Source organism: Allorhizobium sp. NPDC080224 (assembly GCF_050281005.1).
Classification (GTDB): Bacteria; Pseudomonadota; Alphaproteobacteria; order Rhizobiales; family Rhizobiaceae; genus Allorhizobium.
Genome location: NZ_JBNNWJ010000001.1, coordinates 57,672 through 169,081, shown reverse-complemented (window position 1 = coordinate 169,081; position 111,410 = coordinate 57,672). Strand labels below are relative to the sequence as shown.

General features: G+C 61.4%; 114 protein-coding genes, 2 tRNA genes and 1 other RNA gene (2 of these 117 cut by a window edge). 73 read left to right on the top strand and 44 right to left on the bottom strand.

Going from position 1 to position 111,410, the window contains the following annotated elements:
• Together ACQKP1_RS00820 and otnI are read left to right on the top strand one after the other, a co-directional pair.
• On the top strand, positions 1 to 42 hold the final stretch of the coding sequence (locus ACQKP1_RS00820) for a mechanosensitive ion channel domain-containing protein (protein WP_427273832.1). Its footprint begins 2,181 nt before the window's first position; 42 of the gene's 2,223 nt are visible here — the last part of the coding sequence; its start codon lies beyond the left edge, outside the window; its stop codon occupies positions 40 to 42.
• A gap of 198 nt (positions 43 to 240) precedes the next feature.
• Positions 241 to 1,008, top strand: coding sequence for a 2-oxo-tetronate isomerase (otnI, locus tag ACQKP1_RS00815; RefSeq protein ID WP_427273831.1), 768 nt, complete (start codon positions 241 to 243; stop codon positions 1,006 to 1,008).
• Between the two features lie 143 nt (positions 1,009 to 1,151).
• Here the strand turns inward: otnI and ACQKP1_RS00810 are convergent.
• Positions 1,152 to 1,241 (bottom strand) — tRNA-Ser (locus ACQKP1_RS00810).
• Positions 1,242 to 1,412: 171 nt separating this feature from the next.
• Between ACQKP1_RS00810 and ACQKP1_RS00805 the strand changes: the two genes are divergently transcribed.
• The 10 genes from ACQKP1_RS00805 (at position 1,413) to deoA (ending at position 10,779) form a co-directional block, all read left to right on the top strand.
• On the top strand, positions 1,413 to 1,733 hold the full coding sequence (locus ACQKP1_RS00805; protein ID WP_427273830.1) for a hypothetical protein: 321 nt from the start codon (positions 1,413 to 1,415) through the stop codon (positions 1,731 to 1,733).
• Positions 1,734 to 1,908: 175 nt separating this feature from the next.
• Positions 1,909 to 2,568, top strand: a complete 660-nt coding sequence (msrA, locus tag ACQKP1_RS00800; protein ID WP_427273829.1) for a peptide-methionine (S)-S-oxide reductase MsrA — start codon at positions 1,909 to 1,911, stop codon at positions 2,566 to 2,568.
• A 255-nt stretch (positions 2,569 to 2,823) separates the two neighbouring features.
• A complete protein-coding gene (locus ACQKP1_RS00795; RefSeq protein WP_006725179.1) occupies positions 2,824 to 3,816 on the top strand; it encodes a BMP family lipoprotein in 993 nt (330 codons plus the stop codon).
• A 68-nt stretch (positions 3,817 to 3,884) separates the two neighbouring features.
• The gene (locus ACQKP1_RS00790) at positions 3,885 to 5,405 is read left to right on the top strand and encodes an ABC transporter ATP-binding protein (RefSeq protein ID WP_006725180.1); all 1,521 of its coding nucleotides are present in this window, start codon (positions 3,885 to 3,887) and stop codon (positions 5,403 to 5,405) included.
• A 7-nt stretch (positions 5,406 to 5,412) separates the two neighbouring features.
• Positions 5,413 to 6,516, top strand: coding sequence for an ABC transporter permease (locus tag ACQKP1_RS00785; RefSeq protein ID WP_006725181.1), 1,104 nt, complete (start codon positions 5,413 to 5,415; stop codon positions 6,514 to 6,516).
• 10 nt (positions 6,517 to 6,526) lie between these two features.
• Entirely contained in the window at positions 6,527 to 7,498 is a 972-nt protein-coding gene (locus ACQKP1_RS00780; protein WP_427273828.1) for an ABC transporter permease, read from the top strand.
• Between the two features lie 2 nt (positions 7,499 to 7,500).
• Positions 7,501 to 7,893 (top strand): cytidine deaminase, encoded by a 393-nt coding sequence (locus tag ACQKP1_RS00775; protein ID WP_203019068.1) that lies wholly within the window; start codon positions 7,501 to 7,503, stop codon positions 7,891 to 7,893.
• On the top strand, positions 7,890 to 8,696 hold the full coding sequence (locus ACQKP1_RS00770; protein ID WP_427273827.1) for a purine-nucleoside phosphorylase: 807 nt from the start codon (positions 7,890 to 7,892) through the stop codon (positions 8,694 to 8,696). The genes ACQKP1_RS00775 and ACQKP1_RS00770 overlap by 4 nt, the downstream gene beginning before the upstream one ends.
• Positions 8,683 to 9,459 (top strand): deoxyribose-phosphate aldolase, encoded by a 777-nt coding sequence (gene deoC / locus ACQKP1_RS00765; RefSeq protein WP_427273826.1) that lies wholly within the window; start codon positions 8,683 to 8,685, stop codon positions 9,457 to 9,459. The genes ACQKP1_RS00770 and deoC overlap by 14 nt, the downstream gene beginning before the upstream one ends.
• Before the next feature lie 3 nt (positions 9,460 to 9,462).
• Positions 9,463 to 10,779, top strand: coding sequence for a thymidine phosphorylase (gene deoA, locus ACQKP1_RS00760; protein WP_427273825.1), 1,317 nt, complete (start codon positions 9,463 to 9,465; stop codon positions 10,777 to 10,779).
• Between the two features lie 12 nt (positions 10,780 to 10,791).
• Here the strand turns inward: deoA and ACQKP1_RS00755 are convergent, their stop codons facing one another.
• From ACQKP1_RS00755 to ACQKP1_RS00725, 7 genes are all read right to left on the bottom strand, one after another.
• A complete protein-coding gene (locus ACQKP1_RS00755; protein WP_427273824.1) occupies positions 10,792 to 11,313 on the bottom strand; it encodes a TIGR02281 family clan AA aspartic protease in 522 nt (173 codons plus the stop codon).
• Between the two features lie 124 nt (positions 11,314 to 11,437).
• On the bottom strand, positions 11,438 to 12,067 hold the full coding sequence (gene upp, locus ACQKP1_RS00750; protein ID WP_113458212.1) for a uracil phosphoribosyltransferase: 630 nt from the start codon (positions 12,065 to 12,067) through the stop codon (positions 11,438 to 11,440).
• Between the two features lie 106 nt (positions 12,068 to 12,173).
• The gene (locus ACQKP1_RS00745) at positions 12,174 to 13,142 is read right to left on the bottom strand and encodes an adenosine deaminase (RefSeq protein WP_427273823.1); all 969 of its coding nucleotides are present in this window, start codon (positions 13,140 to 13,142) and stop codon (positions 12,174 to 12,176) included.
• Positions 13,139 to 14,359 (bottom strand): phosphopentomutase, encoded by a 1,221-nt coding sequence (locus ACQKP1_RS00740; RefSeq protein WP_427273822.1) that lies wholly within the window; start codon positions 14,357 to 14,359, stop codon positions 13,139 to 13,141. The genes ACQKP1_RS00745 and ACQKP1_RS00740 overlap by 4 nt, the downstream gene beginning before the upstream one ends.
• A gap of 90 nt (positions 14,360 to 14,449) precedes the next feature.
• The gene (locus ACQKP1_RS00735) at positions 14,450 to 15,031 is read right to left on the bottom strand and encodes a TadE/TadG family type IV pilus assembly protein (protein ID WP_427273821.1); all 582 of its coding nucleotides are present in this window, start codon (positions 15,029 to 15,031) and stop codon (positions 14,450 to 14,452) included.
• Between the two features lie 38 nt (positions 15,032 to 15,069).
• Entirely contained in the window at positions 15,070 to 15,708 is a 639-nt protein-coding gene (locus ACQKP1_RS00730; protein ID WP_427273820.1) for a TadE/TadG family type IV pilus assembly protein, read from the bottom strand.
• Between the two features lie 108 nt (positions 15,709 to 15,816).
• The gene (locus tag ACQKP1_RS00725; RefSeq protein WP_427276371.1) at positions 15,817 to 16,179 is read right to left on the bottom strand and encodes a pilus assembly protein N-terminal domain-containing protein; all 363 of its coding nucleotides are present in this window, start codon (positions 16,177 to 16,179) and stop codon (positions 15,817 to 15,819) included.
• A 510-nt stretch (positions 16,180 to 16,689) separates the two neighbouring features.
• Here ACQKP1_RS00725 and ACQKP1_RS00720 point away from each other — a divergent pair.
• From ACQKP1_RS00720 to ACQKP1_RS00680, 9 genes are all read left to right on the top strand, one after another.
• On the top strand, positions 16,690 to 16,887 hold the full coding sequence (locus tag ACQKP1_RS00720) for a Flp family type IVb pilin (RefSeq protein WP_427273819.1): 198 nt from the start codon (positions 16,690 to 16,692) through the stop codon (positions 16,885 to 16,887).
• 154 nt (positions 16,888 to 17,041) lie between these two features.
• Positions 17,042 to 17,554 carry an A24 family peptidase gene (locus ACQKP1_RS00715; protein WP_427273818.1) on the top strand — a complete coding sequence of 171 codons (513 nt, stop codon included), beginning with the start codon at positions 17,042 to 17,044 and terminating at the stop codon, positions 17,552 to 17,554.
• Positions 17,555 to 17,670: 116 nt separating this feature from the next.
• Complete coding sequence (cpaB, locus tag ACQKP1_RS00710; protein ID WP_427273817.1) at positions 17,671 to 18,483, top strand: Flp pilus assembly protein CpaB; 813 nt, start codon at positions 17,671 to 17,673, stop codon at positions 18,481 to 18,483.
• A gap of 13 nt (positions 18,484 to 18,496) precedes the next feature.
• The gene (locus ACQKP1_RS00705; protein WP_427273816.1) at positions 18,497 to 20,053 is read left to right on the top strand and encodes a type II and III secretion system protein family protein; all 1,557 of its coding nucleotides are present in this window, start codon (positions 18,497 to 18,499) and stop codon (positions 20,051 to 20,053) included.
• A gap of 59 nt (positions 20,054 to 20,112) precedes the next feature.
• Complete coding sequence (locus ACQKP1_RS00700; protein ID WP_427273815.1) at positions 20,113 to 20,790, top strand: CpaD family pilus assembly protein; 678 nt, start codon at positions 20,113 to 20,115, stop codon at positions 20,788 to 20,790.
• Positions 20,791 to 20,823: 33 nt separating this feature from the next.
• Positions 20,824 to 22,113 carry an AAA family ATPase gene (locus ACQKP1_RS00695; RefSeq protein WP_203019050.1) on the top strand — a complete coding sequence of 430 codons (1,290 nt, stop codon included), beginning with the start codon at positions 20,824 to 20,826 and terminating at the stop codon, positions 22,111 to 22,113.
• 26 nt (positions 22,114 to 22,139) lie between these two features.
• The gene (locus ACQKP1_RS00690; RefSeq protein WP_006725201.1) at positions 22,140 to 23,624 is read left to right on the top strand and encodes a CpaF family protein; all 1,485 of its coding nucleotides are present in this window, start codon (positions 22,140 to 22,142) and stop codon (positions 23,622 to 23,624) included.
• Between the two features lie 5 nt (positions 23,625 to 23,629).
• Complete coding sequence (locus tag ACQKP1_RS00685) at positions 23,630 to 24,646, top strand: type II secretion system F family protein (RefSeq protein WP_427273814.1); 1,017 nt, start codon at positions 23,630 to 23,632, stop codon at positions 24,644 to 24,646.
• A 12-nt stretch (positions 24,647 to 24,658) separates the two neighbouring features.
• Positions 24,659 to 25,645 (top strand): type II secretion system F family protein, encoded by a 987-nt coding sequence (locus tag ACQKP1_RS00680; RefSeq protein ID WP_427273813.1) that lies wholly within the window; start codon positions 24,659 to 24,661, stop codon positions 25,643 to 25,645.
• Positions 25,646 to 25,663: 18 nt separating this feature from the next.
• Here ACQKP1_RS00680 and ACQKP1_RS00675 read toward each other — a convergent pair whose 3' ends face one another.
• The 11 genes from ACQKP1_RS00675 to ACQKP1_RS00625 form a co-directional block, all read right to left on the bottom strand.
• On the bottom strand, positions 25,664 to 25,819 hold the full coding sequence (locus ACQKP1_RS00675; protein WP_167539685.1) for a hypothetical protein: 156 nt from the start codon (positions 25,817 to 25,819) through the stop codon (positions 25,664 to 25,666).
• A gap of 92 nt (positions 25,820 to 25,911) precedes the next feature.
• A complete protein-coding gene (locus ACQKP1_RS00670) occupies positions 25,912 to 26,373 on the bottom strand; it encodes a CoxG family protein (protein ID WP_427273812.1) in 462 nt (153 codons plus the stop codon).
• Between the two features lie 103 nt (positions 26,374 to 26,476).
• Positions 26,477 to 27,781 (bottom strand): nicotinate phosphoribosyltransferase, encoded by a 1,305-nt coding sequence (pncB, locus tag ACQKP1_RS00665; RefSeq protein ID WP_203019046.1) that lies wholly within the window; start codon positions 27,779 to 27,781, stop codon positions 26,477 to 26,479.
• 139 nt (positions 27,782 to 27,920) lie between these two features.
• Positions 27,921 to 28,211: a hypothetical protein gene (locus ACQKP1_RS00660; protein WP_427273811.1), complete on the bottom strand. Its 291-nt coding sequence runs from the start codon at positions 28,209 to 28,211 to the stop codon at positions 27,921 to 27,923.
• Between the two features lie 93 nt (positions 28,212 to 28,304).
• Positions 28,305 to 29,267, bottom strand: a complete 963-nt coding sequence (locus ACQKP1_RS00655) for a 2-hydroxyacid dehydrogenase (RefSeq protein ID WP_427273810.1) — start codon at positions 29,265 to 29,267, stop codon at positions 28,305 to 28,307.
• A gap of 12 nt (positions 29,268 to 29,279) precedes the next feature.
• A complete protein-coding gene (locus ACQKP1_RS00650; protein WP_427273809.1) occupies positions 29,280 to 30,908 on the bottom strand; it encodes an ABC transporter ATP-binding protein in 1,629 nt (542 codons plus the stop codon).
• On the bottom strand, positions 30,905 to 31,405 hold the full coding sequence (locus ACQKP1_RS00645; protein WP_427273808.1) for a type II toxin-antitoxin system VapC family toxin: 501 nt from the start codon (positions 31,403 to 31,405) through the stop codon (positions 30,905 to 30,907). Before ACQKP1_RS00645 ends, ACQKP1_RS00650 begins: the two co-directional genes overlap by 4 nt.
• Positions 31,393 to 31,641, bottom strand: coding sequence for a hypothetical protein (locus ACQKP1_RS00640; RefSeq protein ID WP_203019038.1), 249 nt, complete (start codon positions 31,639 to 31,641; stop codon positions 31,393 to 31,395). The genes ACQKP1_RS00645 and ACQKP1_RS00640 overlap by 13 nt, the downstream gene beginning before the upstream one ends.
• A 67-nt stretch (positions 31,642 to 31,708) precedes the next feature.
• Entirely contained in the window at positions 31,709 to 32,845 is a 1,137-nt protein-coding gene (locus tag ACQKP1_RS00635; protein ID WP_427273807.1) for an ABC transporter permease, read from the bottom strand.
• Positions 32,845 to 33,939, bottom strand: coding sequence for a microcin C ABC transporter permease YejB (locus tag ACQKP1_RS00630; protein ID WP_427273806.1), 1,095 nt, complete (start codon positions 33,937 to 33,939; stop codon positions 32,845 to 32,847). The genes ACQKP1_RS00635 and ACQKP1_RS00630 overlap by 1 nt, the downstream gene beginning before the upstream one ends.
• A 142-nt stretch (positions 33,940 to 34,081) precedes the next feature.
• Positions 34,082 to 35,920: an extracellular solute-binding protein gene (locus ACQKP1_RS00625; RefSeq protein WP_425959219.1), complete on the bottom strand. Its 1,839-nt coding sequence runs from the start codon at positions 35,918 to 35,920 to the stop codon at positions 34,082 to 34,084.
• A gap of 188 nt (positions 35,921 to 36,108) precedes the next feature.
• On the opposite strand from ACQKP1_RS00625, the gene mepA reads away from it, so the two are divergent.
• The 6 genes from mepA (at position 36,109) to ACQKP1_RS00595 (ending at position 42,100) form a co-directional block, all read left to right on the top strand.
• Positions 36,109 to 37,182: a penicillin-insensitive murein endopeptidase gene (gene mepA, locus ACQKP1_RS00620; protein WP_427273805.1), complete on the top strand. Its 1,074-nt coding sequence runs from the start codon at positions 36,109 to 36,111 to the stop codon at positions 37,180 to 37,182.
• 87 nt (positions 37,183 to 37,269) lie between these two features.
• Positions 37,270 to 37,650, top strand: coding sequence for a methylglyoxal synthase (locus tag ACQKP1_RS00615; RefSeq protein WP_054149416.1), 381 nt, complete (start codon positions 37,270 to 37,272; stop codon positions 37,648 to 37,650).
• A 27-nt stretch (positions 37,651 to 37,677) separates the two neighbouring features.
• Entirely contained in the window at positions 37,678 to 38,718 is a 1,041-nt protein-coding gene (locus ACQKP1_RS00610) for a glucokinase (protein ID WP_427273804.1), read from the top strand.
• Positions 38,719 to 38,848: 130 nt separating this feature from the next.
• The gene (locus ACQKP1_RS00605) at positions 38,849 to 40,612 is read left to right on the top strand and encodes an ABC transporter ATP-binding protein (protein WP_427276370.1); all 1,764 of its coding nucleotides are present in this window, start codon (positions 38,849 to 38,851) and stop codon (positions 40,610 to 40,612) included.
• A gap of 18 nt (positions 40,613 to 40,630) precedes the next feature.
• Positions 40,631 to 41,443: a 4-hydroxy-tetrahydrodipicolinate reductase gene (gene dapB / locus ACQKP1_RS00600; RefSeq protein WP_427276369.1), complete on the top strand. Its 813-nt coding sequence runs from the start codon at positions 40,631 to 40,633 to the stop codon at positions 41,441 to 41,443.
• Between the two features lie 21 nt (positions 41,444 to 41,464).
• On the top strand, positions 41,465 to 42,100 hold the full coding sequence (locus tag ACQKP1_RS00595) for a 2,3-bisphosphoglycerate-dependent phosphoglycerate mutase (protein ID WP_427273803.1): 636 nt from the start codon (positions 41,465 to 41,467) through the stop codon (positions 42,098 to 42,100).
• Positions 42,101 to 42,169: 69 nt separating this feature from the next.
• Here the strand turns inward: ACQKP1_RS00595 and pcaD are convergent, their stop codons facing one another.
• Both pcaD and polA read right to left on the bottom strand, forming a co-directional pair.
• The gene (pcaD, locus tag ACQKP1_RS00590) at positions 42,170 to 42,964 is read right to left on the bottom strand and encodes a 3-oxoadipate enol-lactonase (RefSeq protein ID WP_427273802.1); all 795 of its coding nucleotides are present in this window, start codon (positions 42,962 to 42,964) and stop codon (positions 42,170 to 42,172) included.
• A gap of 65 nt (positions 42,965 to 43,029) precedes the next feature.
• Entirely contained in the window at positions 43,030 to 46,014 is a 2,985-nt protein-coding gene (gene polA, locus ACQKP1_RS00585) for a DNA polymerase I (RefSeq protein WP_427273801.1), read from the bottom strand.
• A gap of 430 nt (positions 46,015 to 46,444) precedes the next feature.
• Here polA and ACQKP1_RS00580 point away from each other — a divergent pair, with 430 nt between their 5' ends.
• From ACQKP1_RS00580 to dnaJ, 7 genes are all read left to right on the top strand, one after another.
• Positions 46,445 to 46,891: a MarR family winged helix-turn-helix transcriptional regulator gene (locus ACQKP1_RS00580; protein ID WP_427273800.1), complete on the top strand. Its 447-nt coding sequence runs from the start codon at positions 46,445 to 46,447 to the stop codon at positions 46,889 to 46,891.
• Between the two features lie 106 nt (positions 46,892 to 46,997).
• Positions 46,998 to 48,386, top strand: coding sequence for a dipeptidase (locus tag ACQKP1_RS00575; RefSeq protein ID WP_427273799.1), 1,389 nt, complete (start codon positions 46,998 to 47,000; stop codon positions 48,384 to 48,386).
• A 314-nt stretch (positions 48,387 to 48,700) separates the two neighbouring features.
• Positions 48,701 to 49,159, top strand: a complete 459-nt coding sequence (locus ACQKP1_RS00570) for a YbaK/EbsC family protein (RefSeq protein WP_203019014.1) — start codon at positions 48,701 to 48,703, stop codon at positions 49,157 to 49,159.
• 185 nt (positions 49,160 to 49,344) lie between these two features.
• Entirely contained in the window at positions 49,345 to 51,570 is a 2,226-nt protein-coding gene (locus tag ACQKP1_RS00565) for a transglycosylase domain-containing protein (RefSeq protein ID WP_427273798.1), read from the top strand.
• 290 nt (positions 51,571 to 51,860) lie between these two features.
• Positions 51,861 to 53,774 (top strand): molecular chaperone DnaK, encoded by a 1,914-nt coding sequence (gene dnaK / locus ACQKP1_RS00560; protein WP_427273797.1) that lies wholly within the window; start codon positions 51,861 to 51,863, stop codon positions 53,772 to 53,774.
• Positions 53,774 to 54,244 (top strand): hypothetical protein, encoded by a 471-nt coding sequence (locus ACQKP1_RS00555; RefSeq protein ID WP_203019008.1) that lies wholly within the window; start codon positions 53,774 to 53,776, stop codon positions 54,242 to 54,244. Before dnaK ends, ACQKP1_RS00555 begins: the two co-directional genes overlap by 1 nt.
• 4 nt (positions 54,245 to 54,248) lie before the next feature.
• Positions 54,249 to 55,400 (top strand): molecular chaperone DnaJ, encoded by a 1,152-nt coding sequence (dnaJ, locus tag ACQKP1_RS00550; protein ID WP_006725229.1) that lies wholly within the window; start codon positions 54,249 to 54,251, stop codon positions 55,398 to 55,400.
• A gap of 68 nt (positions 55,401 to 55,468) precedes the next feature.
• On the opposite strand, the gene ACQKP1_RS00545 is transcribed toward dnaJ, so the two are convergent.
• Positions 55,469 to 55,720, bottom strand: a complete 252-nt coding sequence (locus ACQKP1_RS00545) for a hypothetical protein (protein WP_246754041.1) — start codon at positions 55,718 to 55,720, stop codon at positions 55,469 to 55,471.
• A 104-nt stretch (positions 55,721 to 55,824) separates the two neighbouring features.
• Between ACQKP1_RS00545 and ACQKP1_RS00540 the strand changes: the two genes are divergently transcribed.
• A complete protein-coding gene (locus ACQKP1_RS00540) occupies positions 55,825 to 56,433 on the top strand; it encodes a TetR/AcrR family transcriptional regulator (RefSeq protein ID WP_427276368.1) in 609 nt (202 codons plus the stop codon).
• On the opposite strand, the gene ACQKP1_RS00535 is transcribed toward ACQKP1_RS00540, so the two are convergent.
• The gene (locus ACQKP1_RS00535) at positions 56,427 to 56,636 is read right to left on the bottom strand and encodes a SlyX family protein (RefSeq protein ID WP_427273796.1); all 210 of its coding nucleotides are present in this window, start codon (positions 56,634 to 56,636) and stop codon (positions 56,427 to 56,429) included. The genes ACQKP1_RS00540 and ACQKP1_RS00535 overlap by 7 nt on opposite strands.
• A 79-nt stretch (positions 56,637 to 56,715) precedes the next feature.
• Positions 56,716 to 57,003 carry a hypothetical protein gene (locus ACQKP1_RS00530; RefSeq protein ID WP_377277386.1) on the bottom strand — a complete coding sequence of 96 codons (288 nt, stop codon included), beginning with the start codon at positions 57,001 to 57,003 and terminating at the stop codon, positions 56,716 to 56,718.
• Between the two features lie 162 nt (positions 57,004 to 57,165).
• Between ACQKP1_RS00530 and recF the strand changes: the two genes are divergently transcribed.
• The 3 genes from recF to ACQKP1_RS00515 are packed head-to-tail and all read left to right on the top strand — an operon-like array spanning position 57,166 to position 59,561.
• Positions 57,166 to 58,293: a DNA replication/repair protein RecF gene (recF, locus tag ACQKP1_RS00525; RefSeq protein ID WP_427273795.1), complete on the top strand. Its 1,128-nt coding sequence runs from the start codon at positions 57,166 to 57,168 to the stop codon at positions 58,291 to 58,293.
• Between the two features lie 42 nt (positions 58,294 to 58,335).
• Positions 58,336 to 59,088, top strand: a complete 753-nt coding sequence (locus ACQKP1_RS00520; protein ID WP_427273794.1) for a molybdopterin-synthase adenylyltransferase MoeB — start codon at positions 58,336 to 58,338, stop codon at positions 59,086 to 59,088.
• On the top strand, positions 59,085 to 59,561 hold the full coding sequence (locus ACQKP1_RS00515) for a GNAT family N-acetyltransferase (RefSeq protein ID WP_427273793.1): 477 nt from the start codon (positions 59,085 to 59,087) through the stop codon (positions 59,559 to 59,561). The genes ACQKP1_RS00520 and ACQKP1_RS00515 overlap by 4 nt, the downstream gene beginning before the upstream one ends.
• Before the next feature lie 6 nt (positions 59,562 to 59,567).
• Here the strand turns inward: ACQKP1_RS00515 and ACQKP1_RS00510 are convergent, their stop codons facing one another.
• Positions 59,568 to 60,572, bottom strand: coding sequence for a 2-hydroxyacid dehydrogenase (locus ACQKP1_RS00510; RefSeq protein ID WP_427273792.1), 1,005 nt, complete (start codon positions 60,570 to 60,572; stop codon positions 59,568 to 59,570).
• A 199-nt stretch (positions 60,573 to 60,771) separates the two neighbouring features.
• On the opposite strand from ACQKP1_RS00510, the gene ACQKP1_RS00505 reads away from it, so the two are divergent.
• Positions 60,772 to 61,314, top strand: a complete 543-nt coding sequence (locus ACQKP1_RS00505) for an SH3 domain-containing protein (RefSeq protein WP_006725238.1) — start codon at positions 60,772 to 60,774, stop codon at positions 61,312 to 61,314.
• Here ACQKP1_RS00505 and ACQKP1_RS00500 read toward each other — a convergent pair.
• Positions 61,307 to 62,299 carry an adenosine kinase gene (locus ACQKP1_RS00500; RefSeq protein WP_427273791.1) on the bottom strand — a complete coding sequence of 331 codons (993 nt, stop codon included), beginning with the start codon at positions 62,297 to 62,299 and terminating at the stop codon, positions 61,307 to 61,309. The genes ACQKP1_RS00505 and ACQKP1_RS00500 overlap by 8 nt on opposite strands.
• Before the next feature lie 323 nt (positions 62,300 to 62,622).
• Here ACQKP1_RS00500 and ACQKP1_RS00495 point away from each other — a divergent pair, with 323 nt between their 5' ends.
• Positions 62,623 to 63,567 (top strand): AEC family transporter, encoded by a 945-nt coding sequence (locus tag ACQKP1_RS00495; RefSeq protein WP_427273790.1) that lies wholly within the window; start codon positions 62,623 to 62,625, stop codon positions 63,565 to 63,567.
• A gap of 77 nt (positions 63,568 to 63,644) precedes the next feature.
• On the opposite strand, the gene ACQKP1_RS00490 is transcribed toward ACQKP1_RS00495, so the two are convergent.
• A complete protein-coding gene (locus tag ACQKP1_RS00490; RefSeq protein ID WP_427273789.1) occupies positions 63,645 to 64,388 on the bottom strand; it encodes a c-type cytochrome in 744 nt (247 codons plus the stop codon).
• A gap of 155 nt (positions 64,389 to 64,543) precedes the next feature.
• Here ACQKP1_RS00490 and ACQKP1_RS00485 point away from each other — a divergent pair, with 155 nt between their 5' ends.
• Together ACQKP1_RS00485 and ACQKP1_RS00480 are read left to right on the top strand one after the other, a co-directional pair.
• Positions 64,544 to 65,311, top strand: coding sequence for a 3-deoxy-manno-octulosonate cytidylyltransferase (locus tag ACQKP1_RS00485; protein ID WP_427273788.1), 768 nt, complete (start codon positions 64,544 to 64,546; stop codon positions 65,309 to 65,311).
• A gap of 4 nt (positions 65,312 to 65,315) precedes the next feature.
• The gene (locus ACQKP1_RS00480; protein ID WP_427273787.1) at positions 65,316 to 66,167 is read left to right on the top strand and encodes a prephenate dehydratase; all 852 of its coding nucleotides are present in this window, start codon (positions 65,316 to 65,318) and stop codon (positions 66,165 to 66,167) included.
• A gap of 112 nt (positions 66,168 to 66,279) precedes the next feature.
• Here the strand turns inward: ACQKP1_RS00480 and nudC are convergent, their stop codons facing one another.
• Entirely contained in the window at positions 66,280 to 67,239 is a 960-nt protein-coding gene (gene nudC, locus ACQKP1_RS00475) for an NAD(+) diphosphatase (RefSeq protein ID WP_203018993.1), read from the bottom strand.
• Positions 67,236 to 67,643, bottom strand: a complete 408-nt coding sequence (locus ACQKP1_RS00470; RefSeq protein WP_427273786.1) for an HIT family protein — start codon at positions 67,641 to 67,643, stop codon at positions 67,236 to 67,238. Before ACQKP1_RS00470 ends, nudC begins: the two co-directional genes overlap by 4 nt.
• Positions 67,644 to 67,734: 91 nt before the next feature.
• Here ACQKP1_RS00470 and ffs point away from each other — a divergent pair.
• The 3 genes from ffs to ACQKP1_RS00455 all read left to right on the top strand — a co-directional run bounded on the left by ffs (position 67,735) and on the right by ACQKP1_RS00455 (position 70,165).
• Positions 67,735 to 67,831, top strand: an RNA gene (ffs, locus tag ACQKP1_RS00465) — signal recognition particle sRNA small type.
• A gap of 80 nt (positions 67,832 to 67,911) precedes the next feature.
• Positions 67,912 to 69,792: a DNA polymerase III subunit gamma/tau gene (locus tag ACQKP1_RS00460; RefSeq protein WP_427273785.1), complete on the top strand. Its 1,881-nt coding sequence runs from the start codon at positions 67,912 to 67,914 to the stop codon at positions 69,790 to 69,792.
• A gap of 49 nt (positions 69,793 to 69,841) precedes the next feature.
• Positions 69,842 to 70,165 (top strand): YbaB/EbfC family nucleoid-associated protein, encoded by a 324-nt coding sequence (locus ACQKP1_RS00455; protein ID WP_006725247.1) that lies wholly within the window; start codon positions 69,842 to 69,844, stop codon positions 70,163 to 70,165.
• A 22-nt stretch (positions 70,166 to 70,187) separates the two neighbouring features.
• Here ACQKP1_RS00455 and ACQKP1_RS00450 read toward each other — a convergent pair whose 3' ends face one another.
• Both ACQKP1_RS00450 and ACQKP1_RS00445 read right to left on the bottom strand, forming a co-directional pair.
• The gene (locus ACQKP1_RS00450) at positions 70,188 to 71,078 is read right to left on the bottom strand and encodes an alpha/beta hydrolase family protein (protein ID WP_427273784.1); all 891 of its coding nucleotides are present in this window, start codon (positions 71,076 to 71,078) and stop codon (positions 70,188 to 70,190) included.
• 81 nt (positions 71,079 to 71,159) lie between these two features.
• On the bottom strand, positions 71,160 to 71,780 hold the full coding sequence (locus ACQKP1_RS00445; RefSeq protein WP_427273783.1) for an MOSC domain-containing protein: 621 nt from the start codon (positions 71,778 to 71,780) through the stop codon (positions 71,160 to 71,162).
• Between the two features lie 56 nt (positions 71,781 to 71,836).
• Here ACQKP1_RS00445 and recR point away from each other — a divergent pair, with 56 nt between their 5' ends.
• Positions 71,837 to 72,442 carry a recombination mediator RecR gene (gene recR, locus ACQKP1_RS00440; RefSeq protein ID WP_427273782.1) on the top strand — a complete coding sequence of 202 codons (606 nt, stop codon included), beginning with the start codon at positions 71,837 to 71,839 and terminating at the stop codon, positions 72,440 to 72,442.
• A 49-nt stretch (positions 72,443 to 72,491) separates the two neighbouring features.
• On the top strand, positions 72,492 to 73,721 hold the full coding sequence (locus ACQKP1_RS00435) for a lytic murein transglycosylase (protein ID WP_427276367.1): 1,230 nt from the start codon (positions 72,492 to 72,494) through the stop codon (positions 73,719 to 73,721).
• Positions 73,722 to 73,730: 9 nt separating this feature from the next.
• Here ACQKP1_RS00435 and ACQKP1_RS00430 read toward each other — a convergent pair whose 3' ends face one another.
• A complete protein-coding gene (locus tag ACQKP1_RS00430) occupies positions 73,731 to 75,365 on the bottom strand; it encodes an MFS transporter (RefSeq protein ID WP_427273781.1) in 1,635 nt (544 codons plus the stop codon).
• A 242-nt stretch (positions 75,366 to 75,607) separates the two neighbouring features.
• Between ACQKP1_RS00430 and rimP the strand changes: the two genes are divergently transcribed.
• From rimP to ACQKP1_RS00370, 12 genes are all read left to right on the top strand, one after another.
• Positions 75,608 to 76,204 carry a ribosome maturation factor RimP gene (gene rimP, locus ACQKP1_RS00425; protein ID WP_069043975.1) on the top strand — a complete coding sequence of 199 codons (597 nt, stop codon included), beginning with the start codon at positions 75,608 to 75,610 and terminating at the stop codon, positions 76,202 to 76,204.
• 56 nt (positions 76,205 to 76,260) lie between these two features.
• Positions 76,261 to 77,880: a transcription termination factor NusA gene (gene nusA / locus ACQKP1_RS00420; RefSeq protein ID WP_427273780.1), complete on the top strand. Its 1,620-nt coding sequence runs from the start codon at positions 76,261 to 76,263 to the stop codon at positions 77,878 to 77,880.
• Positions 77,880 to 78,560, top strand: a complete 681-nt coding sequence (locus ACQKP1_RS00415) for an RNA-binding protein (protein ID WP_006725255.1) — start codon at positions 77,880 to 77,882, stop codon at positions 78,558 to 78,560. The genes nusA and ACQKP1_RS00415 overlap by 1 nt, the downstream gene beginning before the upstream one ends.
• A gap of 101 nt (positions 78,561 to 78,661) precedes the next feature.
• Complete coding sequence (gene infB, locus ACQKP1_RS00410) at positions 78,662 to 81,367, top strand: translation initiation factor IF-2 (protein WP_427273779.1); 2,706 nt, start codon at positions 78,662 to 78,664, stop codon at positions 81,365 to 81,367.
• Between the two features lie 41 nt (positions 81,368 to 81,408).
• Positions 81,409 to 81,801 carry a hypothetical protein gene (locus tag ACQKP1_RS00405; protein ID WP_427273778.1) on the top strand — a complete coding sequence of 131 codons (393 nt, stop codon included), beginning with the start codon at positions 81,409 to 81,411 and terminating at the stop codon, positions 81,799 to 81,801.
• A complete protein-coding gene (rbfA, locus tag ACQKP1_RS00400) occupies positions 81,798 to 82,202 on the top strand; it encodes a 30S ribosome-binding factor RbfA (RefSeq protein WP_054149385.1) in 405 nt (134 codons plus the stop codon). The genes ACQKP1_RS00405 and rbfA overlap by 4 nt, the downstream gene beginning before the upstream one ends.
• A 10-nt stretch (positions 82,203 to 82,212) precedes the next feature.
• Complete coding sequence (truB, locus tag ACQKP1_RS00395) at positions 82,213 to 83,142, top strand: tRNA pseudouridine(55) synthase TruB (RefSeq protein ID WP_427273777.1); 930 nt, start codon at positions 82,213 to 82,215, stop codon at positions 83,140 to 83,142.
• Between the two features lie 151 nt (positions 83,143 to 83,293).
• Entirely contained in the window at positions 83,294 to 83,563 is a 270-nt protein-coding gene (rpsO, locus tag ACQKP1_RS00390; RefSeq protein WP_006725260.1) for a 30S ribosomal protein S15, read from the top strand.
• A 316-nt stretch (positions 83,564 to 83,879) separates the two neighbouring features.
• Positions 83,880 to 86,024: a polyribonucleotide nucleotidyltransferase gene (gene pnp / locus ACQKP1_RS00385; RefSeq protein ID WP_427273776.1), complete on the top strand. Its 2,145-nt coding sequence runs from the start codon at positions 83,880 to 83,882 to the stop codon at positions 86,022 to 86,024.
• Between the two features lie 77 nt (positions 86,025 to 86,101).
• Positions 86,102 to 87,118, top strand: a complete 1,017-nt coding sequence (locus tag ACQKP1_RS00380) for a class I SAM-dependent methyltransferase (RefSeq protein WP_427273775.1) — start codon at positions 86,102 to 86,104, stop codon at positions 87,116 to 87,118.
• A 117-nt stretch (positions 87,119 to 87,235) separates the two neighbouring features.
• A complete protein-coding gene (locus ACQKP1_RS00375) occupies positions 87,236 to 88,258 on the top strand; it encodes a helix-turn-helix domain-containing protein (protein ID WP_427273774.1) in 1,023 nt (340 codons plus the stop codon).
• Positions 88,259 to 88,466: 208 nt separating this feature from the next.
• On the top strand, positions 88,467 to 88,730 hold the full coding sequence (locus ACQKP1_RS00370) for a LuxR C-terminal-related transcriptional regulator (protein ID WP_006725264.1): 264 nt from the start codon (positions 88,467 to 88,469) through the stop codon (positions 88,728 to 88,730).
• Between the two features lie 87 nt (positions 88,731 to 88,817).
• Here ACQKP1_RS00370 and fabB read toward each other — a convergent pair whose 3' ends face one another.
• Both fabB and fabA read right to left on the bottom strand, forming a co-directional pair.
• Positions 88,818 to 90,041 (bottom strand): beta-ketoacyl-ACP synthase I, encoded by a 1,224-nt coding sequence (fabB, locus tag ACQKP1_RS00365; RefSeq protein WP_427273773.1) that lies wholly within the window; start codon positions 90,039 to 90,041, stop codon positions 88,818 to 88,820.
• A gap of 44 nt (positions 90,042 to 90,085) precedes the next feature.
• Positions 90,086 to 90,601: a 3-hydroxyacyl-[acyl-carrier-protein] dehydratase FabA gene (gene fabA / locus ACQKP1_RS00360; RefSeq protein WP_054149380.1), complete on the bottom strand. Its 516-nt coding sequence runs from the start codon at positions 90,599 to 90,601 to the stop codon at positions 90,086 to 90,088.
• A 304-nt stretch (positions 90,602 to 90,905) separates the two neighbouring features.
• Between fabA and irrA the strand changes: the two genes are divergently transcribed.
• Positions 90,906 to 91,322 carry an iron response transcriptional regulator IrrA gene (gene irrA / locus ACQKP1_RS00355; RefSeq protein ID WP_006725267.1) on the top strand — a complete coding sequence of 139 codons (417 nt, stop codon included), beginning with the start codon at positions 90,906 to 90,908 and terminating at the stop codon, positions 91,320 to 91,322.
• Positions 91,323 to 91,341: 19 nt separating this feature from the next.
• Here the strand turns inward: irrA and ACQKP1_RS00350 are convergent, their stop codons facing one another.
• Positions 91,342 to 91,977 carry a trimeric intracellular cation channel family protein gene (locus ACQKP1_RS00350; RefSeq protein ID WP_203018975.1) on the bottom strand — a complete coding sequence of 212 codons (636 nt, stop codon included), beginning with the start codon at positions 91,975 to 91,977 and terminating at the stop codon, positions 91,342 to 91,344.
• Between the two features lie 172 nt (positions 91,978 to 92,149).
• On the opposite strand from ACQKP1_RS00350, the gene ACQKP1_RS00345 reads away from it, so the two are divergent.
• Complete coding sequence (locus tag ACQKP1_RS00345) at positions 92,150 to 92,572, top strand: hypothetical protein (RefSeq protein ID WP_427276366.1); 423 nt, start codon at positions 92,150 to 92,152, stop codon at positions 92,570 to 92,572.
• A 3-nt stretch (positions 92,573 to 92,575) separates the two neighbouring features.
• Here the strand turns inward: ACQKP1_RS00345 and ACQKP1_RS00340 are convergent, their stop codons facing one another.
• Complete coding sequence (locus tag ACQKP1_RS00340; RefSeq protein WP_427273772.1) at positions 92,576 to 93,367, bottom strand: YdcF family protein; 792 nt, start codon at positions 93,365 to 93,367, stop codon at positions 92,576 to 92,578.
• A gap of 139 nt (positions 93,368 to 93,506) precedes the next feature.
• Between ACQKP1_RS00340 and ACQKP1_RS00335 the strand changes: the two genes are divergently transcribed.
• On the top strand, positions 93,507 to 93,704 hold the full coding sequence (locus ACQKP1_RS00335) for a hypothetical protein (RefSeq protein ID WP_203018973.1): 198 nt from the start codon (positions 93,507 to 93,509) through the stop codon (positions 93,702 to 93,704).
• Between the two features lie 97 nt (positions 93,705 to 93,801).
• Here ACQKP1_RS00335 and ACQKP1_RS00330 read toward each other — a convergent pair.
• Together ACQKP1_RS00330 and ACQKP1_RS00325 are read right to left on the bottom strand one after the other, a co-directional pair.
• Positions 93,802 to 93,877, bottom strand: a tRNA-Ala gene (locus tag ACQKP1_RS00330).
• 155 nt (positions 93,878 to 94,032) lie between these two features.
• Positions 94,033 to 94,416, bottom strand: coding sequence for a TIGR02300 family protein (locus ACQKP1_RS00325; protein WP_112247016.1), 384 nt, complete (start codon positions 94,414 to 94,416; stop codon positions 94,033 to 94,035).
• A 220-nt stretch (positions 94,417 to 94,636) separates the two neighbouring features.
• Here ACQKP1_RS00325 and cmk point away from each other — a divergent pair, with 220 nt between their 5' ends.
• Together cmk and rpsA are read left to right on the top strand one after the other, a co-directional pair.
• Positions 94,637 to 95,263 (top strand): (d)CMP kinase, encoded by a 627-nt coding sequence (gene cmk / locus ACQKP1_RS00320; RefSeq protein WP_203018971.1) that lies wholly within the window; start codon positions 94,637 to 94,639, stop codon positions 95,261 to 95,263.
• 152 nt (positions 95,264 to 95,415) lie between these two features.
• Positions 95,416 to 97,119, top strand: a complete 1,704-nt coding sequence (rpsA, locus tag ACQKP1_RS00315) for a 30S ribosomal protein S1 (RefSeq protein WP_203018969.1) — start codon at positions 95,416 to 95,418, stop codon at positions 97,117 to 97,119.
• Between the two features lie 71 nt (positions 97,120 to 97,190).
• Here rpsA and ACQKP1_RS00310 read toward each other — a convergent pair whose 3' ends face one another.
• A complete protein-coding gene (locus ACQKP1_RS00310; protein ID WP_427273771.1) occupies positions 97,191 to 98,900 on the bottom strand; it encodes a hypothetical protein in 1,710 nt (569 codons plus the stop codon).
• A 218-nt stretch (positions 98,901 to 99,118) separates the two neighbouring features.
• Here ACQKP1_RS00310 and ACQKP1_RS00305 point away from each other — a divergent pair, with 218 nt between their 5' ends.
• A complete protein-coding gene (locus ACQKP1_RS00305; protein WP_427273770.1) occupies positions 99,119 to 100,516 on the top strand; it encodes a nicotinate phosphoribosyltransferase in 1,398 nt (465 codons plus the stop codon).
• Between the two features lies 1 nt (position 100,517).
• Here the strand turns inward: ACQKP1_RS00305 and ACQKP1_RS00300 are convergent, their stop codons facing one another.
• Positions 100,518 to 100,769, bottom strand: a complete 252-nt coding sequence (locus ACQKP1_RS00300) for a hypothetical protein (protein WP_427273769.1) — start codon at positions 100,767 to 100,769, stop codon at positions 100,518 to 100,520.
• Between the two features lie 155 nt (positions 100,770 to 100,924).
• On the opposite strand from ACQKP1_RS00300, the gene ACQKP1_RS00295 reads away from it, so the two are divergent.
• On the top strand, positions 100,925 to 101,248 hold the full coding sequence (locus ACQKP1_RS00295) for a DUF6665 family protein (protein WP_427273768.1): 324 nt from the start codon (positions 100,925 to 100,927) through the stop codon (positions 101,246 to 101,248).
• A gap of 14 nt (positions 101,249 to 101,262) precedes the next feature.
• On the opposite strand, the gene ACQKP1_RS00290 is transcribed toward ACQKP1_RS00295, so the two are convergent.
• Positions 101,263 to 101,886: a ribonuclease D gene (locus ACQKP1_RS00290; protein WP_427273767.1), complete on the bottom strand. Its 624-nt coding sequence runs from the start codon at positions 101,884 to 101,886 to the stop codon at positions 101,263 to 101,265.
• Between the two features lie 571 nt (positions 101,887 to 102,457).
• On the opposite strand from ACQKP1_RS00290, the gene ACQKP1_RS00285 reads away from it, so the two are divergent.
• Positions 102,458 to 103,882, top strand: a complete 1,425-nt coding sequence (locus tag ACQKP1_RS00285; RefSeq protein WP_427273766.1) for a phosphomannomutase — start codon at positions 102,458 to 102,460, stop codon at positions 103,880 to 103,882.
• A gap of 52 nt (positions 103,883 to 103,934) precedes the next feature.
• Positions 103,935 to 104,690 carry an SDR family NAD(P)-dependent oxidoreductase gene (locus ACQKP1_RS00280; RefSeq protein WP_203018960.1) on the top strand — a complete coding sequence of 252 codons (756 nt, stop codon included), beginning with the start codon at positions 103,935 to 103,937 and terminating at the stop codon, positions 104,688 to 104,690.
• A 36-nt stretch (positions 104,691 to 104,726) separates the two neighbouring features.
• On the opposite strand, the gene ACQKP1_RS00275 is transcribed toward ACQKP1_RS00280, so the two are convergent.
• Genes ACQKP1_RS00275 through ACQKP1_RS00265 form a run of 3 tightly spaced genes read right to left on the bottom strand, consistent with a single transcriptional unit; the run spans position 104,727 to position 108,078 of the window.
• Positions 104,727 to 105,944, bottom strand: coding sequence for a class I SAM-dependent methyltransferase (locus ACQKP1_RS00275; protein WP_427273765.1), 1,218 nt, complete (start codon positions 105,942 to 105,944; stop codon positions 104,727 to 104,729).
• The gene (locus tag ACQKP1_RS00270) at positions 105,941 to 106,735 is read right to left on the bottom strand and encodes a DUF1365 domain-containing protein (RefSeq protein ID WP_006725283.1); all 795 of its coding nucleotides are present in this window, start codon (positions 106,733 to 106,735) and stop codon (positions 105,941 to 105,943) included. The genes ACQKP1_RS00275 and ACQKP1_RS00270 overlap by 4 nt, the downstream gene beginning before the upstream one ends.
• Complete coding sequence (locus ACQKP1_RS00265) at positions 106,732 to 108,078, bottom strand: NAD(P)/FAD-dependent oxidoreductase (RefSeq protein WP_427273764.1); 1,347 nt, start codon at positions 108,076 to 108,078, stop codon at positions 106,732 to 106,734. Before ACQKP1_RS00265 ends, ACQKP1_RS00270 begins: the two co-directional genes overlap by 4 nt.
• Before the next feature lie 252 nt (positions 108,079 to 108,330).
• Here ACQKP1_RS00265 and ACQKP1_RS00260 point away from each other — a divergent pair, with 252 nt between their 5' ends.
• The 5 genes in view from ACQKP1_RS00260 to ACQKP1_RS00240 are tightly spaced (at most 40 nt apart) and all read left to right on the top strand, a layout consistent with a single transcriptional unit that may run on beyond the window.
• Positions 108,331 to 108,900 carry a sigma-70 family RNA polymerase sigma factor gene (locus ACQKP1_RS00260; protein ID WP_006725285.1) on the top strand — a complete coding sequence of 190 codons (570 nt, stop codon included), beginning with the start codon at positions 108,331 to 108,333 and terminating at the stop codon, positions 108,898 to 108,900.
• Entirely contained in the window at positions 108,897 to 109,574 is a 678-nt protein-coding gene (locus ACQKP1_RS00255) for a ChrR family anti-sigma-E factor (protein WP_427273763.1), read from the top strand. The genes ACQKP1_RS00260 and ACQKP1_RS00255 overlap by 4 nt, the downstream gene beginning before the upstream one ends.
• Before the next feature lie 40 nt (positions 109,575 to 109,614).
• Positions 109,615 to 110,016 (top strand): DUF2177 family protein, encoded by a 402-nt coding sequence (locus ACQKP1_RS00250; RefSeq protein WP_054149362.1) that lies wholly within the window; start codon positions 109,615 to 109,617, stop codon positions 110,014 to 110,016.
• A 39-nt stretch (positions 110,017 to 110,055) separates the two neighbouring features.
• A complete protein-coding gene (locus ACQKP1_RS00245; RefSeq protein ID WP_427273762.1) occupies positions 110,056 to 111,069 on the top strand; it encodes a ligase-associated DNA damage response exonuclease in 1,014 nt (337 codons plus the stop codon).
• A 1-nt stretch (position 111,070) separates the two neighbouring features.
• Positions 111,071 to 111,410: the beginning of a cisplatin damage response ATP-dependent DNA ligase gene (locus ACQKP1_RS00240; RefSeq protein ID WP_427273761.1), read on the top strand. 1,274 nt of this gene lie beyond the right edge of the window; 340 of the gene's 1,614 nt are visible here — the first part of the coding sequence; its start codon is at positions 111,071 to 111,073; its stop codon lies beyond the right edge, outside the window.

The following is a 111,410-nucleotide window of genomic DNA, read 5'->3' as shown; positions in this document are numbered from 1 at the left end:
GGATCTGACGACAGACCCGTTTTGATCACGGACGCGGAGTGATCGAGCAGGGTCCTGCCTGCGCCCTTGATCCGGTTGAGCTTTTCGAGGAGGTGAGCATCGTCCCTGCCCATCGCGAGTACCGCGCGAAACCTTGCGACCGAGGCCGCCGGCTTGGTTCGTGACGTTGACAGCTCGGTGGCACGCAGGCCGGAACGGTTGCACGCCTCTAACCTCCGGACATGAAGGATGAGGACTGACATGCCGAAATTTGCCGCCAATCTATCGATGATGTTCAACGAGGTGCCCTTCCTTGACCGCTTCGCGGCGGCAGCCGAATGCGGCTTCAGGGCGGTCGAATACCTCTTTCCCTACGACCACCCGGCAGAGGTCGTCGCCGAAAGGCTGCAAAAGGCCGGTCTCGCCCAGGCGCTCTTCAACATGCCACCCGGCGACTGGACGTCCGGCGAGCGCGGCATGGCGGCGCTCGCCGGACGAGAGGCGGATTTTGCGGCAGCTCTCGACATGGCGATCGACTATGCGAAGGTCATCGGCACGCCGCTGTTGCATATGATGGCGGGTGTTGCACCAGCCGCCGATCAGACCGCAATCACGACGTATCGCGACAACCTGAAGCGTGCCGTCGACCGCACGGGCGAGGCCGACATCGGCCTTGTCATCGAGCCGATCAACGGTCGTGACATGCCGGGCTATTTCCTCAACGACTTCCAACGCGCCATCGACTTCATCAGCGACATGGATGCAAGTCATCTCAAACTGCAATTCGACGTCTATCACCGGCAGATTTTGCATGGCGACGTGATCATGGCACTCCGGCAGATGGCACCTCTGATCGGCCACATCCAGATTGCCTCGGTGCCCGACCGCCATGAACCGACAACCGGTGAACTCGACGACCGCAGGATCTTCGCCGCAATCGACGCCATCGGCTATCAGGGTTACGTCGGCTGTGAATACCGGCCGGCCGACGGCACCCTCGAAGGACTAGGCTGGATGGCCAGACTTTGATTGAGTCTGAGGGGGATGGGCCATAGGCGCTGGATCAACGGTTCCCGCTAAGAACGTCCGATCCAAATCGCGTCGCACGCTGATCAACGGACAAGACTGCAGCCCAAGATTCTACAATGAAATTGGATTGGTATCTTAGAATATGGCGGACAGGGTGGGATTCGAACCCACGGTACGCTTTCACGCACACACGCGTTCCAGGCGTGCGCCTTAAACCACTCGGCCACCTGTCCAGGGGGAACGCGGGGAAAACCACCGCGGTTGGTCGGGCGCGATATATACCGAGGAATTTCGGCGGATCAACCGAAATCTATCAGAATTTTGACATCGGCCGACAATTCCCTATCTATAGGCTCAGTGCGGCGGGCCTTGAAGGCCGTGCCGGGCTTCAGCCGGAGACATTGGTGGTGCGCTTCCTGTTCAGGGTCTTGAGTTTGCTTGCGCTTTGCGTCGGCGTCGTGTTCGGCGTGATCGATGCCATTGCGTCGGTTTCCGCTTCGCAGGTCATCATGACCCCGATTTCGAAAGCGTGGATCGAGACGCATCCGGGCTCTCTGATGACACTCGAAGAGTTGGTCGTCGGGCGGCTCGGCGATGGTGCCTGGCTTACGCTTCGCGATGTCGTCCTGCCGCAGCCGGCGTTTGCCGCCATGCTGGTGCTGTCGCTCGCCTTCTGGATGATCGGCTACAAGAAGCCTTCGCTCGCTGGACGGTTTGCAGCTTGAACCGGACATTCGGTGCGCCAGAGGCTTGAACACGCCCGGCAGATTGTAAGCTTCGGTGGGCGCCGCCGACCAATGATTGAAGACCGCAGCCGTCTGGCGCGGAACTCGGCAATCTGCCGAAGTGGCAGCGCAAAATGTAAAAACAGGCCGAAAGACGGCCTCAGGAGGTTTCAAGATGTTCCTGATCGACATGTTCAATAAGAAGACGGTCATGCCGACGGCAGAAAACGCCCTGCCCGGCCGGTCGGAGCCGATCCCGACCGCATCGACGCATTTCATCTCCGGCCTCCCTCTGAAGGGCCCAGTGCCCGAGGGCATGAAGACCGTCTATCTTGGTATGGGCTGCTTCTGGGGCGCCGAGCGCCTGCTTTGGCAGACGCCAGGGGTTTACCTCACCGTCTCCGGCTACCAGGGCGGGATCACGCCCAACCCGACCTATCAGGAAACCGTCACCGGCCTGACCGGACATACCGAAGTGGTCAAGGTTGTCTATGATCCGGCGAAGATCTCTCTCGAAGGGCTGCTGAAGATCTTCTTCGAGGCGCATGATCCGACCCAGGGCATGCGCCAGGGCAATGATATCGGCACCACCTATCGCTCCGCGATCTATGTCGAGGATGACGAGGATATGGCGCTTGCCATCGCCGTTCGCGATCGCTTCCAGGAGGCGCTGGTGAAAGCTGGACGCAGCAGCCGGGTGACAACGGAAATCGCCCCTGCCGGACCGTTCTATTACGCCGAGGAGTATCACCAGCAGTATCTGGCGAAGAATCCGAATGGTTACTGCGGCCTGCGCGGTACAGGCGTCTCCTGCCCGATCTCGCCCGCAGCCTGAGGGCAATTGCCCAAAGGCGCAGCACAAACCCCATTGATCTGACTGATTTTTCAGCGTCCTGCGCTGAAAAATCAGCAGGCTTGTGAATCTTTACCAGATGAAAAAAATCTGGTGAATTTTGAAGCGAGCCATGCAAGGATGAAAGCCAGCCAGGACCTCCGGAACAGGGGGCGGCGGTTCCGCAGACATGTCTTTCTTGTGAGAAAGGCTTGCGGGAGGACCCAACAAGATCAATAGCAACAACAGGGCTGCACCATGAAGAAAACCCTCCTCAGTCTCTTTGCCTTGGCCGCGATGTCGGCGACCGCGCTTGCGGCCGACATCAAGCCGGCGCTGGTCTACGGCACGGGCGGCAAGTTCGACAAATCCTTCAACGAGGCTGCTTACGGTGGCGCCGAGAAGTTCAAGTCCGAAACCGGTATCGATTACCGCGACTTCGAACCGACCAGCGACACGCAGGGTGAACAGGCCATCCGCAACTTCGCCTCGCGCGGCTTCAACCCGGTCGTTGCCGTTTCCTTCGCCTGGACTTCGGCCATCGAAAAGGTCGCCGCTGAATTCCCGGATACCCAGTTCGTGATCGTCGATTCCGTCGTCGACAAGCCGAATGTCCGTTCGGTTGTCTACAAGGAAGAGGAAGGTTCTTACCTGGTCGGCCTGCTGGCCGGCATGGCTTCCACCACCGGCAAGGTCGGCTTCGTCGGCGGCATGGACATCCCGCTCATCCGCAAGTTCGCCTGCGGCTACGAGCAGGGCGCACGCGCTGCCAAGGCCGACATCCAGGTCTTCCAGAACATGACCGGCACCACGGGCGCTGCCTGGAACGACCCGGTTCGCGGCGGTGAACTCACCAAGAACCAGATCGACCAGGGTGCGGATGTCGTTTACGCGGCAGCCGGCGCGACCGGTCTCGGCGTGCTGCAGACCGCAGCCGACAACGGCAAGCTTTCGATCGGCGTCGATTCCAACCAGAACCACCTGCATCCGGGTTCGGTTCTGACTTCGATGGTCAAGCGCGTCGATCTCGCTGTCTACAACGCCTATGCCGATGCCAAGGACGACAAGTTCACGCCTGGCCTGCAGGTTCTCGGCGTCGCACAGGAGGGTGTCGCCTACGCCCTCGACGACAACAACGCCAAGCTGATCACCGAAGAAATGAAGGCCGCCGTCGAGAAGGCCAAGGCCGACATCGCCGCCGGTACCGTCAAGGTCCACGACTACATGTCGGACAATTCCTGCCCGAAGTGATCTAGAATCCGGGCGCAGGACGGCTCCATTGTCGTCCTGCGCCCTTTTTGTATGTCTGGGGGACCGGAATGAATGCAGCGAGCCAGGCACCCGCGATCGAACTGATCGGCATCGACAAGAAGTTCGGTGCGGTGCATGCCAACAAGAATATCAATCTGACGGTCGCCAAGGGCTCGATCCACGGCATCATCGGTGAAAACGGCGCCGGCAAGTCGACGCTGATGTCGATCCTCTACGGCTTCTATCAGGCCGATCAGGGATCCATCCAGATCGACGGCAAGCCGATCACGATCAAGGACAGTCAGGCCGCCATCAATTCCGGGATCGGGATGGTGCACCAGCATTTCATGCTGGTCGAGAACTTCACCGTGCTCGAAAACCTGATGCTCGGTGCCGAAGGCGGCGCGCTTCTTGGCAAGGGCACCGATGCGGCCCGCGCGGCGCTGAAGAAGCTGGAAGAAGACTACGAGCTGGACGTGGATCCCGACGCTGTTGTCGAGGAACTGCCTGTAGGTCTGCAGCAGCGCGTCGAAATCCTTAAAGCGCTCTATCGCGGCGCCGAGATCCTGATCCTCGACGAACCGACGGGTGTGCTGACCCCGGCCGAAGCCGACCACCTGTTCAAGATCCTCGGCGTGCTGCGCGACCAGGGCAAGACGGTCATTCTGATCACCCACAAGCTACGCGAGATCATGGCGATCACCGATACGGTGTCGGTCATGCGCCGCGGCGAAATGGTCGCGACCCGCAAGACGGCGGAAACCACCGTGGAAGAACTCGCCGAACTGATGGTCGGCCGCCGGGTGCTGCTGCATGTCGAGAAGAAGCCCGCCAATCCTGGCGAGATTTTTCTGTCGGTGCGCAACCTGACGGTCAAGGACAGCCGCGGCGTGGTCATGGTCGACAACGTCTCCTTCGATGTGCGCTCCGGCGAGATCGTCGGGATCGCCGGCGTCGCCGGCAATGGTCAGAGCGAACTTCTCGAAGCGATCACCGGCATTCGCAAGCCGACTGCAGGCGAAATCTGGATCAATGGCCAGAATGTCGCCGGCCTCGACCCGGCGGAACTGCGCGGCATCGGTGTGGCGCATATTCCGGAAGATCGCCACCATATGGGTCTCGTGCTGCCCTTCGAGGAGAGCCAGAACGCCATTCTCGGCTATCATCGAGACGAGCGCTATGGGAAGGGTCCGTTCCTGAACCCCGACCTGATGCGCAAGGCGGCGGTCGAGGAGATCGAGAAATACGATATCCGTCCCCCGAATCCTCGACTGAAGACCGCCAACTTCTCTGGCGGCAACCAGCAGAAGATCGTGGTTGCCCGCGAAATCGAGCGTGACCCGAAGCTCCTGATCGTCGGCCAGCCGACGCGCGGCGTCGACATCGGCGCGATCGAATTCATTCACAAGCGGATCGTCGAGACGCGCGATGCAGGCAAGGCCGTGTTGCTCGTCTCCGTCGAGCTCGACGAGATCCGCTCGCTCTCCGACCGCATTCTGGTGATGTTCGCCGGCAAGGTCGTCGGCGAGAAAACGCCTGACACAGGCGAACAGACACTCGGCCTGATGATGGCCGGCATTGCCGCTTGAGGATTTGATGAGCACTGCATCCGTACCCCTTCCGAACTGGATCAATTATGCGCTGCTGCCGCTGATCAACCTCACGCTTGCCTTCCTGGTCTCGGGCCTCGTGGTTTGGATCATCGGGGAAAACCCGTGGGAGGCGCTGAAGCTGATGCTGGAAGGCGCACTCGGCAGCGGTGAAGGCATCGGCTTCACGCTGTTCTATGCCACGAACTTCATCTTTACCGGACTTTCCGTTGCGGTTGCCTATCACGCCGGCCTGTTCAACATTGGCTCGGAAGGCCAGGCCTATCTGGGTGGCCTAGGCGCAGCGCTCGCTGCCCTTGCGCTCGACCATTACGTGCCGTGGTATGTCACCATGCCCTTTGCAATCATGGCGGCCGCCCTGTTTGGTGCGGCCTGGGCTTTCATTCCAGCATGGCTGCAGGCCAAGCGCGGCAGCCATATCGTCATCACGACGATCATGTTCAACTTCATCGGCGCAGCGCTGATGGTCTATCTGCTGGTCAACGTGCTGATCGTGCCGGGTAAGATGGCACCGGAAACCCGCACCTTCCTCGAGGGTGGCCAGCTGCCGAAGCTCGACTGGCTGATCGCAATGTTCGGCGGCAAGCTCGGGCCTGCACCGTTCAACGTGTCCTTCCTCATCGCGCTCGTCATGTGCGTGCTGGTCTGGATCCTGATCTGGCGCACCAAGCTCGGCTTCGAGATGCGCACGCTCGGGATCAGCCGCTCGGCCGCCGCCTATGCCGGCATTCCCTATGTGAAGATCGTCATGATCACCATGCTGATCTCGGGCGGTCTCGCCGGCATGATGGCGCTCAATCCGGTGCTCGGCGCTTCTGCCCGCCTGCAGGTGGAGTTCGTCGCAGGTGCTGGCTTTGTCGGGATCGCCGTGTCGCTGATGGGGCGCAACCATCCGCTCGGCATCGTGCTTGCCGCCATCCTGTTCGGCATTCTCTATCAGGGGGGAGCCTGGCTCTCCTTCGACATGCCGAACATCACCCGCGAGATGATCGTGGTCATCCAGGGTCTGGTGATCCTGTTTGCCGGCGCGCTCGAATTCATGTGCCGCCCGATGATCGTGCGGATCTACCAGACAATGACAAAGGCCTGAGGACGCGACCATGGAATCCTTTGACATGCTCATCAGCATCCTCGGCTCGACGATCCGTCTGTCGATCCCGCTGATCCTGGCGGCTCTTGCCGGTCTCTATTCCGAACGGGCGGGCGTCTTCGATATCGGGCTTGAGGGCAAGATGCTGGCAGCGGCCTTCGCTGCGGCCTGTGTTGCCTATCTCACCGGTTCGGCCTGGCTGGGTCTGTTCTCCGGCATCGCCGTCTCGCTGGTGTTCTCCCTGATCCACGGCTTTGCCTCGATCACCAATCGCGGCAACCAGATCGTCTCTGGCGTGGCACTGAACTTCGTTGCAGCGGGCCTCACCGTCGTGCTCGGCCAGGCCTGGTTCGGCCAGGGTGGACGCACGCCGCAGGTTTCGGGCGAAGGTCGCTTCTCGCCGATCATCCTGCCGGGTGCGGACATGATGCGCGAGGTGCCCTTCATCGGGCCGCTCTATTCCAATGTCATTTCCGGCAACAACATCCTGACCTATATGGCGTTTCTCGCCGTCCCGATCTCCTGGTGGGTGCTCTATCGCACGCGCTTTGGCCTGCGTCTGCGCGCCGTCGGCGAGAATCCGGGTGCGGTGGATACCGCCGGCATTTCGGTCACCTTCCTGCGCTACCGGGCGGTCCTGATGGCCGGCCTGCTCTGCGGCATCGCCGGTACCTATCTCGCGATCGCTCAGTCGGCTGCCTTCATCAAGGACATGTCGGCAGGCAAGGGCTTCATTGCGCTTGCAGCGTTGATCTTCGCCAAGTGGAAGCCGGTGCCGGTGATGTTTGCCTGCCTGCTTTTCGGTTTCCTCGATGCGCTCGCCAACTTCATGCAGGGCAAGTCGATACCGCTCATCGGCGAAGTGCCGGTGCAGCTCTTCCAGGCCCTGCCCTATATCCTCACCTGCATCCTGCTTGCGGGCTTCATCGGCTCTGCCAATCCGCCGAAGGCCGGTGGCGTGGCCTACTCCAAGGAGCGTTGATCATGGCGCACGATCTTTTCGAAGCGGCGCGCGACGCGATGAAATTCGCGCATGCGCCCTATTCCAAGTTCCCTGTGGGGGCTGCCATCCGCGCGGACGACGGCAAGATCTATACCGGCGCCAATATCGAGAACCTCTCCTTCCCTCAAGGGTGGTGTGCCGAGCCGACGGCGATCGGCTGCATGATCATGGGCGGGGGCAAGAAGATCGTCGAGATGGCAGTGATTGCCGAAAAGCTGGCGCTTTGCCCGCCCTGTGGCGGCTGCCGGCAGAAGATCTCGGAATTCGCATCCGCCACGACCAAGATCTATCTCTGTGACGAAGTGGGAGTGCAGAAGACGATGACCATGGACGAGCTTCTGCCGCTCAGCTTCAAGACGGACATCCTCGGATGAAGGCGGCCGTGGATCTGCTCGTCGAGCGCCTGAACGGCCTCATGCCGCGCTTCGGCATCGTTCTCGGCTCCGGCTTGGGATCTCTGGTGAACGAGGTTCGTGACGCCGTCCGCATCCCCTACTCCGATCTGCCAGGCTTTCCCTTGAGTGGCGTCTCCGGTCATGCCGGAGAAATTGTCGCCGGCTATCTGGGGCGCACGCCCGTGATCATGCTGGCCGGCCGCATGCATTATTACGAACACGGCGATGCGAATGCGATGCGCAAACCGATCGAAGTGCTGATGGGTCTCGGTGTAAAGTCGCTGATCCTCACCAATGCGGCGGGATCGCTGCGTGAAGACATGGCCCCTGGTTCGGTCATGCAGATCACCGACCACATCAACTTCTCCGGCAAGAACCCGCTGATCGGCGAGCCCAGTGACGGGCGCTTCGTCGGCATGACCTCGGCCTATGATGCCGAGCTGCAGGCCGCGATGCGGGCAGCCGCGGAGGCGGAAGATGTGCCCCTCGCCCAAGGTGTCTACATGTGGTTCTCGGGCCCAAGCTTCGAGACGCCGGCGGAGATCCGCATGGCGCGTGTTCTCGGCGCCGACGCCGTCGGCATGTCGACCGTGCCGGAGGTCATTCTCGCCCGTTTCTATGGCCTGAGGGTTGCAGCCGCCTCGGTGATCACCAATTATGGGGCAGGCATGACCGGTGGCGAACTCAGCCACGAAGAAACCAAGGACATGGCGCCGATCGGCGGCAAACGTCTGGCCACCATCCTGAAACGGATGATCGGCGGAGGAAATGACATTGGATAATCAAGAACTGCGCGCCGTGGCTTCGCGGGCGCTTTCGCTGCTCGACCTGACCAACCTGAAAGACGACTGCACGCCCGAGCAGATCGTGACGCTGTGCGGGCGCGCCCAGAGCGCCTTTGGGCCGACGGCTGCGATCTGCATCTGGCCACGCTTTGTCATGCAGGCACGCACCCTGCTTGGCCCCGACAGTCCGATCCGGATTGCAACGGTCGTCAACTTCCCCTCAGGCGACATGAAGACCGAAGACGTCCTGGCCGAGACGCGCGATGCCGTGGCCGATGGTGCCGACGACATCGATCTGGTGATCCCCTACCGGGCGCTGGCGGCTGGTGACGATAAGGCCGTGACCGACATGGTTTCGGCGGTGAAGGGCGCGTGCGGCTCGGCGATCCTGAAGACGATCCTGGAAACGGGCGAACTCAAGGATATCTCGTTCATCCGCCGTGCCTCAGAGCTCTCCATCGCGGCCGGTGCTGATTTCATCAAGACATCGACCGGCAAGGTCGCCGTGAACGCGACGCTCGAGGCCGCCGACACCATGTTGCAGGCGATCCGCGACAGCCGCAAGAAGGTCGGTTTCAAGCCGGCCGGCGGCATTTCGACGGTGGCGGATGCCGGTCACTATCTGAAGCTCGCCGATACCATCATGGGCGAAGACTGGGTGATGCCCTCGACCTTCCGCTTCGGCGCATCGGGTCTGCTCGACGATATCATCGCCGTGCTCTCGGGCGAGCAGTCGAGCGCTACTGCATCGGGGTATTGAGCCATGCTTCCCCAGGAAATCATTCGACGCAAGCGTGATGGCGGAACCCTGAGCGCGCAAGAGATCGCTGCTTTCATCGAGGGTCTATCGAAGGAAACGATTTCCGAGGGGCAAGTGGCCGCGTTTGCGATGGCCGTCTTCTTCAAGGGCATGACGCCAGACGAGATTGTAGCGCTGACGCTTGCCATGCGCGATTCCGGCGACGTGCTCTCCTGGGCAGGCGTCGGGAAGCCGATCGCCGACAAACACTCGACCGGCGGCGTGGGCGACAATGTCTCGCTGATGCTGGCGCCGATCGTGGCGGCCTGCGGGCTGGCCGTACCGATGATTTCAGGCCGTGGCCTCGGCCATACCGGTGGCACGCTCGACAAGCTGCAGTCGATCCCCGGTTACGATGTGATGCCCGACAATGTCACCTTCCGTCGGACGGTCAACCGCGCCGGCTGCGCGATCATCGGCCAGACGGGCGATCTGGCCCCGGCCGACAAGCGGCTCTATGCGATCCGCGACGTGACGGCGACGGTCGAATCCATCCCGCTGATCACGGCCTCCATTCTGTCGAAGAAACTTGCGGCCGGGCTGGAAAGCCTGGTTCTCGACGTGAAGGTTGGCAATGGCGCCTTCATGGCGAAAGCTGAGGATGCGGAAGCCTTGGCGCGCTCGCTGGTGCGTGTCGCGAATGGTGCGGGTGTGAAGACCACCGCGCTATTGACCGACATGAACGAGCCGCTCGCCGACTGCGCCGGCAACGCAATCGAAGTGCTGAACGCGGTGGATTTCCTCAAAGGCGAGAAGAGCGGGACGCGGCTTGAGGAGGTCACGCTGGCGCTCGGTGCCGAGATGCTGGTCAATGCCGGCGTCGAGAGCGACCAGGCGGCTGCTCTTGCCCGCTGCGCAAAGGTGCTGGCCTCCGGCCAGGCGGCGGAGATCTTCGGGCAGATGGCGTCGGAGCTCGGCGGTCCCGCCGATTTCATGGACAAGGCAGAAACATATCTCCCACGGGCCAAGGTTGAGGTCGCCGTTCTTGCCGATGAGGACGGCTATCTTGGGGAGTGCGATACGCGCGGTCTCGGTCTCGCTGTCGTGTCGCTCGGTGGTGGCCGCCAGCGTCCCAGCGACAAGATCGATCACGGCGTGGGTCTCTCCGGCTTCAAGCCGCTGGGCGCAAAGGTCGAGAAGGGCGAGCCAATCGCCTTCGTGCAGGCGAATGACGAAGCTACTGCGGCTCAAGCCGCCAAGACTGTGTCCGACTGCTATCGGATTTCAGAGACGAAGCCGGCTGCGACACCGGTCATCGGGCTCAGGATCGCTGCCGAGTAACGGGCGAAAACCTCACTGGATCATCCGCAGCGTGCGCTTCTCCGCCGTATAGGACCTGAGCTTTGTCATGAAGCTCATGCCGACAAGCGTGGATGAAAGCGCCTCGTCACCCAGAACAACGGCTTCGACATCACGCACCCGGATGCTGCCGATCTCAACACGGTCTAGCGTCACGTGTGCCGCCCTGGTCACCCCGTTCGCAGTTCTCACCTGGTAACGGAAATCGAGCGCTGCCGGGCTGAAACCGAGGCGGCGGGCCGTCGAGACATTGATCGCAACCCTGGAGGCTCCGGTATCCACCATGGCGTCAACGGGCTTGCCGTTCATCTTGAACGTTCCCGAATAGTGGCCATGGCGACCCATCGTGAGAACCGTCTGGCCGGAGGGAACCGCTGCGGCAGGCTTGGCCACGACGGCAGCGGGTTCAGCCGCCTCGCGCTCGTCCAGCATGGCCTGAACCTTCTCCGCGATCGTCGGCCATTGGCTGGCGGACAAGGCGAGCATCGAGACCAGCAAGAGTGTGCGAGCGAACATCGGCAATCCTCGTGAGCGATGTGCCTTTTATATCAGCGATGCACGAAAAAACGGATAAGGGCGAATGCAAAACGGCCCGAAACCGGAGTTTCGGGCCGCCAAAGCTAGCGATCTGGTTAAGAAATCACTTCGTTCCGTACATCCGGTCGCCGGCGTCGCCTAGACCGGGCATGATGTAGCCCTTCTCGTTCAGATGGCTGTCGATCGATGCAGTGAAGATCGGCACATCAGGATGGGCGGCGTGGAAATTCTTGATGCCTTCGGGGGCAGCCAGCAGGCAGAGGAAACGAATGTTCTTTGCGCCGCGCTCCTTCAGCTTCTCGATCGCAGCGATCGAGGAATTACCGGTTGCCAGCATCGGATCAACGACGATGATCAGGCGCTCCGACAGGGCTTCCGGCGCCTTGAAGTAGTATTCGACGGCCTGCAGGGTCTCATGGTCGCGGTAGACGCCGACATGGGCTACGCGGGCCGCCGGCACCAGTTCCAGCATGCCTTCGAGAAGGCCGTTGCCAGCGCGCAGGATGGAGGCGAAGACCAGCTTCTTGCCCTCGAGGATCGGAGACTGCATCTCGGTGAGCGGCGTCTCGATCGTCTCCATGGTCAACTCGAGGTCGCGGGTCACCTCATAGCAGAGGAGCGTGGAGATCTCGCGCAGCAACCGACGGAAGCTCGAGGTCGACGTTTCCTTGCGGCGCATGATCGTCAGCTTGTGCTGCACGAGGGGGTGATCGATGACTGTTACGCCGTCCATGGTCGAGCCTTCTTTTCTTGTTTTCTGAGGTGCTTCTATTTTCACGTTCTCTTGGACGCCCGCAAGAGCGATGCCGCTTTTTGGGCGGTCTTCAACAGTTGCGGTGTCACAACCGGGCGAGAAGCCGCGCTCTGGTCTCCTCATCGACAAAGGCCGCCTCGATCGCGGTGCGCGTCATGCCGTCGATCTCGGCATCAGTGAACCCGAATTCGCTGGAGGCCCAGTCGTATTCCTGGGCGAGCGAGGTACCGAAGAAAGGCGGGTCGTCGGAGTTGATGCAGACCTTGACCCCGGCTTGGTGGAACTTCCTCAGCGGATGGCTGGCGAAGTCGGGGAAGACCTTGAGCGCGATGTTGGAGCCGGGGCAGACTTCGAGCACGGTGCCGAGATCGATCAGGCGGCGGACAAGCTCCGGATCCTCGATGGCGCGGACACCGTGGCCGATACGCGACGGCTTCACGAGGTCGAGGGCATCGGTGACGCTGAAGGCACCGCAGACCTCACCGGCATGGATGGTGAGACCAAGGCCCGCCTCGCGGGCAATGTCGAAGGCGCGGGCATAATCCGCAACACGGCCCATGCGCTCCTCGCCGGCCATGTTGAAGCCTGTGACCAGCGGGTTGTTACTACGGGCGGCATATTCGGCGGCGGCAATGACGCTGTCGGGGCCAAAATGGCGCTCGCCGGTGACGATGATGCGCGCTTCGATGCCGGTGGCTGCCTTGGCGGCCTCGATGCCGGCGGTGATGCCGGAGAGGTAGGTGTCCGCGCCGAGGCCGATGCGATCGCCATGATCGGGCGAGACGATGATCTCGCTGTATATCGTATCGACGGCTGCGAGTTCACGCAGATAGGTCTCGGTCAAAAGGGCGTAGTCCTCTTCCGTGCGGAAAAGGGCGGCGACCCGGTCATAGGCCTTGATGAATTCGGCGAAATCGCTCCAGGCATAAGTACCGTTTTGCATGAAGGTCGCGGGATCGACGCCATACTTCTCGGCTTGGGCAAGCGCCAGCGTCGGCGGCGCCGCACCTTCGATATGACAGTGCAGTTCGGCCTTCTTCATTTGTCTCGTCACAGGAAGCTCCGTCCGTGGCGGCCGGGAGCGATCCCCAGATGCGCCGCGATGGTTTCGCCGATATCGGCATAGGTGTTGCGGACACCGATGTTGCGCGAGCGCACACCGGGGCCAAAGCACATGATAGGCACGCGCTCGCGGGTATGGTCGGTGCCGCGCCAGGTGGGATCGCAGCCGTGATCGGCCGTCATCAGAACCATGTCGCCGGGCTTGAGCTTGCGGTGAACTTCCGGAAGGCGGCGGTCGAAGGCTTCGAGCGCTGCGGCATAACCCGGCACGTCGCGTCGATGGCCGAAGAGCATGTCGAAATCGACGAAATTGGTGAAGACGAGATCGCCGTCTTCTGCCTCGTCCATGACCTTCAGCGTCGCATCCATCAGCGCCATGTTGCCATTGGCCTTGATGACACGGGAGACACCCTGATGGGCGAAGATATCGCCGATCTTGCCAACGGCATGCACCTTGCGACCGGCCTCGACGAGCCGGTCGAGCAGGGTCGGCTCCGGCGGAAGTACGGAATAGTCGCGGCGGTTGCCGGTGCGTTCGAAGGTCTGGACAGTTTCGCCGATGAAAGGACGGGCGATAACGCGGCCGATGTTCAAGGGATCAAGAAGCTGTCGGACGATCTGGCAGAGTTCGAGCAGGCGTTCGAGGCCGAAATGGACCTCGTGGGCGGCGATCTGGAAGACGGAATCGCTGGAGGTGTAGCAGATTGGCTTGCCGGTGCGGATATGCTCCTCGCCAAAGCGGGCGATCACCTCGGTGCCGGATGCGTGACAATTGCCGAGGATGCCTGGCAGGTTCGCTTCGCGACAGATCGCTTCCACCAGATCTTGAGGGAAAGCTTCTTCGCCCTCCGGAAAATAGCCCCAGTCGAACATCACGGGCGTGCCGGCGATTTCCCAGTGGCCGGAGGGCGTGTCCTTGCCGTGCGACACTTCGCTGGCCGCGCCATGCAGGCCGAAAACCCGCTCGGGGATCGGCATGGCGTCCGGTGTCTTGCCGGTCGCGAGCCTGGCGGCCTCAATGAGGCCGAGTGCGGACATGTTTGGCAGGACCAGCGGCCCCTGCCGCAACCCCTTGCGGTTGCCGGCGCCAGCCGCACAGAACTCGGCGATATGGCCGAGCGTATCGGAGCCATCATCACCATAGGCGGGCGCATCGGGCGCGCCGCCGATACCGAAGGAATCGAGAACAAAAAGGAAAGCACGTGCCATGTGAACACCACGGCCGGGTCTGGTTTGTTGTTCTGCCGGCCTTTTATCGCATCCTTAGCGCTTGGACGAAGGCTTGGCAAACGCCTCAGATCAGCAGTTGCCGCATTTGACTTCGGTGCCAAGGCGCTGACGGAAATAGTATTCCCGCGTGATGGTGAGGCTCTTGGCTTCGGTGCCAGACAGGCCCGGGAGATACATCATCAGTTCGTGGCTGACACTGAGTTCGCTACGGATGAGAAACGTATCGGCGACGAGCATGTCGGCGGGTACAGGAGCATCCGTCCCGACCGCATAGGGCGCCACCCCCGTAGTCGACCAAGACCAGACGACTTTCGCCGCCTTCGAAGAGTCGATCTTGATCGCGCTGACCTTGATCAGCAGATCCTTCGAGGGATAAGGCACGAAGATTGCGCCGGACACATCCGCCATGGCAGCAAGGAAGGTCTTGTCGACCTCTTCCTCCCGCGAGACCAGATCCGCAATCGTGCTGCTCGCCATCGAGGTCTTCTTGGCAACGCTCAAGCCCATGGTGAGCTCGAATGCCATCAGATAAAGCACGATGAGCATCGGCGCGACGATCGCGAACTCGACTCCACCAACGCCCTGTCTGTCGCCAATCAAGCGCTTCCAATTGCAGACAAGGCCGAGATAGCCCTGTCGAAGGCTCGTCACGCTTCGTCTCAGCGCGGATTTATCTCTGCCGCTCACGGTCATGGATATTTCTCGTTCTGGAAGGCGGTGGTGGCCACGATCAGGAAGTCTGACGGCAGGGACCCATCCGAGGGTCTGATGGTCGTGATGTAGGGACGGACGAGATCGGTGATCACCTGCCAGCGATAATAGGCGCGCAGCATGTTGACCGTATTCGGTCCTCCCGGCGTGAATTTGAAGCTCGTCGGATCGATGTCGGCGAAATTGGCCGTCGAGACACGCGGGATGTTTTTCGGGATATCCGAAAACTTAGTGAAGGCTCGGGCGTCGATATAGAGCTTGCTCGGAGTGGCGATTTCCGCCTCCGAGCATTGAATCATGATGTTCACCTCGTCACAGAACGCCTTGCGGAACTTGGTGACATCCATGTCCGTGGCAGGGCGGTTCAGCTGATAGGTGATCTGACCGGTGCGGATCTGTCGGCCCAGCGTGTTGACCGCATTGGTCACCAGCTGCTCGGCAGCGAAAGCCACAAAGGTTTCGATGATCGCGAAGACGATAAGGAAATAGGGTACAGCAAGGATCGCAAACTCGATCGCTGCGGCACCGTCCTTCGATCGCGCGAGCTTGCGCCACAGCCGGAAGCGTGGTCTGCGGCGCTCAATCCGATGATTTCGATCGATATCCTGGCTGGTCATAGCCTTCTTCATCCTCAAAGCTCAGGTGAAGCTACGAGCCAAATATTGATTTTCCGTTTCCCGAATATTTACACTTTGCCACGCCGCTGAAGGCAAAACTCAATAGTATTACGGCGTAGCGCCGGTCTTTGCATGTTCTTCGCAGTTCGGCGTGCAGGAGAGAACGGTGCGCGCGGTGGACTTGAACACCCGCACCGTACTTGCCTCGTCGATGGATACGAGGATGCGTTCGTCGACGATGGCGTTGCCGTCGGCATCGAGCAGGACCAGGTTCGTCGTGCCGTAGGAACGACCCGTCAGAACGATGGTGCGGGCGTCGGCAACGGTCGCATCGGCAACTTCGGCATTGCCGACAATCACCTTACTCACCGGCCGATCCAGCTTAAGTACCCGTGCGCTGTTCATATAGACGCGCAGGATGCCTTCATCTTGCGCATGCACAACGGTTGCTGGCGACACCATGGCCATCATTAGGGTGATGGCGGCTGCAGCAACAATAAGACGGTCGGTCATGAACGTGCCTTTGAGTACGCGCGTGGGGATGTTGCGGGAAGCATGCCGGCTTTTGGTGAATGAAGGGTTAAGTGCATTTCCGCAGCCTAGTCAGAGCACACGTTCGGCTCTGTTATCAAAAATTGCCACAGGCTCGAGCGACCCATTGGCCGAATGTGTGCCATTCAGGCGCAGCCTGACAGACCGATGCGTTAACACTTGCCTGCGACGGGAAAGACCTCGGCGTGCCGCACCCGGCATGGGGATGGAAAAGCTCCCGCTACTGCGCTGTTTTGGCTGAGATCTGGGGCATCTTATCGGTCTAAGCCAGTATTCATTTACCACACCGGAGGCTTGCGCCGTTTCACGATCCGGTAACCGTCTTTCTTAAGCCGATGGCAATAGGGCGCCGCTTAGGTTGGCGACATCCGAGCAACGGCAAACAGTTGCCGGCAGTGCTGATCAACCTCGCGGAGTAGGAGAAATAACATGACCAAGCTTTTCGCACGTTTCGTCAAGGACGAGTCCGGCGCAACCGCAATCGAATACGGCCTCATCGCCGCCCTCATCTCGGTCGCCCTGATCACCGGCGCGACGACCCTCGGCGGCGCTCTGAACGACACGTTCCAGAACATCGGCGAACGTATGGGCGACGCTCAGACAGCTTCTGGAAACGCTGGCAACTAAACGGATTAATGAAGCGCCGCAAAGCGCTAAGCCTGAAGGCCGCCTCGACCAGGCGGCCTTTTTGCATTTGCGGCCTGTCCAGAAGCTAGAACGACGCTTTGTTTTCGGAATCTCAATACATGTCAGGTAGTGAGGCGGACAAGGAGTAACGGCCATGTATTCAGCGATCGTCTTTATCGTGCTTCCAGGCTGTCTGGTTCTGGCAGCGCTCACCGATTTCCTGGAGATGACGATCCCGAACTGGATCTCGCTGCTGCTGATCGGCGCCTTCGTCATCATTGCCCCCTTGAGCGGATTGTCCTTACTCGAGTTCGGCTGGCATCTGGCGGCTGCTCTGCTGGTGTTCTTCGGATGTTTCAGCCTCTTCGCGCTCAATGTCATGGGCGGCGGCGATGCCAAGCTCCTGACGGCTGCCGCACTCTGGTTCGGCTTCAACACGTCGCTTTTTCAGTTCCTCGTCTATACGGGATATCTTGGCGGCCTGCTGACCATCGTGGTCATGCTCCTGCGTGCCAACTGGGACAAGCTCGCGACTGTCGGCGTCCGACTTCCACAAACCCTCATGGTCGCCAAGAAGATCCCTTACGCCATTGCGATCGGCGGAGCAGGTCTGCTGGCCTATCCGAGTTCTCCTCTGGTTGTTGCAGCTATTCAGAAAGCGCTGTGACGAGGACTGAGGAAACCTTCCGTTAACTACGAATGTAAGCCGCTTATTAACCATAAGTACACCAATTCCTGATCAACCTTGGCGCTAGAACCTATTGCGTCGCCCGAGGATCGATCATGAAACCCGCTCGTCTCATCATACTCGCTGTCGCCGTCGTGGCTGCCGGTATGGCCGGTGTCCTTGCCATGCGGCTCAGCGGCAACCAGACCGTGATCGTGCAGGACGCCGTCGTCGAGAAAGAGCCGACCATCGATGTGCTCGTCTCGGCGGCCAATCTCCCGGTTGGCGCGCGCCTTGATGAAAATTCCATGCGCTGGATGGCCTGGCCGGAAGGCAGTGTGGTGGATGGCTTCATCACATCATCGACGCGACCGGATGCCATCGCCGAGCTTTCCGGCGTCGTGGTTCGCCTGCCCGTTTTCGAAGGCGAGCCGCTGCGGCGTGAAAAGATTGCCGATTCTTCTTCCCGTATCCTCTCGTCGCTCCTGCCCTCGGGCAAGCGGGCCGTCTCGACCGAAATCTCGGTGGCGACCGGCGCCGGCGGTTTCATCCTGCCGAACGACCGGGTCGACGTGATCATGGTCCGCAAGGGGGACGAGGACAATTTCCTGACCGAGACTGTTCTCTCCAATGTTCGCGTGCTGGCCATTGACCAGCAGATCGCGGAAGCCCCTGATGGCTCCAAATCCGTCATCGGCACGACGGCAACCCTCGAACTGACGCCGGACCAGACCAAGGTCATCGCAGTGGCACAACAGATGGCAGACCGCCTGTCGCTCGCCCTGCGTTCGGTCGCCGACGCGCAGGAGGAAGACACGTCAGCTGCCGACCATCTGCTCAGTGGCGGAGACGGTCAGCCGATCATCCAGGTCATCAAGTCTGGCGAGGTGGTCAAGTCGACCTCATCGACCGCCAATTCCATGCAATGAGTGGAGACCCATCGTGGCCAGCCTGACACACAAACTCAAGGTATCGCTGACCGCCAGCATCGCCTTTGCCATGGCGATCACCGGCGCTCCGAGCTCCTTTCTTGACCACGGAAGCATCGTGCCTGCAGCCGAGGCAGCGCAGCAGACGGTCTTGCGCATTACCAATTCCGGTCCAGGCGCTCGCCGCGCGGTGAAGCTCGGCCTCAACAAGGCACTCGTCGTCGACCTGCCTGCAGACGCACATGACATTCTGGTCGCAGATCCTGTCATGGCCGATGCCGTGACGCGCTCGTCGCGCCGCATCTATCTGTTCGGCAAGATGGTCGGTCAGACCAACATCTTCATATTCGGCGCCAATGGTGAGGAAATCGTCAGCCTGGACATCCAGATCGAGCGCGACATTACCGGCCTTGAAGCCAATCTGCGCCGCTTCATTCCAGAATCCGACATCAAGGTCGAGATCGTCTCCGACAACATCGTTCTGACCGGCTCTGTACGCACCCCGCAGGACGCCGCGCGGGCCGCTAGCCTTGCAGAAGCCTTCCTCAAGGGCGGTGAAGCGACCACCCGCAACACGACCGCGACCAGCGAGAGCAGCGGCGACGGCGCCGTGGCCATCTATGCGGAGCAGCGGCAAGTTTCGCAGATCGTCAACCTCCTGACGATCGAGGGCGAGGACCAGGTGACGCTGAAGGTTACCGTGGCAGAAGTGAGCCGGCAGGTGCTGAAGCAGCTCGGCTTCTCGGGCAGCATCTCCGACGGATCGACCGGCATCAGTTATGCCAATCCGTCGAACCTCGGCAATGCCATCGATCCGACAGGGACGGCCACGATTTCGGCCGGCATCGGCGGCCTCGGGCTCAATACCTACATCAATGCCATGGAACAGGCCGGCGTCATGCGCACGCTGGCAGAGCCAAGCCTCACCGCAATTTCGGGCGAGCCCGCGAAGTTCTACGTCGGCGGCGAATTCCGGCTTGCGGGACCGCAGGAAGTGTCGAGCGATGAAGAAGGCACTTCCATCCAGCGCACAACGCAGAGCATCGACTATGGCATCGAGCTGAATTTCCGACCGGTCGTTCTGGCACCTGGCCGTATCAGCCTGCAGATCGAGACCAATGTTTCCGAGCCGACCTGGGAGTCCTCGCAGGTCACGGGTAATGTTCTCAATCAGGTCCCGGGCTCGACCTTCCTGTCGATCCGCAAGCGCGAGGCTTCGACCACCGTCGAACTGCCGTCCGGTGGCTCGATCGTGATCGCCGGTCTCGTTCAGGACAATATTCGCCAGGCGATGTCCGGACTGCCTGGGCTCTCCAAGGTGCCGGTTCTCGGCACGCTGTTCCGCAGCAAGGACTTCCAGCGCAACGAGACCGAACTCGTGATCATCGCGACGCCCTATCTCGTGCGGCCCGTTGCACGCGGCGCCCTGTCGCGACCGGATGACAACTTCAACCCCGAAAACGACGGCGCGACCTTCTTCCTGAACAAGGTCAACAAGGTCTATGGCCGCCGCGAGAACAACCAACCGACCGGCCAATATCATGGCGCTGTCGGCTTCATCTACAAGTGAACGGCGTGAGGATCGTGATGAAACATTCGGCGCGTCAAGTCAGGGAAAGTCGGCCAGCCATGGCATCAGTGGGTCATTCATTCCAGCGCATCCTCCTCGCCGGCCTCGTTCTGGGAACAGCGGTCGCGCTTTCCGGTTGCGGCAGCACGAAGGACCGGATGACGACGTCCGCCGTCCCCGACGACTACCGTACGCGACATCCGATCATGCTGAGCGAAGTGGAACACACGCTCGACGTTCCGATCGCCTCGGGCGACCGGTCGCTGACGGTCGGCGTGCAGGATTCGATCGCCGGATTTGCCGCCGACTATCTGTCGGCATCGACGGGCACGATCCAGATCATGGTGCCGCACGGCTCACCGAATTCCGGCGCAGCGTCGACCATGCGCAAGCAGATCCGCCATGTTCTGATCACGCGGGGCGTTGCGGCCAACAGGATCATCGAAACGTCTTACCAGGCAGAAGCCAACAGCAATGCGGCTCCGGTGCGCCTTAGCTATGTGGCGATTACCGCAATGACCAATCCCTGCGGCGAATGGCCGGAAGACCTGCAGAGCAATACCTTCAGCAACAAGAACTATCACAATTTCGGCTGCGCGACGCAGAGCAACCTCGCCGCACAGATCGCCAATCCGATGGATCTCGTCACCCCCCGCGACATGGCTCCGATCGACGCCACCAGGCGCTCGACCGTGATCGGGCTTTATCGCCGGGGCGCCGACACCTCCACGAATTGATGCGACTGCGGTCCAAGAGGACAGGATGAGAGCATGAACGCGATCGACTATGACATCGGCGAATCCAACGAGGGATATCGGAGCGCTTCCGAGAGCGTGATCGCAGGCGACGTCGAAAGCCTGCGCCCGCTGCCGCGCATCTCGATTCATGCCTTCTGCATCAGCGAAGGCGTGCATCGGACGATGGAGCAATGCGCCGGCGACCGACGCATGGCCCGCGTCAGCATGCGCATCACGCATGGCAATATCGCCGCTGCGGCGAACATGTTCTCCTCGACGCCCACGCCGAACCTCATCATTCTGGAAACCGACGCCGGGCCACGCGACCTGATGACGGAGCTTGCACCGCTGGCCGAAGTCTGCGATCCGAGCTCGCGGGTGATCCTCGTCGGCCGGCACAACGATATCGCGCTCTACCGCGAACTGATCCGCAACGGCATTTCCGAGTACATCGTGGCGCCCTTCACCATGGCCGACATGATGAGTTCCATCGCCTCGATCTTCGTCGATCCGGAGGCCGAACCGCTCGGCCGCAGCATCGCCTTTATCGGCGCCAAGGGCGGCGTGGGGTCTTCAACCATCGCGCACAACTGCGCTTTCGGCATTTCCTCGCTGTTTTCGACCGAAACCGTGCTTGCCGACCTCGATCTGCCCTTTGGTACCGCGAATATCGACTTCGACCAGGATCCGGCCCAGGGCATGGCGGAAGCCGTGTTTTCGCCAGAGCGTCTCGACGAAGTCTTTCTCGACCGACTGCTGACCAAATGCGGGCAGAACCTTTCGCTGCTCGCAGCGCCCTCGATGCTCGACCGCGGTTATGACTACGAGCGTGGTGCCTTCCAGCCGATCCTCGACGTTTTGCAGCGGAGCGCTCCCGTGACGGTGCTCGACCTGCCGCATACCTGGGCCGACTGGACCCGTGCTGTGCTTTCCGACGTCGACGAGATCGTCATCACCTGCGCGCCTGATCTCGCCAATCTGCGCAACATGAAGAACATGATCGACGCCTTGAAGAAGCTGAGACCGCAGGACAAGCCGCCGCATCTCATCCTCAACCAGGTGGGCATGCCGAAGCGGCCGGAGATCGCGCCATCCGACTTTTTCGAACCGCTTGAGCTCGATCCGGTCGCAATCATCCCGTTCGACGCCCAGCTTTTCGGCACCGCTGCCAATAGCGGCCGGATGATCAGCGAGATGGATGGGAAGTCGCCGACGGCGGAAACATTCTCACAGCTCGCACATCTCGTGACGGGCCGTGCCACGATCAAGAAACCCAAGAAGGCGGGTCTCGGCTCGTTCATCGAAAAGCTGCGCAAGAAGTAGACCGCTAACAGGAACAGGTAGAGCTCATGTTTGGCAAACGCGGAAACGACGGTTTCGGCAAGGGCGGGGCGGGCGTCGGCACGATCCCGACACAGCCGGCTGCTGCTGCGCCCGCGGCACGCTCCAGCACGCTCATCGAGCCCGGCAGCCCGGAAGTCAGCACGCGTCAGCAGGTGACACCGCCTTCGATGCAGACACCCGGCCGTAAGAAGCCACCGCGGACCGAAGACTATTACGACACCAAGAGCCAGGTGTTCTCCGCGCTCATTGACACGATCGACCTGTCGCAGCTTGCAAAGCTCGACGGCGAAAGCGCGCGCGAAGAAATCCGCGATATCGTCAACGATATCATCACGATCAAGAATTTCGCGATGTCGATCTCCGAGCAGGAAGAGCTGCTCGAGGACATCTGCAACGACGTTCTGGGTTATGGCCCGCTTGAACCGCTGCTCGCCCGAGACGACATCGCCGACATCATGGTCAACGGTGCCGGGCAGACCTTCATCGAAGTCGGCGGCAAGACGATCGAATCGGAAATCCGCTTCCGCGACAATTCGCAGCTTCTCTCGATCTGCCAGCGCATCGTCAGCCAGGTCGGTCGCCGTGTCGACGAATCGAGCCCGATCTGCGACGCGCGTCTGCCCGACGGTTCGCGTGTCAACGTCATCGCACCGCCGCTGGCGATCGACGGTCCGGCGCTCACCATTCGTAAGTTCAAGAAGGACAAGCTCAACCTCGCCCAGCTGGTCAAGTTCGGCGCGATTACGCCCGAAGGCGCGGAAGTCCTGCAGATCATCGGACGCGTTCGCTGCAACGTGGTCATCTCAGGCGGTACCGGCTCGGGTAAGACGACGCTTCTCAACTGCCTCACCGGCTTCATCGACCAGGACGAGCGCATCATCACCTGCGAAGACACGGCCGAACTGCAGCTGCAGCAGCCACATGTGGTACGTCTGGAAACACGCCCGCCGAACATCGAAGGCGAAGGCGAGATCACCATGCGTGACCTCGTCAAGAACTGCCTGCGTATGCGTCCCGAGCGGATCATCGTCGGTGAAGTGCGCGGACCCGAAGTCTTCGACCTCTTGCAGGCGATGAACACGGGTCACGACGGCTCGATGGGCACGATCCACGCCAACACGCCGCGCGAATGCCTGAGCCGTATGGAATCGATGATCGCCATGGGCGGCTTCTCGCTGCCGGCCAAAACCGTGCGTGAAATCATCTCCGGGTCGATCGACGTCATCATCCAGGCGGCGCGCCTGCGCGACGGTTCGCGCCGCATCACCCACATCACCGAAGTGATCGGGATGGAAGGCGATGTGATCATTACCCAGGACCTTATGCGCTACGAAATCGACGGCGAAGACGCCAATGGCAAGATCATCGGTCGGCACATGTCGACGGGTATCGGCAAGCCGCATTTCTGGGATCGCGCCCGCTATTACAACGAAGATCGTCGCCTGGCGGCTGCACTCGACGCCATGGAACAGAAGTCCAAGGGGATCTGATCACCATGTTCGGCATCGATCCCACCATTCTCGCCATCGTCCTCCTCGCTGCCGTCTCGACAGGCGCGATCGCCTATGGCGTACTCTATTCCCGGATCGAAACCGACAAGAAAACCGCGAGCCGCATCAACAGGGTGCGATCGGCGGAGACGGACACGGCGCAGATGAAGGCGGCACGCGATCGCGTGCAGGAGATCTCGAAGCGCCGCAAATCGGTTCAGGATTCGCTGAAAGAACTCGAGAAAAAACAGCAACAGGAAAAGACCAAGAAGGCCAATGCCGCAAGCATCAAGGCCAAACTGGTGCAATCCGGCCTTTCGGTTTCACTCTCCCAATTCTATGTGCTGAGCGGCATTCTGGGCATCGTTGTTCTCGCGATGACTTTTCTCGCGGGGATGCCGACCCTGGTGATCGTCGGCGCCGCCTTCGTTGCCGGTCTCGGTCTGCCGCGCTGGATCGTCGGCTTCCTCGTCAGCCGCCGCCAGAAGAAGTTTCTGGAAGAGTTTCCAAACTCCCTCGACGTCATGGTCCGCTCGATCCGGTCGGGTCTGCCGCTGAACGACGCGATCCGCATGATCGCAGCCGATGGCCAGGAACCGGTCAAGACCGAGTTCCGCCGCATCGTCGAATCGCAGCAACTGGGCTTGAGCGTCGCCGATTCGGTCGCCCGTATGCACCAGACCATGCCTCTCAACGAAGTCAGCTTCTTTGCCATCGTCATCGCGATCCAGGGCCAGGCCGGGGGCAACCTCTCCGAAGCGCTCGCCAATCTCTCGCGCGTGCTGCGCGACCGCAAGAAGATGAAAGCCAAGGTCAACGCGCTTTCGATGGAGGCGAAGGCCTCGGCCGCGATCATCGGCGCCCTGCCCTTCATCGTGGCGTTTCTCGTCTACATCACGTCGCCCGGCTACATCACGATCCTCTTCACCGATTCGCGCGGCCACCTGATCCTCGGGATATCCGCGGTCTGGATGAGCATCGGTCTGCTGGTCATGCGCAACATGATCAACTTCGAGATCTGAGGGGCTGGTAGGATGACCGAAGACTGGGCTGCACAAGTGACCGATCCGGCACTGATCATCGCCGTCCTCGTGGCGCTTGCGGTGTTCGGGACGTTCTACACCATCGCGATGCCTTACATGGAGCGCGGCGATCTCACCAAACGCATGCGCGCCGTGTCGACCGAACGTGACCTCATCCGTGCGCGCGAGCGCGCCAAGCTGAATGCTGACGCCGCCCAGGGACGGGCATCGCTGCGCACGACCAACAACAAGTCAGTCCGCAACATCGTCGAACGCTTCAACCTGCGCAAGGCGCTGGTGGACGACACCACCGTGGACAAACTGAAGGCGGCGGGTCTTCGGTCGCAAAACGCGCTGAACATGTTCCTTCTGGCGCGCTTCCTGTTGCCGTTCGCAACACTGGCCCTCACGGCCTTCTGGATCTTCGTGCTCGGCAATCTCGCCGAAAAGGCACTGCCGATCCGGCTCTTCGTCACTATTCTCGGCGGTTATCTCGGCTTCTACCTGCCGAACATCTATGTGTCGAACCGCATCACGAAACGCCAGAAATCGATCAAGCGCGCCTGGCCGGATGCGCTGGACCTGATGCTGATCTGCGTGGAATCGGGCATCTCGCTGGAAGCGGCAATGCGGCGCGTCTCGGACGAGATCGGCGAGCAGTCACCCGAACTCGCCGAGGAAATGGTGCTGACCACGGCCGAACTTTCATTTCTTCCCGACCGCCGCCAGGCGCTCGAAAATCTCGGCACGCGAACGCAGCTCGACGGCGTCAAGAACGTCGTTCAGGCCCTCATCCAGGCAGACCGATACGGCACGCCCGTCGCGCAAGCTCTGCGCGTGCTTGCACAGGAGGGCCGCGACGAACGCATGAACGAGGCGGAGAAGAAGGCAGCAGCCCTTCCGCCGAAGCTCACCGTTCCAATGATCCTGTTCTTTCTGCCGGTGCTGATCGCCGTCATTCTGGGGCCCGCAGGGATCCAGGTCTCCGACAGGTTCTGACCGACAGGCTGGTCGCAGTCAGTGGACAGTCGCCAGCTCTTCTTCGAGGAGCTTCAGCGCATCCTGCAGCGCTTCAACCAGGATGTCCGTGAGTTCGTCGGATTTGTTCTCGAGAAGCATCAGCTTGATCGCCATGTCCTGCTGCTCGAAATACTGATCAGGTCCTTCGTTCATCATCATGTCCCCTTAAGGCCGAATCATCTCGGCTGGTTCCACGATGCCGCCGCTTCCTTGTGCCGGGCTTTCACCCGATCCTGCGTCATCCGTCAAGCGTCAGTCTCGACCCCACCGGTCACTGCGGCATTGAAGTTCGAGAAGAACTCGCCTGCGAGCTTCTTGGAGGTCGATTCGATCAGCCGGCTGCCAAGCTGGGCGATCTTGCCGCCGACCTCGGCCTTTACCGTGTAGCTGAGCAAGGTCGCTCCGCCCTCTTCCTCGGTCAGGGTCACATCTGCACCACCCTTGGCGAAACCGGCAAGGCCACCCTTGCCTTCGCCTGATATCGTATAGGAATGCGGCGGATTGAGATTGTGCAGTTCGACGGCCCCTTCGAACTTTGCCTTGATCGGCCCGATTTTCAGAACGACCTTGGCGGCCATCTGGCTGTCAGAGATCTTTTCCAGGCTTTCGCACCCTGGAATGGCTTGCTTGAGGATTTCGGGATCATTCAGCGCACGCCAAACGGTTTCCACCGGCGCCTCGATGCGCTCGCTGCCTTGCATGTCCATCCGGTCTTCCTCCCTTGCGGATCGCGGGCTCCCTCCCGCAGTCCCAGACTGCATGGCGAAGGCGGCGGATGCAAGACTGCTGAACCATCAGCGCAACCCACCGTCAGACGAGAACGGCCTGCTCAACGCGGTCCTGCGAGCCGAAGAAGCGGAGGTAACGCTCGACTTCCTCCGGATCCCCGGTCGCCTTGCGCGGGTTGTCGGAAAGCTTGACCGCCGGGCGACCGTTGGCTTCCGAGACCTTGCAAACGATGGAAATTGGCTTCAGGCCAGCGATCTCGACAGGCGCGCAGCCGGCGAAGTCATTGGTGAGATTGGTACCCCAGCCGAAGGACATGCGGACGCGTCCGGCAAAATGGCGGTAGGTGTCGATAATCGCGTCGACATCGAGCCCGTCCGAGAAGATCAAGAGCTTCTTGCGCGGATCGCGGCCCATCTTCTTCCACCATTCAATGATCTTCTCGCCGCCCTCGATTGGCGGTGCGCTATCGGGACGGAAACCGGTCCAGTCAGCGACCCATTCCGGTGCATGCTGGAGAAAGGACGTCGTGCCGTAGGCATCGGGCAAAACAATCAGCAAGTTGCCGCCGTAGAGACGATTCCAGTCTTTCAAAACCTGATAGGGGGCTGCGGCCAGTTGCTCATCGGTCTTAGCCAGTGCCGCAACGACCATCGGCAGCTCATGGGCATTTGTGCCGACGGCTTCGAGGTCGGAATCCATGGCAAGCAGCACATTGCTCGTGCCGGTGAAGGCCGGGCCGATACCTTCCTTCAAGGCTTCGACGCACCAGCGCTGCCATAGGAAGCTGTGACGGCGACGGGTGCCGAAATCGGAAATGCGCAGACCAGGCAATTCGCGGAGGCGCTCAACCTTCGACCACATCTTGGCCTTGGCCCGCGCATAGAGCACGTCAAGTGTGAAATAGCCGAGCGAGCGCATGGCAGCCCGTGAGCGCAGCTCGTTGATGATGGCAAGCGCTGGAATTTCCCAAAGCGTCGTTTCCATCCAGGAGCCGTGGAATGTCAATTCGTATTGACCGTCACGCTTGGAGAGCTCGTACTCGGGGAGCTGGAGATTGCCGAGCCAGGCGAGAAATTCAGGCTCGAAGATCTGGGCGCGACCGTAAAACGTGTTACCGGCCAGCCAGATCATTTCCTTCTTGGTCAACCGCAGCGAGCGAACATGATCGAGCTGATCACGCAGTTCCTGTTCGTCGATCTCGTCGGCAAGCCTGACCGAAGTCGTGCGATTGATGAGCGTGAAGGTGGCGTTCACCTGCGGATAGAGCTTCCAGATCATCTGGAGCATCAGCAGTTTGTAGAAGTCCGTGTCGATCAGGCTGCGGATAATGGGATCGAGCTTCCAGGCATGATTGTAAACCCTGGTCGCAATATCTGTCTTGGTCATGATCGACTGCCTTGCCATCCGCAGCGGGACTGCGGGGGACGGCCGAAACGCTTCGGCCGTTTCCGCTGCAGTTATCGGCAATCACCGGGGGAATGTCCAGAGAGCGCCATTACTGCGCTCTCCGGGAGATGTAACCGCGTTACTGGGTGGGGGTCGGGCTGGAGTCCGGCACGATCTGGCCATTGTTATCGCTCGGCGACGGGGCGGTCTGCTGGACCGGCTGATTGGCCGGTTCGCTTGGTGCAATCGAATTGCCCCACCATTCGGCCGGGATCCAGACAAGCATGGCGAGGATCAAGCCGCCCAGCAGCACAATCAGGACCGGCTTGCCCTTAAAGCCCTGCCGCGCCTCGGTTGGCGTCATCGGTTCCGGCTTAAGGCCGCGCGTGCGACGGTCGGTCGTGTCAGGAAGATCGGTTCGGCTGCTCATGTGGTTGCTCCCTTGTGTCCTGAGGCGCGCAAGGCGCGGATTCTCAGGGGAAACGGGAGCTCAGCCGGGTTTGTTCCCGCAATTCTCGGGCGGCTAATAGCCAGCGGTACGATCGACAACAAATTCGAGGGGCTTTCCAGCCTCGAGCCGAGCAATCTGCACCTCGACGTGACGGAAGAGCGCACGAACATCGGAGGCGGCGGCGGCGTGGGGAGTGACGATCACGTTCGGCATAGACCAGAGGAAACTGTTGCGATCGAGTGGTTCCCTTTCGAAGACATCGACAGAGGCCGCCTTCAGCGTGCCGTCCTTGAGGCATTCGACCAGCTCTGCTTGCTTCTGGCTGCCGCCACGACCGGCATTGAGAAAGATCGGACCGCCCAGGGGGCCTGTGCGGCGGAGCCTGGAAAACAGAGCGCGGTCGTAGATGCCGCGCGTGTCGTCCGTCAGCGGCAGAAGCCCGACCAGGATATCGGTGCGACCGAGGAAGGCGTCGAGCCCGGTTGTATCGAAGGTTTCGACACCGTCGATGGCCTTTGCGCGACGGGACCAGCCTATGACATCGAAGCCCATGACCTTGAGCTTCTGGACGGCGTCTGCGCCCAACACGCCGAGGCCCATGACCCCAACCGTGACCTCCCGGGCCTCCGGCTGATCCGCAATCTCGTGCCAGACGCGAGCCTGCTGCTGGCCAGCATAGGCGATGCCGTGGCGCAGATGGTGAAGGCATTGCCAGACCACCCATTCGCTCATCCGGTCCGTCAGGCTGCGATCGACAAAACGGATGATCGGGAGATCCGGCAGTTCGTATGCCGAGAGGATGTGATCCACGCCAGCGCCGCCGGAGAAGATGGCTTTGAGCCCCGTGGCGCGACGAAAGAGCGCCGGGTCCGGCTTCCAGACCACGGCGAATTCGGCATCCGATAGGTCACGATCTGCATTCGCCGGGTCACCCATGTCGATAACAGGACGATCAGGGAAGGCCGAGCGAAGCGCGTTGACCACGCTTTCGCGCGCAAAGCGGAGATCGACGACGACGGGGCGTTTTTCGGACATTGCAGACTCACGTTATTGGCGGATGCCGCCGGCCTCGACGGCTTCGAGATTGAAGGCGGCGGCCATCAGGGCACGGGTGTAATCGGCCTTGGGCGCAGCGAAGACCTCTGCGGCCGGACCTTTCTCCACCACCTTGCCGCCGCGCATGACGATCAGCTCATTGGCCAGCGCCTTCACGACCTTCAGGTCATGACTGATGAAGAGATAGGCGAGGTCGTGTTTGGCCTGCAGATCGCGTAGGAGATCGACCACTTGCGCTTGTACGGTCATGTCGAGGGCGGAGGTGGGTTCATCGAGCATGACGAAGCGGGGTTTCAGCACCATGGCGCGGGCAATGGCGATGCGCTGCCGCTGGCCGCCGGAGAATTCATGTGGGTAGCGCCAGCGGGTGGCGGGGTCGAGGCCAACTTCCTCCAGCGCCCAGGCGACGCGGCCGTCGCGCTCTTCTGCCGTCAGCTGCTTTTCGTGAACCTTCAGACCTTCCGCGATGATCTCGCCGACGGACATGCGCGGGCTGAGGGAACCGAACGGGTCCTGAAATACGATCTGCAGGCGATCGCGCAGCGGCCGCATCTCGCTATAGGAGAAGGCATCGATGTCCTTGCCGATGAAGCTGATGCGCCCCTTCGAGGAGATGAGGCGCGAAAGGGCAAGACCGAGCGTCGTCTTGCCGGAACCGGATTCGCCGACGACGCCAAGCGTTTGGCCAGCGCGAAGCGTGAGATCCACGCCATCGACGGCCTTCACGTGATCGACAGTGCGGCGCAGGAAGCCGGCCTTGATCGGGAACCACACGCGGATATCTTCGCCCTGCATGACAATTGGCTTTGTCTCGTCCAGCAACGGTGGTTCGCCGCGCGGCTCCGAGGCGAGCAGTTTCTTCGTATAGGCATGCTGGGGTCGCTCGAAGATATCCTCGACGGGACCTGCCTCGACGATCTTGCCCTTGGTCATGACGCAGACGCGATCGGCGAATTTGCGGACGATGCCGAGATCATGGGTAATGAAGAGCATGGACATACCGTGCTCCGACTTGAGGCGCCCCAAGAGTTCGAGGATCTGGGCCTGGACCGTGACGTCGAGGGCTGTGGTCGGCTCATCGGCGATCAAGAGCTTCGGCCTGTTGGCCAGCGCCATCGCAATCATCACACGCTGACGCTGGCCGCCGGAAAGCTCATGGGGGAAGGCAGTCAACCGCTTTTCCGGATCGCGAATGCCGACCTGGTGCAGAAGTTCGAGCACGCGGGCGCGAGCGGGTGCGCCTTGCAATCCCTGGTGAAGTGCGAGGATTTCGCTGATCTGCCGCTCGATCGAGTGAAGCGGATTGAGCGAGGTCATCGGCTCCTGGAAGATCATGGTGATGTCGTTGCCGCGCACGGAACGGAGCTCTGGCTCGCTTGCGGTCATCAGGTCGCGGCCGTCGAAGAGGATCTGGCCGGATGGGTGGCTCGCTGCCGGATAGGGCAGAAGTTTCAGAATGGATGCAGCAGAGACCGATTTGCCGGAGCCAGATTCGCCGACCAAAGCGACGATCTCGCCGCGCTGGATGTCGAACGAGACATGGTCGACCGCCAAGCTTTCGCGGCCACCCTGGTGGAAAGCGACGGACAGATCGCGCACGGAGAGCAGGGGTTCGGTCATGCGGTAAGGCTTTCGATCAGGGAGGTGAGAGAGGACGCGTCCAACCGGCAAACTTCAAACAAGTCAGGCTCTTTCGAGGACGAATTTGTCACAGAGTTGGAAATGCCTTGGTCATCTGACAAGAAATGCGTGGTGGCGACAGCGAGAGCTGATGCGACATGGATGGCATCTGGCAGTTTCAGGCTGTTCCGGCGGGCCCGCAATTGTGTGGCGGTATCCAGGATGTTGCTCGCTACGGGAACGATCTGTAGCCACGGCAGACCCGAGCCCCAAGCCCTGTAGACTTCAACGAGTCTCATATCGCCATCGCGTAATGGCTTCACCAGCAGTTCCGAAATGGTCAACGCGCTCGTAGACAAGATCGCGCTCGGTCGAGATGATGCCTTGCTGGTCAAGTTTCGCATCAAGTCACGGAGAGGGCCATCACCCTCAACGAGCAAGATCGCAGCATTCGTGTCGAGGTAGATTTGGTGCCGTTGCGGCATCAGTCGTCCCATTCGTCACGAAGTTCCCGAATACGCGCCACGGCTTCAGCGGTCGTAACGCGGCGGTCGTCCTGGCTGCGATAGGCCTCTACCTTTTTCATGAACTCTTCATAGCTCGTTTTGGCCGGGCTCGGGGCGTCGCCTTCCATCTCCAGCACGACGCGCACAGTGCTACCCTCGGTCAGTCCCTCACGCAGATCCGCCGGCAAATTCTCAACCGGATAATGCTCCCTGACGATCTTGTTCATCGCATCACACTCCTGATCAGGCCTGCGCTCATCATGCCACAGATGCTGTCTTTTGACGAACCCAGCATCACCGGAAGGTCTTTCTCGGGTCAAAGGCGTCGCGGACGGCTTCGCCAACGAAGATCAGGAGCGAGAGCATGATCGACATGGTGAAGAAGGCGGTGAGGCCGAGCCAGGGGGCCTGGAGGTTGCGTTTGCCCTGGGCGATCAGTTCGCCGAGTGAAGGCGAGCCGGGCGGCATGCCGAAGCCGAGGAAGTCGAGCGAGGTGAGCGTCGTGATCGAGCCTGAGAGGATGAAAGGCAGGAAGGTCAGGGTCGCGACCATGGCGTTCGGCAGGAGATGGCGGAACATGACCGTGCCGTTGCCAACGCCGAGCGCCCGGGCTGCATTCACATATTCGAAGTTTCGTGCACGCAGGAACTCGGCGCGCACGATGCCGACGAAGCCGACCCAGGAGAAAAGCAGCATGATGCCGAGCAGGACGAAGAAGCCGGGCGGCAGGATGGCCGCGATGATCAGCAGGATGTAGAGAACCGGCATGGACGACCAGATCTCGATGAAACGCTGCATCAGAAGATCGGTCCAACCGCCAAAGTAGCCCTGCACGGCACCAGCCGTCACCCCGATCGCGGCGGAGGCGAGCGTGAGTGCCAGGCCGAAGAGGATCGAGATGCGGAAGCCGTAGATCATGCGCGCCATGACGTCGCGGGCCTGATCATCCGTGCCGAGCCAGTTCATGTTGCCGAGCACGCAGTTCGGATCCTCGGCGCCGAGCGGATAGGCGGCGCAACGGGTCTCCTTGTCCATCAGCCAGAAGGGTGCGGTCGGCGCCGAATGCGGGACCTCGGAGTTGACCGTTCGGTAGGAATAGCGGATCGGCGGCCAGACCATCCAGCCATTGGCATTGATCTCATCGGATATGAAGGGCGAGCGATAGTCGGTGACGGCGAGGAAGCCGCCGAACTTCTCTTCCGGGTAATCGACGACCACAGGGAATAGGATTTCGCCCTTGTAGGAGGCGATAACGGGCTTGTCGTTGGCGATGAACTCGGCAAACAGGCTGAGTACGAAAAGCACCATGAAGATCCAGAAGGACCAGAAGCCGCGCCTGTTCGCCTTGAAGTTCTCAAGCCTCCGACGGTTCGTCGGGTTCAACCAACCCTTCTTCGGCGGAGCAACGGTCGTGGTTTCGACGGCGGACATCAGACATCCCTCCGGTCGAAATCGATGCGCGGATCGATCCAGGTGTAGATCAGGTCGGAGATCAGGCCGATCACAAGACCCATCAGCGAGAAGATATAGAGCGTCGCAAAGACGATCGGATAGTCGCGGTTGACGATTGCGAGGTAGCCGAGGCGGCCGAGGCCATCAAGCGAGAAGATGTTCTCGATCAAAAGCGAGCCGGTGAAGAAGGCGGAGATGAAGGCGCCCGGCAGGCCGGCGATGACGATCAGCATGGCGTTGCGGAAGACGTGACCGTAGAGCACCTGGCGCTCGCCGAGACCCTTGGCGCGGGCGGTGACGACATATTGCTTCTTGATCTCGTCGATGAAGGAATTCTTCGTCAGCAGCGTGGTCGTGGCGAAGGCCGAAAGCAGGAGGGCGGTCAGCGGCAATGCAAGATGCCAGAAGTAGTCGAGGATCTTCTGCCACCAGGAGAGTTGGTCGAAATTGTCGGAGGTCAGGCCGCGAAGCGGGAACCAGTCGAAGAAGGATCCGCCGGCGAAAAGCACGATCAGCAGGATACCGAACAGGAAGCCGGGAACGGCGTAGCCTACGACGATGATGCCTGACGTCCAGACATCGAAACGGGAGCCGTCGGAGACCGCTTTCCTGATGCCGAGCGGGATCGAAATGGCGTAGGAAATCAAGAGCACCCAGAGGCCGAGCGATATGGACACCGGCAGCTTCTCTATGATCAGGTCGATGACGGAGGTGTTGCGGAAGAAGCTCTCGCCGAAATCGAAGCGAATGTAATTCCACATCATTTCGAGGAAGCGCTCGAGCGGCGGTTTGTCGAAGCCGAACTGTTTTTCGAGCTTGGCGATCAGCTCCGGATCGAGACCCTGGGCGCCGCGATAGCGGGAGCCCCCCTCATCTGCGCCGGCGGACTGGCCCAGCATGTCCCCGCCGCCCGAAAGGCGCGCATCTGCGCTGTCACCCTGGCCACTGAGCTGCGCGATGACCTGCTCGACGGGGCCGCCGGGGGCGAACTGGATGACGATGAAGGAGATCCCCATGATGCCGATCATTGTGGGTATCATGAGCAGCAGACGCCGGAGAATATAGGCGGTCATGCGGGGCGCCCCCACTCACAATCAGATCTGCCCACGATGTCCAAGCTCGTATGGTCCGCCAATATCAGCTGCTCCGTTATCCAGCGATTCGCCCGCTACATTCCTAGAGTCTCACACAGGGGGCGCAAGCCCCGAGCGGAGATCATGGGCTTTTCGCCCACCAGATCGACGGGAAGCCGGTGCTGTAGGTCGGCAGTTCGGCGGGGTGCTCGAACTTGTCCCAGAAGGCATAGCGAGACGTGCCGCCATAATAGAGCGGAATGACATAGTCATGGGCAAGGAGCACTCGGTCCATGGCCTTGGTGGCGGCGACTTGCTCTTCTCGGTCGGCCGGGAAGATGATCTTTTCGATCAGGGCGTCGACGGCCGGATCGGCAATACCGGCATAGTTCCGGGATCCCTCGCGGTTGACCGATGTCGAGCCCCAATAATCACGCTGTTCATTGCCCGGGTTCAGCGTCTGAGCCCAGACGGTCCAGGTCATGTCGTAGTCAAAGGTTCGGGTCCGATTGGTGTATTGCGAAGGATCGACCGTGCGGACGGACATTTCGATGCCGATCTTGCGCAGTTGCTGTTGGTAAGGGACCGCGACCACCTCAAGCTGGGGGTTGGACAGTAGGAGCTCGAAGCGGAAGGGCTGGCCTGTTTGCGCATTGACCATAGCATTGCCGCGAAGCTCGTAGCCCGCCTGCTTGAAGAGCTCGACGGCCTTGCGCAGATTGTCTCGCGATGCCTGCGGAGACCCGCCGACGGGGTTCGTGTAAGGCGTGTCGAAGACCGAAGCGGGAACCTTGTCCTTCAGAGCAGTCAGGAGCTCCAGTTCCTGGCCTTGCGGCAGCCCGCTGGAGGCAAGTTCGGTTCCACTGAAGAAACTGCTGACGCGGAAATAGGCGTTGTAGAAGACGGTGCGGTTCAGCTCCTCGAAGTCGAGGGCGTAGTTGAGCGCCTTGCGAACCCGCTGATCCTTGAACATCTCGCGCCGCATGTTGGGCACCAGCGCCTGCATCACACCGGTGGCGCGGAACGTGTTTTCGTACTCTTCCTTCTTGACGCGGCCATCCTTTGCCGCGGGGAAATCGAAGCCGGTCGCCCAGCGCGCCGCTCGGGTTTCCACCCAGAAATCGGTATTGCCGGAGCGGAAGGCTTCGAACTCGACGTCGCGGTCACCGAACATGGTGTAGGTGATGTTCTTGAAGTTGTTGTAGCCTAAGTTGACGTTGAGATCCTTGCCCCAATAGTCGTCACGCAGTTCGTAGCGGATGGTGGAGCCTGCCTTGAACTCGGCGATCTTGTACGGCCCCGACCCGATGACCGGCTCCAAGGTCGTGCGTGCGATGTCGCGAGGCTGGCCACCAGACCCGTTCGCCTCCCACCAATGCTTCGGGACAACCGGAAACTGGCCAAGGATCATCGGAAGTTCGCGGTTGTTCTTCTGATCGAAGCGGAAGGTGACGTCGCGGTCGCCGGTCTTCTCGGCCGCGACCACATGGCTGTAATAGCTCATGTAGAGTGGGTTCAGTTCCTTCAGCTTCTCGAAGCTGAAGATGACGTCTTCCGGCTTGACGGGTTCACCGTCGGCAAAGCGAGCCTCGGCACGAAGACGGAAGGTGGCGCTCGAGATGTCCTCGGGAAATGAGACGCCTTCCGCGAGCAGACCATAGCCGGTGGAAATCTCGTCACTCGTGTCTTTCAGAAGCGTGTCGAAGACGTTGATCAAGCCGGGCGCCGCTTCGCCCCTGTCGAGTACCGGGTTGAAGCTGTCGAAGGTTCCGGTCGCCGACATACGCAGGGTCCCACCCTTCGGCGCTTGCGGATTGACGTAATCGAAATGAGCAAAGCCGGGCGGATATTTGAGGTCGCCCAAAATCGAGACACCGTGGCGGAACGGCTCTGCCGTTTCTTCCGCCGCCCCATGAGATGGCGTGAATGCCAACACCGCCATCAGGCCCCAGATTGCAAAGCTCGACTTGTTGCGATCCATCCGCCGACTTCCCCTTATCTGCTCTTGTTGCGAAGCAGGATAGGGCAAAACCAGGCAAAAAACAGGGGACTGACAGAGATGTGAGCGTCGTGGCTTCCGCAGATTCACCCCAATTCCGTTTCAGGCTAGACTCACAGGTGATTCACCCCGGCCATCCGGCGGGGATCGAATTCGGATCGACCGGGGACATGCACACGATGAAGAAAACCAAGGGCGCACGCCCGCTCGCCATGGCACTGACGTTTGCCTGCGCATTCGCGACCGTCATCAGCGACACGGCATCTGCCGAGGGGCGTCCGGCCAAAGAGCTTTTCGGCGGTATGGCACTGCCAGCCAAGGCGGCCCCCTCGCCCTACGGCTCTTACGCCAAGGGCTGCATTGCCGGCGCGGTCGCCATTCCGACGGACGGACCCACCTGGCAGGCGATGCGGCTTTCACGCAATCGACGTTGGGGCCACCCGGAGATGATCGCGCTTCTCGAGCGCTTCTCGAAAGATGCGGTCCAGCTCGGTTGGGGTTCCGGCATTCTGATCGGCGACATCTCGCAGCCGCGCGGCGGGCCGATGCTGTCGGGTCATGCCTCGCATCAGATCGGGCTCGATGCCGATATCTGGTTTACGCCGAAGCCTGCCAATCCGCTCTCAGCACAGCAGCGCGAGGATCTGCCATTTACCTCCATGCTGGAGAAGGACAAGTTTCTGACCGTCAACAAGCGGCTCTGGACCAATACCCATGCCCGGGTCGTCGTGCAGGCGGCGAGCTATCCGCAAGTCGAGCGCATCTTCGTCAATCCGGCGATCAAGAAGAAGCTCTGCGACACCTGGACGGGGGACCGCGCGGTCCTCGGCAAGATCCGGCCCATCTACGGCCATGACGCGCATTTCCATATCCGCATGCGCTGCCCCGAAGGCGCTGCCGGCTGCAAACCACAGGCGGCCGTACCGCCCGGCGATGGCTGTGATCAGTCGCTTGCCTGGTGGTTCACCAAGGAGCCGTGGGCCGCGCCGAAGAAGGACCCGAGTGCAAAGCCTGCGCCGAAGCCACGGGCCGTGCAGGTCTCCGATCTGCCCAAGGCCTGCGCCATGGTTCTCGATGCGCAAGGCCCATCGAGCGAGTTCGAGGTGACCTATCAGGCCGCAGGTGGTTCGATGCCCGGCAACGCAGCGTCGGCCTTCGCGGCACCGTCGGTCGCGAGGGTGGCTGAACCTTTCGAATTGCCCGCCATCGTTCCGGTCCCCCCGGCCCGGCCGGCCGGTTGGTGAAGACGAGGTTGTACCAGGCGCTTTTCAAGCGCCTCTGCCTGCGCTAGATGGGTCCATCAAATCGATTTAAATCAGCTGGGGTCCCTCGTGAGCCGCACCCGTTGCATCGCCCTGATCGCGCATGACCAGAAAAAGGACGACATGGCGGATTTCGCCCGGCGTCACCAGGCCAAACTCATGGGCTGGCGGATCGTCGCGACCGGCACGACCGGCGGCCGGATCAAGGATGCTGTGCCCGAGCTCGATGTGACGCGGCTGAAAAGCGGTCCGCTCGGTGGCGATCAGCAGATCGGCGCATTGATCTCGACCGGCGAAGTTGACATGCTTGTCTTCTTCGTCGACCCCTTGACTCCCATGCCCCATGATGTGGATGTCAAGGCGCTGATGCGTCTGGCGACCGTCTATGACATTCCGATGGCGCTGAACCTCGCAACCGCCGACATCCTGATGCAGACCCTGACTGCCTGAGCAGCGGGGCCCAAGACCGGACAGACCATGGCCCAGACACATCGCGACGACACCCTTCCCTTTCCGATCCTGATTGGTGACATCGGCGGCACCAATGCGCGCTTCTGGATCCTCCTCGACGAGAGCGGCGAGAAGGTCAGCTTCCCCAATGTGGTGAACAAGGATTTTGCCACGATCGACGACGCCATCCGCGCGAGTGTTCTGGAGACGACGAGCCACAAGCCGCGTTCACTGATCCTGGCGCTGGCTGGGCCGATCAAGGGCGACGAAGTGCCGCTCACCAACTGCCCGTGGGTGGTTCGTCCGAAGGTGCTGATGGCCGATCTGGGCTTTTCCGAAGTGCTGCTGCTCAACGACTTCGAGGCGCAGGCGCTTGCGGCCGCAACGCTGGATGTCGATGATCGACAGCATCTCGGTTCGCTGAGCGAAGCGCCGCTCGGCTCACGCGTCGTGCTGGGTCCGGGCACGGGACTCGGCGTTGCCGGTCTGGTCCGGGCGCGAGACATGTGGTTTCCGGTTCCGGGCGAAGGCGGGCATGTGGATGTCGGCCCGCGCACAAGTCGCGATCACCAGATCTGGCCGCATCTAACGCCTGTGCGCGACCCCAACGCATCGCTTGGCCGGATCTCGGCGGAAGAATTGCTCTCCGGCCGAGGTCTGATGAACATCTACCGGGCGCTCTGCAAGGCGGACGGCAACCTGACGCCGCGCTACGACGAGCCTGCCGAAGTCTCGGCAGCGGGTATCTCGGGCGCCGATACAAGAGCGGGCGAGGCGCTCAGCCTGTTTGCCACCTATCTCGGTCGGGTTGCCGGCGATCTCGCGCTGATCTTCATGGCCAAGGGCGGCGTATTCCTCGCCGGTGGCATCTCGCCGAAGATCCTGCCGGCGCTGCAGAGCGGCGAGTTCCGCGCCGCCTTCGAAGATAAGGCGCCGCACCAGGCCGTGATGCACGGGATCCCAACCTTCGTCGTGACCCATCCGCAGGCGGCCCTGCATGGGCTGGCCGCCTTTGCGACCGCGCCTTCGGATTTCGGGCTTGCGACCGAAGGGCGTCACTGGCGCTGAGCGCCTGTCCCACTATGGTCAAAGGCGCTGCGACTGGCTATAGAGCGGCGGCGCCTTTCGAGGCGTGCAAGGCAACAGGACAGGACATTCTTTTTTGGACGCTCAGGACAGCCAGACCCGTCAGCCAGACATGGACAGCGTCTCCGCTGTCCTGAAGCGCGTGATCTCCGAAAATGGCCGGGACCATGTGGCGGGCTATGCCTTCGCCATTGTCTGCCTGATCACGGTTGCCCTGACCACCGCCTTCACCGCCTGGATCATGGAAGCCGTCATCAACGAGGCCTTTGCCAACCGGCGCGCCGACCTCGTCTGGCTCATCTGCGGATCGATCTTCGCGGCTTTCCTCATTCGCGGCTTTGCCGGATACGGTCAGGCCGTGACGCTGTCGACGATCGGCAACAACATCGTGGCGCGTTACCAGCGCCGCCTGTTTGCCCATCTGATGTCGCTCTCCGTCGGCTATTTCAGCGAGGCGAGGTCGGCGCGGCTCGCGGCCCAGATCAACGAGAACATCAACGGGATCCGTGACGTTCTCAACATGACGATCACCTCGCTTGCCCGCGACCTCGTAACACTCGTCGCGCTGCTCGCCGTTATGTTTTATCAGGACATCGTCCTGTCGCTAATCGTGTTCACCGTGGCACCGCCGCTTTTCCTCGGCCTGCGCTATATCTCGCGGCGTCTGCGAAGCGCCACCAAAGAATCGGTCATACTGAACTCGCATGTTCTCGGTGCGATCCAGGAAGCGGTCCAGGGCATTGCGATCGTCAAGGCCTTCACCATGGAAAGCCAGCTGGAAAACAAGATCCAGTCGACGATCAATGCCGCAGAGGGACGCGCCAACAGGATTGCCCGCCTCAGCGAACGCAACGGACCGCTGACCGAAAGCCTGGCGGGCCTGTCGATTGCCGGCGTCATGGCGTATGCCGCCTATCAATCGATCTATGGCGGCGTGCTGCCGGGCGCCTTCTTCTCCTTCGTCACGGCCCTGCTCCTCGCTTACGAGCCCGCAAAGCGACTGGCGCGTCTGCAGGTCCATATGGAACGCGCCGCCGTCAATGCGCGGATGATCTACGAGATCCTCGACACGCAGCCGAACCAGCGGGACAAGGACGGCGCCCAGCAGATGTCGGTGACCGAGGCGAAGATCGAATTCCGTGACGTGACCTTTGCCTACGGCTCGAACGAGCCTGTCTTGCGCAAGCTGCGCTTCACGGCCGAAGGCGGCAAGACGACTGCGCTGGTCGGACCGTCAGGTGCCGGCAAGTCCACGGTCATTACGCTTGTTCCGCGCTTCTACGATCCGGCCGAAGGCGAGATCCTGATCGACGGGCAGAATATTGCAGACGTGACGAAATCGTCGCTGCGCCAGCAACTCGCCTATGTGTCGCAGCAACCCTACCTCTTCGAAGGCACGATCCGCGACAACATCCGCTACGGCCGTCCGGAAGCGACCGATGCCGAAATCGAAGACGCGGCGCGGCTGGCAAACGCCCATGACTTCATCCTGGCGCAAGCGCAGGGATACGATACGCCCGTCGGCGAGAACGGCATCACGCTTTCCGGTGGCCAGCGGCAGCGGCTCTCGATTGCCCGCGCGCTGGTGCGCAACGCACCGATCCTGCTCCTCGATGAGGCGACGTCCTCGCTCGACACGGAATCGGAAGCGGCCGTGCAGCAGGCGCTCGATGCGGCCATGGCCGGCCGCACCGTGATCGTCATCGCGCATCGTCTATCGACCGTCGTCAATGCCGACAAGATCATTGTCATGCAGGACGGCGAAGTGGTGGAAGAAGGCACGCATGAGAGCCTTGCACAGCGGCAGGGCGGTCTTTACGCTCGCCTCAACAATCTGCAGGCCGCCCCGAACGGCCTGCTCATCAGCCAGGAATAGACCCGCATGAATACACCCATGAAGCTCGTCGTCGTCGGTGCCGCCGGTCGCATGGGCAAGACGCTGATCAAGCTGATCAGAGAGACAGAAGGCCTTGTCCTGCATGCGGCGGTCGAACGGGCAGGCTCGGCCGTGCTCGGTCAGGATGCCGGCGAACTGGCCGGCCTGCCGAAGCTCGGCGTTGCCGTCACCGACGATCCGCTCGCGGCCTTCGTTCACGCAGATGGGGTCATCGACTTTACCACGCCGGCTTCGACCGTCGAGTTCGCAGCACTCGCCGCGCAGGCGCGGATCGTCCACGTGATCGGCACCACCGGCTGCCTGCCGGAGCACGAAGAGAAGATCGATGCGGCGGCCAGGCATGCCCGCGTCGTGAAGTCGGGCAATATGAGCCTCGGCGTCAATCTGCTCTCGGTTCTGATCAAGCAGGCGGCGCGGGCGCTCGATGCGGCCGGCTGGGATATCGAGGTGCTCGAAATGCATCACAAGCACAAGGTCGACGCTCCCTCGGGCACCGCGCTTCTGCTCGGCGAAGCAGCGGCAGAAGGCCGGGGCATATCGCTTGCCGATCATTCCGTTCGGGTGCGCGACGGCCATACCGGACCGCGCGAGGAAGGTTCGATCGGTTTTGCCACGCTGCGCGGCGGCTCGGTGATCGGGGAGCATTCCGTGCTGTTTGCCAGCGAAGGCGAAATGGTGACCCTGTCTCACAGTGCGACCGACCGTTCGCTGTTTGCCCGCGGCGCCTTGAAGGCCGCCATTTGGGCCCGGGACCAGAAGCCCGGTCGCTATACCATGCTCGACGTGCTCGGGCTTAACTCCACCCCCTGATCGTCAGAAGAGGAATTGTCGATGACCGGTACACTCGTGCTCGTGCGCCATGGCCAGAGCGACTGGAACCTGAAAAACCTGTTTACCGGCTGGCGTGATCCTGATCTCACCGAGCTCGGCGTGCAGGAAGCCAATGCCGGCGGCAAGGCGCTTGCCGATTACGGCATCAAGTTCGATATCGCGTTCACCTCGGTGCTAACGCGTGCGCAGAAGACCTGCGACATCATCCTCCAAAACGTCGGCCAGACCGGCCTCGAAACGATCAAGGACGAGGCGCTGAACGAGCGCGACTATGGCGATCTCTCCGGCCTTAACAAGGACGATGCCCGCGCTAAATGGGGTGAGGAGCAGGTGCATATCTGGCGCCGTTCCTACGACATCCCGCCGCCGGGTGGCGAAAGCCTACGCGACACCGGTGCCCGCGTCTGGCCCTACTACATGACCGAAATCTTGCCGCGTGTGCTGCGCGGTGAGAAGGTGCTGGTGGCGGCACACGGCAACTCGCTGCGCTCGCTGGTGATGGTGCTCGACAAGCTGACCAAGGAGCAGATCCTCGGCGTCAATCTCGCGACCGGCGTTCCCATGGTCTACAAGCTGAACGCGGATTCGACGGTGGCTTCGAAGGAAGTGCTGGGCGACATGTCCGCCGCGCATTGAGCGTCACCACCCTCCCCGAAATGAAAGAAGCCGCCCATGAGGCGGATTCTGCATTTTCAGTGACTGTTCTCAGTTCGCTTGCTTGCGCATGAAGCCCTGGATCAGCTCGGCGAGCGCTTCCGGCTGCTCGACCGAAGGGATATGGGCGCAGTCGTCGATCACCTCAAAACGCGCGTCAGGCACCAGCTGTGAGCCGGCCTCGACCGTGGCCGGCGGTGTCGAGCCATCCTGATCGCCGACGACGAAGAGTGTGGGCACAGTGATTGTCGGCAGGACGTCGGAAAAGTCCGTATCGCGCAGGGCAGCACAGGTCGAGAGATAGCCGGAGAGAGCCTGGCGCGTCATCATCAGACGATAGCCGGCCAGTTCATCCGCGCGGTCTTCGTGGAATGCCGGCGTGAACCAGCGCGCCATGGCGCTGTCGGCAGCGCTTTCCAGACCGCCCTTCTCGATGCCGGCGATGCGTTCTGCCCAGATTTCGGCAGAGCCGATGCGGGGTGCGGTGTCGCAGAGGATGAGCTTGCGGAACAGATCAGGCCGCTCCTGCCAGAGACCCTGGCAGACGAGACCGCCAACGGAGAGGCCGCAGAAAGTGGCCTTGCGGATGCCGAGTTCATCGCAGAGGGTCGCGAGATCCGAGACCAGATCGGCCATGCCGAAGGGCTTGTCGGCACCGCCTGAGAGGCCGTGGCCTCGACTGTCGTAGAAGAGCACAGAGACGTCATCGCCGAGTTCATCGAAGAGCGGCAGCCAGATGCGGAAGTCGGTGCCAAGCCCATTGGAGAAAACGATCAGGTTCTTGGCTTTCGCCTCTCCGATCAGCTCGTAATGGACGACATTGCCGTTGATGGTGGTGAAAGCCAAATCTCATACTCCTGTGGGGCCGTTTGCGCCCCCCTTGTTGTGGTTCCGGCCAAAGCCGGGAATTCTCAGTGCGCCTCGTCCCAGTTGTGGGCGGCGCGGGCGTCGACCTTCAGCGGCACGCGCATGGAGACGGCCGGCATGGCGGCATTTTCCATGATGTCGACGATGACGGGCATCGCGGCTTCGACCGCTTCGTCCTCGACTTCGAAAATCAGTTCGTCATGCACCTGCAGCAGCATGCGCACACGCTCCGACAGATCGGCCGCGGCAAGCGCTGGCTCGATCTGGATCATCGCACGGCGGATGATATCGGCAGCCGAGCCCTGGATCGGGGCATTGATCGCGGCGCGTTCGTTGAAGGCACGCATGGACGGGTTGGACGACTTGATGTCCGGGTAATGCGCGCGGCGACCGAAGATGGTTTCCACATAGCCGTGCTCGCGGGCGAAGGCCTTGGTGCTCTCCATGTAGTCCTTGATGCCGGGGAAACGCTCGAAATACTTCTTGATGTACTCCCCCGCTTCCGAGCGCTCGATGCCGAGCTGGTTGGCAAGGCCGAAGGCCGAGATGCCGTATATGATGCCGAAGTTGATAGCCTTGGCACGGCGTCGCACTTCCGACGGCATGCCCTCGACCGGCACGCCGAACATTTCGGATGCGGTCATGGCATGGATGTCGATGCCATCGGCAAAGGCCTGACGCAACTGCGGGATCTCCGCGACATGGGCCAGCACACGCAGCTCAATCTGACTGTAATCCGCCGACAATAGCTTATGGCCCGGCGTCGAGATGAAGGCCGTGCGGATCTTGCGGCCCTCGGCGGTGCGGACCGGGATGTTCTGCAGGTTCGGTTCTGAGGATGAAAGGCGCCCCGTTGTCGTCGATGCGAGCGAATAGCCGGTGTGGACGCGCTTGGTCTGCGGATGGATGTATCCGGGAAGCGCGTCGGTATAGGTTGACTTCAGCTTGGTCAGCTGGCGCCAGTCGACGATCTTGCGCGGCAGCGGGGCGCCCTCGGCGGCGAGGTCTTCGAGCACCTGGGCCGAGGTCGACCACTGACCGGTCTTGGTCTTGGAACCACCGGGCAGGCCCATGCGACCGAACAGGATATCGCCGAGCTGTTTCGGCGAGCCGATGTTGAAGCGCTCGCCGGCGAGTTCGTAAACCTCGTCCTCGGTGGCGGCGGCCTTCTGGGCGAGTTCGCCTGACAGACGCGAGAGGATCTGGCGGTCGACGGCGATGCCGCGCTCTTCCATATGGGCGAGCACGGGGACGAGCGGACGTTCCAGGCGCTCGTAGATGCGGGTGAGGCCTTCGGCGGCAAGGCGGGGCTTCAGCACCAGCCATAGGCGAAGCGTTACGTCCGCATCTTCGGCAGCATAGGCCGTGGCGCGATCGATATCGACGAGATCGAAAGTCACGGAGGATTTGCCCGAGCCGGCGACGTCCTTGTAGGGGATCGGCGTGTGGCCGAGCCACTTCTCCGACAGGCCGTCCATGCCGTGATTGCCCTTGCCGGCGTCGAGCACGTAGGACATCAGCATGGTGTCGTCGAAGGACTGGAGCGTCACGCCGTGGCGCTTCATCACCAGGTAATCGTATTTCAGGTTCTGCGCGACCTTGAGCACGGAGGGGTCTTCGAGCAGCCCCTTCAATGCCGCGAGCGCCTCCTTCATCGGGATCTGGCCCTCGGCATGACCGCCGCCGAGGAGATCGCCGACACCGGTCTTGTGCGTGAGCGGAATGTAGGCCGCGCGGATGTCGGTCGAGCCCGGCGACAGGACGTTGTCCTGGATGGCGAGCGAGACGCCGACGAGTTCGGCCTGCATCGGATCGAGCGAGGTCGTCTCGGTGTCGAAGGCGACGAGGCCGGTTTCGCGGGCAGCGGCGATCCAGAGCTCGAGGGTCTCGATGTCGCGGATCGTCACGTATGCGCTTCTGTCGATCGGCTTGCCGGCGAATGCATTGGCCCGGCTTGCTGCGAGATCGGCGGGTGTCTTGCCGTCGGGGCTTGCTGCCGGAGCTGAAGACGATGCGGCTGATAGCGCCGAGGTCGCAGTGTCAGATGAGGTGGAAACGTCGCCGGCGTCGAGATCGGGACCGCGGGCGGCGTCACCCCATTCGACGGGAACAACAGCGGCGTCGATGGCACCCGCATCACAATCGCAGACCTCCGCGACGCGCCGCGTCAATGTGGTGAATTCCATAGCCTTGAGGAAGCCGATCAGCTTTGGTCCGTCCTGCGGCTCCAGAACCAGGTCTTCGAGCTTCATGTCGATCGGCACGTCGGTGCGCAGTTCGACCAGCTGGCGGGAGACCCGGGCGAGCTCGGCATTGGCAATGATGTTTTCGCGGCGCTTGATCTGCTTGATCTCACCGGCGCGGGCGAGCAGCGTTTCGAGATCGCCGAATTCTTCCAGCAACTGGGCGGCGGTCTTCGGACCGATGCCGGGGATGCCAGGCACGTTGTCGGTCGAATCGCCGGTCATCGCTTGCAGATCGATCATCTTTTCCGGGGCTACACCCCATTTCTCGATGACATCGGGAATGCCGATCTGCTTGTCCTTCATCGCGTCGTACATATGCACATTCGCCGTCAGGAGCTGCATCAGGTCCTTGTCGGAGGAGACGATGGTGACATCGGCGCCGACGGCCTCTGCCTGGCGGGCATAGGTGGCGATGATGTCGTCGGCCTCGAAGCCTTCGGTCTCGATGCACGGCAGGTTGAAGGCGCGGGTCGCATGGCGGATCAGGCCGAATTGCGGGATAAGATCTTCCGGCGGGGCCGAACGGTTTGCCTTGTAGAGCGGGTAGATTTCCTTGCGGAATGTCGTCGAGGAGTAGTCGAAGATCACGGCCAGATGGGTCGGCGTCACCCCGACATCGGTGTTACGGGCGTCGCGCAGGAGCTTCCACAGCATGTTGCAGAAGCCCGAGACCGCATTGACGGGCAGACCGTCCGACTTGCGGTTGAGGGCCGGGATGGCGTGGAAGGCGCGGAAGATGAAACCCGAGCCGTCGACGAGGAAGAGATGATCGCCTTTTTTCATGTCGGCATGGATAGCGCGGGGCGGCTGAAACGTCCATGACGGTTTGGCCAGAAGGCGCCAAAATCACCCGCCCAAGAGCGAGGGCGAAATTGAATCTGACCTGTCGCCAACCATCACGAAAAGCTTACCGATTTGTAATCCCCGCTTCCCTTGAAAAAACACATTCCAAATCACAATTCCTAGTCATCGGCGCCTGATCACGCCGTAGTCTGAAAGAGGCTCGTCCCCCGCCGCTTCAGACTCGGGCAAAGGCCTTATCCCCCTCTCCGGGCCTTTGTCCCCATATTCCGGAGCCGTCGTGGCAGTCCCCCCGCCTAACGCCACGGCGGCTTCCGTTCCCCTCGTATGAAAACCCAAAATTAGTCAGCCTCGGAAATGGATCGCATGCGATCATTCCCGGAAGACGAACCACGACGACGTGTCGAGCGCCATGGCCCATGACCGTACGATCCCCGACCGCTCCGAGTCCGCCACATGGCTGGCGAGCCAGCTTGCGCGCGGGTTTACACGGGCGCTGCAGACGCGAGCCGCAAAGCTCGGCTTCTCGCCCGGGCAGTTTCCGATCCTGATCGAACTCTGGGAGGAAGAGGGGCTGACCCAAAGGCAGCTGCTCGACCGCGTCGATGTGGAGCAGGCGACGATCGCCAATACGCTTGCCAGGATGGAGCGCGACGGGCTGATCGAGCGCCGCGTTCACCCTAAGGACAGACGCGCGCAGCAGATCTTCCTGACCGATAAGGCGCGCGACATGCGCGAGGAAGCGATGGCTGCCGCCGAAGCGGCCGAGCAGGCCATCTTCCAGGGTTTCCGGCGTTTCGAGAAGGAATTGCTCAAGGAATACATCCGCTGGGCGATCGCGAATGCCCGCAAGCTGTGAGCAGATATTGATGCGCAGTTGAGAAAAATTCGCGGTCCGAACGCCTCGAAACATCAGGAGCTTTGGTCTATCGTCCGCCGCACTTTCAAATTTGCAGGACATGACCATGACCGATCTCTCCCCCATCCTCGCCAAGGCCGACGAGGCCCTGCCGCAGAGCCTCGAACGGCTGTTCGATCTCGTGCGCATTCCGTCGATCTCGACGGATCCGGCCTATAAGGCCGATTGCCGCAAGGCCGGCGAATGGCTGGTATCCGTACTCACCGAGCTCGGCTTCGATGCCTCGCTGCGTGATACGCCCGGCCATCCGATGGTGGTCGCCCATCACGCGGCTGACCTGCCCGACGCGCCGCATGTGCTGTTCTACGGCCATTATGACGTGCAGCCGGTCGATCCGCTCGACCTCTGGGAAGACGATCCCTTTGCGCCCGCGATCAAGGAGAAGGATGGCCGCAAGGTCATCACCGGTCGCGGCACGTCCGACGACAAGGGTCAGCTTTTGACCTTTGTTGAAGCCTGCCGCGCCTATAAGGCGGTAAAAGGTTCGCTGCCGGTCAAGATCACCATTCTGTTCGAGGGCGAAGAAGAATCCGGCTCGCCGTCGCTCAAGTCCTTCCTTGCTGCGAATGCGGACGAGCTGAAGGCCGACTTCGCGCTGGTCTGCGATACCAGCATGTGGGATCGCGAAACGCCGGCGATTGCTGCGGCCTTGCGTGGCCTCGTCGGCGAAGAAGTCACGATCATTGCGGCCGACCGCGACCTGCATTCGGGTCTCTTCGGCGGTGCTGCTGCTAATCCGGTTCATATCCTGACCAAGATCCTTGCCGATCTGCATGATGAAACCGGCAAGGTCACCCTTCCCGGCTTCTATGAAGGCGTCGAGGAGACCCCGGCCAACATCAAGGCCTCCTGGGAGAGCCTGGGGCGGACGGCGGAGAGCTTCCTCGGCGAGGTGGGCCTGTCGGTCCCCGCTGGTGAGAAGGGCCGTTCCGTGCTGGAACTGACCTGGGCTCGGCCGACGGCGGAAGTGAACGGCATCATCGGCGGCTATACCGGCGAGGGCTTCAAGACCGTGATTGCGGCCAAGGCCTCTGCGAAGATTTCCTTCCGCCTCGTCGGCACGCAGGATCCGGCCAAGGTGCGCGAGAGCTTCCGCGCCTTCGTAAAGGCCCGCATTCCCGCCGACTGCAAGGTGGAGTTCCACGAACATGGCGGTTCGCCGGCCATCCAGCTCTCCTATGATTCGCCGGAGCTGACCAAGGCGAAGAATGCGCTTTCGGATGAGTGGCCGAAGCCGGCCGTGATTATCGGCATGGGCGGCTCGATCCCGATCGTCGGCGACTTCCAGAAGATGCTGGGCATGGATTCTCTGCTGGTCGGCTTTGGCCTGACCGACGACCGCATCCATTCGCCGAACGAGAAATATGACCTCAACTCGTTCCACAAGGGCATCCGCTCGTGGATCCGCATCCTTGACGGGCTCGCAAACGGCTAAGGCCAGAAAAGCAAAAAGGCCGGTCAAAAACCGGCCTTTCCTTTACGCTTCTACGCTTGCCTGCCAGTACATCCGTGGTCAGGGACGGAAACGTGCCATTCGATGTCTCGGATGTTGGCCCACCTTCGTGGACCGCATCCCGGATCTAGATGATCGCTCTGGATGCTTAACAACCGGTTAAGCGTTTCGAAGTTCCTGAAACAGGATCCCTGCAAACGCTCTATCGTCTGGTAATCCAGAGATGGGGATGCTCGATCCGGCTTTCAAGATGCATGCGCTTGAAAAGCCTTGAGCGCTCCGGTTAGACTTCTCCCATGAGCCTCGAATCCGTCCGCCAGTTCTTCTCTGAGCATGCCCCTGACATCTCCGTGATCGTCACCGAAGCAAGCTCCGCCACCGTGGCGCTTGCGGCCGAAGCGCATGGCGTCGAGCCTGATCAGATCGCCAAGACGATATGCCTGAGGATCGGCGAAGACGTGGTGCTCGTGGTCACCGCGGGCACGAAGCGGCTCGACAATCGCAAGTTCAAGGATCGTTTCGGCGTGAAGCCGCGCATGCTGGATGCCGAAGCCGTGGTCGAGGCAACGGGCCATCCGGTCGGTGGCGTGTGCCCCTTCGGCCTGCCCTCACCTCTCAAGGTCTATTGCGACCTGTCACTTCAGGACTTCGAAGAGGTGGTTCCGGCGGCAGGCGCGACGAATGCTGCGGTGAAGATTGCGCCGGAGCGCATGAGGTCACTCGTCAATGGGGAATGGGCGGATCTCTGCCAGTAACTTCACGCGTCGTTCAGAGCTTGTTTACCGGGCTTTAACCACCCCTTAAATCGCCGCAATTACTGTGCAATTGCGCGATCATCGGCTCGACGAGGGTAGATGATCGTCCGAGATTTCTTGAAGCCATTTCCGCGCATGCCCTCCCCGGGCAGCGCATAACGAGCATCTGGAGCAAGATCACCGCAATGGTGAGCAGAGGCAAATCCCGCGACCGTATTGAACCCAGCTTCGGTGACGAGCGCGAGGACGAGGATTTCCGTCTGGATGCAGATGATCGTGTCATCGGCGGGCGGCCGGTACGCGCCGGTGGCAAGAAGACGGCGGGTTCGGCCAAGCGCGGCAAATCCGGCAACCAGAAGAGCCGGAAAGCGAAAAGCAGCGGCGGCGGATTTGGGCTTGGAAAGCTGATCTACTGGGGTTTCGTGCTGTCCATCTGGTGTGGCATCGGCGTGGTGGGTCTGGTCGCCTACTATGGCTCGCAGATGCCGAGCGCCAGCAGCTGGTCGATCCCCGAGCGCCCACCGAACATGAAAATCGTGTCCGTCGAAGGTACCGTGATTGCGAACCGCGGCGCGACCGGCGGCGAAGCGCTGCCGCTTGAGGAAATGTCGCCCTTCATTCCGCAGGCGGTGATGGCGATCGAAGACCGCCGCTTCTACTCGCATTTCGGCGTCGATCCGCTGGGTCTGGCGCGCGCGCTTGTTACCAATGTCACCAGCGGTCGAGCCGTCCAGGGCGGTTCGACGCTGACGCAGCAGCTGGCCAAGAACCTGTTCCTATCGCCGGAGCGAACGATCGAGCGAAAGGTGCAGGAAGTGCTTCTCGCCTTCTGGCTGGAGCAGAAGTACACGAAAGACCAGATCCTCGCGATGTATCTGAACCGGGTGTTCTTCGGCTCGAACGCTTACGGCGTCGAAGCGGCATCGCGGCGCTATTTCAACAAGTCGGCCCGCGACGTGAACCTCGGCGAGGCCGCCCTCCTGGCAGGGCTGTTGAAGGCGCCTTCACGGCTGTCGCCGGCGCGCGATCCGGAGGCGGCAGAAGCCCGCGCGCAGGTCGTGCTCCAGGCCATGCTCGAAGAAGGCTACATCACCGCCGACGAGATCAAGACGGCCATGTCGCAACCGCCGACCAAGGCCAAGCGCTACTGGAGCGGTGCAGGCCAGTATGTCGCGGATCTCGTACGCGACGAAGTGACCCTGCTGATCGGCCAGGTCACGGAAGATATCCTGGTCGAGACGACGATCGACATGACGCTGGAAAAGAAGGCCGAAGCCGCGCTGACGGAATCGCTGGCCGCCGAGGGCGATAAGGTCAATGCCTCGCAGGCAGCGCTCGTTTCCATCGACGGGACCGGGGCCATTCGGGCGCTGGTCGGTGGCCGGGACTATGCCGAGAGCCAGTTCAACCGTGCAGTCAAAGCAAAGCGTCAGCCGGGCTCGGCCTTCAAACCTTTCGTCTATGCCGCCGCCATCGAAAACGGACTTCGGCCGACGTCGGTGCGCAATGACGCGCCGATCCGGATTGGCTCGTGGACACCTGAAAACTACGACCAGAAATTTCGCGGACCGGTGACTGCGACGCAGGCGCTTGCCGAATCCCTGAACACGATTGCTGCCCAGCTGGTCATGGAAGTCGGACCCGATCAGGTGATCAAGCTCGCACATCGGATGGGTATCGAATCCGGCCTGCAGAATAATGCCTCGATCGCGCTCGGGACCTCGGAAGTCTCGCTCCTCGAACTGACGGCGGCCTATGCGCCTTTCATGAACGGCGGCTATAAGGCGACGCCGCATATCGTTCGACGCATATCCAAGGCCGATGGCAGCCTGCTCTACGAGAACAATTATCTCGAGCCGCCGAAGGTGCTGAACGACGGGGTGGTGGCGATGATGAACGCAATGATGCGCAGCGTCATCGATCACGGCACGGGCAAGAATGCACGGCTTTCGGGCTGGGAAGCAGCCGGCAAGACCGGTACGACGCAATCCTTCCGCGATGCGCTGTTCGTTGGCTATACGAGCAACCTGACCACCGGCATCTGGTTCGGCAACGATGACGGGCAGTCGATGAAGAAAGTGACCGGCGGCGGGCTTCCGGCCAAGGCCTGGCATGACTTCATGAAGGCGGCGCATCAGGGTCTGGCGCCGGCCCCGCTGCCGGGTGGGGACTTCATCGAGCCTGCACCCGCAGAAGATCCCATGACGATCGGCACGATCATTTCGGACGTGCTCCAAGGTGGCCGTGAAGAACGGTATTCCGGCGATCCCGTCTATGCCGAAGACTATCCCGCAGGTCCCGTCCCTTCCCAGGATGTGACAGGTTCGGCAGGTCCCATACCGCCGGGCGAGGTCGGCGGTGGACAAGGCACGCGCAGAACCACTCTGCTCGACTTGATCCTGGGACAATAAGGGCCACATGAGGGCGGCGAGAGGCCGTCGGCCTGACGCAAGGCCGCGATTTTAGCATATCCTTTCTGTCAAGGACCGAAGGGTGCGGCAAAGCCCATGAAAACGCTGCACCAATCTGTTCTTTTTTACCGGTTTCCAGCGGATTTCCAGCCTTGCAGTCAGAAATTCCGCTTCTTATATACGCGACATAACCGCAGCGGCGCTGCAGTGTATCCCAGACCATCCACGTCGAGGGGCTGTCAGGAATGCCTGATTGGGGTTCCGACGGCCTGCTTCAAGGAGAATATGACATGGCAAAAGTAATCGGTATCGACCTTGGAACGACCAATTCCTGCGTCGCCGTCATGGACGGCAAAGATGCAAAGGTCATCGAGAATTCGGAAGGCGCACGCACCACGCCGTCCATGGTGGCATTTTCGGACGATGGCGAACGCCTCGTCGGCCAGCCGGCCAAGCGCCAGGCGGTCACCAACCCGACCAACACCCTGTTCGCCGTCAAGCGTCTGATCGGTCGTCGCTACGAAGATCCGACCGTCGAGAAGGACAAGGGCCTCGTGCCGTTCCAGATCGTCAAGGGTGACAATGGCGACGCCTGGGTCGAAGCCCAGGGCAAGGGTTATTCCCCGTCGCAGATCTCGGCCATGATCCTCCAGAAGATGAAGGAAACGGCTGAAGCCTATCTCGGCGAGAAGGTCGAAAAGGCCGTCATCACTGTTCCGGCCTACTTCAACGACGCGCAGCGCCAGGCCACCAAGGATGCCGGCCGCATTGCCGGTCTTGAAGTTCTGCGCATCATCAACGAGCCGACGGCTGCAGCACTTGCCTATGGTCTCGACAAGAAGGAAGGCAAGACCATCGCCGTCTACGACCTGGGTGGCGGTACCTTCGATATCTCGGTTCTGGAAATCGGCGATGGCGTCTTCGAAGTGAAGTCGACAAACGGCGACACCTTCCTCGGCGGTGAAGACTTCGACATGCGCCTCGTCGAATATCTCGCAGCCGAGTTCAAGAAGGACCAGGGCATCGACCTGAAGGGCGACAAGCTGGCCCTGCAGCGCCTAAAGGAAGCCGCCGAAAAGGCAAAGATCGAGCTTTCGTCTTCGCAGCAGACCGAAATCAACCTGCCCTTCATCACGGCAGACGCCTCCGGCCCGAAGCACCTGACGATGAAGCTGACCCGCGCCAAGTTCGAAAGCCTGGTCGACGATCTCGTCCAGCGCACCATCGCGCCCTGCAAGGCAGCCCTCAAGGATGCCGGCGTCTCTGCAGCCGATATCGACGAAGTCGTTCTCGTCGGCGGCATGAGCCGCATGCCGAAGGTCCAGGAAGTCGTGAAGCAGCTGTTCGGCAAGGAGCCGCACAAGGGCGTCAACCCGGATGAAGTGGTTGCTCTTGGCGCCGCCATCCAGGCCGGCGTTCTGCAGGGCGACGTCAAGGACGTTCTGCTGCTCGACGTGACCCCGCTGTCGCTCGGCATCGAAACGCTCGGTGGTGTCTTCACCCGTCTGATCGATCGCAACACGACGATCCCGACGAAGAAGAGCCAGACCTTCTCGACCGCCGAAGACAACCAGCAGGCCGTCACCATCCGCGTATCGCAGGGCGAGCGCGAAATGGCGGCAGACAACAAGCTGCTCGGCCAGTTCGACCTGGTTGGTCTGCCGCCGTCGCCGCGTGGCGTTCCGCAGATCGAAGTTACCTTCGATATCGACGCGAACGGCATCGTCCAGGTTTCGGCCAAGGACAAGGGCACCGGCAAGGAACAGCAGATCCGCATCCAGGCCTCCGGTGGTCTGTCCGACGCCGACATCGAAAAGATGGTGAAGGACGCCGAAGCCAATGCCGAGGCCGACAAGAAGCGTCGCGCCGTGGTCGAAGCCAAGAACCAGGCCGAAAGCCTCGTTCACTCCACCGAAAAGTCGGTCAGCGAGTATGGCGACAAGGTTTCGGAAACCGATCGCAAGGCGATAGAGGATGCGATTGCTGCCCTCAAGGGCGCCATCGAAGCCTCCGAGCCTGATGCCGACGACATCCAGGCCAAAACCCAGACCCTCATGGAAGTTTCCATGAAGCTGGGCCAGGCCATCTATGAAGCCCAGCAGGCCGACGGCGGTGCAGGCGACGCAGATGGTGGCCAGGACGACAACGTCGTCGACGCCGACTATGAAGAAGTGAAGGACGAAGACGCGAAGAAGTCGGCCTGATGCAGGGCCACTTCGGACGCCGTTCCAAGACCTGGCTGGCCTTCGGGCCAGCCGCATTTTCGTTGATTCTGGCGACCGGTGCCGTGGCACAGGACAGGGGGCAGGTCAGCGCCGTTCACCGCCAGGTGAGCGCCGCCGAGGCCGGTGTGGCCAAGGCGATTTCCGCGAAGGACAGCAATACCCTTTCCCGCATCGGCAACGATCTCGGCAAGATCATCGAAGCTGCGCTTCAGAGGCGTGAGAACGGTGGCGAGGTAACTTCCTGCGACATGGCTGCGCATTCGCTGGCCTTTGCAGCCGTGACGTCCGCAGACGGGCTGATCAGCAAAGGCGAAGCGCGCAAGCTCTTGATGCAGGATGCGATCTCGGCTGCGTCCGACTTCCAGAAAGACATGCAGGCCTGTGACAAGCAGGCCGGCAAGGCGACGGGCAGCCACACGAGCGTTGGGAAAGCTTTGAGAGCTTTGTAATACAATGGCAAAAGCAGATTTCTACGAGACCCTCGGCGTGGGCCGGACGGCGGATGAGAAGGAGCTGAAAAGCGCCTTCCGCAAACTGGCCATGAAATACCACCCGGACAAGAACCCAGGTGACGAAGAGGCCGAGAAAAAGTTCAAGGAACTCAACGAGGCCTATGAAACTCTAAAGGATCCGCAGAAGCGCGCAGCTTATGACCGCTTCGGCCACGCAGCCTTCGAACAGGGCGGCATGGGCGGTGGTGGCTTTGGTGGCGGCGGCGGTTTTGCCGGCGGCGGCTTCTCCGACATATTCGAAGACATCTTCGGCGAGATGATGGGCGGCGGGCGTGGCGGACGCGCGCGTTCGACCGGCGGCCGCGAACGCGGTGCCGACCTGCGCTACAACATGGAGATCAGCCTCGAAGAAGCCTTCACCGGCAAGACGGCCCAGATCCGGGTTCCGACCTCGATCACCTGTGACGTCTGCACGGGTTCAGGCGCAAAGCCGGGCACGCAGCCCAAGACCTGCACGACCTGTCAGGGCTCTGGCCGCGTCCGTGCGGCCCAGGGCTTCTTCTCGATCGAGCGGACGTGCCCGACCTGTCACGGTCGCGGCCAGACCATCTCTGATCCCTGCACCAAGTGCCACGGCCAGGGCCGTGTTACCGAAGAGCGCTCACTTTCGGTCAGCATTCCCTCTGGTATCGAGGACGGCACGCGCATCCGCCTGCAGGGCGAAGGCGAAGCCGGGTTGCGCGGTGGTCCCTCAGGCGACCTCTACATCTTCCTGTCGGTGAAGCCGCACGAGTTCTTCCAGCGCGACGGGGCAGACCTTTACTGCTCCGTGCCGATCTCGATGACGACGGCAGCGCTCGGCGGGACCTTCGACGTGGTGACGCTGGATGGGACGAAGTCGCGTGTGACGGTTCCAGAGGGCACCCAGCCCGGTCGGCAGTTCCGGCTGAAGGGCAAGGGCATGCCGGTGCTGCGCTCGACACAGGTCGGTGATCTCTACATTCAGATCCAGATCGAGACGCCGCAGAAGCTGACCAAGCGTCAGCGCGAGTTGCTGCAGGAATTCGAGCAGCTGTCGTCGAAGGAGAACAATCCGGAATCGACGGGCTTTTTTGCCCGGATGAAGGATTTCTTCGATACGCTCAGCGACTGAGCGAGCGATCGTCAGCGACAAGATTTGCAAGGGGCGGTCCGACAGGGGCCGCCCCTTTTTGCATGAAGTCAGGCCAGCAGACGCGGCTGGCGCAGGATGAACCAGGCAAAGTGCCTGTGGATCGCGGGTGCGATGCCATAGACGATAGACAACACCATGATCGGCGCCAGAAGTGCCGTGCGAGCCCAGATCGGCCATCCCTCGGTCAGCGGCATGAGGACGTAGAGAATGCCGGTGACGAAGGGATAGATGACGAGCAGCATCAGCAGGGCAAGGCGATGCTTAGACGGTGTTGGGCGGGATGCAGACGAATTCGACATGGGAGGCTCCATTAGAACGGTACGTTCCGTTTATATTGAAACGGGCCGTTTCGTTCAATAGATTTTTCTGCTAGAGGAATTGCAGAGGAGTACAGCCTGTGACGATGACTGCACCTGACATCACAAAGCGCACATCGATCGGCGCACAGCGGAACCCGGCCAGCGAGGACGCCATCCTGACGGCAGCGGCCGAGATCCTGCGTGAAGGCGGGTTATCCGCCTTCTCGATCGAAGCGGTGGCGCGACGGGCCAAGGCCGGAAAGCCGACGATCTATCGCTGGTGGCCCTCCAAGGCCGCACTGCTGCTCGATGTCTATCACAGACAAAAGGGCGAGACCTTCTATGCGGACACCGGCAACACACGCGAGGACCTCATCGTCTTTCTCGAAACCCTGCTCGGCTTCTGGAAGACGAGTGCTGGAGAAGTTTTCCGCTCGATCATCGCCGAAGCCCAGAGCAATCCGGATGCACTGGAGGCATTGCGCGACTATGCGGGTACGCGCTGCAGGGCGAGCGGCGTGATCTTGAACCGCGGCGTGGCACGCGGCGAAATTCGCGAGGGCCTCGACATTCTGCTCGTCATGGAGCTGTTCTCCAGCTTCTGCTGGCAAAGATTGCTGACCGGACGGCTCGATGCATCACGAGAACAGCTTTCGCATCTCGTAGACGCGGTGCTGACAGGCTTTGCGACGAAGGATCGTCGCGCTCAATAATGTGGTGGGCGGGTGATGGCCGGGGCTTCCAGGCCCTGCTCTTCCAAGGACAGGAAGCGCTCAGTGAGCCGATCCAGCTTGGCCCGTGTCTGCTCGACCACCTTCCATTGCTCGGTCAGTTGGTCCGACAGTTCCTCGATGACCCGCGTCTGATGGGCGACGGTCTCTTCCAGACGCGTGATGCGCTCGTCCTGCATGTCCATGATCTTCTCCATCGTCTCTCAAGCGGCCTAGATGCCGCAAGACGTACGCCCCGTCAAACGTGGCGCTGAAGGGATAGGATCAACGCTGCTTCTTCTTGCGATACGGCATGGTCATGACGGCAGAGGCGGTCACGGCTGCGGCAAAAATCAGCGCCAGGGGCACGGCCATCATGATCGTCGGAAGGACGGGGTGGCTGGAGCGCGAGAGCGAGGTGCCAAGGCCGCCGAGGTCGAGCCAGACGATGGCAAAGGCGACCAGGAAACCGATTGCTGCACCGAGCGATGCGTTGAGGGCAAGAAAGCCGAGCATCTCCCAGTGGTCGCGTCGGGCTTCTTCGGGGGTCAGATCATCGGAATGCAGAGACATGGCCTGAGCTCCAGAGCAGCCGCAATGCCGTCAAACTAACGCATCTAGAAAAGAGTTCCATGTCGCCAAGCGCCGCACACCTCGGCAAGTTCCAGAAAGCGCGCTTGCGCCTTGCCTTCACGGCACATTCGGCCTAGCTCAAGGCGACAGCGAATCCGACCGATGACCCAGAAGACACAGATCCAGCGGCTTAAACTCACAGACTTCCGGAACTATGCGCAGGCCGGCCTTGCGCTGGACGGACGGCACGTGGTGCTGGTCGGTGACAACGGGGCCGGCAAGACCAACTTCATGGAAGCGATCTCCTTCCTCTCACCCGGGCGTGGCCTGCGCCGTGCGGTACTCTCCGACATTCCGCGTATTGGCGCATCGGGAAGCTTTACCGTCTTTGCTTCAGTCGAGGGCATGGCCGGTGAGGCCGACATCGGCACCGGCACAGAGACCACGGAGGAAGGCAACCTCGTCCGGCGTCTCCGGATCAATGGCGGCCCGGCAAAGTCGGTCGATGAGCTCACCGACCACCTGCGCATCCTCTGGCTGACGCCAGCGATGGATGGGTTGTTCACCGGCTCCTCTTCCGACAGGCGCCGGTTCCTCGATCGGCTGGTTCTCTCCCTCGACCCAGCGCATGGACGACGTGCCAGCGATTTCGAGCGCGCCATGCGCAGCCGCAACAAGCTGCTTTCGGAAGGGCGCTTCGATCCGACCTGGCTGTCCGGCATCGAGCAGCAGATGGCAGCGCTCGGCGTTGCCATGGCGGCCGCACGGCGCGAGATGCTGGGATTGCTCTCCGGCCTGATCGAGGCGGACAGGGAAACCTCCGCCTTTCCATCGGCCTCCCTCGCCCTGACCGGCTTTCTCGATGATCTGGCCGACCTACCGGCCTTCGAATTCGAAGAGCGCTATATCGAGATCCTCGCACAATCCCGCCATCGGGATGCGGCAGCCGGTCGGACATTGGATGGACCGCACCGCGCCGATCTCATGGTCCGACATATCGAAAAGGACATGGACGCCGAGCGCTGCTCGACGGGGGAGCAGAAGGCTCTCCTCATCGGTCTGGTACTTGCCCATGCGAGGCTTGTTGCCACCATGACGGGCTTTGCGCCGATCCTGCTGCTCGACGAGATCGCCGCACATCTCGACGAGGGCCGGCGGGCATCGCTCTTTGCCCGCATCGATGCACTCGGCGGCCAAGCTTTCATGACGGGCACGGACAGAGCGATGTTCTCTGCACTGGGCGACCGGGCGCAGTTCGTCACCGTGACAGATGGGCAGATCGATGCGTGAGTGCGCTTTTCATCGTCATGCTCGGGTGGCAAGGTAGCGCGCATGGATCCGCTATCGCCTGAAGAGCTCTCCCGCTATCACCGCCATATCCTGCTGCCAGAAGTGGGCGGCCATGGACAGCAGCTGCTGAAAGCCGCACGCGTGCTGGTGATCGGCGCTGGCGGTCTTGGCTCGCCAGTGCTGCAATATCTGGCAGCGGCCGGCGTCGGCACGCTCGGGATCATTGATGACGACGGGGTGTCGCTCTCCAATCTCCAGCGGCAGGTGATCCATGATACGGGCACGCTTTCCGAGAAGAAGTCGGAGAGTGCGGCGCGGGCCATCGCACGGCTCAATCCGCATTGCCGCACGGTTTCCTACGAAGAACGATTCGACGCCGCATTCGCCCGGGATCATCTCTCCCGCTTCACGCTGCTGATCGACGGCTCCGACAATTTCTCGACGCGCTATGCGGCAGCGGATGCTGCGGAACTTGCGAAGGTGCCGCTGGTCACGGGGGCCGTCGGGCGCTTCGACGGAACTGTGACCGTGTTGAAACCCTATGACAACGGGCCGGATGGGGTGGCGTATCCGCGCTATGCCGATCTCTTCCCCGAACCGCCGCCGGAAGGGCTGATCCCGGCCTGTGCAGAAGCTGGCGTCATCGGCGCGCTAACAGGTGTCATCGGCACGTTGATGGCCATGGAGGCGATCAAGGTGATCACCGGGATCGGCGAGCCATTGGTCGGACGGCTGTTGATGTATGATGGGCTTGCGGCCCGTTTCGATACCATCCGCTACAAACGCCGGGCATGAGCATCGTCATCCGTCAGATCGATCAGAGCTATTCGCATTACGAGGAACTGCTGGCGCTAATCATGGCGTCCTTCGCCTATATGGACGGCGTGATCGACCCGCCCTCCTCGGCGCATCGCCTGACCATCGGCTCCATGAAAGACAAGGCTCGTGACGAGATCGGCTTGATCGCCGAACTGAACGGAAACCTCGTGGGCTGCGCCTTTCTGCGTCCTGAACCGGAATTTCTCTATCTCGGCAAGCTCGCGGTTGCCGCAGAGGCGCGAGGCAAGGGGATCGGTGGCCGACTGCTGGCCGAGGGCGAGGCGATCGCCCAACGCTTAGGCAAATGGGCGCTGCGGCTAGAGACCCGGATCGAACTGACCGGGAACCATGAGCGGTTCGGCGCCTGGGGATTCGTCAGAACCGCCGAGAAGAGCCATGCCGGCTATGACCGCCCGACCTATATCGAGATGCAGAAGCGACTGACCTGACGCGGCTCAGTTGCGGCTCGGCAGCACCCTGTTCGGCGGGCGGTGGCCGTCGAAATAGGTTCTGATGTTGATGATGACCTTATCGCCCATGTCGATGCGGCCTTCGATCGTCGCCGAACCGGTATGCGGCAGGAGCACGACCTTGCCCTCGTTGGCGAGCTTGACCAGCTTCGGGTTGACCGCGGGCTCGTTCTCGAACACGTCGAGACCAGCACCGGCGATCTTGCCGGCGCGCAGGGCTTGAACCAGTGCATCCTCATCGATGATGTCGCCGCGCGCCGTGTTCACGACGTAGCTCGTCGGCTGCAACAGCGCCAGACGACGGGCCGAGAGCAGATGGAAGGTCGCTGGCGTCGAGGGGCAGTTGACCGATACGATATCGACGCGGGCGAGCATCTGGTCGAGGCTGTCCCAATAGGTCGCCTCCAACTCGTCCTCAGTTGCCGGACTGACCCGCTTGCGGTTGTGATAATGGATCGACAGGCCGAAGGCCTTGGCACGGCGGGCAACGGCCGTGCCGATGCGGCCCATTCCGATGATGCCGATGCGCTTGCCCCAGATTCGGCGTCCGAGCATCCAGGTGGGCGACCAGCCTTCCCATTCGCCCGGCTTATCCATCAGCACGCGCGCACCCTGCACGAGTCGGCGCGGAACGGCGAGAATCAGCGCCATGGTCATGTCGGCCGTGTCTTCGGTGAGAACATTCGGCGTGTTGGTGACGGTGATGCCCTTCTTCGCCGCGGCATTGATGTCGATATGATCCGTACCGTTCGAGAAGCTGGCGATGAGCTTCAGTTGCGGGCCGGCCTCCGCAATCAGGGCTGCATCGATTCGGTCGGTCACCGTCGGGACCAGCACATCTGCCGATTTGATGGCGGCGATCAATTCTTCGCGCGTGCGCGGTTTGTCATCGACATTCAACTCGGCATCGAAGAGCTCGCGCATGCGCGTTTCCACGGCATCGGGCAGTTTCCGCGTGATATAGACCTGGGGTCTTTTCCTGTTCGTCATGGGCCGGATCGATGCCTTCTTCAGAACTCATTAACCAAGTCGCGGGATACTTCGCTTCTCAGGAAGGCAATTTCTACCAAACCCGTCGGCGAAGACAAACAAAACTCGTCGGATGGCGGCGGATTTGTCCCTGATACGCGCGACGCGTCTCGGGGTGGTCAGAAAGCCCTTCATTTCTACAGCTTAGCCCGGAATGACCATGTTTCATAATCTGTGCCGCGTCAGCATTGCATTCAGCGTTCTTGCGCTGTCTCTCGTGGCCGGCCCGATCGCCGGTCATGCGCAATCCACGACCAAGGGTTCGAGCGGGCTGCCGCTGCCGCGCTTCGTCAGTCTGAAGGCTGAAAGAGTGAACCTGCGAATCGGTCCGAGCACCGACTACGCCGTCTCTTGGCGCTACATGAAATCCGGCTTGCCGGTCGAAATCATCCGCGAATACGAGAACTGGCGGCAGATCCGCGACGCCGACGGCACCGAGGGCTGGGTGAACCAGACTCTGCTTACCGGCGAGCGGACGGCGGTTGCCGCCCCGTGGATGCGCGGCAATGGCGACAGTGTCTATGTCATGATGCGCCGCGATTCGAACTCGTCGGCTCAGGTCATTGCCAAGCTCGAGCCGGGTGTCGTGCTCCGGCTCAGGGAGTGCAACGGCAACTGGTGCCAGGCCGAGACCAGCGGCGTCAGCGGCTGGATCTCCCAGAACGAGATCTGGGGCGCTTATCCGGGCGAGGCCTTTAAATGAGGCCGATCGCCGAGGCACCCTTCTCAAGTGACATCATCGGTCGCGGTCCGATCTGCTGGATGACAACGCCCGCCGCATAGCAGCCAAGATGGCCGCAATCCTCGAAGCTTCGACCATTCGTGTAGCCATAGAGGAAGCCAGCCGCGAAGAGGTCGCCGGCTCCGGTCGTATCGACCACCGTCTCCACCTTCGTCGCGGGCACGCGGATGCGCTGCTCCCCCTTGACGATGACCGCACCCTGATCGCCCATGGTGACGGCGGCCAGCTTGCAATCCTTCGAGATCAGATCAAGCGCGCGGGCGAAATCGTCCGTTTCGTAGAGAGACAGGGCTTCCTGCTCGTTGGCGAAGACGATATCGACGGTGCCGGAACGCATCAGATCGAGGAATTCGGCGCGGTAGCGGCCGACGCAGAAGCTGTCGGAGAGCGTCATCGACATCTCCCGGCCTGCCTCATGGGCAATGCGGGCGCAGTCGAGGATCGCCTGCTTGGCGCGCGGCGGATCCCAGAGATAACCCTCGAAATAGGTCACCTTGGATTTGGCGACGACCTCGGGCTCGACATCTTCGGGGCCGAATTCGACGCAGGCGCCGAGATAGGTGTTCATCGAACGCTCGCCGTCTTCAGTGACGAAGATCATGCTGCGGGCCGTCGGCGGCTGACTGCCGAGCGGACGGGTCTCGAAATGGACGCCCTGGGCGCGGATGTCATGAGTGAAGATCTCGCCGAGCTGATCTTCTGCCACCTTGCCGAAATAGGCGGCCTTGCCGCCGAAATTGGCAATGCCGGCCGCCGTGTTGCCAGCGCTGCCGCCGGAGGCTTCCACAGCCGGCCCCATCATGCCGTAGAGCCGTTCGGCACGCTCGGCGTCGATCAGGTTCATTGCGCTTTTGGTAATGGCATTGTCGATCAGAAACTGGTCGTCGCAGCGAGAAATAATGTCGACGATGGCGTTGCCGATCGTCAGGACATCGAACTGGCTCATGAGGTCCGGGGCTCCGTTTGCTTGGCCTGACGGTCATAGCCGTTTTTCCGCCGATGGGAAGGGAAAAGCAGGCCGACGTCATCTCGTCGTTACATCAGGCGGGTATGAAAACCGCCGTGGATGACCATCTCCCCTGGTCTCTCCACCGGACCATGACGGTTCCGTGCGGGAAAGCCGACCACGGATGTACTGGCGGCAGATCCCACCCCGGTGTGGCCGGGCGTCGAAGCAGGCTTTTCGCCTGCTTTTGTCGTTTCTGATGGATTGGCCGGGCGCGGCAAGAGGCCTAAGAAGGGCTTTCTTGCCATGACGAGTCGATTTTCATGACCACCGTTGCCCAGGACGTCCTTCCCATATTCATACTCATTCTCTTCGGCTGGGCGCTCGTCCGGTTGAAGATCCTGACCGCCGAGATCGGTGACGGGTTGGGCGACTTCGTGTTCAAGGTCGCGGTGCCGCTCCTCCTGCTTCGGACGATCGCCAATGCCGACTTCCACGGCGCCTCGCCGTTCCGGCTGTGGATCGCCTATTTCTCCGGAGTTCTGATCACCTGGATCGTCGGCCATCTTTTGGCAACGCGCGTCTTTGGACGCGACCAGAAGGTCGGCGTGCTCGCAGGCGTTTCCGCATCCTTTGCCAACAATGTCTTCATCGGACTGCCGCTGGTCGAACGCACCGTCGGACCGGAAGGGATCGTCGCCATGTCGATTCTGCTCGCCGTGCACCTGCCGCTGATGATGATCGCCGGCGTTCTGGCGATGGAGCGGGCAGAGCAGAGAAGCGGAGGACGCAAGGCCGCTGGTGTGCTCGCGGTTTCCAAACAGGTGGGTGGCAATCTGGTGCGCAATCCGCTGATCATCGGTCTTGCCGGCGGGGTTTTGCTGCAGCTTCTCGGCACGCCCGTTCCGGCGTTGATCGACGGCATCGTCGCTCAGGTGGCCGGCATGGCAGCCCCGGCAGCGCTGATTTCGCTCGGCATGACGCTGAACAAATACGGGATGGCAGGCAATGTCAGGATCGCGACGGGTATCTCGCTCCTGAAGCTCGGCCTGATGCCGGCAGTTGTCTGGCTCGCGTCCACGCTGCTCGGCCTCTCACCGCAATGGACGGCGGCACTCGTTCTGACGTCCTCCGTTCCGACAGGCATCAACGCCTGGCTGATCTCAAACCGCTTCGGTGTCGGCCAGGGACTGGCGGCCTCGGTCATTACTCTCTCGACTGCCGCCGGCGTGGCGACCGTCTCGCTTTGGGCGCTGCTCCTGCTCTGACGCTCAAAAAACAAAACGCCCGGCCAACAAGGGCCGGGCGCAGTCTTCAAACTGTCAAAGCCTAGAGGCGATGACGATCAGGGCGTTGCAGGCTGTGCTGGTGCAGGCTCAGCCGGGGCAGCATCAGCCGGAGCCTCAGGGGCGGCATCTGCAGGAGCAGCATCAGCCGGAGCTTCGGCAGGAGCGGCGTCGGCAGGGGCATCCGCAGGTGCAGCGGCGTCTTCGGCCGGAGCAGCATCGGCCGGCGAGGCAGCATCTTCAGCCGGAGCAGCAGCTTCAGGCGACGGCAGCGGAACCGGGCTGTCGGCCATGGTGTGTAGATAGAGGATCACGTTGGCGCGCTCGGCATCCTGTTTCAGGCCGGCAAAACCCATAGACGTGCCAGGAATATGCTGCTTGGGAGCGAGGAGGAATTCGTTCAGGTGGTCCCACGTCCAGAGCTCGCTGCCGCCCTGCGAGAATTCCCGGATAGCAGCAGAATAGCTGAAGCCTTCATGCGAGGCGATCGGACGGTCGACAAGGCCATAGAGGTTCGGGCCAACCTTGTTGGCGCCGCCCTTGTCGACGGTGTGACAGCTCGCGCACTTCCTAAAGGACGATTCACCCGCGGCTGCATCGGCGCTGGCAAGCAGGACTGCGATGGGAGTGGCGGCAACTTCCGGTGCTGCGTCAGCCGGAGCGGCTTCCTCGGCCACGATGGCGAAGCCTTCCTGCTCAGGCGCTTCAGAATGGAATATCCCTTCCGACGCGATTGACACAGACATCAGGACGAAGACGGTGCCGAGAAAGGCACCCACGCCCATGTTGGTATAAGAGTTCATCTGCAAAGCTCCCCGTGCAGCCGGCCGATGAGCAACCGGACGATCTTGAAATCGCGCGGAACCTATGTCTTTTGCATAACACTTGCAACACGATTATGGTCCCGCGGCTGGGACTATTTGACACTTCTGTATGGGGATTTGAAGGGGTTATGGACATGAATGAAGGCGGAGCCGCCAAAACCCTGGTCCTGATCCCGGCACGCATGGCGTCCACCCGTCTTCCGGACAAGCCGCTGGCCGTTATCGCAGGTCTGCCGATGATCGTGCAGGTCGCGAAGCGGGCCCAGGAGGCGGCAGTCGGGCGAATCATCGTCGCTGTCGATGACCAGAGGGTCTTCGATGCCGTCAAGGCAGCAGGGTTCGAAGTGGTCATGACGCGCGGCGATCACCAGTCCGGTTCGGATCGCATCTACGAGGCGTTGACGAAGATGGACCCCGACGGCGTGGCCGAGATCGTGATCAACGTTCAAGGCGATCTGCCGACAATCGATGCGCAGACCATCCGCGCGGCGCTCGAGCCGCTCAAAGATCCTGCAGTCGACATCGCAACTCTCACCGTCGAAATCGCGGACGAGCAGGAGAAGACGAACCCGAACGTGGTCAAGGTGATCGGCTCGCCGCTTTCCGAGGACAGGCTGCGGGCGCTCTATTTCACGCGTGCGACTGCGCCCTACGGTGCAGGCCCGCTTTATCACCATATCGGGCTCTATGCCTATCGGCGCGCCGCGCTCGAACGCTTCGTTACTCTGCGCCCGTCCACGCTCGAGAGGCGGGAATCACTCGAACAGCTTCGAGCGCTGGAAGCCGGCATGCGGATCGATGCCCAGATCGTGAAAACCGTGCCGCTCGGCGTCGACACGCCCGCCGACCTTGAAAAAGCACGCCGTATTCTTTCCGCATCCTCCTCAAACGCAGGACATTGATCCCTTGGCACCGACGAACAAGATTTCCTTCCAGGGCGACTTCGGCGCCAATTCCGACATGGCCTGCCGCGACATGTTCCCCAAAATGGAGCCGCTGCCCTGCCCGACCTTCGAGGATGCCTTCGTGGCGCTGGAGACGGGAGAAGTGGATCTGGCGATGATCCCGATCGAGAACACGCTCGCCGGTCGCGTCGCCGATATTCACTACCTGCTGCCGCTCTCGCGCCTGCACATCGTCGGTGAGTATTTCATGCCGATCCGCTTCCAGCTGATGGTACTGCCGGGCGTCAAGCTGGACGAGATCCGCACTGTCCACAGCCATATCCATGCGCTCGGCCAATGCCGCAAGATCATTCGCAGCCATGGCTGGAAAGCGGTCGTCGCCGGCGATACGGCGGGAGCTGCCAAACTGGTTTCGGAGAAGGGCGACCGCACGATGGCAGCCCTTGCGCCGCGGCTGGCGGCGCCGCTCTACGGGCTCGACATCATCGCCGAGAACGTCGAGGATTCGGAGAACAACGTCACCCGCTTCGTCGTGCTATCCCGCGACGAAGACGAGCCGAAGCGCGTGAGCGACGAAGAGTTGTTCATCACGACGTTCGTGTTCAACGTGCGCAACATTCCGGCAGCCCTCTACAAGGCGATGGGCGGGTTTGCGACGAACGGGGTCAACATGACCAAGCTCGAAAGCTACCAGATCGGCGGCAAGTTCATTGCCACACAGTTCTATGCCGATATCGAGGGGCACCCGGACGATGCGCCGGTGAAGCGGGCACTGGAAGAGCTGCGCTTCTTCTCCGAGAAGGTTCGCATCCTCGGCGTCTACAAGGCGCACGAGATGCGCGGCAAGCTCTAATCACTACGGTGGCGGCATAGAGCGTTCCGGCGAAAAGAAGCGCCGGAACGCTCTATTTTTGTTTTCGCGCAATTCCGGCCGCAGAACCGCTACGCACTTTGGCCGGAATTGCTCAGTGCCGCCACTCGTACCAATCCTCGATCAGACGACGGGCGATCGTGCCGTGGATCGGCAGGGTCCTGCCATCGGCTGAACCCTCTGACAGCATCCGGCCAATCTCGTCGCGGGTGAACCAGCGGCAGTCTTCGAGTTCGGCGGTATCGAAAGTGATGTCGAAATTCGTCGCCTCACCATAGCAGCCGATCATCAGCTGATGCGGCATCGGCCAGGGCTGCGAGGCGTGATAGCGGACGCGCCCGACGGTGATGCCAGACTCCTCGCGCGTTTCGCGGCGGACTGCGTTTTCGATCGTCTCGCCCGGCTCGACGAAGCCGGCGAGCGAGGAATACATGCCCGCCGGAAAGCGCGGGCTGCGGCCCATCAGGCAGCGATCCTGTTTTTCATCGACCACCAGCATGATGGCGACCGGATCGGTGCGCGGGAAGATCTCGTGGCTACATGCGGCGCATTTGCGCTTGTAGCCGCCGATGAGGGTGTCCATCGTGCCGCCGCAGCGACCGCAAAACTTGTTGTCGGCGTTCCAGCGCAGGAGGCTGAGGGCCTGGGCGACTTCGCCCAAAAGTTCGTCACCGATCAGGGCATCGCGGAAAAGCGCACGGGGGTCGGCGGGCTTGTAGTGCGCGGCGAGCGCTTCCGGGGGAACATTGACGGGGACTGCCAGACGCGGTTCCCCGGAGGCACGGTGGCCGAGCAGAATGGCGTCATCGAAATTCGGCTGGAGATCCGCGAGCTCGTAAGGGGCAAACAGCGGATCGAGAACCTGGCCATCATGCTTCAAGACAAGCTGAGCGCCGGAAAAGGCGAGGATATGCATGCCCTCGACCTTGAGTGCCTGTTCAAGCGAGGTCTCGTCGCGATGTTCGCTGTCACGGTCGAGCTTGTTGCCGGAAAAGGCCGTGAGTTCGCTGGGTTCAAGATGGGGGGCACGATTGAGGAAAATGGAATTCTTCATTGGAATGCTTCAAGTATCCTGTGCTTCATCGCCTCGAAGGCCTTTTCCTCATAGGGGACAGACTGGCCAAAGCCCCAGATGGGGCCGGGCCAGTTCGGATCATTCTCGCTGCGTGCGACGACATGCACGTGAAGCTGGCGCACGATATTGCCGATGGCGGCGATGTTGATCTTGTCGGCACCGGTCATCGTCTTCAGCGCCGTCCCGACCGTCACCTGCTCGAATGTCAGGAGCGCCTGATCGAGCGGGGTAAGGTCGAAGATCTCTGAGACATCAGGACGTTGCGGCACGAGGATAAGCCAGGGCCAGCGACTGTCCCTCGCCAGCCTCAGGTCACAGAGGCCGAGCTTCAGGATCGACTCGCTGTCCCTCGCGAGGCGGTCATCCAGGACGAATGGCTGCAAGGCGTTTTCTCCCTCACGTTTTCTGCGAGACTAGCAGTTTTTTTTTGGCTTGGCTTGCATTTGGCGACGTAATTGCCGATATGTCTCCTTGGGAGGTTGGTGGTGGACGAGCCACTCGCCAACCGGGTCAGGTCCGGAAGGAAGCAGCCCCAACGAGCACGGCACGGGTCATCGTGCCAGCCTCCCACCTCATCTTCATTTCCGGCCCCTGTTTCAACACGGGCCGTGCCATGCCCGGAAGCGGGCGAACGGGGAAGCTGGCAGCGCGATGAGCGAATTGGAGCCGACAGCAGAGGCCACGCCCGCCCCCGGCGGCTACCGCGTTCTCGCCCGCAAATATCGCCCCAAGGATTTCACGGACCTGATGGTCGGCCAGGAGCCGATGGTGCGGACCCTGACCAATGCGTTCGAGACCGGCCGCATTGCCCAGGCCTATATGCTGACCGGCGTGCGCGGGGTGGGCAAGACCACGACGGCGCGCATTCTGGCGCGCGCACTCAATTACAAGACGCCCGAGATCGACAAGCCGACGATCGACCTTCGCATCCCCGGCGAACATTGCCAGGCGATCATGGAAGGCCGACATGTCGACGTGATCGAGATGGACGCCGCCTCGCATACCGGTATCGATGATATCAGAGAGATCATCGAGCAGGTGCGCTACCGCCCGGTTTCGGCGCGCTACAAGGTCTACATCATCGACGAAGTGCACATGCTGTCGACGGCGGCCTTCAACGGGCTGTTGAAGACGCTGGAAGAGCCGCCGGAGCATGTGAAGTTCATCTTTGCGACGACAGAAATCCGCAAGGTTCCGATCACCGTTCTCTCGCGCTGCCAGCGCTTCGATCTGCGCCGTATCAGTGCGGGCGATCTTGTCGGCCTGTTCTCGACGATCGCATCCAAGGAAGGCATCGAGGCGGACGAAGACGCGCTGGCGATGATTGCGCGCGCGGCCGAAGGCTCGGCGCGTGACGGTCTGTCGCTGCTTGATCAGGCGATCGCCCACGGCAGCGGCGTGGTGCATGCCGATGCCGTGCGCTCCATGCTGGGTCTCGCAGACCGCGCCCGTATCGTCGATCTCTTCGAGCATGTCGTGCGCGGTGATGTGGCAACAGCCCTTTCCGAATTCGGCAGCCAGTATGAAGCGGGTGCGAACCCGACCGTGGTGCTGACCGATCTTGCCGACTTCACCCATCTGGTGACCCGGCTCAAATACATTCCCTCTGCGTCGCAGGATCCTTCGCTTTCCGAAGTCGAGCGCGTGCGCGGGGCTGAACTCGCCGACAGCGTGGCGGTGACGACGCTGTCACGCATGTGGCAGATGCTGCTCAAGGGCATTCCGGAAGCCGAGGCCTCCTCGCGACCGGCAGGGGCTGCCGAAATGGTGCTGATCCGACTTGCGCATGCCGCGCATCTGCCCTCGCCAGAAGATGCAGCGCGGCGCCTGCTTGAACTCTCCAATGGTGAAGGTGGCGGAGATCGCGCGCCTTCCGCGCCGCGTCCCAACGGCGGTGGTGGTGGGACCTCGATGGCGATGCGGGTGCAGGCTGTGAGCCAACCCTCCCAGGACAGCGCCCCGCGCCCGGCGATGAGCCAGCCGGTTGCGCATCTGCAGAGCGTGCCGGCTGGTGACGCGCTGCCGCAAGCGATGGAGCGGCGGGAAGCCAGGGCCGAGGAAGCAGTGATCCCAGGCGTCCGCGTAGAGACGCTTGATGATATCGCCGATCTCTGCACCAAGAACCGCGCGCCGGTCCTCAGGGCTCAGCTGCGCCAGTTCGTGCATCTCGTGAAGATCGAGCCGGGCCGGCTGGAAATTCGTCTGGAATCGCAATGCCCACCTACGATCGTCAACGAGCTGAAGATGAAGCTCAGCGAGTGGACGGGCATCAACTGGTGGGTGACGCTTTCCAACGAGGCGGGCGCGCCGACGCTGGTCGAAGTCGAGAAGACAACGCGCGAGGCGCGGCTGGTCGATGCGCGGCAGGATCCTGACGTGGCCGCGATCCTCGCACGCTTTCCCGGCGCCAAGGTGACCGACGTCCGGATCAAGGCGGCCACCATCGAGGACGACGACATTGTCGCGGCGCCGCCAGCGGCAGCCGAATCCGCCGAAGGCGACATCCTGCCGGGCGACGACATCGAATTCTAGGGCCGAAGGCTCTTCTCGCAGAACACGACAACAATCCAAGGAGACGGTAATGCGCGACATCATGGGCATGATGGGCAAGGTCAAGGAAATGCAGTCCAAGATGGAGAAGATGCAGGAAGAGATTGCTGCACTCGAAATCGAAGGCAAGTCCGGCGGCGGCATGGTGACCGTTGTCCTGAGTGGCAAGGGCGAGATGCGCAGCCTCAAGATCGATCCGTCGCTCTTCAAGGAAGACGATGTCGAGATCCTGGAAGATCTGATCGTTGCCGCCCACAAGGACGCCAAGGACAAGGGCGAAGCCCAGGCGCAGGAAAAGATGGCGGCACTGACCGCTGGCATCCCGCTGCCGCCGGGAATGAAGTTCCCGTTCTGACAAAAACTGCTGATCGGGTCTGTCAGGGATAGACCCGATTACCCCATGAATTTTCCCCGTCGCGCAGAAACGCGAGGGTCTGGCGCCAGAAGCCACCCTCATGGCGGGCGTGGAAGAGATCGAAATGACCGACCCGGGCGAATCCCAGGTCCTGTGGTGCGAGCAGCACCTTGGTCACTGGCGCGCGCCGATAGTAACGCATCGCGCGATCTATTGCCTTCGGCGTCGCGATCTCGTCATCCGACATGGCAACACTGAGGATCGGGCCGGTTGCCGTGGCGAACCGGTCGCGCATGACTTCGGCCGCCTCGCGGGTGAGCCCCTGCTCCGCTCTGGACTGCTGCAGCCCCCAGCCATAGGCGACCCCCTTCGGCAGATCCTCCAGCCAGCCAAGGCGCTTGCCGGGAAAATGGCCGAATGCAAGGGTGATGGCCGGCATGGCGATATGCCATTTCAAAAAGAGCGGCAGGCGGCGTGCTGGCAGATAGTCCCCCCAATAGCCGTATTGCCCACCGACCGAGAGCATGGCCGAGACGCGTCCGACCGCCGGCGAATAGCCGGGCAGGAAACCACCGATGCTGTGGCCGACGACAAGCAGGCGTCCTGTCTCGTCCTCCTGCAAGGCATGGCGCAGGGCCGCGTCAAAATCCTGCTCGCCCCATTGGCGCCAGGTGAAGGTCGACCCTTTGAGGCTTTCGGGACGGGAGAGCCCTATACCGCGATAATCATAGGTGAGTACGGAGAAGCCGTTTTCGGCGAGATAGGCGGCATAGCGGTGATAGTAGCGGGAGTGGACGCCGGTTGCCGGGTTGATGATCACGGTTGTAGATGGAGACGCCCCTTCCAGCCGCCACCAATGACCGGTCAGCCGCACGCCATCGGCTGCGGTCAGCTCTGTTCTCCTCGGTTCCATCACTCCTCCAAGCGGGCGGCATGATGACGAGATGCATGGGATAGGTAAAGCCGGACGAGGTTAAGACCTTTGGCGAGGGCCTTACATCTCGCCGGCGCGGATCGCGTCCTTGACCTTGTAGTGGACCGGGGCCGTCATGTAGCGGGCGCGATCGGTTTCGCTCAGCCTGCGGCCGAAACTCGCCATCATCTCGCGCATGGTGACGCGGTCGCCGCTCCAGGGCGTGAACTCGACGGACTGGCCGGCTTCGACCATGCCACCCTGCAGCACCCGCGCATAGGCACCGGGACGGCCAGCGCGCGTGTAGCGCTTGACGAAGGTCGGCTCGCCCATCTTGGCGGCAAAGGTGGCGCAGGGAATGCGGGCGGAGGTCACTTCCAGCAGTACTTCGCCGATCGCCAACCTGTCGCCGGCGGCCAGCATGGCGCTTTCCACCCCCTCGATCACAAGGTTCTCCCCGAATGTGCCATAGGGGACATCGCGGCCGAGTTCGGCCTGCCACCAGTCGAGATCGATGGAGCCCTCGATATAGACGGCCTGATCAACGCCGCCGTGGTGTTTGCGATTGAGGATCGCGTCGCCGACAAGACCTTCCGCATCGACCATAACAGGGCCCTGGATGGCGAGCTTGTTGATGCCGGTCTTGTATTTCTTCCCCGGCAGGGTCTCGGGTCGACCGAGGCAGATGGCGAGGATTTTCATGGCAGGCATCCCTTCGGCGATTCCGTTCGCCGTCTATATGGGCTAGAAACGCCGCCATGGCAAAACGAGTCACCGGCCCTGAAATCGAGAAACTGATCCAGCTTCTGGCGAAAGTGCCGGGGCTTGGACCCCGCTCGGCACGGCGTGCCGCACTGCATCTGATCAAGAAGAAGGATCAGCTTCTGGGCCCCCTGGGTCATGCCATGGGCGAGGTCTATGACAAGGTGAAGATCTGCTCCTGCTGCGGCAATGTCGATACGATCGACCCCTGCACCGTGTGCACGGACGTCGCTCGCGACCAGTCCGTCATCATCGTTGTCGAGGATGTCTCCGATCTCTGGGCACTGGAACGGGCGGGCGCGATGAATGCCGCCTATCACGTCCTCGGCGGCACGCTGTCGCCGCTCGACGGCATCGGGCCCGATGATCTCAACATCAAGGGGCTGATCGACCGGGTGGCCAAAGGCGGGATCCGCGAGATCATTATCGCTGTGAATGCCACTGTCGAGGGGCAGACCACAGCACACTATATAACCGACCACCTGGTAGGGCTCGACGTGAAAATCACGCGGCTTGCCCATGGCGTGCCCGTCGGGGGCGAACTGGACTATCTGGACGAGGGAACATTGTCTGCGGCGATCAGGGCCCGGACCACGATCTGACCGCGAGGAAGAACCGATGGCACGCATCCGCAAGCCACTTAAGTGGCTGATGACCACCGTTTCACTGCTGCTGGCCGGGAGTTTGGCAGTACCGGCTGCTGCGGCTTCCCGCAGCGCCGTCGAGGCGCAGTTCCGGCAGTGGATCGCGGGGGATCTCTGGCGCGCCGCTCAGGAAGGCGGGATCAGCAAAGAGGTTTTCGACCGGACGCTTCAGAACGTACAGTTGAATTGGGATCTGCCGGATCTCGTGCCTCCCGGCACTGCGCCGCCGAAGGAGCGAACGCAGAGCCAGGCGGAATTCAGCTCGCCCGCGTCCTATTTCAACGAGAAGCGCCTGCAGGGACTGGCCGCGACCGGGCGGACGCTTGCGAGCCAGCATGCGGCGACGCTCCGCAAGATCGAGGCGACCTATGGTGTCCCCGGCTCGATCATCGTCGCGATCTGGGGGCGCGAGTCAGGTTATGGCCGGGCGAAGCTGCCGCATCCGGCGATCGACGTGCTGGCGACCAAGGCCTTCATGTCGACGCGGAAGCCGATGTTTCAGCAGGAGCTGATTTCGGCGCTGCATATCGTCGAAAGCGGGGATGTGAGTGCCGAAAGGCTTATGGGCTCCTGGGCTGGGGCTTTGGGGCAGCCGCAGTTCATGCCGGGAAGCTACCTCAGATATGCGGTCGATTTCGACGGCGACGGCAAGCGCGATATCTGGAATTCGGTGCCGGACACGCTGGCATCCATAGCCAACTATCTGGTGAAGAGCGGCTGGCAGAGGGGGCGCGACTGGGGCTACGAGATCACCATTCCCGACGGCGTATCCTGCGCGCAGGAAGGTCCGGACAGAGCAAAGGCTGTGTCTGCCTGGGCAAGCGGCGGGCTGACTCGGGTTTCTGGCCGGGCATTTCCTTCGTCGGAGACGTCTCAGCCGGCAATGATGCTGGTGCCGGCCGGGACCTATGGTCCGGAATTCCTGGTGACGCCGAATTTCTATGTGCTCAAGGAATACAACAATTCCGATCTGTACGCCCTGTTCATCGGCAATTTGGCCGACCGCATTGCGAGCGGTGGTGGCGCCTTCAGGGCACCTTGGGGCGATGTCGGCAAGATGCTGCGCTCGGATGTGCTCGCCATGCAGCAAGCGCTGGTCGCTCAAGGCTATGATGTCGGAAAGGTCGATGGTCTGCCCGGCTTCAAGACGCGGCGGTCGCTCGGCGAATGGCAGGCGAAGAACGGGATGAAGCCCACCTGCTATCCGAGTGCGGATCTCAAGGCCAAGCTGCGCTGAACTCTGCCGTCAGTGATGGTCCAGATGCGACTGGTGGAAGACGTCGTCTGCTGGCGGGATGGCCTGACGCTCGATCATCCGGTGTACCTTGGGGGGCCGGTCGCCGCGATGCAGTTCGATCAGGCGATCGGTGATTTCGGCATCGGCCTTGGTGCGCCGCTGGTTGTGGCGAACATAGTCCACCCAGGTCGGCACGTGATAGGTTTCCGTCCAGATGTCAGGGTTTTCCAGATCGCGCATTAGCGTCCAGTTGCGCGCGCCGTCGCGCAGGCGAATGCGGCGGCGCTCGACCATGATTCTCAGGAATTCCGGAACATCTTCGTCGCTGATCTCGAAATCGACATGAATGACGATCGGGCCACTGCGCGGTCGGATGTCGAGCTTCAGGGCCGGCTCGTTGAAGCGGTTCAGCGGATCGAGATCGAGGCTGGCGAAAGCCGGCATCGGCAGGAAGAAGCCGATGAAGACGCCTGCTATCATCAACAGGCTCGAGGCCACCAGCGCGTGTCCGGAACCGTAGCTTTCGGCGACACTGCCCCAGAGCCAGCTGCCGGTCGCCATGCCGCCGAAGGTGGCGGTCTGATAGAGCGAGAGCGCGCGGCCAACGACCCAGCGGGGAGCCGAGAGCTGGACGACGGTGTTGAACAGCGACAGCGCCAGCACCCAGCAGGCGCCGGCCACCATCAGCGCAAGCGCCGTGATCCATACCGAGGCGCTGATGCCCGTGACGCCGGCGGCAACGGCAAAGCCGGCGAAGGCGGCGCGGACGATATCTTCGCTCGACAGGACTTCGCGGGCGCGCTGGTTGGCGAGTGCGCCGAAGATGGCGCCGAGGCCGAAAGCACCGAGCAGGCCGCCGAAGGTGAGCGGGCCACCGGCCAACTGGTCGCGGGCGACGATCGGCAGCAGCGAGAGAATTGCCGTTGCCGTGAGGCCGAAGACAAAGCCGCGGAAGAGCACCTTGCCGAGATTGGGTGACATGGCGACATAGCGCAGGCCGGCGCCAATCGCGGAGCCCAGCTGCTCGCGGGGAAGCGGGTTTTTCGGGATATTGGGTCGCCAGCGGAAAAGCGCATAGATGATGGCGAAGTAGGAAAGCGTGTTGACGGCGAAGGCGGCTGCCGCTCCGGCGGCGGCGACGATCATGCCGCCGATCGCGGGGCCGACACTGCGGGTGATGTTGAAGCCCATGCTGTTGAGCGAGACAGCAGCCGGCAGATCGGCGCGCGGTACGATGTCGCCGACTGAAGCCTGCCACGACGGGTTGTTGAGCGCGGTGCCACAGCCGATGAGGAAAGTGAAGGCGAGGAGTGCCCAGGGCGTGATGAGATCAAGCAGGGCAAACAGCGTCAGAAGGGCCGAGACCACGATCATGAAGAGCTGGGCGGCGATCATGACGCGGCGTCGATCGAAGCTGTCGGCGATGGCTCCGGCGATCAGGGACAGGAGCATGATGGGGCCGGTGTTAGAGGCCTGAACCAGCGCCACCATGTTTTCGGATGTGGAGATCGAGGCCATCATCCAGGCGGCACCAACGCCCTGGATCAGACCGCCGAGATTGGACGAGATGCTGGCAAGCCAGATCCGGCGATAGGCTTCGTTGCGCAGCGGCAGGAGCGGGGAACGGCTTTCGTGTGTGGACATGTCTTGTACTTCTCTGGCCACAACCATGTTTGTAAACAGCTGCGGCGGGTCAAACCTTGCCTTGCGCAACGCATGGATGGCAAGTTTGTTTTCACCCTTCGGCTAAAAGCTTGCAAAAGCCGGGGCGGTCGGCTATATGAGCTTCAAATTCTTGATCGACAGATGAAGGGTGGGCCCGGAAGGACCCGCTCTTTTTTATTGGCGATCACAGCCAATCGGGAGTAAAACGATTGTCCGAAGACATGCCGAAGCCGGAACTCGGCGAAGCACGGATCATCATCGAGACGGGCCTTGACCGTCGTATCGCAGAGATTATCGAGCCCGTGCTCGTCGCGATGGATTTCAAGCTGGTTCGCGTGCGCATGATGAACCAGAACGGAATGACACTGCAGATCATGGCAGAACGCACTGACGGCACGATGACCGTCGAAGATTGCGAAGCCGTATCGATGGCAGTTTCCCCGGTTCTCGACGTCGAGGATCCGGTCGACAAGGCGTATCATCTGGAAGTGTCGTCGCCGGGCATCGATCGCCCGATGGTTCGCAAGTCGGATTTCAGCCGCTGGCAGGGCCATATCGTGAAGTGCGAGACGTCGATCCTCGTCGACAACCGCAAGCGCTTCCGCGGCAAGATTACCGACGTGAACCAGGACGGCTTTACCCTGGAACGCGATCAGGTGGCCTATGGCGAAGAACCGAAGGTGGTTATCCCCTTCAATACCCTCGCCGAGGCAAAGCTCATTCTGACGGACGATCTGATCCGTGACGCGCTCCGAGCCGACAAGCTCGCCAAGGCGCAGGCCGCGAACCAGAACGACGAAGACGACAGCGAAGAATAACGTTTGACCTATAGCCCGAGGCCGATGCCCGGGCGTGAAGACGGAGACCTAAGACAATGGCAGTCAGTGCTAACAGGCTTGAGCTCTTGCAGATCGCAGATGCCGTCGCCCGTGAAAAGGTGATCGACCGCGAAATCGTGCTCGCCGCCATGGCCGACGCGATTCAGAAGGCTGCCCGGTCGCGCTACGGCAGCGAAACCAACATCCGCGCCGACATCAACTCCAAGACCGGCGAGATCCGTCTGCAGCGTCTTCTGGAAGTGGTCGAGAAGGTCGAGGACTACGCGACCCAGATCGCACTTGAGCTGGCCCGTGACCGCAACGTCGACGCCAAGCTCGGCGACTTCATCGCCGATCCGCTGCCGCCGATGGACTTCGGTCGTATCGCTGCCCAGTCGGCCAAGCAGGTCATCGTGCAGAAGGTTCGCGAAGCCGAGCGTGACCGCCAGTTCGACGAATTCAAGGACCGCGTCGGCGAGATCGTCAACGGCACCGTCAAGCGCGTCGAATACGGCAATGTCATCGTCGACCTCGGTCGTGGCGAAGGCATTATCCGTCGCGACGAGATGATCCCGCGCGAAGCTTTCCGCTACGGCGACCGCGTCCGCGCCTATGTCTACGACGTGCGTCGCGAGCAGCGTGGCCCGCAGATCTTCCTGTCGCGTACCCATCCGCAGTTCATGGTGAAGCTCTTCACCATGGAAGTTCCTGAGATCTACGACGGCATCATCCAGATCAAGTCGGTTGCCCGTGACCCGGGTTCGCGCGCCAAGATCGCCGTGATTTCGAACGATAGCTCGATCGATCCGGTCGGCGCCTGCGTCGGTATGCGCGGTTCGCGCGTTCAGGCCGTCGTCGGCGAGTTGCAGGGTGAAAAGATCGACATCATCCCGTGGAGCCAGGATCCGGCCTCCTTCATCGTCAACGCCCTGCAGCCGGCTGAAGTCGCCAAGGTCGTTCTCGACGAAGATGCAGAGCGCATCGAAGTCGTGGTTCCGGATGAGCAGCTGTCGCTGGCCATCGGCCGTCGCGGTCAGAACGTTCGCCTGGCATCGCAGCTGACCGGCTGGGATATCGACATCATGACGGAAGCGGAAGAATCCGAGCGTCGTCAGAAGGAATTCAACGAGCGTACGAACCTGTTCATGGATGCGCTCGACGTTGATGAAATGGTCGGCCAGGTTCTGGCATCGGAAGGTTTTGCTGCGGTTGAAGAAGTTGCCTATGTCGAGCTCGACGAAATTGCGTCGATCGATGGCTTCGACGAAGACACCGCGCAAGAAATCCAGACCCGCGCCCGCGAATACCTCGAGAAGATCGAGGCCGAGATGGATGCGAAGCGCCGCGAACTCGGCGTTGCGGACGAACTGCGCCAGATCGGCGGCATGACCTCGCAGATGATGGTCGCGCTCGGCGAAGACGGCATCAAGACGGTCGAGGACTTCGCCGGCTGCGCTGCCGACGATCTGATCGGCTGGAGCGAACGCAAGGACGGCGAGACCAAGAAGTTCGAGGGCCTGTTCTCGAAATTCGACATCTCGCGCGCCGAAGCCGAAGCCATGATCGTGCAGGCGCGCCTCGCGGCCGGCTGGATCACCGAGGAAGACCTCGCGGCCGAAGCCGAAGTCGAAGCTGAAGGCGTACTCGAAGGCGAAGAAGCCGAGCAGGCAACGTGATGGGCGCGCAGACGCCCGACGCGACAGAGGCCGAAGACGACTTCGACCTCTCCGACGTGAACGGACGCATGTGCATCGTCACCCGCGAAAGCGGATCGCCCGAGACGCTTCTGCGTTTTGTGGCGGCACCCGACGGGACTGTCGTCCCGGATTTGAAGCGGGCGCTTCCGGGCCGGGGCTGCTGGGTCAGCCCTAGCCGCGAGGCCGTCGACAAGGCCGTGGCGAAGAAGCTCTTCGCCCGGGCGTTGAAACGAGATGTGAAGGCGGATCCGGATCTCGGATCCGTGGTCGAGCGCCTTTTGGTCGCGCAGCTGATCGGCATGATGAACATGGCACGCAAAGCCGGCCAGTTCATCACCGGGGCGGCGAAGGTCGAGGCGGCGGTGCGCAGCGGAGAAGCCATCGCGGTCTTCCATTCGCAGGATGCCGCGCCAGATGGTGTGAGAAAGATCGACCAGGCCCGAAAGGCCTGGCACCTCGGAACAGGGGCAGAGGCGGAAGTTCCCGCCTTTCACCTGCTCACCGGGGCGGAATTGGACGAGCAGATGGGCCAGAATGCGTTTATCCATGCTTGCGTGCTTGCAGGGCAGGCAGGTGAAGGTGTAGTGAAGCGCGCAACTCTGCTCGAAACCTACCGCGGCACGCCGCGGGTATCGGGCGCTGGCCCGAAATCACAATGACGCGGTCACCGGCACAGGTCGGCCTCCGTGGTTTAGGACAGTATGTGAACGGCGAGGCCTGATGCTCGGCATCCGGCCCCGCTCGAAGGAACGGGAACGGAATGACCGACAACAAAGACGACAAGACTATCGGCGTGAAGAAGACTCTCACCCTGAAACCCTCGGGGATGAGCCAGGGTACCGTGCGCCAGGACATGGGGCGCGGCCGTACGAAGTCGGTCGTCGTCGAAACGGTGAAGCGCCGCACGACCCGCCCGCTCGACGAAAAGCCACCGATTACGCCGATCACCCCTGTTCGTGCAGAACCGGCCGCGGCAGCTCCGACGCCGACACAGGCGCCTTCGCCGGTTGCGGCACCCGTTGCAGCGGCACGCCCGGCACAGGCACCGGCACAGCAGCATCGCCCGCAGCAGCCACAGCGCCCCCAGCAGCCGCAACGCCAGCAGCCCTCGCAGCCGCAGCGTCAGCCGGAACGTCCGCGCGGCGCCGTTCTGCACGACCTGTCGGCCGGTGAGATGGAAGCGCGTCGCCGCGCTCTTGCCGAAGCCCAGATTCGTGAAGTCGAGGAAGCCAAGCAGCGCGTGATCGACGAGGCTCGCCGCAAGGCCGAAGCCGAGGAAGCCGCACGCCTGGCCGCAGAAGAGGCCGCACGTCGCGCCGCCGAGCCGCAGCCAGAGACACAGCCGGAAGCTGAAGCTGCCGCTGAGCCCGCTGTGGCGCCAGTGGCTGATGCGCCCGTCGTCGTGAACCGTACGGCCATTCCGGCACCCGGCGCACCCGGGTTCGTGCGTGGACGCAAGACCAATGACGAAGACGAGGGTCGTGCATCCCCGCGGACGATCCCCGGTCGGGGCAAGGTCGCCATGCCCGTGGCTGCCAAGGTCCCTGCCCGTCCGAAGGTCGAGGAAGACCGTCGTCGTGGCAAGCTGACGGTGACCAGCGCCAATGTTGACGACGACGGCACCGCTCGTGGCCGTTCGCTGGCTTCCATGCGCCGCCGCCAGGAGAAGTTCCGCCGTAGCCAGATGCAGGAGACCCGTGAAAAGGTCATGCGCGAGGTTATTCTGCCTGAGACCATCACCATTCAGGAACTGTCGCAGCGCATGTCCGAGCGCGCCGTCGATGTCATCAAGTACCTGATGAAGGAAGGTCAGATGATGAAGCCGGGCGACATCATCGATGCCGACCTTGCAGAACTCATCGCGACCGAATTCGGTCACACCGTGAAGCGCGTTTCGGAGTCCGACGTCGAAGAAGGTATCTTCAACGTCAAGGACGACGAGGGCGAGCTGGTATCGCGTCCGCCCGTGGTCACGATCATGGGTCACGTCGACCACGGCAAGACCTCGCTGCTCGACGCCATCCGCAAGACCTCGGTCGTATCGGGCGAAGCCGGTGGCATCACCCAGCATATCGGCGCCTATCAGGTCGAACAGAACGGTCAGAAGATCACCTTCATCGACACCCCCGGCCACGCGGCCTTTACCGCGATGCGTGCCCGTGGCGCCCAGGCGACCGACATTGCCATTCTGGTGGTTGCGGCCGACGACAGCGTGATGCCGCAGACGATCGAATCCATCAACCACGCCAAGGCGGCCAATGTGCCGATCATCGTGGCGATCAACAAGATCGACAAGCACGAGGCAAATCCGGACAAGGTTCGCCAGCAGCTTCTGCAGCACGAAGTCTTCGTGGAATCCATGGGTGGTGAAGTGCTCGACGTCGAGGTTTCGGCGAAGAACAAGCTCAACCTCGACAAGCTGCTCGAAGCGGTGTTGCTGCAGGCCGAAATCCTCGACCTGAAGGCCGACCCGAAGCGTACTGCCGAAGGTACCGTCATCGAAGCCCAGCTCGACCGCGGTCGTGGTGCCGTTGCGACGGTTCTCGTTCAGAAGGGCACGCTGAAGCCTGGCCAGATCATCGTTGCCGGCGACCAGTGGGGCCGCGTTCGTGCGCTGGTCAACGACCAGGGCGAGCACGTCAAGGAAGCTGGTCCCGCCATGCCGGTCGAGATCCTCGGCCTTTCGGGCACGCCTGCTGCCGGCGACCGTTTTGCGGTTGTTGAAAACGAAAGCCGCGCTCGCGAGATCTCCGAGTATCGTCAGCGTCTGGCCCGCGACAAGGCCGTTGCCCGCCAGTCGGGTCAGCGCGGTTCGCTGGAACAGATGATGAGCCAGCTGCAGAACACCGGCTTCAAGGAATTCCCGCTGGTCATCAAGGCAGACGTGCAGGGTTCCGTCGAAGCGATCGTTGCTGCTCTCGACAAGCTCGGTACCGACGAAGTGCGGGCCCGCATCGTCCATTCGGGCGCCGGTGCCATCACGGAATCGGATATCTCGCTCGCCGAGGCATCGAATGCGGCAATCATCGGCTTCAACGTCCGTGCCAATGCCCAGGCCCGTACCGCTTCCGAGCGTGCTGGCATCGAGATCCGCTACTACAACATCATCTACGATCTGGTGGATGACGTGAAGGCAGCGATGTCGGGTCTGCTCTCTCCGGAGCGTCGCGAAACCTTCCTCGGCAATGCCGAGATCCTCGAGGTGTTCAACATTACGAAGGTCGGCAAGGTCGCAGGTTGCCGCGTCGTCGAAGGCAAGGTCGAACGTGGAGCCGGCGTCCGCCTCGTGCGCGACAACGTCGTCATCCACGAAGGCAAGCTCAAGACGCTCAAGCGCTTCAAGGACGAAGTCGGCGAAGTGCCGATGGGCCAGGAATGCGGTATGGCCTTCGAGAACTACGAAGACATCCGCGCTGGCGACACGATCGAGTGCTTCCGCGTGGAACACATCACGCGTACGCTCTAATGGTCTTGACTGCCTGTGGCGGTCATACGAACAAGCAGACGGTGGCCATCGCCATCGTCTGTTTTCTTTATGCGACGAATGCGGTCGCGGAAATCTGCGACAAGGCCGGATGGGATCCATCAGACGGCGCTGTCACAGTGGCAAACGAAATCATCGACAGTACGCGCTGGTCACTGATCATCGCCCTTGTTCTGTCGGTCGGCATTCTGAAGGGTTGGCGATGGTTGGTTTGGCCAACAACGCTGCTCTCGCTGGGACTGGTGATGCTGGGTTTTTCGGACGACACCGATGACCCGATCATGCTTTCCATGATTGCCGAAGGTTGCCGAACGGCGTGGTCAGGGACCATCATGTCCATCATCTTTGCGATGCCGCTGGCAATGGGCGCCCTTGTCGCACTGCTTAAATATAAAATGAAGTCAGGAAGACCATGACAAAACCAACCTCTTCGGCACCTTCGCAGCGCATGCTGCGCGTCGGCGAGCAGGTGCGTGCCGCCATCACCCAGGTCCTGCAGCGCGGCGAAGTCCGCGACGAGGTGATCGAAAAGACCGTCATCTCGATCTCCGAAGTCCGCATGTCGCCGGACCTGAAGATGGCGACCGCGTATGTCACGCCGCTCGGCGTCAAGGACCATGACACGGTCATTGCGGCCCTCAACAAGCACGCCAAATACATTCGCGGCCGGCTGGGCAACCAGCTGCGGCAGCTGAAATACATGCCGGAAGTCCGTTTCCGCGACGACACCAGCTTCGACAACTACCAGAAGATCGATGCCCTGCTGCGTTCGCCGGAGGTCCAGCGCGACCTCGGCTCCGACGAAGATCAAGACTGAGAAGACCTAGATGTCCAAACCAAGAAAGCCCAAGGGCCGCCCGATTTCGGGTTGGCTCATTCTCGACAAGCCGGTGGATTTCGGCTCGACCGAGGCCGTCGGCAAGATCAAGTGGCTGTTCAACGCCCAGAAGGCCGGTCATGCTGGCACGCTCGATCCGCTCGCATCCGGCATGCTGCCGATTGCACTCGGCGATGCGACCAAGACCGTCCCTTATGTCATGGACGGCCGCAAAATCTACGAATTCACGGTGACCTGGGGCGAGGAGCGCTCGACGGACGATCTTGAGGGCGAGGTAACGCAGAGCTCCGACAAGCGCCCCGCCAAGAGTGACATCGAGGCGTTGCTGCCCAACTACACCGGCACCATCAGCCAGATCCCGCCGCAGTTCTCGGCGATCAAGATTGCCGGCGAGCGCGCCTATGATCTCGCCCGCGATGGCGAGACGGTCGAGATTCCCTCTCGCGAAGTCGAAGTTCACCGCCTGACGCTCCTGAACTGCGAAGGCGACAAGGCGCATTTCGAGGTTGAATGCGGCAAAGGCACTTACGTGCGCTCGCTGGCCCGCGACTTCGGTCGCGATCTCGGCTGCTACGGCCATATCTCCTCGCTCCGCCGCACCTTCGTGGCCCCGTTTGCCGAGGAGACGATGGTGCCGCTCGCGGAGCTCGTGGCGCTCGAAGCCATCGAGGACCGGGACGAGCGGCTGGCCGCTCTCGACACCTTCCTCGGTGACACGGCCGAAGCACTGTCCGCCTTGCCACAACTCAGGATCACCGATGACCAGGCGCATCGGCTTCGCATGGGCAATCCCATCATCCTGCGCGGCCGTGATGCACCGGTTGCAGAGCCTGAGGCCGTCGCATTGGCCGGCGGCAAGTTGATCGCCATCGGCGAGATCGCAGGCGGCGAGTTTCACCCGCGGCGCGTCTTCGCCTGAAGCCTTCCCGCCGCCTGCTCTTTCCTTTCATCGGGGAATAGAGTATAGGCGGCGGCGGCTGGCACCTTCGGGTGTCTGCATTCACGGCCAATGCTGGACGACATCCCGGCGTTTGGCGACCTGTTTCTCCTTATTGTAGAAAGGATTCACGATGTCGATAACTGCAGAGCGCAAGGCCGCCCTCATCAAGGAATACGCAATCAAGGAAGGCGACACCGGTTCTCCGGAAGTTCAGGTCGCAATCCTGACCGAGCGTATCACCAACCTGACGGAACACTTCAAGGGTCACAAGAAGGACAACCACTCGCGTCGTGGCCTTCTGACCATGGTTTCGACCCGCCGTTCGCTTCTCGACTATGTCAAGAAGCAGGATGAGGCTCGTTACACGACCCTGATCACGCGCCTCGGCATCCGCCGCTAACAAGTTCCCGGCGGGTCTTCGGCAACGAAGATCCGCCGGTCGCCTTTCCGGGTCAGGCCATACGACCCGCGACACGGTTTCGCGCGACGAACGCACGAAACGAATGACAGACCGGATGGGCCGGATCTGTCGACACCAACCGATGACCTGTCATGGGGCAGGATTGTTGGACGCTTCCGCATCCTTGAGGATGCACTTGCCGGCCAAGGCCGTTTCCGAAGCCTCCCACTGTCTTGCCCGTGATTGCGTCAGCACATTGCGGACCGGTCGCCCCTGCACTTTCGGCAGGACGCTGGTCGCATATGAAGGACAAGATATGTTTGATGTTCACAGCGTCGAAATCGAGTGGGCAGGCCGCCCGCTGAAGCTCGAGACCGGCAAGATCGCCCGCCAGGCTGACGGTGCCGTTCTCGCCACCTATGGCGAAACCGTTGTTCTCGCCACCGTCGTTTCGGCCAAGTCGCCGAAGCCGGGTCAGGACTTCTTCCCGCTTACCGTCAATTACCAGGAAAAGACCTATGCCGCCGGCAAGATCCCGGGTGGCTATTTCAAGCGCGAAGGTCGTCCGTCGGAGAAGGAAACGCTGGTTTCCCGCCTGATCGACCGTCCGATCCGCCCGCTCTTCCCGGAAGGCTACAAGAACGACACCCAGGTTGTCGTCACCGTGGTCCAGCATGACCTCGAAAACGATCCGGACGTTCTGGCCATGGTTGCCGCTTCGGCAGCCCTCACCCTCTCCGGCGTACCTTTCATGGGCCCGGTTGGCGGCGCTCGCGTCGGCTATATCAACGGCGAATACGTTCTGAACCCGCATCTCGACGAGATGGACGAGTCGGTTCTCGACCTCGTCGTTGCCGGCACGCAGGACGCCGTCCTGATGGTTGAGTCGGAAGCCAAGGAACTCAACGAAGAGATCATGCTCGGCGCCGTCATGTTTGGCCACAAGGGCTTCCAGCCGGTCATCGACGCGATCATCAAGCTCGCTGAAGTGGCTGCCAAGGAGCCGCGCGAATTCGAGCCGGAAGATCATTCCGCTCTCGAAGCCGAAATGCTGTCGATCGCCGAAACCGAGCTGCGCGCTGCCTACAAGATCACCCAGAAGGCTGATCGCTATGCAGCCGTCGACGCTGTCAAGGCCAAGGTGAAGGCGCACTTCTTCCCCGAAGGCGAAGAGCCGAAGTACACCAACGAAGTCATCGGTGCCGTCTTCAAGCACCTGCAGGCGAAGATCGTTCGCTGGAACATCCTCGACACCAAGAGCCGCATCGACGGCCGCGACCTGTCCACCGTTCGCGCCATCGTGTCGGAAGTCGGCATCCTGCCGCGCACGCACGGTTCGGCCCTCTTCACCCGCGGCGAGACGCAGGCGATCGTTGTCGCCACGCTCGGCACCGGCGAAGACGAACAGTATGTCGATAGCCTGACCGGCATGTACAAGGAACGCTTCCTGCTGCACTACAACTTCCCGCCCTACTCGGTCGGTGAAACGGGTCGCATGGGCTCTCCGGGCCGTCGCGAAATCGGTCACGGCAAGCTCGCATGGCGCGCTATCCGCCCGATGCTGCCGTCGCCTGAGCAGTTCCCCTACACGCTGCGTGTCGTCTCCGAGATCACCGAGTCGAACGGCTCGTCCTCGATGGCAACCGTCTGCGGCACCTCGCTCGCACTGATGGACGCTGGCGTTCCGCTGGCCAAGCCGGTTGCCGGTATCGCTATGGGTCTCATCCTCGAAGGCGAGCGCTTTGCCGTTCTCTCCGACATCCTGGGTGACGAAGACCACCTCGGCGACATGGACTTCAAGGTTGCGGGTACTGCCGACGGCATCACCTCGCTGCAGATGGACATCAAGATCGCCGGCATCACCGAAGAGATCATGAAGGTCGCACTTGGCCAGGCTCAGGGTGGCCGCAAGCACATCCTGAACGAAATGGCGAACGCCCTTTCGGAAAGCCGTGGCCAGCTCGGCGAATTCGCACCGCGCATCGAAGTGATGAACATCCCGGTCGACAAGATCCGTGAAGTCATCGGTTCGGGCGGCAAGGTCATCCGCGAAATCGTCGAAAAGACAGGCGCGAAGATCAACATCGAAGACGACGGCACCGTGAAGATCGCTTCCGCCTCCGGCAAGGAAATCGAAGCTGCCCGCAAGTGGATCCACTCAATCGTTGCCGAGCCGGAAGTCGGCGTGATCTACGAAGGTACCGTTGTGAAGACCGCCGACTTCGGCGCCTTCGTCAACTTCTTCGGTTCGCGTGACGGCCTCGTGCACATCTCACAGCTGGCTTCCGAGCGCGTTGCCAAGACCTCTGACGTCGTCAAGGAAGGCGACAAGGTCTGGGTCAAGCTGATGGGCTTCGATGAGCGCGGCAAGGTCCGCCTGTCGATGAAGGTCGTCGATCAGACCACCGGCCAGGAAATCGTGGCCGAGAAGAAGAAGGAAGACGGCGAAGCCGCTGAATAAGCGGACGTCGTTCCCGATCCGAGGCGCGGGAGAATTTCCCGCGCCTTTTTTGTTCGCCGAGAAAAGAAGACCGAGCCATGAGCCGCGAAACGCTGAAGACCCTGTTTCATCCCTTCGTCACGGAAACCGTCGCCCTTCCCGAAGCGGGAAGCCGTTACCTGTTTCTCGGGGCCGAGGCGGGATTTGCCAAGCCAGAGGGCTTTGCCGCAGAACTGACCGTGGTTCAGGATTTCCGCCCGGAATTCCGGCGCCTCGAAGCCAGCCACCTCCAGCCCGTCCCGACGGTCGATGGCGAGGGCTACGACGGTGCCCTCATCCTCTGCGGCAAGCACAAGGGCGTCAACGAGGACCGCGTCGCCGAAGCGCTGAAGCGCGTGAAAGCAGGCGGGACGATTCTGGTTGCAGGCGCCAAGGAAGACGGCATCCTGCCTCTGCGCAAACAACTGGACCGGCTCGGCCTCGCGCCGGAATCCATGCCGAAGTACCATGGCGTCGTCGTCTGGTTCAGCGCGCCTGAGGATGCATCGGCAATCGTTTCGACGCTGTCCGCAAAGCCGGTGACGGTCGACGGACGCTTCGAGACACGCTCCGGCCTCTTTTCCCATGCCCATGCCGATGAAGGCTCGGAACTGCTCGCAAGCCGCCTGCCGACGAACTTCGACGGCAATGCAGCCGATTTCGGCGCAGGCTGGGGCTATCTCTCGGTCATGCTGGCAGAAGCTGCGCCCCGCACCAATCGCATCGATCTCTTCGAAGCGAGCCACGAGGCTCTGGAGCATGCCAAGCGCAATCTGGCGCGCAACTGCCCCGATCTGACGGCACGATTCTTCTGGCAGGATCTCGGCAACGAGCCGCCGAAGGAAAAATACGACCTTGTCATCATGAACCCGCCCTTCCATGAGGGCCACGCCGCCGAACCATCCATTGGTGCCGCGATGATCAAGGCTGCCGCAGAGTCGCTACGCGGCGGCGGTGACCTTCTGATGGTGGCAAATCGGGGTTTGCCCTACGAGCCCGTCCTGGCTCAGCATTTCAAGCAGTCTGGCGAAGTTTGCCGGAATGCGCGTTTCAAGGTCCTCTGGGCGAAGCGCTGACGCAAAAGCGATCGTGATCGGGAGGGCGGCGACTTAGACTACGCGCCCCCTCGACTCACGGTCAGGCCTGCCTTAGCATCCGGCGCCAGGAACTTCACTCCTGGCGCCAGCGGTCTCATGCCTCCTCGGAATCTCACCGATGAATTGACCACCGTGGCCGGCCTCGCCTCAGCGGTGGTCGAGCATGCCCAGTCCTATGGCATCGACATAAAGCCCATTTGCAAGGCGCTGGAGATCGATCCGCAGATATTCCAGAGCCTTACTGCCCGGATTAGCCTTGATCGCCTGTGCAGGCTCCTGGAGACCTGCGCTCTCCTGTCCGATGACGAAGCATTCGGTCTTACGAGCATCACGCGCTACGAGGCAGGCTCGACGGGTCCATTCGGATACGGACTGATGGCCGCGCCGACCGGGCTGGACTTCGTGCACTTTCTCGACGACCACATCCAATATGTGACCCATACAAGCTATTCAAAGCTGACACTCGACGAGCGCGGCGCGCATCTCGCCTGGACCTTCGCTCCCATCATCGTGAAACGCGATCAGTATGTCGACATGTCGGTCGGGCTTGTCATGCAACGGGCCCAGGCGTTTGCCACCAGCGACAATATCGAAGTCCAACTGGAAAGACCGGCTCCCCGCAATCACAAGCCCTTTCGGCAATTGCTGTCACGGCGGGTCAGTTTCGGAGCCCGCGTGAACTGCGTGCAGTTCCCGCCCGGCTTCCTTCAGGCACAGAACCCCACCGGTGACCGTAGACTTTTTGAACTGATGGACCTGCAGTGTCGGAGCCTAAGGCCACCGACGCCGGAGAAAAGTGCCGACTTCCTCGAGCAGGTCCGTCGCTACCTGCTGCTGCACGTGTCGGATGACGATTATCCGCTCGCCGAAATCGCACCCTATTTCGGTTTGTCGGAAAGGACGTTCCAGCGCCGTTTGGCGGGCCACGGCACAAGTCTCAACGAGCTCAGGGATCACATCCGCAAGGAGGTCAGCTTCAATCTGCTGACCGAGAGTGAACTGCCGATCTCGGAAATCTGCTACAGGCTCGGCTATTCCGCGCCGAGCGCTTTTACGCGCTCCGTCACGCGATGGTTCGGCACCACGCCGACGGAAGTGCGCGAGCGGAAGTCTGCCTGACAGCCGCGGAAACTTGACAAGGGCGGCGCGATCCGCCCTAATCGAGGGATCAAAGCGCTTTCAGCGCTGAATTTCCCTTCTTTTAGCGTGTTCGGATAAGTGGTTGGCGTGCGATGTCAACGACGCCATTCCGGCAGAATGCTATGAGCGCCGCTTGACGACCTGATGGATATCAAGTCGACCTTTCTCCATTGCGGCAACGAAATTCATGAAAACCGATACCAAACGGGCAATCGGACGATCGCCTGCTGTTTCGATCCTTTCGGATCGCGAAATCCGCTGCCTGCAGCTCGTGGCTGAAGGCATGCGGTCGGACGAGGCTGCGAATGCGCTCGTGCTGTCACGGGAAGAGGTGAACCAAGCTCTGGTCAGTGCTCAAGAGAAGCTCGAAGCGAGCAATCTGATGCATGCGGTGAGCCTCGCTATGCTGATCGGCGTCATCGACCATACCGATCCTCATCAACCGAAGTAAGCCGTACTCCCACGGCTGGCGGACCACTTCGGATGAACGCCTGGCGCGGCAACGCGCCAGGCTTTTTTTGTTCTGGCGTTCTTCCGATCAGCTCTTGTGGCGCTGGAAGACGAGCGTCGCGTTGGTACCGCCGAAGCCGAAGGAATTCGACAGCACGGTGTCGATCTTTGCGTTGTCGATGCGCTTGCGGACAACCGGCACGCCCTCGAATTCCGGATCGAGCTCGGTGATGTGTGCGCTTTCGCCGATGAAGCCGGCCTGCATCATCAGGAGACCATAGATCGATTCCTGCACGCCGGCAGCACCCAGAGAGTGACCGGTCAGCGACTTGGTCGACTGGATATGCGGGATCTTGTCGCCGAAGACTTCGCGGATCGCGCCGATTTCCTTGCTATCACCCACCGGCGTCGAAGTGCCATGGGTGTTGATGTAGTCGACATCGCCCTTCACGGTGGACAGGGCCTGACGCATGCAGCGGATGGCGCCTTCGCCCGAGGGAGCGACCATGTCGTAGCCGTCGGAGGTGGCACCATAGCCGACGACTTCGGCATAGATCTTGGCGCCGCGAGCCTTGGCATGCTCCAGCTCTTCGAGAACCAGAACGCCGGCGCCGCCAGCGATGACAAAGCCGTCACGCGATACGTCATAGGCACGCGAGGCGCTCGACGGCGTGTCGTTATACTTCGACGACATGGCGCCCATGGCGTCGAAGAGGCTGGACATGGTCCAGTCGAGATCTTCGTGGCCGCCGGCAAAGACCATGTCCTGCTTGCCCCACTGGATCATCTCGTAGGCGTTGCCGATGCAGTGCGCCGAGGTCGAGCAGGCGGACGAGATCGAGTAGTTGACGCCGTGCAGCTTGAACCAGGTGGCAAGCGTTGCGGACGCCGTCGACGACATGGCCTTCGGCACGGCGAAGGGGCCGATGCGCTTCGGGCTGTTGTTCTGGCGGACGATATCGGCAGCTTCAACGATCTGCTTGGTCGATGGACCACCCGAACCCATGATGATGCCGACGCGCTCATTCTGCTGATAGTCGGCCTCTTCCAGACCGGCGTCCGCGATCGCCTGCTTCATGGCCACGTGGTTCCAGGCACCACCCTGGGACAGGAAACGCATGGCACGACGGTCGACCAGATCGGTCGGGTCCAGACCGGGCTTACCCCAGACCTGGCACTTGAAGCCGTGTTCGGCGAAATCGGGAGAAAAGGTGATGCCCGACTTGGCGTCGCGCAGCGATGCCGTGACTTCGGCGGCATCAGCACCGATGGAGGACACGATGCCAAGACCTGTTACTACAACCCGTCTCATCTCTCAGACCTTCTTTACAAACTTCAGGTGCGGACCGGGCCGGTTCAGGCCGCCTTGTCCTTCGACAGACCGACGCGCAGGTCGGATGCCTGGTAAATAGTCTCTCCATCGGCCTTCAACCAGCCATCGGCCGTGCCGAGAACCAGGCGACCGCGCATGACGCGCTTGAAGTCGATGCCGTATTCGAGAAGTTTCGTCTCGGGGCGCACCATGCCCTTGAATTTCACTTCGCCGGTGGACAGCGCCATTCCGCGGCCCGGTTCGCCGAGCCAGCCGAGGAAGAAGCCCGTTAGCTGCCACATGCCGTCAAGACCGAGGCAACCCGGCATGATCGGGTTGCCCTGGAAATGGCACGGGAAATACCAGTCATCGGGGCGCACGTCGTATTCCGCGCGGATATAGCCCTTGTCGAAGGCGCCACCGGTTTCGGAAATGTCGGTGATCCGGTGCACCATCAGCATGGGCGGCAGAGGGAGCTGCGCGTTGCCCTCGCCAAAGAGTTCACCGCGGCCGCAGGCGAGGATTTCGTCGTAGTTATAGCTGGATTGTCTCGTAACCATTTTTCTTCTTCTTCCCCCCTCTGCTTCAGATATCCGGGACCCATTAGAGCAAGACGGTGGCAAATTGAAGCCCCGCAGCCGCTCCGCCGGTTTCCTAGAGGCCTTGCCGGCCTCATCCTCATATCATCGTCGCATACAGGAAGGAAAAGGGCATCACCAGACCCGAAACATCAAAAACCGCCCGACGGCAGGCGTCACAAGGCTTCTCGTTACCGTATCTATTGAAAGAGCCTGATTTTGCAGCTATATCAACACGTGTGGATGCTCGTGCATGCCACGCAACGACTGGAGTGCGTCTTTGACGATGGCAACCTGCCAAACGGGTATCGAACTGAAACTGCGCCGCTCGGGCCTTCGCCCGACGAAGCAGCGCATTGCGCTGGCCGGCCTGCTGTTCGCAAAGGGTGACCGCCACCTGACCGTCGAAGAACTGCATGAAGAGGCGATCTCCGCCGATTTTCCGGTCTCGCTTGCGACCGTCTACAACACGCTGCACCAGTTCACCGAAGCAGGGCTGATCCGCGTTCTCGCGGTCGAAAGCTCCAAGACCTATTTCGACACGAATGTGTCCGACCATCACCATTTCTTCGTCGAAGGCGAGAACAAGGTGCTGGACATCCCGGTCAACAACATCAGCATCGACAATCTGCCGCCACCGCCGGAAGGCATGGAAATCGCGCATGTCGACGTTGTGATCCGGCTGCGCCCCAAGCAGGGCTGAAAGTCGTCCTCGACTCCCCTCACATGACCTCATCCGGATGCCGGCCCGGCTTGTGTTTGTAGGTCGGAAACGTCCATCCGAAGTACAGCGCGCCGCCGCGCAGCAGGAAGGCCGCGATCGCCCCCAGGGCCGACGCGACATAGAGCGGTGCGCCGAACTCGTGGGCACCCGTGAAAACCGCTGCCCCGACCAGCGCCGCCGTGATGTAGATCTCCGGCCGCAGCAGCACGGATGGCTCATTGGCCAGGAGATCGCGCAGCACACCGCCCAGACTTGCGGTCAGCGTGCCGGTCACGATCGCGATCGTCGGCGAGCCGGTCGCGGCCAGACCTTTTGCAGCACCCATCACGCAATAGGCCGACAGCCCGATCGCATCGAGCCATATCAACAGGCGGTAGCGCGATTCGACCATGTGGGCGGTGAAGAAGACGACGACGCCGATTGCACAGCAGATCAGGATGTAATCGGGGTTGAGAACCCAGTAGACGGGCACGCGACCGAGCACGATGTCGCGGACCGTGCCGCCGCCGAGCCCGGTCACAACCGCAAAGAACAAGAAGCCGATCATGTCGAGCTGCTTTCGCGACGCTGCAAGCGCGCCGGTGGCAGCAAACAGGGCAATCCCCGCATAGTCGAGATAAGACAGGAGCGACATGGCTTCTTTCCTCGCTGGAGCCTCCGGTCCGGGCGAGATTTGCCGCCGTTAAGGGTGAGGCAAGACGCAGCCGCTAGACTTCTCTTTCGTTCAGCACAGATTGCGATCCGGAGTCCAGACCGTGTCTTTCCTATTCCGCCTCCTCCTCGTTGTCGCGACCGGCATTTTCGCCATGCCCGCCTTCGCCCAGCAGGAACTGCTGACCGATCCCGAGATCTACGAGAAGAACCACTATGCCAAGCGTTGCGACGTGGTGCAGTATGGCGGCCGCTTCCTCGACCGGATCGACATCAACAATGACGGCCTCCAGGACGTCGTCACCAACAGCAGCGAAATCGTCTGCGACGGCGTGCGCGGTCCTGATTGCACGGCCGAAGGATGCCCCTTCAACTTCTATCTACAGGTGAAGGAAGGCGGCTACTTCATGATCGCCACGGCGCAGATGTATTCCTATGACTTCATCCAGCGCTTCGGCAACATGGTCTTCGTCCTGAAGATGCATCCCCGCTATTGCGAGCGGGAAGAGGGCCAGGAGTTCTGCGCCATGACGGTTCGCGTGCGTGGCACGACATTCTTTACGATCTCGAAAAAGTGACGTTTACGGCGCGGGAAAGACGTCGTCGATCCTGCCGAGAATTCGATAAGCGGCGAGCCCCACCCACTCGCGGACGGCTGTCGACATCTGCTGCGCGTTGAGGGTCGGCTGCGTGAAGTCGAGCGCGAAGGTCAGATTGCCGGCAGTGCGATAATCGACCGGCCAGGGGGCTACATCCACACCTGCCTTTCGAAACAGCCCGACTGAGCGTGGCATGTGGAAGGCAGACGTGATCAGCAGGCATTGCTCCAGATCGCGGCTGGACAGAAGTTCGCGACTGTTCTGGGCGTTTTCATCGGTGTTTCTGGATGTCGTTTCGGCTATGAGCCGGTCGCTTGATATCCCGAAAGCCTCGAAGAAACGGATCGATGCCGCAGCATCGCCCTCATAAACACCACTCAGGGATCCGTCGCCGCCAGACACGAGAATGCTTGCCTCGGGATATCGCATTGCGAGGCGCAGTGCCTCAACGAAGCGGTCGGCCGCCTGATTGAGATCCACACCGCCGCGCGCTGTCGTGACTTCGGTCTCGAAGGCGCCGCCGAGCACGATCATGCAAGATACACTTGCCGGATCTGCCGCCGGTTTGGAAAATCGAGCCTCCAAGCTTTGCAGCAGGACGGAGCCAAGGGTCGTGTAGAGGGTGAGGAACAGAATCAAAAGCGAGAGCGACAGGGCAGCAACGGCCAACCGGAGCCAGCGGAACCAGATCAAGGCCAGCGCGAGCAGCCCGAGCAGGAAAACGAGCGAGAGCGGCTGGATCGCATTCCAAAACAGTTTTGAAACCACAAACAATCTGCACTCTCCCGATCCGACTTTCCGCCTACGCCTGAAGCCATCAGACCTCAGGGAGGCCAGCTTCGCTCAAGGAGGCGTTACTAAACCCTCGTCCCACTGTCACCCATTTCGATTCTAAATTTTCCGGGAGGAAACCATGCGATTTGCCATCGACACCGTGGACGACTCCGGCAATGACCGCCTCTATATCGGTACGCCCGTGCATGTCAGCGACAACAATCTGCACCTGAAGCTTCGCGACGGAGAGGTGAAGCTCGACATCCGCAAGATCATCGACTGGTTCCAGATCGATCTCTCGGAGACGGGGGAACGGGTAGAGCTGTTTCGGCGGTGAGGGCTGAGGCAGCGCGGCCAGCGACACACGGTACGCGCTGCAGTCGCCAGACTTGAATAGTCGGCGTGGAACAGTCATCATATTCTCAATGGAAATTTGGTGGAGCTAAGCGGGATCGAACCGCTGACCTCTTGCATGCCATGCAAGCGCTCTCCCAGCTGAGCTATAGCCCCATCAGGGTGCCGGCTAATTTCCGGCTCCGGGAACCCGTTTGAAAGCACCGCTTCCGTCGGGGTGGCGGCTTGATACTTCCGGTAGTCGGAGATGGCAAGCCGAAAAATGAAAGCCCGGGCATTTTTTTAAGCCCGGGCTCGAAATCCTTGAAATATCAGACTTCGTCGTCGTCGCCGGTGACGCCGATCAGGCCGGTCATGTCATCGTCGTCATCGTCTTCGTCGGCTTCGAGGAAGGTGTCGTCGTCATCGCCGTCGATCTCGACGTCATCGTCGCCGATATCAGGGATGTCGTCGCCCGATGCCTCGTCGGCGTCCTCAAGGGATACGAGCTCGACATCCGTATTTTCGGTGTCGACTTCGGCGACTTCCTCTTCTTCAGCCTTCTCCATGATGGCTGCGACCGAGGTTTCCTCGAAATAGGAAAGCGGCCAGGACTTGTTCGTGTACGGCGACACGATCGGGTCCTTGTTCAGGTCGTAGAATTTCTTGCCGGTGTCGGGGCAAGTCCGTTTCGTTCCAAGTTCTGCCTTCGCCACTGTCAAAGCCTCATGAAGTCGTGAAGATTAAGGGCATGCGCCAAGCGCCCGGCGCGAGGCCGGCCAAACTGTAGTCGGTCCCCTTAATCGCTGATGCTCTTCCTGTCAAAGGCTATCTGCGCAGGTATTTTGGCAACCGGGGGTTCGCATGCTTCGCTTGGCAAGGGCTGCCAAGATTTGTATCAGCGATGGTATCAAAGACAGAGACAATGAGGACCGGATGATCATCGCCATCGACGGGCCGGCCGCCGCCGGCAAGGGGACGCTGTCGCGCCAGATCGCGGAGACCTACGGATTCCATCATCTCGACACGGGGCTCACCTATCGCGCAACGGCCAAGGCCCTGCTCGACGCCGGACTGCCCCTCGACGATGAAACGGTGGCAGAGCGCATGGCGCTTGCCGTGGAGCTCGCCGGGTTGGACCGCGACGTTCTTTCGGCGCACGAGATCGGCGAAGCGGCCTCGAAGATCGCAGTCATGCCGGCCGTGCGTCGCGCCCTCGTCGAGGCACAGCGCGCCTTCTCGAGGCGCGCGCCCGGCACTGTGCTCGACGGTCGCGATATCGGCACCGTCGTCTGCCCGGACGCTCCGGTCAAACTCTACGTGACGGCGTCGCCCGAGGTTCGCGCCAGACGCCGCCATGACGAGATCCTGTCGAAGGGCGGCAGCGCCGATTTCGACTCGATCTTCGCCGACGTGAAGAAACGCGATGAGCGGGACATGGGACGGGCCGACAGCCCATTGAAACCAGCTGAAGACGCGCACTTGCTAGATACTTCCGAAATGAGTATAGAGGCCGCATTCTTGGCGGCGAAGGCTCTCGTCGACGCTGCCCTGACGAAATGAAGTGACCAGGTTTCGGACAAGCCGAAGCCTGAGGGCCGACATCCAGTCCCCGCGCCGGAATTGCTCTTCTAAAAGAGCGGATCGGTTGTTGGCCAAGATCAACACTAGCCCCCGGCGCTCACGCATCCAGATGGATGCGACCAGGAGATTTCATGTCTGTTTCTACCCCGTCGCGTGAGGACTTTGCAGCCCTCCTCGAAGAATCCTTTGCCAAGACCGATCTGGCAGAAGGCTATGTTGCCAAGGGCATCATCACGGCCATCGAGAAGGACGTTGCCATCGTTGACGTCGGCCTCAAGGTCGAAGGCCGCATTGCGCTGAAGGAATTCGGTGCACGCGCCAAGGACGGCACGCTCAAGGTCGGCGACGAAGTCGAAGTTTACGTCGAGCGCATCGAAAACGCTCTCGGCGAAGCTGTTCTGTCGCGCGAAAAGGCTCGTCGCGAAGAAAGCTGGATCAAGCTCGAAGCCAAGTTCGAAGCTGGCGAGCGCGTTGAAGGCGTTATCTTCAACCAGGTCAAGGGCGGCTTCACGGTCGATCTCGACGGCGCCGTTGCCTTCCTTCCGCGTTCGCAGGTGGACATCCGTCCGATCCGCGACGTGACCCCGCTGATGCACAACCCGCAGCCCTTCGAAATCCTCAAGATGGACAAGCGTCGCGGCAACATCGTTGTTTCGCGTCGTACGGTTCTCGAAGAGTCGCGCGCCGAGCAGCGTTCGGAAATCGTGCAGAACCTCGAAGAAGGCCAGGTTGTTGACGGCGTCGTCAAGAACATCACCGATTACGGTGCGTTCGTTGACCTCGGCGGCATCGACGGCCTGCTGCACGTGACCGACATGGCATGGCGCCGCGTCAACCATCCTTCGGAAATCCTGTCCATCGGCCAGTCGGTCAAGGTTCAGATCATCCGTATCAACCAGGAAACGCACCGCATCTCGCTCGGCATGAAGCAGCTCGAGTCGGATCCGTGGGATGGCATCGCTGCCAAGTACCCGGTTGGCAAGAAGATTTCCGGTACCGTGACGAACATCACCGACTACGGTGCATTCGTCGAGCTGGAGCCGGGCATCGAAGGCCTGATCCACATCTCGGAAATGTCCTGGACGAAGAAGAACGTTCATCCCGGCAAGATCCTTTCGACCACGCAGGACGTCGACGTTGTCGTTCTGGAAGTCGATCCGTCCAAGCGCCGTATCTCGCTCGGTCTCAAGCAGACCCTCGAGAACCCGTGGCAGGCATTTGCCTTCAGCCATCCGGCCGGCACTGAAGTCGAAGGCGAAGTCAAGAACAAGACCGAGTTCGGCCTGTTCATCGGCCTCGAAGGCGACGTGGACGGCATGGTTCACCTCTCCGACCTCGACTGGAACCGTCCGGGCGAGCAGGTCATCGAAGAGTTCAACAAGGGTGACATGGTCAAGGCCGTCGTTCTCGATGTTGACGTCGAGAAGGAACGCATCTCGCTCGGCATCAAGCAGCTCGGCCGCGACGCTGTGGGCGAAGCCGCAACTTCGGGCGAACTGCGCAAGAACGCTGTCGTCTCGTGCGAAGTCATCGGCATCAATGATGGTGGCGTCGAAGTGAAGCTCGTCAGCCACGAAGACATCACGTCCTTCATCCGCCGCAACGACCTGGCCCGCGATCGTGACGATCAGCGTCCGGAGCGTTTCTCGGTTGGTCAGGTTTTTGACGCCCGCGTCACCAACTTCTCCAAGAAGGACCGCAAGGTCATGCTGTCGATCAAGGCTCTCGAGATCGCAGAAGAGAAGGAAGCCGTTGCTCAGTTCGGTTCGTCCGACTCGGGCGCTTCGCTCGGCGACATCCTGGGTGCTGCCCTGAAGAACCGCAACAACGACTAATCCTCGCTGTTCGCTGAATGCAAAGAACCCGCCGGGAGCGATCCCGGCGGGTTTTTCTTTGGTCTGGAGTATCAATTGAGACCGGCCATCCGCAGATAGAGTTCGTGAGCGGGCTCGGGCGGGGGCGGCAAAGGCGTCTCCGAAGGCGCCGGTAGTGCGGACAACTCCGCCACCGTGCTCTCCTGCATATACGTCTCCGCTGGTTCAGCGGCCGGGCGTTCGTCTTCGGGCATCACGACGTCTGCACCATCCTCGTCCCCATCGACAGCTTCGTCCCTGTCATCGTCCTCGGCATCCGTCTCCCCATCCCGATTGTCGGGATCCTCTTCTTCCTTCTCCTCGACGCGTTCGACGTCGAATTCGTCTTCCAGCTGGTACGGAATGAAGGGCAAGGGCATGCCTTCCCGCGCAATCGGAAACCTCGCCAGCGCCTGCTCCGGCAAGGGGATTGCTCCGGCCACTGGACGCTCTTCTGTCGTCTCCTTCAGGGCAGCATCCTGCATCCGCGCAAGCTGTTCAGCTGAATCGCCCGTTTCGTCGGATGACGCCAGCCGCACGGCAATTGTTGCCGTTGGTTGCGTTTCCAGGCTGGGAGCGATGCCGGGCCGGGCCGCGGCTTGCGGCAAGCTCGACAGGCTTTTCAGCTGCAGGAGTGTCCGAACGAAATCCGATTCGAGCAGTTCGGCGAGCCAACCCGCCGACATCGGTGGTACGGGCTTCGCCTGCGCCGGCACGGCGATCACCGGCATGGCTGTGGCAGACGCAGCGGAGGTCGGCGTCTGGCGATCCGGGGTGCCGATACCAGCAGGAGCCCGTTCTTCCGGCTGTCTGGCGCCGCCGCTTGCTAGCATGGGCAGCCTTTGGCCACTTTCGGCTTGCGTGGCCGGGCTGCCGGTGGGCGATAACGACAGACCTGTGAACGGTGCCGTTCGGCTCGTCTGCGGTTCCATCCCGGCCTTCTGCAGTGGGTGGCTTGCGCCGGTCGCCACCTGCAAACTTTCGGGTCGACCGGACGCAATACCGAGGCCCGGCATGGAGCCGGATGGCGTTGCCGTTGTGGGTCGACCGGAGCGCGTCACATCCATGTCTGGACGCTGCGGCGGACCGGCATTCGCGGCGCGCACTTCGGCATTGCCTTTGGCCTCGGCTGGCGTGTTCAGAGGTCTGTTTTGCCCGGCTGCCGTCTGTTCGGTGCGCTGGGAGTCGTTCGGCGCACCTCCGACATCATTTGCGGCCAAGGGACGGCTGACGCTCTGAGCCGTCGGGCGGGCCTCTCCAGCCGCTTCGCGATAGGATGAGATGACCGAGCGTGTTGCTCCATCCCTGTCCGACTGGCGATAGAGTTCGAGATAAAGTGCCAGAGTTGCGCGTTCCGGGCCTGACGGGGCGGCCATGGCCGCCAGCAATGTGCGCAACTGTAGTCCGGCAAACGACTGGTTCAGAAGCTTCTGCAGCTTCAGGCGATCAGCGGCTGGCAGTGCCGCGATGCCTTCGATCAAGCGACCCATGTAATCGCCAGGTGTCTCGTCGGAGCGCCGCTCGATCTTCAAGGCTGCGCCGAGAACGTCTGCCAGAACCGAAAGACTCTGAGACATGCGCTCCGGGCCCGACAGGAGCATGATGTTCAACTGGCCCGCGATTGCAGAGTTCTGGTTGATGGGCGTCGGCGCTGGTGGTGGGGCAAGCGCTGTGGCGCGAGAGCCGGCCGGTTGTTCCGGTCGCGGCTTCGCATCGGTGGCAGACGCGTAGGACGCAGGGGACGCAAGGACTGGAGGAAGCATGGCAACCTCTCCGGTTCTGGTGCCTTGGGACAAGAGTTTCGGGGAACGTCAGTAGCCGAGCCACGGCTGCCGATCCCGATCCGCAATCCTTGCCTGATTTGGTTAATGAACTACTAAGGCGCAATTTTCACGGGCGACACCAGCCTCGCGCATTGATTGGCATACACGATGGGCGAGGCGGCGCACTGTCGCCGATTCGATCCAACACGGACGCAGGCATGACACGCAATCTCCTCCTGAACACCGACAGCTACAAGCTTGGCGTCTTTCTGCAATATCCGAAGGACACGCGGGCCGTCAGCGCCTTTGTCACCACGCGGGGAAACTCTTTCCGTCCCGAGGTGATGTTCTTCGGCCTGCAGATGTTCCTGAAGGACTATCTGTCGACGCCGATCACCCGTGGCGACATCGAGGAAGCAGAAGAGATTGCGCGAGCCCATGGCCAGCCGTTCGACCGCAAGGGCTGGGAGCATATCCTGAATGCGCACGGCGGCATGTTGCCCCTGCGCATCGAGGCACTGCCGGAAGGCGCCGCGATCCGTCGGGGGGTGCCCGTCATGCAGGTGGTCAATACCGATCCTCTCGTGCCGTGGCTCACCTCCTATATGGAGACCGCATTGCTCCGCGCCGTGTGGTATCCGTCAACGGTCGCGACGACCGCCTGGCGCATCCGGATGGCGATACAGCCCTTTCTGGACAGGACGACTGATGATCCGGCCGGGCTGCAACCGAGCCGGATCAGCGACTATGGTTGCCGCAGCACGTCCAGCGTCGAACAGGCTGCGATCGGAGGCGCAGCCCATCTCGTGCACTTCCACAGCTCTGATTCGCTTCCCGCCATTCTGCAGGCACGCCGCTTCTACAAGGCCTCAATGCCTGCCCATTCGATCCCGGCGGCCGAACATGGAACGATCATTGCCTGGGGTCAGGAGCATGAGACGGAAGCCTATTCCAACATGATCGACAATTTCGCGAGTTTCGGCGGTTATTCCGTTGTCTCGGACAGCTTCGATCTGCACAACGCGGTCTCCGAGATCTGGGGCAAGAAGCTGCAGACAAAGGTGCGCGCGGCCGGTGGCGTGCTCGTAGTCCGCCCGGACAGCGGCGATCCGATCGATACCCCGGTCCAGGTCGTGGCCCAACTCGCCTACGCCTTTGGTACGCGCCTGAACGGCAAGGGCTTCAAGGTGATCGATGGCAATGTCCGGGTGATCCAGTCGGACGGCGTTTCGATCCAGGATATTCAGATGATCCTCGGCCGGCTCGAAGGCATGGGTTTCTCTACCGAAAACATATCATTCGGCATGGGATCGGGCCTGCTGCACAAGATCAATAGGGACACGATGTCCTTCACAATGCGCACCAGCGCCGTTCAGGACGATGGGGGCCGATGGCATCCGGTCGTGCGCCGCCCATCCAATCCGCAGGAAAAGGTATCGATGGCCGGCCGTGTGGCTGCGATCACTGACGGCTACGACATCATGCCTATCCCGCTGGAAGACCTCGGAAAGCGCCCCAACCTGTTGCAGCCGGTCTGGCAGGACGGGGAGCTTCTGGTGGACTGGAGTCTGGATGAGATCCGGGCCAGGGCAACGGCCGCCAGCCTGCCGCGCTAGCTCAGTCGACGAGACGCATGAACCGCGGATAGAGGCCAGCCTCGTCTGAGGGGACCGGAACACGCTCGCCAAAGGCCTCTTCGGAGCGGCTGCGCTCGTCGACGATGAATGCGTCCAGCCAGTTGGCAGGCGCATAACGCGGCCCCTGGTCTTCAGTGTCGGCTTGTTCCGCAGGCGCTTCGATCAGATCCATGTCATAGCTGGATGAATTACGCGATACAGAGTCGAGGAGAATGCTGGCTGCTTCCGTCATGGTCGCCTGATCAACGCCTTATGTGCAACGAGCAACTTGAAAGGCCCGCCGCGTTACCGATTTCCTATGCGGGGATCATGCGAAGTCTCGGTTAACGAAACCTTGGCGAAATAGGCAGAGCTCCCCTCAAATCTCACCGATGAGAAGATCTAGCTATGAGCTTCAAACCACCGGCCTCCCTCCTGTCGCCAGGGCTTCGAGACAGCGTCACGCCGCTCGACCTGGAACTGGCCAGTGAGAAAGCCGATGCCTTGGGGCGAGCTGGCCGAAAGACCGAAGACGCTCTCAAGACGCTTGCTGGCGCGCGCGGCCTGGACGAGGCCCCGATCGAGGCCTTGCTCTATGCAGCAGCTGACGCGGTATTCGGATTGATGGTCCAACGGGAGCTATGCGGTTTGCGAAACCAGGGCGACATGATCCGGCGTTATGCCATCCCGGCCGATGTCATGTCCCGGGTCGGCATTGTCAGGCGCGACTGAGGCGGCCAGACGGATCAGCTATGCGCGAAGATATCGGTTTCTTCCCAGCCGAGGAGATCGAGCTTGGACCGGGTGGGAAGGAATTCGAAGCAAGCCTTGGCATGTTCCATCCGGTCGTCGCGCAACAGGCGCTGCGTGAGCTTGTCGCGCAGGGCATGCAGATGAAGGACATCGGAGGCCGCATATTCGAGCTGGGCCTGACTGAGTGTCTCGGCCGCCCAGTCAGACGATTGCTGCGCCTTTGAGATATCGACCTCGAGCAGTTCCTTGAGATTGTCCTTGAGGCCGTGCCGATCGGTGTAGGTTCGGGTCAAGCGGGAGGCAATCTTGGTGCAGAAGACATTGGTCGTCGTCACGCCGAAGGTGTGAAACAGGACCGCGATATCGAAGCGACCATAATGGAAGATCTTCTGACGGGCCGGGTCCGCGAGCATCGCCACGAGGCTGGGCGCTTCCTTTTGGTTCTTGGCGATCCGAATCACGTCGGCAGTTCCGTCACCGAAAGAAAGCTGGACGACGCAGAGACGATCGCGGCGCGGGACGAGGCCGAGGGTTTCCGTATCGATCGCGATGGCGTCGACATAGCGGCTAGCGGCCTCGGACGAAATGTCCCCCTCGTGATAGCGGATCGTCGTCATCGGTTGCTCCAGAAGTCTGATGTTGTCCCTGCCCGCTATAGACCAAAGCACATCCGCGCACCATCCCGCGCCGGGCCGGGCCACTCAAAGCGGTCACAGCCTTGTGATAGATGCATGAGAAACTGCTAAGCAGGGTAGAGATTTGCTCAATTGCTACGCAAATGCGGTTTCGTTTTCTGAAAAACGCACCAATGCGAAAGATACGAAAGCGTGTCGATGCAAAAGTCGCAGCAGCGCGTTGCCGCTTGAATCTTGAGCCATGCATTAAACGCACTGCTGCGTTGCAACAAGCGCGCTTGGCAGAATCGAGTGCCGTGGATATAACCAAAGCATCGAAGCGGCGCACTCCTCCTCCCAGTGCCGCTCGGTAGGATCGGCAATACTCCTCCTCCTCCCAATTGCCGATCAAGTTTAAGAGCCTGGCGCATCCTCCTCCCGCGCCAGGCTCTTTTCGTTTCCGGATCCCCCTGCAGATTTAGACTCGCCTGACCGCCAAGCGACAGTTCCGCTTGATGGCGTGGGGCACAGGCCCATATAACGCCATCTGTTCGCGAGACCCCAGGAGGCATGCATGACGGTAAAGTTCGGTACGAGCGGTTTGAGAGGGCTTTCGACAGATCTCGTTGGCTCGGTTTCAGCACTTTATGCGACCGCCTTTGCACGGCACATGCTGGAAAGCGGGGCGCTGAAGCCTGGATCGCCTGTTGTCGTCGGCCGCGACTTTCGTCCGTCGAGCCCGGAAATCTCTTCCACGATCATGGCCGCGATGAAACGCCTTGGCCTTGAACCGATCGATTGTGGCACCATCCCAACCCCGGCGCTCGCGCTCTATGGTGCCTCGATCGGGGCGGCCGGCATCATGGTCACCGGCTCTCATATTCCGGCCGACCGCAATGGCATCAAATTTTACCGCCCCGATGGAGAGGTCAACAAGAGCGACGAGGAGGCGATCACCCGTCTCGCAGCCACATTGAAAAACGATGCAGACGCCAACAAGGTCGAGGCCGGTTCCGGTACGCCTGGCGAGGCAGAGGCGACACAGCTCTTCATCGACCGCAATCTCGGCATCCTTGCGCCCGATGCGCTGAAGGGAAAACGGATCGGCATCTACCAACACAGCTCGGTCGCCCGCGACATGCTGGTCACGGTTTTCGAGCACTGCGGAGCAACCGTGTTTCCGCTGGGGCGCTCGGAGCAGTTCATTCCCGTCGACACCGAGGCAGTATCGCCGGATACCGTCACCCAACTTGCGCATTGGAGCGACGAACTTGCTCTTGACGCGATCCTCTCGACGGATGGCGACGGGGACCGGCCGCTTGTGGCCGACGAACATGGCAGGCCGCTGCGCGGCGATCTGCTCGGCCTGATCGTTTCCCGCTTTCTCAAGGCGAAGGTTGTAGCAACGCCTGTCACATCGAATTCCGGCCTCGAGCAGGATGGCGGCTTTGCCGTGCATCGCACACGCGTCGGCTCGCCTTTTGTCATTGCTGCTATGGAGGACGCGCTGTCGGCTGGAGAAGCCGGCGTGCTCGGTTTCGAGGCGAATGGCGGTCTGATGCTCGGCTCCGACTTCACCATCGGTGACAAGACGATCGCGGCATTGCCGACGCGCGACAGTTTCCTGCCGGCGCTGGCCGTGCTCGGAACTGCCGGGGAACGCGGCCTGTCGCTATCTGGGCTCGTCGAAGACTTCAATCTGCCGGTGGCACTCAGCGACCGCTTGGAGAATTATGCCAGCGAGCGCAGCGGGTCTCTCATGGCGCATCTCCGGGAATCCGGCGACCATCTGTCGGCTTTCCTCAGCCCAATCGGTGCCGTCGACAGCGTCAGCGACATCGACGGACTGCGGGCAACGCTGGCCGACGGCCGGGTCATCCACTTTCGCCCCTCGGGCAATGCGCCGGAAATGCGCTGCTATGTCGAAGCCGCGAACAAGGAAGACGCAGAGCAGCTGCTGAAGCAGGGGCTTTCGTTGATCGAGGGCTGGACGGTCTGAACCGAGCCCCTCCGCGGGGCGTATTGGTCATGAGATCAAGCAAGAGGATATCATGACCAAGATTGCCTGGATTACGGGTTCCAGCACCGGCATTGGCCGCGCGCTCGCCGAACGCCTGCTTCGAGACGGATACCGGATCGCCGTCAGCGCTCGCAGTGTCGATGCGCTCGCGTCGCTCTCCGCCAGCCATCCCGGTAAAGTCGGCGTCTACCCGCTCGATGTCACCGACCCCGCAGCCGTCAAGCAGGCATTTGCGGCGATCGAGAGCGAAATGGGCCCGGTCGATCTCGCCGTCTTTGCGGCCGGCTCCTACACACGCGACTACGCCGAGGACTTTGACAGCGAGCGGACCCGCCAGATGTTCGAACTCAACGTGCTCGGCACCGCCTCGTGCCTGGAAACGGTGATGCCCGCGATGATCGCGCGGCGCCGCGGACATATCGCCGTCGTGGCCTCCGTATCGGGCTATGTCGGGCTGCCGGGTGCTGCGACCTATGGCGCAACGAAAGCCGCGCTCAACGTGATGTGCGAGGCGCTCTATCCCGAGCTCGAGCGTCACGGCGTGAAGATGACCATCATCAACCCGGGTTTCGTCGACACCCCGCTGACCAAGAAGAACGACTTCCCGATGCCCTTCCTCGTTTCTTCAGAGGAAGCAGCCGACACGATCGCCAGGGGGCTGGCCAAGGGCAAGTTCGAGATTATTTTCCCCTGGAAGATGGCGCTCGCGATCCGTTTCCTGCACGCCCTGCCCCACGCGCTGCGTTTTGCGCTCACGCGCAAGATGCTCCGGCCGAAGGGCTCTTGACCGGAGCACAAACTGCAAATGTGGAAACCCTGACGTTCAGGCTGGCTTGTCCAGCCTGAACTGCACGACGTCGATGCGACCGAAGCGGAAGCCAACTGCACAATAGTGCAGGTAGAGACGCCACATCCGGTAGAAGCGGCGGTCGAAACCGAGCGGCTCGATCTTCTGCCAATTGGCCGTGAAAGCGCTGTCCCAGGAAATCAGAGTACGGTCGTAATCGCGGCCAAATCGGAAGCGATCGCCGACCTTCAGGCCTGCAGCCTCAGCGTCCCGCTCGAAAACGGTCACGGAGGGCAGCATGCCGCCGGGGAAGATATAGGTCTGGATGAAATCAGCGCTGCGGCGATAATAGTCGAAGCGGCTCTCATCAATGGTGATGGTCTGGATCAGCGCCTGCCCGCCGTCGACCAGCAGGTTCTGCACGGCCTTGAAATAAACCGGCCAGTTTTCTTCACCCACCGCCTCGAACATCTCGATCGAAACGATCTTATCGTATTGCCCGCGACAATCGCGGTAATCCTCGAGCCTGATATCGACCCTGTCGGCGAAACCGGCCTTATCGAGCCGCTCGCGGGCGAATTTCGCTTGCTCTGTCGACAGCGTCAGTCCGGTAACCCTGCAGCCGGTCTTGCGGATAGCATGTTCGGCGAAGCCGCCCCAACCGCAGCCGATTTCCAGGACATGGTCCTCGGGACCGATCTTCAACTCGTCGACGATGCGGGCGTATTTCGCCTCCTGAGCATCGGCAAGGCTCATGCTGGGGGCGCTGTAGAGCGCGGAGGAATAGGTCATGGTGCGGTCCAGCCAAAGGCCGTAGAACGCATTGCCGAGATCGTAGTGATAGGCGATGTTTCGCCGGCTACCCTTTTTCGAGTTGCGGCGCAGCTTGTGCCGCAAGCGGGCGAGCGTCATGAAGATGGAGGAAGACGCCAGAACGCGGCCGAGCTGTGCCTCATTGGCGAGGGCGAGTTCGAGCACGGCGCCAATGTCGGGCGAGTCGAGATCGCCATCGATATAGGCCTGAGCAAAACCGAGAGTGCCATTCGTTAGTATCCGAAGGACCGGGCTCGCATTGCGGACACACAAGACGGCATTCGGGCCAGGATTGGCTCCGATCGCGACATGTTCACCATAGCCTTCGAACTGAAGTGTGAGGCGGCCCACGGCGATCCGGTCGGCCCAGCGGCACATCATGCGCTGCCAGAATGTGAGAGAGCTAACCACAGGGTGCATTTCCTGCTCAGCGTGACTCATGACTTGTTCATCCCATTCTGCACGACGATCGTTGAGGCTATCTTGGCTGCGGCTGGCTTGTGTCGGTAGATCGGAACGCCCTTCCACCAAAGCTTCAACGCCTCCCAGTGAATGCCCCCCATCACTTTGAGGGTCATCAAAGGATACTTCAGCAACATGTGCAACAAACCTTTGTCTGACAAAGGACGGCGCCGGCCGGAAAAAGTTGCAAACAAAAGTGGCCCTTCCGGATCGCTCTCGCCGATGTTGATGGCCACATCATCCGTCGGCGGGCTGATACGGAAATTGTATTGGCAGTTCATCGGCATGAATGGCGAGACATACATCTCTTTTGCGCAACTGTGGCGCAGGATACCGTTCTCTTCGGCCTCGACCGGGATCACATAGGTGTGGCGCTCGTTGAAGGTGTTGCAGACCTCGTAGAGGACTGCGGCAAGCTCACCTTCGGCGCGATAGCAGAAAAACACCGTGATCGGATTGAAGACATAGCCGAAGATCCGGGGGTAGCAGAGCATATGGATCTTGATGCCATCAGCCTCCACTCCGGCCGCGGCCAGGCGTTCCTCGACCCAGGCTCTCAGTTCGCCGGTTCGGCCATTGCCGTGGTCGGCATCATGCACCGAATAGAGTGCGGCCTTGTTGTAACCGAACAGACGCAGGCTTTGGTTCAACTTGTCGATCTCATCCAGGTCGACCAAAAGCGAAAACACGCTATAGCGCAGGCTGTGCTTCTTGGGCCGACTGCGGGCATGCAGCACATGCCCGGCATAGATTGCAGAGTTCAGCTTCATTCCGCCGCCTCAAGCTGGCGACCAATCACGATGCGACCCGATTCATTTTCAACCGACCAGGGACGACGGACGCCGCCGAGCGCTTCGGCGACGGCGAGCCCCGCCTGCAGGCCATCCTCATGAAACCCGCTGCCGAAATAGGCGCCGCAGAACCACGTATTGCGGCGGCCCTGAAGCTGCCAGATACGGCGCTGGGCGCGAATTGCGGCCACATCGAAGAGCGGATGTTCGTAGTTGAACGTCTTGATGATCTTGGCCGGATCGATCGGACGGCAGGGATTGAGCGTGACGAAGAGAGGCGTTGCCGGATCCAGCGACTGCAGCTTGTTCATCCAGTAGGTGACGCAAAGAGTTTCGCCGGAACCCGCCTGTTTCTCCGCCACATAGTTCCAGCTTGACCAGACCGACTTGCGCTTCGGCATCAAAGTCTCGTCCGAATGCAGAACGGCGAGATTCGGTGTGTACTGGAAGGACTCGAGGATCTCGATCTCCTCACTGTCAGCGTCCTCCAGAAGATCGATGCTCTGGTTTGCATGGGTGGCGAGAACGACGTCATCAAAGACTTCCACGCCTCCATGCACGTCGGTCACCTGAACGCCGGCAATGCCACGGCGGACACCCGTGACAGCCGTGCCAAGGCGCACTTCGCCGCTGAAATCGGCAAGAATGCGGGCTACATATTCGCGGCTGCCGCCCTTCACCGTGCGCCACTGCGGACGGTCCTTGAGCACAAGCAATCCATGGTTTGCGAAGAAGCGGATGAAGGCGTGCAGCGGATAAAGCCGCATCTCCGAGGCCGTGGTCGACCAGATTGCAGCGCCCATCGGCAGGAGATGATCCTCGATGAAGGAAGGCGAATAATCGGCGGATGCGAGATAGTCGCCGAGCGACACGCCTTCGAGTTCACGACGCTCGAGAAGCCGGGGGGCTTCCTTGTAGAAGCGAAGAACGTCCTTCACCATGCGCCAGAAGCGCGGACGAAAGATATTCGACTTCTGCCCCAAGAGCCCCGAGAGCCCCGAACCCGAATATTCGAAGGCGCCACCGCCGAGAGAGGCGGCAAAAGACATGTTCGACGGCAGGGTTGGCACATCGAGATGCTCGAAAAGCTTCACGAGATTGGGGTAGTTGCGGTCGTTGTAAACGATAAAACCAGTGTCGACGGGGATGTCTTTCTGGGCTCCGGGGGCGATCACCGTATTCGAATGGCCACCCGGGCGGCTCTCGGTTTCATAGAGAACGACATCTGCGCTCTTTGAAAGCAGCCAGGCGGATGAGAGGCCCGAAATCCCCGATCCGATGACCGCGATCCTGCGTTTACCGCCGGATGCGGCCTTCGTCATACCAGTGTCCATTTCCCGCCCTTTGCCACATCTCAATTCAATCTGTTTGTCGCTGATTACGCAAAGCAAATCTGAATGGATTGATCGCGGCGAATAAATTCACAGGCAGTGATCCGAGCCGAGAACCGCGGCGTAGACCGCTGCATGATGAACGCGATACACATCTCGGCAGATGCGTGCCACAATGACCCCGGGCGAAGTGCACGGCAAAAGGTCGTTGCGTCGCTCAAACGAGGGAAAAAAAGCGTTTCGATGACCGAGTCGGTGGAAGAACTGGACCAGCGTAACTTCTCGCAGCTTTTGGCCGCCGTCGGCCGCGATAGAGACATCGAAGCCTTCGAGACGATTTTCAAATTCTATGGTCCGAAGGTGCGTGCCTATATGGCGAAGCTTGCCCGTGACGGGCAGGCGGCCGAAGAGCTGATGCAAGAGACAATGCTTGCGGTCTGGAACAAGGCCGAGCAGTTCGACCCCACAAGGGGAAATGTATCGAGCTGGATCTTCACCATCGCCCGTAACCAACGCATCGACGCATTCCGCCGCGAGAGGCGTCCAACCTTTGACCCGTCCGATCCGGCCTTCGTGCCGGACGACGTGCCACCGGCCGATGTCGAATTCGAAGGCAAACAGGAGGCTGATCGCCTTCGGCGCGCCATGGAAACCCTACCACCCGAACAGCTCGAACTCCTCAAAATGTCATTCTACAGAGAAGCATCCCACAGCACGATTGCAGCCGAACTCGGACTGCCGATGGGGACCGTGAAATCGCGTATACGCCTCGCTTTCGCAAAGCTGCGCGCAGCATTGGAGGAGCGGGCATGACCCTCCACGTTCAACACCATATCAGCGACGAGCTTCTGCTCGATTACGCGACAGGAAACCTGGCCGAAGGCTGGAGCATTGCCGTTGCAACGCATCTGGCGCTATGCCCCTCATGCCGCGACCGCCTTTCCTTCATGGAGCATACCGGCGGTCAGTTGCTCGAGGCGACCGAGGTGACCGCCGAGGACGCAGCCGCGACAGACAGCTGGTCGGCCATCAAGGCGAAGCTCAAGTCGCAGGGAACGGCGCGGCTCGCTGCGGCAAAGCCGGTTGCCACGCCGACCGATCTTCCGGTCCTTCCGGAGCCGCTGCGCTCCTATCTCGGCGGTGACGTCGAGGCCCTGAAATGGAAGGCCCTTGGCCGCGGCGCCTATCATATCCCGATCAAAACGGGGGATACCGAGAGCCAGGTACGCCTCCTGAAGATTCCGGCGGGCAAGCCGGTTCCGGAGCACTCGCATGGCGGTCGCGAACTGACGCTGGTGCTCAAAGGCGCCTTCACCGATGGTGAGACCGTGTTCAAACGCGGGGACATCGAGGAAGCCGACGAGACGCTGACGCATCAGCCGGTGGCGACACCGGACGAGGATTGCATTTGTCTTGCGGTCACCGATGCGCCGCTGAAGTTCAAGAGTTTGCTTGTCCGACTGGTTCAGCCGGTTCTTGGAATTTGATGGGAGGCCGGGTTGATGCCCGGCCTGAGGGGGAAGACAAATGCCTTACGTGATCGCCTACATCTCCACGGCCGTTGTTTTCTTCGCCATCGACTATCTCTGGCTGACTCGAATTGCGATCGGCTTTTATCGCGAACATATCGGCAGCCTGCTGCTGGCGACCCCCAACTTCGCGGCCGCCGGGATTTTCTATCTCTTCTACGTGGTCGGACTTGTCTATTTTGCGGTTATGCCGGCCGTGTCCGCTGGAAGCATCGTCACCGCATTGTTCAACGGGGCGCTCCTTGGACTGCTTGCCTACGGCACCTACGACATGACCAATCTCGCCACGCTGAAGGGCTGGTCGCTGCAGGTCAGCCTCGTCGACATGGCCTGGGGTGCGTTTCTCTCGGCAACCGCTTGTGCTGCAGGTTATCTCGCTGTTTCGCGCTTTACGCAGTGAGTGCTGGAAGGGCGTCTTCGGGCGCCCTATGTTCTCGGCATGATCAAGCCGGACCTTCTTCTCCATCCAACACCTGGCGGGCTATATTGTCCGCTGGGTGATTTTTTTGTCGATCCGGTGCGGCCTGTCGATAGGGCGCTGATCACCCACGGACATTCCGACCACGCCCGCTCCGGCCACACACACGTTCTCGCCACACGGCAAACCCTCGACATCATGGCGATACGCTACGGCGAGGACTTTTGCGGCACATCACAGAGTGCGACTTTCGGAGAGACGATATCGGTCAACGGCGTTACCGTCCGCTTTCATCCGGCAGGCCATGTGCTGGGCTCCGCGCAGATCGAGATCGAAGCGCAGGGCACACGCATCGTCGTCTCAGGCGACTACAAGCGTGGCGCGGATCCGACCTGCGCGAGTTTCGAGCCGGTGCCCTGTGATGTCTTCATTACCGAAGCCACCTTCGGACTACCGGTCTTCCACCATCCAGACCCACGCCTCGAGATCCAGAAGCTGCTGACCTCTCTGCAGCAATTTCCGGAACGCAGCCACCTGATCGGGGCTTATGCGCTTGGCAAGGCACAACGCGTGATTTCACTCATTCGGCGCGGCGGTTACGACAAGCCGATCTACATCCACGGCTCGATGGCCCGGCTCTGCGACTATTACACAGAACAGGGCGTGGAACTCGGCGAGCTTCGCCCGGCGACGACCGAGGACAAGAAGTCCGGCGCTTTCAAGGGCGCCGTGGTGATCGGTCCACCCTCTGCCTTCAACGATCGCTGGGCACGGCGCTTCGAGGATCCCATCGCCATCTTTGCGTCCGGCTGGATGATGGTGCGGCAGAGGGCGAAACAGCGCGGCGTGGAACTGCCGCTGGTCATTTCCGATCACTGCGATTGGCCAGAACTTCTGGACACGATCCGCGAGGTCGGGCCGCAGGAGGTCTGGGTTACCCATGGGCGTGAAGAAGCGCTGGTGCGGTGGTGCGAGCTTGAGGGTATCAAGGCACGGCCGCTGCATCTCGTCGGCTACGAAGACGAGGGAGACTGAGATGAAGGCCTTTGCCCGCCTCCTTGATCGCCTCGTGCTGACGCCCAGCCGCAACGGCAAGCTGACGCTGCTCGTCGACTATTTCCGGCAGACGCCCGATCCGGATCGCGGCTATGCGCTGGCCGCGCTCACCGACGGGCTCGACATCAAGGGCGTGAAGCCGGCGCTGCTGAAGGAATTGGTGCTGGAGCGGATGGACCCGATCCTGTTCCAGTATTCCTATGACTATGTGGGTGACCTTGCCGAGACAATCTCGCTGGTCTGGGAGACGCAGGCGCCGGAAGCCGAGGTCAAGGCCGATCTCGAAAGCCTGGCAAAGATCGTCGAACGCCTCCAGCGTC

Coding starts and splice junctions, on each gene's coding strand:
- otnI (WP_427273831.1), top strand. CDS start 241: ATGCCGAAATTTGCCGCCAATCTATCGATGATGTTCAACGAGGTGCCC.
- msrA (WP_427273829.1), top strand. CDS start 1,909: ATGTTCCTGATCGACATGTTCAATAAGAAGACGGTCATGCCGACGGCA.
- ACQKP1_RS00795 (WP_006725179.1), top strand. CDS start 2,824: ATGAAGAAAACCCTCCTCAGTCTCTTTGCCTTGGCCGCGATGTCGGCG.
- ACQKP1_RS00790 (WP_006725180.1), top strand. CDS start 3,885: ATGAATGCAGCGAGCCAGGCACCCGCGATCGAACTGATCGGCATCGAC.
- ACQKP1_RS00785 (WP_006725181.1), top strand. CDS start 5,413: ATGAGCACTGCATCCGTACCCCTTCCGAACTGGATCAATTATGCGCTG.
- ACQKP1_RS00780 (WP_427273828.1), top strand. CDS start 6,527: ATGGAATCCTTTGACATGCTCATCAGCATCCTCGGCTCGACGATCCGT.
- ACQKP1_RS00775 (WP_203019068.1), top strand. CDS start 7,501: ATGGCGCACGATCTTTTCGAAGCGGCGCGCGACGCGATGAAATTCGCG.
- ACQKP1_RS00770 (WP_427273827.1), top strand. CDS start 7,890: ATGAAGGCGGCCGTGGATCTGCTCGTCGAGCGCCTGAACGGCCTCATG.
- deoC (WP_427273826.1), top strand. CDS start 8,683: ATGACATTGGATAATCAAGAACTGCGCGCCGTGGCTTCGCGGGCGCTT.
- deoA (WP_427273825.1), top strand. CDS start 9,463: ATGCTTCCCCAGGAAATCATTCGACGCAAGCGTGATGGCGGAACCCTG.
- ACQKP1_RS00755 (WP_427273824.1), bottom strand. CDS start 11,313: ATGTTCGCTCGCACACTCTTGCTGGTCTCGATGCTCGCCTTGTCCGCC.
- upp (WP_113458212.1), bottom strand. CDS start 12,067: ATGGACGGCGTAACAGTCATCGATCACCCCCTCGTGCAGCACAAGCTG.
- ACQKP1_RS00740 (WP_427273822.1), bottom strand. CDS start 14,359: ATGGCACGTGCTTTCCTTTTTGTTCTCGATTCCTTCGGTATCGGCGGC.
- ACQKP1_RS00730 (WP_427273820.1), bottom strand. CDS start 15,708: ATGACCAGCCAGGATATCGATCGAAATCATCGGATTGAGCGCCGCAGA.
- ACQKP1_RS00725 (WP_427276371.1), bottom strand. CDS start 16,179: ATGATGGCCATGGTGTCGCCAGCAACCGTTGTGCATGCGCAAGATGAA.
- ACQKP1_RS00720 (WP_427273819.1), top strand. CDS start 16,690: ATGACCAAGCTTTTCGCACGTTTCGTCAAGGACGAGTCCGGCGCAACC.
- ACQKP1_RS00715 (WP_427273818.1), top strand. CDS start 17,042: ATGTATTCAGCGATCGTCTTTATCGTGCTTCCAGGCTGTCTGGTTCTG.
- cpaB (WP_427273817.1), top strand. CDS start 17,671: ATGAAACCCGCTCGTCTCATCATACTCGCTGTCGCCGTCGTGGCTGCC.
- ACQKP1_RS00700 (WP_427273815.1), top strand. CDS start 20,113: ATGGCATCAGTGGGTCATTCATTCCAGCGCATCCTCCTCGCCGGCCTC.
- ACQKP1_RS00695 (WP_203019050.1), top strand. CDS start 20,824: ATGAACGCGATCGACTATGACATCGGCGAATCCAACGAGGGATATCGG.
- ACQKP1_RS00690 (WP_006725201.1), top strand. CDS start 22,140: ATGTTTGGCAAACGCGGAAACGACGGTTTCGGCAAGGGCGGGGCGGGC.
- ACQKP1_RS00685 (WP_427273814.1), top strand. CDS start 23,630: ATGTTCGGCATCGATCCCACCATTCTCGCCATCGTCCTCCTCGCTGCC.
- ACQKP1_RS00680 (WP_427273813.1), top strand. CDS start 24,659: ATGACCGAAGACTGGGCTGCACAAGTGACCGATCCGGCACTGATCATC.
- ACQKP1_RS00675 (WP_167539685.1), bottom strand. CDS start 25,819: ATGAACGAAGGACCTGATCAGTATTTCGAGCAGCAGGACATGGCGATC.
- ACQKP1_RS00670 (WP_427273812.1), bottom strand. CDS start 26,373: ATGGACATGCAAGGCAGCGAGCGCATCGAGGCGCCGGTGGAAACCGTT.
- pncB (WP_203019046.1), bottom strand. CDS start 27,781: ATGACCAAGACAGATATTGCGACCAGGGTTTACAATCATGCCTGGAAG.
- ACQKP1_RS00660 (WP_427273811.1), bottom strand. CDS start 28,211: ATGAGCAGCCGAACCGATCTTCCTGACACGACCGACCGTCGCACGCGC.
- ACQKP1_RS00655 (WP_427273810.1), bottom strand. CDS start 29,267: ATGTCCGAAAAACGCCCCGTCGTCGTCGATCTCCGCTTTGCGCGCGAA.
- ACQKP1_RS00650 (WP_427273809.1), bottom strand. CDS start 30,908: ATGACCGAACCCCTGCTCTCCGTGCGCGATCTGTCCGTCGCTTTCCAC.
- ACQKP1_RS00645 (WP_427273808.1), bottom strand. CDS start 31,405: ATGGGACGACTGATGCCGCAACGGCACCAAATCTACCTCGACACGAAT.
- ACQKP1_RS00640 (WP_203019038.1), bottom strand. CDS start 31,641: ATGAACAAGATCGTCAGGGAGCATTATCCGGTTGAGAATTTGCCGGCG.
- ACQKP1_RS00635 (WP_427273807.1), bottom strand. CDS start 32,845: ATGTCCGCCGTCGAAACCACGACCGTTGCTCCGCCGAAGAAGGGTTGG.
- ACQKP1_RS00630 (WP_427273806.1), bottom strand. CDS start 33,939: ATGACCGCCTATATTCTCCGGCGTCTGCTGCTCATGATACCCACAATG.
- ACQKP1_RS00625 (WP_425959219.1), bottom strand. CDS start 35,920: ATGGATCGCAACAAGTCGAGCTTTGCAATCTGGGGCCTGATGGCGGTG.
- mepA (WP_427273805.1), top strand. CDS start 36,109: ATGCACACGATGAAGAAAACCAAGGGCGCACGCCCGCTCGCCATGGCA.
- ACQKP1_RS00610 (WP_427273804.1), top strand. CDS start 37,678: ATGGCCCAGACACATCGCGACGACACCCTTCCCTTTCCGATCCTGATT.
- ACQKP1_RS00605 (WP_427276370.1), top strand. CDS start 38,849: ATGGACAGCGTCTCCGCTGTCCTGAAGCGCGTGATCTCCGAAAATGGC.
- dapB (WP_427276369.1), top strand. CDS start 40,631: ATGAAGCTCGTCGTCGTCGGTGCCGCCGGTCGCATGGGCAAGACGCTG.
- ACQKP1_RS00595 (WP_427273803.1), top strand. CDS start 41,465: ATGACCGGTACACTCGTGCTCGTGCGCCATGGCCAGAGCGACTGGAAC.
- polA (WP_427273801.1), bottom strand. CDS start 46,014: ATGAAAAAAGGCGATCATCTCTTCCTCGTCGACGGCTCGGGTTTCATC.
- ACQKP1_RS00580 (WP_427273800.1), top strand. CDS start 46,445: ATGGCCCATGACCGTACGATCCCCGACCGCTCCGAGTCCGCCACATGG.
- ACQKP1_RS00575 (WP_427273799.1), top strand. CDS start 46,998: ATGACCGATCTCTCCCCCATCCTCGCCAAGGCCGACGAGGCCCTGCCG.
- ACQKP1_RS00570 (WP_203019014.1), top strand. CDS start 48,701: ATGAGCCTCGAATCCGTCCGCCAGTTCTTCTCTGAGCATGCCCCTGAC.
- ACQKP1_RS00565 (WP_427273798.1), top strand. CDS start 49,345: ATGGTGAGCAGAGGCAAATCCCGCGACCGTATTGAACCCAGCTTCGGT.
- dnaK (WP_427273797.1), top strand. CDS start 51,861: ATGGCAAAAGTAATCGGTATCGACCTTGGAACGACCAATTCCTGCGTC.
- ACQKP1_RS00555 (WP_203019008.1), top strand. CDS start 53,774: ATGCAGGGCCACTTCGGACGCCGTTCCAAGACCTGGCTGGCCTTCGGG.
- dnaJ (WP_006725229.1), top strand. CDS start 54,249: ATGGCAAAAGCAGATTTCTACGAGACCCTCGGCGTGGGCCGGACGGCG.
- ACQKP1_RS00545 (WP_246754041.1), bottom strand. CDS start 55,720: ATGTCGAATTCGTCTGCATCCCGCCCAACACCGTCTAAGCATCGCCTT.
- ACQKP1_RS00540 (WP_427276368.1), top strand. CDS start 55,825: ATGACTGCACCTGACATCACAAAGCGCACATCGATCGGCGCACAGCGG.
- ACQKP1_RS00535 (WP_427273796.1), bottom strand. CDS start 56,636: ATGGACATGCAGGACGAGCGCATCACGCGTCTGGAAGAGACCGTCGCC.
- ACQKP1_RS00530 (WP_377277386.1), bottom strand. CDS start 57,003: ATGTCTCTGCATTCCGATGATCTGACCCCCGAAGAAGCCCGACGCGAC.
- recF (WP_427273795.1), top strand. CDS start 57,166: ATGACCCAGAAGACACAGATCCAGCGGCTTAAACTCACAGACTTCCGG.
- ACQKP1_RS00520 (WP_427273794.1), top strand. CDS start 58,336: ATGGATCCGCTATCGCCTGAAGAGCTCTCCCGCTATCACCGCCATATC.
- ACQKP1_RS00515 (WP_427273793.1), top strand. CDS start 59,085: ATGAGCATCGTCATCCGTCAGATCGATCAGAGCTATTCGCATTACGAG.
- ACQKP1_RS00510 (WP_427273792.1), bottom strand. CDS start 60,572: ATGACGAACAGGAAAAGACCCCAGGTCTATATCACGCGGAAACTGCCC.
- ACQKP1_RS00505 (WP_006725238.1), top strand. CDS start 60,772: ATGTTTCATAATCTGTGCCGCGTCAGCATTGCATTCAGCGTTCTTGCG.
- ACQKP1_RS00500 (WP_427273791.1), bottom strand. CDS start 62,299: ATGAGCCAGTTCGATGTCCTGACGATCGGCAACGCCATCGTCGACATT.
- ACQKP1_RS00495 (WP_427273790.1), top strand. CDS start 62,623: ATGACCACCGTTGCCCAGGACGTCCTTCCCATATTCATACTCATTCTC.
- ACQKP1_RS00490 (WP_427273789.1), bottom strand. CDS start 64,388: ATGAACTCTTATACCAACATGGGCGTGGGTGCCTTTCTCGGCACCGTC.
- ACQKP1_RS00485 (WP_427273788.1), top strand. CDS start 64,544: ATGAATGAAGGCGGAGCCGCCAAAACCCTGGTCCTGATCCCGGCACGC.
- nudC (WP_203018993.1), bottom strand. CDS start 67,239: ATGAAGAATTCCATTTTCCTCAATCGTGCCCCCCATCTTGAACCCAGC.
- ACQKP1_RS00460 (WP_427273785.1), top strand. CDS start 67,912: ATGAGCGAATTGGAGCCGACAGCAGAGGCCACGCCCGCCCCCGGCGGC.
- ACQKP1_RS00455 (WP_006725247.1), top strand. CDS start 69,842: ATGCGCGACATCATGGGCATGATGGGCAAGGTCAAGGAAATGCAGTCC.
- ACQKP1_RS00450 (WP_427273784.1), bottom strand. CDS start 71,078: ATGGAACCGAGGAGAACAGAGCTGACCGCAGCCGATGGCGTGCGGCTG.
- ACQKP1_RS00445 (WP_427273783.1), bottom strand. CDS start 71,780: ATGAAAATCCTCGCCATCTGCCTCGGTCGACCCGAGACCCTGCCGGGG.
- recR (WP_427273782.1), top strand. CDS start 71,837: ATGGCAAAACGAGTCACCGGCCCTGAAATCGAGAAACTGATCCAGCTT.
- ACQKP1_RS00435 (WP_427276367.1), top strand. CDS start 72,492: ATGACCACCGTTTCACTGCTGCTGGCCGGGAGTTTGGCAGTACCGGCT.
- ACQKP1_RS00430 (WP_427273781.1), bottom strand. CDS start 75,365: ATGTCCACACACGAAAGCCGTTCCCCGCTCCTGCCGCTGCGCAACGAA.
- rimP (WP_069043975.1), top strand. CDS start 75,608: ATGCCGAAGCCGGAACTCGGCGAAGCACGGATCATCATCGAGACGGGC.
- nusA (WP_427273780.1), top strand. CDS start 76,261: ATGGCAGTCAGTGCTAACAGGCTTGAGCTCTTGCAGATCGCAGATGCC.
- ACQKP1_RS00415 (WP_006725255.1), top strand. CDS start 77,880: ATGGGCGCGCAGACGCCCGACGCGACAGAGGCCGAAGACGACTTCGAC.
- infB (WP_427273779.1), top strand. CDS start 78,662: ATGACCGACAACAAAGACGACAAGACTATCGGCGTGAAGAAGACTCTC.
- rbfA (WP_054149385.1), top strand. CDS start 81,798: ATGACAAAACCAACCTCTTCGGCACCTTCGCAGCGCATGCTGCGCGTC.
- truB (WP_427273777.1), top strand. CDS start 82,213: ATGTCCAAACCAAGAAAGCCCAAGGGCCGCCCGATTTCGGGTTGGCTC.
- rpsO (WP_006725260.1), top strand. CDS start 83,294: ATGTCGATAACTGCAGAGCGCAAGGCCGCCCTCATCAAGGAATACGCA.
- pnp (WP_427273776.1), top strand. CDS start 83,880: ATGTTTGATGTTCACAGCGTCGAAATCGAGTGGGCAGGCCGCCCGCTG.
- ACQKP1_RS00380 (WP_427273775.1), top strand. CDS start 86,102: ATGAGCCGCGAAACGCTGAAGACCCTGTTTCATCCCTTCGTCACGGAA.
- ACQKP1_RS00375 (WP_427273774.1), top strand. CDS start 87,236: ATGCCTCCTCGGAATCTCACCGATGAATTGACCACCGTGGCCGGCCTC.
- ACQKP1_RS00370 (WP_006725264.1), top strand. CDS start 88,467: ATGAAAACCGATACCAAACGGGCAATCGGACGATCGCCTGCTGTTTCG.
- fabB (WP_427273773.1), bottom strand. CDS start 90,041: ATGAGACGGGTTGTAGTAACAGGTCTTGGCATCGTGTCCTCCATCGGT.
- fabA (WP_054149380.1), bottom strand. CDS start 90,601: ATGGTTACGAGACAATCCAGCTATAACTACGACGAAATCCTCGCCTGC.
- irrA (WP_006725267.1), top strand. CDS start 90,906: ATGGCAACCTGCCAAACGGGTATCGAACTGAAACTGCGCCGCTCGGGC.
- ACQKP1_RS00350 (WP_203018975.1), bottom strand. CDS start 91,977: ATGTCGCTCCTGTCTTATCTCGACTATGCGGGGATTGCCCTGTTTGCT.
- ACQKP1_RS00345 (WP_427276366.1), top strand. CDS start 92,150: ATGCCCGCCTTCGCCCAGCAGGAACTGCTGACCGATCCCGAGATCTAC.
- ACQKP1_RS00335 (WP_203018973.1), top strand. CDS start 93,507: ATGCGATTTGCCATCGACACCGTGGACGACTCCGGCAATGACCGCCTC.
- cmk (WP_203018971.1), top strand. CDS start 94,637: ATGATCATCGCCATCGACGGGCCGGCCGCCGCCGGCAAGGGGACGCTG.
- rpsA (WP_203018969.1), top strand. CDS start 95,416: ATGTCTGTTTCTACCCCGTCGCGTGAGGACTTTGCAGCCCTCCTCGAA.
- ACQKP1_RS00310 (WP_427273771.1), bottom strand. CDS start 98,900: ATGCTTCCTCCAGTCCTTGCGTCCCCTGCGTCCTACGCGTCTGCCACC.
- ACQKP1_RS00305 (WP_427273770.1), top strand. CDS start 99,119: ATGACACGCAATCTCCTCCTGAACACCGACAGCTACAAGCTTGGCGTC.
- ACQKP1_RS00300 (WP_427273769.1), bottom strand. CDS start 100,769: ATGACGGAAGCAGCCAGCATTCTCCTCGACTCTGTATCGCGTAATTCA.
- ACQKP1_RS00295 (WP_427273768.1), top strand. CDS start 100,925: ATGAGCTTCAAACCACCGGCCTCCCTCCTGTCGCCAGGGCTTCGAGAC.
- ACQKP1_RS00290 (WP_427273767.1), bottom strand. CDS start 101,886: ATGACGACGATCCGCTATCACGAGGGGGACATTTCGTCCGAGGCCGCT.
- ACQKP1_RS00285 (WP_427273766.1), top strand. CDS start 102,458: ATGACGGTAAAGTTCGGTACGAGCGGTTTGAGAGGGCTTTCGACAGAT.
- ACQKP1_RS00280 (WP_203018960.1), top strand. CDS start 103,935: ATGACCAAGATTGCCTGGATTACGGGTTCCAGCACCGGCATTGGCCGC.
- ACQKP1_RS00275 (WP_427273765.1), bottom strand. CDS start 105,944: ATGAGTCACGCTGAGCAGGAAATGCACCCTGTGGTTAGCTCTCTCACA.
- ACQKP1_RS00270 (WP_006725283.1), bottom strand. CDS start 106,735: ATGAAGCTGAACTCTGCAATCTATGCCGGGCATGTGCTGCATGCCCGC.
- ACQKP1_RS00265 (WP_427273764.1), bottom strand. CDS start 108,078: ATGACGAAGGCCGCATCCGGCGGTAAACGCAGGATCGCGGTCATCGGA.
- ACQKP1_RS00260 (WP_006725285.1), top strand. CDS start 108,331: ATGACCGAGTCGGTGGAAGAACTGGACCAGCGTAACTTCTCGCAGCTT.
- ACQKP1_RS00255 (WP_427273763.1), top strand. CDS start 108,897: ATGACCCTCCACGTTCAACACCATATCAGCGACGAGCTTCTGCTCGAT.
- ACQKP1_RS00250 (WP_054149362.1), top strand. CDS start 109,615: ATGCCTTACGTGATCGCCTACATCTCCACGGCCGTTGTTTTCTTCGCC.
- ACQKP1_RS00245 (WP_427273762.1), top strand. CDS start 110,056: ATGATCAAGCCGGACCTTCTTCTCCATCCAACACCTGGCGGGCTATAT.